This window comes from Achromobacter aegrifaciens, from assembly GCF_902859965.1.
Lineage (GTDB): Bacteria > Pseudomonadota > Gammaproteobacteria > Burkholderiales > Burkholderiaceae_B > Achromobacter > Achromobacter aegrifaciens.
In genome coordinates this window covers 111103-226445 of the sequence record NZ_CADIKO010000004.1, presented here as the reverse complement: position 1 = coordinate 226445, position 115343 = coordinate 111103, and the positions used below count along the sequence as shown (strand labels likewise).

100 protein-coding genes (2 of these 100 only partly in view) are annotated in these 115343 nt (G+C 66.7%); 72 read left to right on the top strand and 28 right to left on the bottom strand.

Annotated elements, in window-relative coordinates; all coding sequences use genetic code 11:
- From HV793_RS25600 to HV793_RS25560, 9 genes are all read left to right on the top strand, one after another.
- Positions 1–907, top strand: partial view of a TadA family conjugal transfer-associated ATPase gene (locus HV793_RS25600; protein WP_054453013.1) — the 3' portion only. It extends 455 nt beyond the left edge of the window; 907 of the gene's 1362 nt are visible here — the last part of the coding sequence; the start codon falls outside the window, past its left edge; the stop codon is at positions 905–907.
- Entirely contained in the window at positions 907–1830 is a 924-nt protein-coding gene (locus HV793_RS25595; RefSeq protein ID WP_054453011.1) for a type II secretion system F family protein, read from the top strand. Before HV793_RS25600 ends, HV793_RS25595 begins: the two co-directional genes overlap by 1 nt.
- A gap of 13 nt (positions 1831–1843) precedes the next feature.
- Complete coding sequence (locus tag HV793_RS25590) at positions 1844–2839, top strand: type II secretion system F family protein (protein ID WP_054453008.1); 996 nt, start codon at positions 1844–1846, stop codon at positions 2837–2839.
- Positions 2839–3708 (top strand): tetratricopeptide repeat protein, encoded by an 870-nt coding sequence (locus HV793_RS25585; RefSeq protein WP_054453006.1) that lies wholly within the window; start codon positions 2839–2841, stop codon positions 3706–3708. Before HV793_RS25590 ends, HV793_RS25585 begins: the two co-directional genes overlap by 1 nt.
- A gap of 22 nt (positions 3709–3730) precedes the next feature.
- Positions 3731–4168, top strand: coding sequence for a DUF3613 domain-containing protein (locus tag HV793_RS25580; RefSeq protein WP_054453004.1), 438 nt, complete (start codon positions 3731–3733; stop codon positions 4166–4168).
- 102 nt (positions 4169–4270) lie between these two features.
- Complete coding sequence (locus tag HV793_RS25575) at positions 4271–6313, top strand: pilus assembly protein TadG-related protein (protein WP_175214131.1); 2043 nt, start codon at positions 4271–4273, stop codon at positions 6311–6313.
- A 49-nt stretch (positions 6314–6362) separates the two neighbouring features.
- A complete protein-coding gene (locus tag HV793_RS25570) occupies positions 6363–7760 on the top strand; it encodes a sigma 54-interacting transcriptional regulator (protein ID WP_175214130.1) in 1398 nt (465 codons plus the stop codon).
- A 117-nt stretch (positions 7761–7877) separates the two neighbouring features.
- Entirely contained in the window at positions 7878–8582 is a 705-nt protein-coding gene (locus HV793_RS25565; protein ID WP_054453001.1) for a DUF2968 domain-containing protein, read from the top strand.
- A 140-nt stretch (positions 8583–8722) separates the two neighbouring features.
- Positions 8723–9184, top strand: coding sequence for a DUF1178 family protein (locus HV793_RS25560; protein WP_054452999.1), 462 nt, complete (start codon positions 8723–8725; stop codon positions 9182–9184).
- A 52-nt stretch (positions 9185–9236) separates the two neighbouring features.
- On the opposite strand, the gene HV793_RS25555 is transcribed toward HV793_RS25560, so the two are convergent.
- The 6 genes from HV793_RS25555 to HV793_RS25530 form a co-directional block, all read right to left on the bottom strand.
- Positions 9237–9716: a bleomycin resistance protein gene (locus HV793_RS25555; RefSeq protein ID WP_217481789.1), complete on the bottom strand. Its 480-nt coding sequence runs from the start codon at positions 9714–9716 to the stop codon at positions 9237–9239.
- A 45-nt stretch (positions 9717–9761) separates the two neighbouring features.
- On the bottom strand, positions 9762–10139 hold the full coding sequence (locus HV793_RS25550) for a helix-turn-helix domain-containing protein (RefSeq protein WP_175214129.1): 378 nt from the start codon (positions 10137–10139) through the stop codon (positions 9762–9764).
- On the bottom strand, positions 10136–10438 hold the full coding sequence (locus HV793_RS25545) for a type II toxin-antitoxin system HigB family toxin (RefSeq protein ID WP_054452994.1): 303 nt from the start codon (positions 10436–10438) through the stop codon (positions 10136–10138). The genes HV793_RS25550 and HV793_RS25545 overlap by 4 nt, the downstream gene beginning before the upstream one ends.
- Positions 10439–10587: 149 nt before the next feature.
- Entirely contained in the window at positions 10588–11148 is a 561-nt protein-coding gene (efp, locus tag HV793_RS25540; protein WP_006225610.1) for an elongation factor P, read from the bottom strand.
- 144 nt (positions 11149–11292) lie between these two features.
- Positions 11293–12405, bottom strand: a complete 1113-nt coding sequence (gene earP, locus HV793_RS25535) for an elongation factor P maturation arginine rhamnosyltransferase EarP (RefSeq protein ID WP_175214128.1) — start codon at positions 12403–12405, stop codon at positions 11293–11295.
- Between the two features lie 6 nt (positions 12406–12411).
- Positions 12412–13614: a DUF2863 family protein gene (locus HV793_RS25530; RefSeq protein WP_054452990.1), complete on the bottom strand. Its 1203-nt coding sequence runs from the start codon at positions 13612–13614 to the stop codon at positions 12412–12414.
- A gap of 209 nt (positions 13615–13823) precedes the next feature.
- Here HV793_RS25530 and HV793_RS25525 point away from each other — a divergent pair, with 209 nt between their 5' ends.
- Positions 13824–14600, top strand: a complete 777-nt coding sequence (locus HV793_RS25525; RefSeq protein WP_082400875.1) for a DODA-type extradiol aromatic ring-opening family dioxygenase — start codon at positions 13824–13826, stop codon at positions 14598–14600.
- A gap of 91 nt (positions 14601–14691) precedes the next feature.
- Here HV793_RS25525 and acnA read toward each other — a convergent pair whose 3' ends face one another.
- Both acnA and HV793_RS25515 read right to left on the bottom strand, forming a co-directional pair.
- Entirely contained in the window at positions 14692–17397 is a 2706-nt protein-coding gene (gene acnA / locus HV793_RS25520; RefSeq protein ID WP_054452985.1) for an aconitate hydratase AcnA, read from the bottom strand.
- A gap of 268 nt (positions 17398–17665) precedes the next feature.
- Positions 17666–18595 (bottom strand): LysR family transcriptional regulator, encoded by a 930-nt coding sequence (locus HV793_RS25515; RefSeq protein ID WP_119450008.1) that lies wholly within the window; start codon positions 18593–18595, stop codon positions 17666–17668.
- 148 nt (positions 18596–18743) lie between these two features.
- On the opposite strand from HV793_RS25515, the gene HV793_RS25510 reads away from it, so the two are divergent.
- From HV793_RS25510 to HV793_RS25500, 3 genes are read left to right on the top strand one after another with little or no spacing between them, the layout of a single operon-like run.
- Positions 18744–19631 (top strand): SDR family oxidoreductase, encoded by an 888-nt coding sequence (locus HV793_RS25510; protein ID WP_054453670.1) that lies wholly within the window; start codon positions 18744–18746, stop codon positions 19629–19631.
- Positions 19628–21130, top strand: a complete 1503-nt coding sequence (locus HV793_RS25505; RefSeq protein ID WP_175214127.1) for an AMP-binding protein — start codon at positions 19628–19630, stop codon at positions 21128–21130. Before HV793_RS25510 ends, HV793_RS25505 begins: the two co-directional genes overlap by 4 nt.
- Before the next feature lie 47 nt (positions 21131–21177).
- A complete protein-coding gene (locus HV793_RS25500) occupies positions 21178–22164 on the top strand; it encodes a Bug family tripartite tricarboxylate transporter substrate binding protein (RefSeq protein WP_054452981.1) in 987 nt (328 codons plus the stop codon).
- Between the two features lie 31 nt (positions 22165–22195).
- Here HV793_RS25500 and HV793_RS25495 read toward each other — a convergent pair whose 3' ends face one another.
- Positions 22196–23029, bottom strand: coding sequence for a FadR/GntR family transcriptional regulator (locus HV793_RS25495; protein WP_054452979.1), 834 nt, complete (start codon positions 23027–23029; stop codon positions 22196–22198).
- A 320-nt stretch (positions 23030–23349) separates the two neighbouring features.
- Here HV793_RS25495 and HV793_RS25490 point away from each other — a divergent pair, with 320 nt between their 5' ends.
- From HV793_RS25490 to HV793_RS25455, 8 genes are all read left to right on the top strand, one after another.
- A complete protein-coding gene (locus HV793_RS25490; protein ID WP_054452977.1) occupies positions 23350–24549 on the top strand; it encodes an ABC transporter substrate-binding protein in 1200 nt (399 codons plus the stop codon).
- A 90-nt stretch (positions 24550–24639) separates the two neighbouring features.
- A complete protein-coding gene (locus HV793_RS25485) occupies positions 24640–25497 on the top strand; it encodes a branched-chain amino acid ABC transporter permease (protein WP_054452975.1) in 858 nt (285 codons plus the stop codon).
- Positions 25497–26486 carry a branched-chain amino acid ABC transporter permease gene (locus HV793_RS25480; RefSeq protein ID WP_054452973.1) on the top strand — a complete coding sequence of 330 codons (990 nt, stop codon included), beginning with the start codon at positions 25497–25499 and terminating at the stop codon, positions 26484–26486. Before HV793_RS25485 ends, HV793_RS25480 begins: the two co-directional genes overlap by 1 nt.
- A complete protein-coding gene (locus tag HV793_RS25475) occupies positions 26483–27262 on the top strand; it encodes an ABC transporter ATP-binding protein (RefSeq protein WP_054452971.1) in 780 nt (259 codons plus the stop codon). Before HV793_RS25480 ends, HV793_RS25475 begins: the two co-directional genes overlap by 4 nt.
- The gene (locus tag HV793_RS25470; protein WP_054452969.1) at positions 27259–27957 is read left to right on the top strand and encodes an ABC transporter ATP-binding protein; all 699 of its coding nucleotides are present in this window, start codon (positions 27259–27261) and stop codon (positions 27955–27957) included. The genes HV793_RS25475 and HV793_RS25470 overlap by 4 nt, the downstream gene beginning before the upstream one ends.
- Positions 27958–27996: 39 nt before the next feature.
- Positions 27997–29280 carry a Zn-dependent hydrolase gene (locus tag HV793_RS25465; RefSeq protein WP_119450006.1) on the top strand — a complete coding sequence of 428 codons (1284 nt, stop codon included), beginning with the start codon at positions 27997–27999 and terminating at the stop codon, positions 29278–29280.
- Complete coding sequence (locus tag HV793_RS25460; protein ID WP_175214126.1) at positions 29277–30785, top strand: M81 family metallopeptidase; 1509 nt, start codon at positions 29277–29279, stop codon at positions 30783–30785. The genes HV793_RS25465 and HV793_RS25460 overlap by 4 nt, the downstream gene beginning before the upstream one ends.
- 252 nt (positions 30786–31037) lie before the next feature.
- Positions 31038–33242 carry a TonB-dependent receptor gene (locus HV793_RS25455; RefSeq protein WP_175214125.1) on the top strand — a complete coding sequence of 735 codons (2205 nt, stop codon included), beginning with the start codon at positions 31038–31040 and terminating at the stop codon, positions 33240–33242.
- A 16-nt stretch (positions 33243–33258) separates the two neighbouring features.
- On the opposite strand, the gene HV793_RS25450 is transcribed toward HV793_RS25455, so the two are convergent.
- From HV793_RS25450 to HV793_RS31180, 3 genes are all read right to left on the bottom strand, one after another.
- Complete coding sequence (locus tag HV793_RS25450) at positions 33259–33858, bottom strand: transglycosylase SLT domain-containing protein (protein ID WP_054452962.1); 600 nt, start codon at positions 33856–33858, stop codon at positions 33259–33261.
- Between the two features lie 201 nt (positions 33859–34059).
- Positions 34060–36651: a bifunctional aconitate hydratase 2/2-methylisocitrate dehydratase gene (acnB, locus tag HV793_RS25445; protein WP_175214124.1), complete on the bottom strand. Its 2592-nt coding sequence runs from the start codon at positions 36649–36651 to the stop codon at positions 34060–34062.
- Positions 36652–36792: 141 nt separating this feature from the next.
- On the bottom strand, positions 36793–38421 hold the full coding sequence (locus tag HV793_RS31180; protein WP_244958700.1) for an FxLYD domain-containing protein: 1629 nt from the start codon (positions 38419–38421) through the stop codon (positions 36793–36795).
- A 285-nt stretch (positions 38422–38706) separates the two neighbouring features.
- Here HV793_RS31180 and HV793_RS25430 point away from each other — a divergent pair, with 285 nt between their 5' ends.
- The gene (locus HV793_RS25430; protein WP_054452957.1) at positions 38707–39471 is read left to right on the top strand and encodes a sulfite exporter TauE/SafE family protein; all 765 of its coding nucleotides are present in this window, start codon (positions 38707–38709) and stop codon (positions 39469–39471) included.
- A gap of 30 nt (positions 39472–39501) precedes the next feature.
- On the opposite strand, the gene HV793_RS25425 is transcribed toward HV793_RS25430, so the two are convergent.
- Positions 39502–39942 (bottom strand): CBS domain-containing protein, encoded by a 441-nt coding sequence (locus HV793_RS25425; RefSeq protein ID WP_054452955.1) that lies wholly within the window; start codon positions 39940–39942, stop codon positions 39502–39504.
- Between the two features lie 81 nt (positions 39943–40023).
- Entirely contained in the window at positions 40024–40929 is a 906-nt protein-coding gene (locus tag HV793_RS25420; RefSeq protein WP_054452953.1) for a LysR family transcriptional regulator, read from the bottom strand.
- 155 nt (positions 40930–41084) lie between these two features.
- Between HV793_RS25420 and bktB the strand changes: the two genes are divergently transcribed.
- Positions 41085–42266 (top strand): beta-ketothiolase BktB, encoded by a 1182-nt coding sequence (bktB, locus tag HV793_RS25415; RefSeq protein ID WP_054452951.1) that lies wholly within the window; start codon positions 41085–41087, stop codon positions 42264–42266.
- A gap of 63 nt (positions 42267–42329) precedes the next feature.
- Here bktB and HV793_RS25410 read toward each other — a convergent pair whose 3' ends face one another.
- Positions 42330–43100 (bottom strand): IclR family transcriptional regulator, encoded by a 771-nt coding sequence (locus tag HV793_RS25410; protein ID WP_175214123.1) that lies wholly within the window; start codon positions 43098–43100, stop codon positions 42330–42332.
- Between the two features lie 112 nt (positions 43101–43212).
- Here HV793_RS25410 and HV793_RS25405 point away from each other — a divergent pair, with 112 nt between their 5' ends.
- The 11 genes from HV793_RS25405 to HV793_RS25355 all read left to right on the top strand — a co-directional run bounded on the left by HV793_RS25405 (position 43213) and on the right by HV793_RS25355 (position 55938).
- Entirely contained in the window at positions 43213–44091 is an 879-nt protein-coding gene (locus HV793_RS25405) for an enoyl-CoA hydratase (protein ID WP_244958698.1), read from the top strand.
- Positions 44088–46172 carry an acetate--CoA ligase family protein gene (locus HV793_RS25400; RefSeq protein ID WP_175214122.1) on the top strand — a complete coding sequence of 695 codons (2085 nt, stop codon included), beginning with the start codon at positions 44088–44090 and terminating at the stop codon, positions 46170–46172. The genes HV793_RS25405 and HV793_RS25400 overlap by 4 nt, the downstream gene beginning before the upstream one ends.
- A gap of 29 nt (positions 46173–46201) precedes the next feature.
- Complete coding sequence (locus HV793_RS25395) at positions 46202–47170, top strand: Bug family tripartite tricarboxylate transporter substrate binding protein (protein ID WP_175214121.1); 969 nt, start codon at positions 46202–46204, stop codon at positions 47168–47170.
- A 4-nt stretch (positions 47171–47174) separates the two neighbouring features.
- Positions 47175–48362 (top strand): acyl-CoA dehydrogenase family protein, encoded by a 1188-nt coding sequence (locus HV793_RS25390; RefSeq protein WP_175181784.1) that lies wholly within the window; start codon positions 47175–47177, stop codon positions 48360–48362.
- Between the two features lie 5 nt (positions 48363–48367).
- Positions 48368–49399, top strand: a complete 1032-nt coding sequence (locus HV793_RS25385) for an acyl-CoA dehydrogenase family protein (RefSeq protein ID WP_175181785.1) — start codon at positions 48368–48370, stop codon at positions 49397–49399.
- 33 nt (positions 49400–49432) lie between these two features.
- Positions 49433–50203, top strand: coding sequence for a class I SAM-dependent methyltransferase (locus HV793_RS25380; RefSeq protein WP_059372341.1), 771 nt, complete (start codon positions 49433–49435; stop codon positions 50201–50203).
- Positions 50204–50370: 167 nt separating this feature from the next.
- Positions 50371–51147 (top strand): GntR family transcriptional regulator, encoded by a 777-nt coding sequence (locus HV793_RS25375; protein ID WP_175214120.1) that lies wholly within the window; start codon positions 50371–50373, stop codon positions 51145–51147.
- The gene (locus HV793_RS25370) at positions 51074–52390 is read left to right on the top strand and encodes a malonyl-CoA decarboxylase domain-containing protein (protein WP_175214119.1); all 1317 of its coding nucleotides are present in this window, start codon (positions 51074–51076) and stop codon (positions 52388–52390) included. Before HV793_RS25375 ends, HV793_RS25370 begins: the two co-directional genes overlap by 74 nt.
- 45 nt (positions 52391–52435) lie before the next feature.
- Positions 52436–53227 carry an enoyl-CoA hydratase/isomerase family protein gene (locus tag HV793_RS25365; RefSeq protein WP_119449998.1) on the top strand — a complete coding sequence of 264 codons (792 nt, stop codon included), beginning with the start codon at positions 52436–52438 and terminating at the stop codon, positions 53225–53227.
- A 5-nt stretch (positions 53228–53232) separates the two neighbouring features.
- A complete protein-coding gene (locus HV793_RS25360) occupies positions 53233–54774 on the top strand; it encodes a malonate--CoA ligase (RefSeq protein WP_175214118.1) in 1542 nt (513 codons plus the stop codon).
- A gap of 192 nt (positions 54775–54966) precedes the next feature.
- Complete coding sequence (locus HV793_RS25355; protein ID WP_119449996.1) at positions 54967–55938, top strand: Bug family tripartite tricarboxylate transporter substrate binding protein; 972 nt, start codon at positions 54967–54969, stop codon at positions 55936–55938.
- 42 nt (positions 55939–55980) lie between these two features.
- Here HV793_RS25355 and HV793_RS25350 read toward each other — a convergent pair whose 3' ends face one another.
- A complete protein-coding gene (locus HV793_RS25350) occupies positions 55981–56937 on the bottom strand; it encodes an aldo/keto reductase (RefSeq protein ID WP_175214117.1) in 957 nt (318 codons plus the stop codon).
- Between the two features lie 272 nt (positions 56938–57209).
- On the opposite strand from HV793_RS25350, the gene HV793_RS25345 reads away from it, so the two are divergent.
- From HV793_RS25345 to HV793_RS25335, 3 genes are all read left to right on the top strand, one after another.
- Positions 57210–58181, top strand: coding sequence for an ABC transporter substrate-binding protein (locus HV793_RS25345; RefSeq protein ID WP_054452924.1), 972 nt, complete (start codon positions 57210–57212; stop codon positions 58179–58181).
- A 418-nt stretch (positions 58182–58599) separates the two neighbouring features.
- On the top strand, positions 58600–59487 hold the full coding sequence (locus tag HV793_RS25340; RefSeq protein WP_054452922.1) for an ABC transporter permease: 888 nt from the start codon (positions 58600–58602) through the stop codon (positions 59485–59487).
- A gap of 146 nt (positions 59488–59633) precedes the next feature.
- Positions 59634–60428 (top strand): ABC transporter ATP-binding protein, encoded by a 795-nt coding sequence (locus tag HV793_RS25335; RefSeq protein WP_013395026.1) that lies wholly within the window; start codon positions 59634–59636, stop codon positions 60426–60428.
- Positions 60429–60476: 48 nt separating this feature from the next.
- Here HV793_RS25335 and HV793_RS25330 read toward each other — a convergent pair whose 3' ends face one another.
- The 3 genes from HV793_RS25330 to HV793_RS25320 all read right to left on the bottom strand — a co-directional run bounded on the left by HV793_RS25330 (position 60477) and on the right by HV793_RS25320 (position 64966).
- Positions 60477–61724, bottom strand: coding sequence for an NAD(P)/FAD-dependent oxidoreductase (locus HV793_RS25330; RefSeq protein ID WP_175214116.1), 1248 nt, complete (start codon positions 61722–61724; stop codon positions 60477–60479).
- A gap of 96 nt (positions 61725–61820) precedes the next feature.
- On the bottom strand, positions 61821–63455 hold the full coding sequence (locus tag HV793_RS25325) for an NAD(P)-binding protein (RefSeq protein ID WP_175214115.1): 1635 nt from the start codon (positions 63453–63455) through the stop codon (positions 61821–61823).
- Positions 63455–64966 carry a polyamine aminopropyltransferase gene (locus tag HV793_RS25320; RefSeq protein WP_054452916.1) on the bottom strand — a complete coding sequence of 504 codons (1512 nt, stop codon included), beginning with the start codon at positions 64964–64966 and terminating at the stop codon, positions 63455–63457. The genes HV793_RS25325 and HV793_RS25320 overlap by 1 nt, the downstream gene beginning before the upstream one ends.
- A gap of 89 nt (positions 64967–65055) precedes the next feature.
- Between HV793_RS25320 and HV793_RS25315 the strand changes: the two genes are divergently transcribed.
- From HV793_RS25315 to HV793_RS25280, 8 genes are all read left to right on the top strand, one after another.
- Positions 65056–65442 carry a DUF350 domain-containing protein gene (locus tag HV793_RS25315; RefSeq protein ID WP_054452914.1) on the top strand — a complete coding sequence of 129 codons (387 nt, stop codon included), beginning with the start codon at positions 65056–65058 and terminating at the stop codon, positions 65440–65442.
- A 41-nt stretch (positions 65443–65483) separates the two neighbouring features.
- On the top strand, positions 65484–66512 hold the full coding sequence (locus HV793_RS25310) for an SPFH domain-containing protein (RefSeq protein WP_054452912.1): 1029 nt from the start codon (positions 65484–65486) through the stop codon (positions 66510–66512).
- Positions 66513–66518: 6 nt separating this feature from the next.
- Positions 66519–67988, top strand: coding sequence for a DUF4178 domain-containing protein (locus tag HV793_RS25305; RefSeq protein ID WP_119449992.1), 1470 nt, complete (start codon positions 66519–66521; stop codon positions 67986–67988).
- A 5-nt stretch (positions 67989–67993) separates the two neighbouring features.
- Positions 67994–68155 carry a hypothetical protein gene (locus HV793_RS25300; protein ID WP_175163941.1) on the top strand — a complete coding sequence of 54 codons (162 nt, stop codon included), beginning with the start codon at positions 67994–67996 and terminating at the stop codon, positions 68153–68155.
- A complete protein-coding gene (gene speD / locus HV793_RS25295; protein ID WP_054452908.1) occupies positions 68152–68502 on the top strand; it encodes an adenosylmethionine decarboxylase in 351 nt (116 codons plus the stop codon). The genes HV793_RS25300 and speD overlap by 4 nt, the downstream gene beginning before the upstream one ends.
- A 117-nt stretch (positions 68503–68619) precedes the next feature.
- The gene (modA, locus tag HV793_RS25290) at positions 68620–69378 is read left to right on the top strand and encodes a molybdate ABC transporter substrate-binding protein (protein ID WP_119449991.1); all 759 of its coding nucleotides are present in this window, start codon (positions 68620–68622) and stop codon (positions 69376–69378) included.
- A gap of 23 nt (positions 69379–69401) precedes the next feature.
- Positions 69402–70088, top strand: a complete 687-nt coding sequence (modB, locus tag HV793_RS25285) for a molybdate ABC transporter permease subunit (protein WP_175214114.1) — start codon at positions 69402–69404, stop codon at positions 70086–70088.
- Entirely contained in the window at positions 70085–70771 is a 687-nt protein-coding gene (locus HV793_RS25280; RefSeq protein WP_175214113.1) for an ATP-binding cassette domain-containing protein, read from the top strand. Before modB ends, HV793_RS25280 begins: the two co-directional genes overlap by 4 nt.
- A gap of 5 nt (positions 70772–70776) precedes the next feature.
- On the opposite strand, the gene HV793_RS25275 is transcribed toward HV793_RS25280, so the two are convergent.
- Positions 70777–71571, bottom strand: coding sequence for a TOBE domain-containing protein (locus tag HV793_RS25275; protein ID WP_175214112.1), 795 nt, complete (start codon positions 71569–71571; stop codon positions 70777–70779).
- Between the two features lie 158 nt (positions 71572–71729).
- Here HV793_RS25275 and HV793_RS25270 point away from each other — a divergent pair, with 158 nt between their 5' ends.
- The 13 genes from HV793_RS25270 (at position 71730) to HV793_RS25210 (ending at position 87839) form a co-directional block, all read left to right on the top strand.
- Positions 71730–72320: a DUF4136 domain-containing protein gene (locus HV793_RS25270; RefSeq protein WP_054452898.1), complete on the top strand. Its 591-nt coding sequence runs from the start codon at positions 71730–71732 to the stop codon at positions 72318–72320.
- Between the two features lie 33 nt (positions 72321–72353).
- Positions 72354–73547: a DUF3734 domain-containing protein gene (locus tag HV793_RS25265; RefSeq protein ID WP_054452896.1), complete on the top strand. Its 1194-nt coding sequence runs from the start codon at positions 72354–72356 to the stop codon at positions 73545–73547.
- A gap of 195 nt (positions 73548–73742) precedes the next feature.
- A complete protein-coding gene (locus tag HV793_RS25260; RefSeq protein WP_054452894.1) occupies positions 73743–74108 on the top strand; it encodes a winged helix-turn-helix domain-containing protein in 366 nt (121 codons plus the stop codon).
- Between the two features lie 196 nt (positions 74109–74304).
- Positions 74305–75567 carry an efflux RND transporter periplasmic adaptor subunit gene (locus tag HV793_RS25255; protein ID WP_054452892.1) on the top strand — a complete coding sequence of 421 codons (1263 nt, stop codon included), beginning with the start codon at positions 74305–74307 and terminating at the stop codon, positions 75565–75567.
- Between the two features lie 62 nt (positions 75568–75629).
- On the top strand, positions 75630–78863 hold the full coding sequence (locus HV793_RS25250) for a multidrug efflux RND transporter permease subunit (RefSeq protein ID WP_054452890.1): 3234 nt from the start codon (positions 75630–75632) through the stop codon (positions 78861–78863).
- Positions 78860–80347, top strand: coding sequence for an efflux transporter outer membrane subunit (locus tag HV793_RS25245; protein WP_054452888.1), 1488 nt, complete (start codon positions 78860–78862; stop codon positions 80345–80347). Before HV793_RS25250 ends, HV793_RS25245 begins: the two co-directional genes overlap by 4 nt.
- On the top strand, positions 80344–81084 hold the full coding sequence (gene pdxJ / locus HV793_RS25240; RefSeq protein ID WP_054452886.1) for a pyridoxine 5'-phosphate synthase: 741 nt from the start codon (positions 80344–80346) through the stop codon (positions 81082–81084). The genes HV793_RS25245 and pdxJ overlap by 4 nt, the downstream gene beginning before the upstream one ends.
- Before the next feature lie 48 nt (positions 81085–81132).
- Positions 81133–81564 carry a holo-ACP synthase gene (gene acpS / locus HV793_RS25235; RefSeq protein WP_054452884.1) on the top strand — a complete coding sequence of 144 codons (432 nt, stop codon included), beginning with the start codon at positions 81133–81135 and terminating at the stop codon, positions 81562–81564.
- 57 nt (positions 81565–81621) lie between these two features.
- A complete protein-coding gene (nagZ, locus tag HV793_RS25230) occupies positions 81622–82680 on the top strand; it encodes a beta-N-acetylhexosaminidase (protein WP_054452882.1) in 1059 nt (352 codons plus the stop codon).
- Positions 82643–84469 carry an excinuclease ABC subunit UvrC gene (uvrC, locus tag HV793_RS25225; protein WP_054452880.1) on the top strand — a complete coding sequence of 609 codons (1827 nt, stop codon included), beginning with the start codon at positions 82643–82645 and terminating at the stop codon, positions 84467–84469. Before nagZ ends, uvrC begins: the two co-directional genes overlap by 38 nt.
- A 178-nt stretch (positions 84470–84647) precedes the next feature.
- On the top strand, positions 84648–85220 hold the full coding sequence (gene pgsA / locus HV793_RS25220; protein ID WP_119449989.1) for a CDP-diacylglycerol--glycerol-3-phosphate 3-phosphatidyltransferase: 573 nt from the start codon (positions 84648–84650) through the stop codon (positions 85218–85220).
- Positions 85221–85421: 201 nt separating this feature from the next.
- Entirely contained in the window at positions 85422–86726 is a 1305-nt protein-coding gene (locus HV793_RS25215) for an MFS transporter (RefSeq protein WP_175181793.1), read from the top strand.
- Positions 86727–86837: 111 nt separating this feature from the next.
- Positions 86838–87839, top strand: a complete 1002-nt coding sequence (locus HV793_RS25210) for a cytochrome-c peroxidase (protein ID WP_054452876.1) — start codon at positions 86838–86840, stop codon at positions 87837–87839.
- Positions 87840–87854: 15 nt separating this feature from the next.
- On the opposite strand, the gene queF is transcribed toward HV793_RS25210, so the two are convergent.
- The gene (gene queF / locus HV793_RS25205) at positions 87855–88679 is read right to left on the bottom strand and encodes an NADPH-dependent 7-cyano-7-deazaguanine reductase QueF (RefSeq protein ID WP_119449988.1); all 825 of its coding nucleotides are present in this window, start codon (positions 88677–88679) and stop codon (positions 87855–87857) included.
- Between the two features lie 324 nt (positions 88680–89003).
- Here queF and aceA point away from each other — a divergent pair, with 324 nt between their 5' ends.
- Positions 89004–90323: an isocitrate lyase gene (aceA, locus tag HV793_RS25200; RefSeq protein ID WP_042794353.1), complete on the top strand. Its 1320-nt coding sequence runs from the start codon at positions 89004–89006 to the stop codon at positions 90321–90323.
- 73 nt (positions 90324–90396) lie between these two features.
- On the opposite strand, the gene HV793_RS25195 is transcribed toward aceA, so the two are convergent.
- The 5 genes from HV793_RS25195 to HV793_RS25175 form a co-directional block, all read right to left on the bottom strand.
- A complete protein-coding gene (locus tag HV793_RS25195) occupies positions 90397–95046 on the bottom strand; it encodes a hypothetical protein (RefSeq protein WP_175214111.1) in 4650 nt (1549 codons plus the stop codon).
- A gap of 9 nt (positions 95047–95055) precedes the next feature.
- Entirely contained in the window at positions 95056–99228 is a 4173-nt protein-coding gene (locus HV793_RS25190; RefSeq protein WP_175214110.1) for a hypothetical protein, read from the bottom strand.
- 376 nt (positions 99229–99604) lie between these two features.
- Complete coding sequence (bioD, locus tag HV793_RS25185; protein ID WP_175214109.1) at positions 99605–101041, bottom strand: dethiobiotin synthase; 1437 nt, start codon at positions 101039–101041, stop codon at positions 99605–99607.
- Positions 101038–101694: an alpha/beta fold hydrolase gene (locus HV793_RS25180; protein ID WP_244958697.1), complete on the bottom strand. Its 657-nt coding sequence runs from the start codon at positions 101692–101694 to the stop codon at positions 101038–101040. Before HV793_RS25180 ends, bioD begins: the two co-directional genes overlap by 4 nt.
- Before the next feature lie 26 nt (positions 101695–101720).
- Complete coding sequence (locus HV793_RS25175; protein WP_054452865.1) at positions 101721–102908, bottom strand: aminotransferase class I/II-fold pyridoxal phosphate-dependent enzyme; 1188 nt, start codon at positions 102906–102908, stop codon at positions 101721–101723.
- Positions 102909–103053: 145 nt separating this feature from the next.
- On the opposite strand from HV793_RS25175, the gene HV793_RS25170 reads away from it, so the two are divergent.
- From HV793_RS25170 to HV793_RS25125, 10 genes are all read left to right on the top strand, one after another.
- A complete protein-coding gene (locus HV793_RS25170; protein WP_175181798.1) occupies positions 103054–104322 on the top strand; it encodes an adenosylmethionine--8-amino-7-oxononanoate transaminase in 1269 nt (422 codons plus the stop codon).
- Between the two features lie 98 nt (positions 104323–104420).
- Positions 104421–105395, top strand: a complete 975-nt coding sequence (locus HV793_RS25165; protein WP_119449982.1) for a P-type ATPase actuator domain-containing protein — start codon at positions 104421–104423, stop codon at positions 105393–105395.
- A complete protein-coding gene (ccoS, locus tag HV793_RS25160; protein WP_042794347.1) occupies positions 105392–105553 on the top strand; it encodes a cbb3-type cytochrome oxidase assembly protein CcoS in 162 nt (53 codons plus the stop codon). The genes HV793_RS25165 and ccoS overlap by 4 nt, the downstream gene beginning before the upstream one ends.
- 149 nt (positions 105554–105702) lie before the next feature.
- On the top strand, positions 105703–107190 hold the full coding sequence (gene ccoN, locus HV793_RS25155) for a cytochrome-c oxidase, cbb3-type subunit I (protein ID WP_054452861.1): 1488 nt from the start codon (positions 105703–105705) through the stop codon (positions 107188–107190).
- Between the two features lie 10 nt (positions 107191–107200).
- A complete protein-coding gene (ccoO, locus tag HV793_RS25150) occupies positions 107201–107935 on the top strand; it encodes a cytochrome-c oxidase, cbb3-type subunit II (protein ID WP_175214107.1) in 735 nt (244 codons plus the stop codon).
- A gap of 2 nt (positions 107936–107937) precedes the next feature.
- Positions 107938–108114, top strand: coding sequence for a cbb3-type cytochrome oxidase subunit 3 (locus tag HV793_RS25145; protein ID WP_054452859.1), 177 nt, complete (start codon positions 107938–107940; stop codon positions 108112–108114).
- Positions 108111–109061, top strand: a complete 951-nt coding sequence (ccoP, locus tag HV793_RS25140; protein WP_054452857.1) for a cytochrome-c oxidase, cbb3-type subunit III — start codon at positions 108111–108113, stop codon at positions 109059–109061. The genes HV793_RS25145 and ccoP overlap by 4 nt, the downstream gene beginning before the upstream one ends.
- A gap of 76 nt (positions 109062–109137) precedes the next feature.
- A complete protein-coding gene (ccoG, locus tag HV793_RS25135; RefSeq protein ID WP_054452855.1) occupies positions 109138–110628 on the top strand; it encodes a cytochrome c oxidase accessory protein CcoG in 1491 nt (496 codons plus the stop codon).
- A gap of 20 nt (positions 110629–110648) precedes the next feature.
- Positions 110649–110858: a FixH family protein gene (locus HV793_RS25130; RefSeq protein WP_054452853.1), complete on the top strand. Its 210-nt coding sequence runs from the start codon at positions 110649–110651 to the stop codon at positions 110856–110858.
- Between the two features lie 15 nt (positions 110859–110873).
- Entirely contained in the window at positions 110874–111110 is a 237-nt protein-coding gene (locus HV793_RS25125) for a hypothetical protein (protein ID WP_054452851.1), read from the top strand.
- 46 nt (positions 111111–111156) lie between these two features.
- Here the strand turns inward: HV793_RS25125 and HV793_RS25120 are convergent, their stop codons facing one another.
- Together HV793_RS25120 and HV793_RS25115 are read right to left on the bottom strand one after the other, a co-directional pair.
- Positions 111157–111498: a zinc ribbon domain-containing protein YjdM gene (locus tag HV793_RS25120; RefSeq protein ID WP_054452849.1), complete on the bottom strand. Its 342-nt coding sequence runs from the start codon at positions 111496–111498 to the stop codon at positions 111157–111159.
- Positions 111499–111607: 109 nt separating this feature from the next.
- Complete coding sequence (locus HV793_RS25115) at positions 111608–112540, bottom strand: LysR family transcriptional regulator (protein ID WP_054452847.1); 933 nt, start codon at positions 112538–112540, stop codon at positions 111608–111610.
- Between the two features lie 125 nt (positions 112541–112665).
- Between HV793_RS25115 and HV793_RS25110 the strand changes: the two genes are divergently transcribed.
- The 3 genes in view from HV793_RS25110 to HV793_RS25100 are tightly spaced (at most 45 nt apart) and all read left to right on the top strand, a layout consistent with a single transcriptional unit that may run on beyond the window.
- Positions 112666–113640: a Bug family tripartite tricarboxylate transporter substrate binding protein gene (locus HV793_RS25110; protein WP_175214106.1), complete on the top strand. Its 975-nt coding sequence runs from the start codon at positions 112666–112668 to the stop codon at positions 113638–113640.
- A gap of 7 nt (positions 113641–113647) precedes the next feature.
- Positions 113648–114682: a 4-hydroxythreonine-4-phosphate dehydrogenase PdxA gene (locus HV793_RS25105; RefSeq protein WP_054452843.1), complete on the top strand. Its 1035-nt coding sequence runs from the start codon at positions 113648–113650 to the stop codon at positions 114680–114682.
- Between the two features lie 45 nt (positions 114683–114727).
- Positions 114728–115343: the 5' portion of an L-rhamnonate dehydratase gene (locus HV793_RS25100; RefSeq protein WP_118932506.1), read on the top strand. 557 nt of this gene lie beyond the right edge of the window; the window shows 616 of its 1173 coding nt (coding positions 1–616); it begins with the start codon at positions 114728–114730; the stop codon falls past the right edge of the window.

The window sequence follows — 115343 nt, the reverse complement described above, 5'->3', positions numbered from 1 at the left end:
ATCCAGCCCCATGGTGGACGCGCGCCTGCCCGACGGCGGCCGCCTGAACGTGGTGATCGAACCATTGGCGGTCGACGGCCCCATGGTGTCGATCCGCAAGTTCCGCCAGGACCCGCTCAAGCCGGCGGACCTGCTGACCTTGGGCAGCTTCGATGAAGAGATCTACCGGCTGCTGAACGAGGCCGTGAAGAACCGCTGCAACATCCTGGTGTCCGGCGGCACCAGTTCGGGCAAGACTTCGCTGCTGAACGCGCTGGCGTTCTTCATTCCGGAAACGGAACGCGTGGTGACGGTGGAGGACACCGCCGAACTGTCGCTCAACCATCCCCACGTGGTGCGGCTGGAGTCGCGTCAGGGCGGCTTTGACGGCAGCGGCGCCGTCAGCATCCGCGAGCTGATCCGCAACAGCCTGCGCATGCGGCCGGACCGCGTGGTGGTGGGCGAAGTGCGCGGCGCCGAGGTCATGGACATGCTGCAGGCCATGAACACCGGACACGAGGGATCCATGGCGACCATCCATGCGAACTCCCCGCGCGAATGCCTGTACCGGATCGAGATGCTGGCCGGTTTCGCCGGATTCCAGGGCAGCGAGGACAGCCTGCGCAGGCAGATCGCCAGCGCGCTGGACTTCATCGTGCAGATCGGCCGCCTGTCCAACGGCAAGCGCCGCGTGCTGTCGGTGACCGAGATCACGGGCATGGGCGACAACGTGATCTCCACCCAGGAACTCTATCGCCACGAATCCTACGCAACGCAGGATGGCGAGGAGAAAGATCGCTGGAACTGGCTGGGCATTCATCCTCACACGCCCAAGCTGGCCAAGCTGCGCAACGAGGCGCGCGCCAGCGACAACCCGCCGGACGACCGCGATGGCGGGGGTGGCGGATTCTGGAGCAGGAGGCGCTGATGCAGGAAGCCCTGGCGCTTGCGAGCCTGGCCGTGGTGCTGGCCATAGGAGCGGTGCTGCTGTGGCGCCATGCCGACCGCCGCGCCCGCCGGGCGGCCAGTTCCGCCTTTCTGGAGAGCCAGCTGCAGCGGGGCCGCGACGAGGCCGCCGCCGACGCGCCTTTCGCTGAGAACACACGTGAGTTTCGCAGCGGGTTTTCCGGTTGGGACCGCTTGCTGCGCCTGGCCGGCCTGCGGCAAAGCGCCGGCTTGTATGTGCGCATCGCGCTTCCCGTCGTGGTCGGCGCGGCGCTGGCATGGACATTCCTGGGGGCGCTTTCCGGCGCGGTGACCCTGCTGCTGCTGGCGGTGTTCGCCTACTTCCTGCTGTGGTTGAAGGCCGACAAGCGCCAGCGGCGCATGATCTCGCAGCTGCCCGCGTTCCTGGACAACATCGTGCGCCTGCTCACCATCGGCAACAGCATGGGCGCCGCGTTCCAGACGGCCGCCGCCGCTGCCGACGAACCTTTGCGCGAAGTGGTGGAGACGGCGGCCGGCCTTAGCCGCTCCAAGGAGCTCGACGCGGCCCTGGCGCACGTGTCGCGCCTGTATGGGCTGAAGGAGCTGTACATGGTGGCGGCGGTGGTGTCGTTGGCCCTGCGCTTCGGCGGCCGCAGCGACCAGGTGCTGGAACGCATGGCGGCCTTCATGCGCGACGTGGCGCAGGCGCGAAATGAACTGACCGCCAGTTCGGCCGAGGTCCGCTTGTCGGCCTGGATTCTGGCCTTGCTGCCGGTGGGCATCGCGGGCTTCATCATCGTCGCCAACAACAACTTGTTCATGGGCCTGTGGCAGGACCCGCAAGGCTTCAGGATGCTGCTGACCGCGGTCTGCCTGCAGATCGGCGGCTGTTATTGGCTCTATCGCATGGCCAAGGCCATTTGACCGGAGGGGCGCCATGCAAATCCTGCAATCCTGGAACGCTTCCACCGTGCTGGCGATGGCGCTGATGCTGGTGGCGGCTGGCCTGGTGGTGCTGGGCCTGGGCATGGCGCGGCGCCTGCGCAGCCAGGGCCGCAGTCGCCAGGTGGTGGATCAGGCGCTGGCCGCGCGCGACGGCGCGAGGGCGTCGGCGGCCGTGCGCAGCGAAGGCGGGCAGGGCAGGCTGGCGGCGGCCGCGCGGGCGGCCGACACGTTTGGCAAGCGCCTGAGCGAAGGCCGGCTGGCCGATGCGCTGCTGGCCGCCGAGGACCGCAAGCTGGTGGACATGGCCGGCTATGCCAACCCCGGCACCGCGCGTTCGCGCTTCGTCCTGATCCGGCTTGGCCTGGCGATCCTGCTGCCCGTGGCGGCGGTCATGCTGGACTGGCACAAGCATCTTCCGGATATGCCGCTGGGCGCTTTTGTCGTGGCCTTCGTGGCTTTCGCTGTCGGCTACATGCTGCCCAAATGGATCGTGCAGCGGCGCCTGGCGCGCCGTCGCAGGCAAGCGGCCGATGAGTTGCCCTTGCTGATTGACCTGTTGCGCCTGTTGCAGGGTGTGGGCCTGTCGATCGACCAGAGCCTGCAGGTGCTGGTCAAGGAGTTCGGCCAGGTGCTGCCGGTGCTGTCATTCGAATTGCGGCTGGCGTCCGAGCTCTATGTGCGTGGCCGCACGCGCGAACAATCGCTGGCCAGGATGGCCACGGGCTTCGACAACGACGACCTGTCCGCCATCTGCCGCCTGATCGCGCAGGTGGACCAGCACGGCGGCGCGGTGCAGGAGCCCTTGAACCGCTTCGGCGAACGCCTGCGCGACAAGCGGCGCCTGGAACTGAAGGAGAAGGTGGGCAAGACCACGGTCAAGATGACCGGGGTCATGATCGTGACGCTATTGCCCGCGCTGTTGATCGTGACGGGCGGGGCTGGATTCATCGCGGTGTTGCGCGGTTTGTCGCGCATGGGGGGGATGTAATGAACGGCGCAACGGAAAGCAGCTCGCGCGCATGGCGCTGCGTGCTTGTCGTCACGGTGCTGGCGGCGGGCGCGGGTTTGAGCGGATGCAAGACCAACAACGCGGAATCCGCCTGGCAACTGATCCAGCAACAGCAGCAGGAGCAGGCGCTGTTGCGGCAGAAGGAGGACGAGGCCCAGAGCAAGAGCCGGCCCAAGGAACCCGAGATGATGCTGTCCATGATCGTCGAGGCGCAACGCCAGGAACGCTATTTCGCGTCGCTCGCGTACATCGACGGCTATCAGCAGAAGTACGGCAACGACGCGCGCGTGGCCGTGCTGCGCGCCGAGGCGCTGCGCCAGACCGGGCAGGCGGCGCTGAGCGAACAGGCCTATCGCGCGCTTACCGCCACCGACCAGGCGGCCGAGGGCTGGCACGGCCTGGGTCTGATCGCCGGTTCGCGCGGGCAGTTCGACCAGGCGGCAGATTATTTTTCGCGGGCGGCCAAGCTGGCTCCCATGGACGCGCGCATCCTGGGCGACCTGGGCTATGCGCGCCTGCGCGCGGGCGACCCGGCGGGCGCGCGCGTGCCGCTGGGGCAGGCGGCCGAACTGACGCCGGAAAGCGGCAAGGTGCTGGCGAACCTGGCGGTGTTGCTGCTGGTCGAGGGCGATCCGCTCAAGGCGCAGCGCCTGATGGAGCGGGCGCAACTGAATGAAGAGGCGCGCGGACAGGTGCTGCGCCTGGCCGCCGAGATCCGCGGCCAGCTGGCCCCGGCGGCGGGCGCTTCCTATGCGCCTGCCACCCGGGTGTCTAGCGGCGAACAGGCCGTCATGCCGTTGATGAGCCCCTTGATGGACGGCTTGGGTAACGGACCCATCGTGCGCTAACCCCGTTTTGAGGAAGACTGCCATGTCCCATTCGACCCAGCACGCCTTGTTCATCGTGGCCTGCGCGCTTGCGGCGCAGGCGCCCGCGGCCGTCCTGGCGCAATCCAATGCGCCGTTGACGGGCAGCATGTCGGGCGCCGCGGGCAGCGCGCCGTCCGCTCAGGCGCCTGCCGCCGTGTCGGCGCCGGAACCTGTGTCCGCCATGCCGGAGCGGGCCGTGGTGCAGCAGGTGCAGACTCCGCTGCCGCAGGCGCCCGCCGCCGCGCCTGCGGCGCAAGAAGGCTTCGGCGACGTGACGCGCGGGCTGCTGGCGGCGCAGGCCGACGGGCGGCGCGCTGGCAATGCCTTGCCCGTGCTGGGGCCGGTGTCTACCGCCGCCTGGAACCGCTATCTGGAGAGCTTCAAGCATCCCATTCCCGTGTGGTTCGACCGGAATGTGGAAATTCCCAACGTCCAATAGGTTCCGGGCGTTGGTATTCCCCGCCGCATGCGGGTATGGAGTCGCAAGAGCATGTCAGCCGGCCGTCCACATCCTTCCTCGCCGTCGCGGCAACGCGGCAGCATGACCGTCGCCGTCGTCTTCGCGGTGCTGGTGGGGGTGGTGTTGCTCGGCGTGCTGCAGCTTGGCTACGGCTTCTACATGAAGCGCGAAATGCAGAAGGCGGCGGACCTGGCGGCGCTGTCGGCCGTCCAGGTGCTGAGCCTGGGCTCCAGCGCGGATTGCGCCCGGGCCGCCGCCGCTGGCCGCGCTTCCGCCCTGGCCAATGTGCCGAACATCCTGGATGCGTTCACGGCCGCCGATTTCACGGTGGAATGCAAGGTGTGGGATCCGACGCGGTCCGATCCCTCCGGCATGCACGTCTTCGACGCGGCGGGCGGGCAGGCCTATAACGCAGTGCGGGTAGCGGCGCGCAAGCAACTGGCCAATCTTATCCCTGGCGTGGGCGGCGTCACGGCGTCGGTGGCGGCGGTGGCGACCAACACCCAACCCGTGGCGACCTTCACAGTGGGGTCGCGGCTATTGCGCCTGGAACGCGGCGGCCTGCTGTCGCAGCTGCTGGCCACGGTGGGGGCGTCGCCCACGCAACTGGACGTGCTGGACGCCGCCGGCCTGGCCAATGTCGGCATTACGCCGGCCGGCCTGCTGGAGGCGCTGGGCCTGCCGCTGTCGGTGGTTGCGGGCGTGGGCACGCCCGAGCAATTGACGGCGCTGAGCAACCTGACCCTGGGTCAGCTCTTGCGCGCCACGCTGAGCGTCATCGACAAGCAGAGAACCGCCAACGCCGATGTCGGATTGTTGAGCGAAGCCATCAACACGGTGTTGGACTTGATGCCGCTAAACCTGCCTGTGAAGCTGTTCGGCGATGGCGGCGTGCTGAATCTGAACGTGGTGGGCGGCGACCCCACCGCTGCCTTGCAGGCCCAGGTCAACGCGCTGAACATCCTGGAAACCGGACTGGCCATCGCCAACGGCAGCAACCTGATCAATCTGGGGCTGAGCGTGCCGCTGCTGGGCCTGGACGCCCGGGTGCGTATCGTCGAGCCGCCTGCCGTGGGCGTGGGCGGTGTCGGCGCGCAAGCCATCAGCGCCGGCATACGCGTGTATCTGCGCGTCAACACCAGCAACATCCCGCTGGTCGGGCCCTTGCTGGCCAACACCCTGAATACCAAGGTGGATCTGCCCATCATCATCGACGTGGCGCAATCCACAGGTACGCTGCGCAAGCTGTGCGAAGCGCCGCTGGCCGAGAACCAGGCGATGATCGATGTGACGTCGGCTGCGGCCAGCGTCTGTCTGGGCCGCTTCCCCGGCATGGCGTCAGCCACCGACCCGAGCGCCGCGAATTTCCAGTCGCTCACGAACCGCTGCGAGCCCAGCGCATTCGGCGCCATAGGACGGCATCAGGTCTTGAACGTACTGGGCATATTGCCGCTTACCGCCCGGTTCACGCTGCCGGTGTTCAGTTCTTCGGCGCCCGTGTCGGTGACGCTCACTGCGCCGCCATCGCCCAACGCCACCGCCACCGTCAATGCCACCAACGTGGACCTGTCCAAGCTGGCCTCCAACCTGACGGACGCGCTGATCGGGGGCATCCTGGGGGATTTGTTCAACACCGGCACCCCGCTGACCGAAACGCAACGCACAGAGCTGGCGACGCAGTTGGTGGGCGGAGACAAGAACAACGCCGGCAAGACCATCTCCAAGGTCGTCAACGACATGCAGTGGTCCAAGACGGCGATGGACCAGCTCGGGGCGCGTCTGACCACGGGTGGCTTGACGGGGGTGTTGGGCGGCACGCTGCAACTGGTTGGCGGCATCCTGAACTCGCTCTTGTTGGCCCCCCTCAGCGACGTGACCTGCGCGCTGGCGCTGGTGCCGGACGCGATCCGGCAGTGCCGCGTCAACGCCGTCGGCGCGCTGGCCTTGAACGGCAGCGGGCAGGTGGGCGGCGTGCTGTCGGTCGTCATGGTGCTGCTGGATCCCTTGCTGAGTTCGTTGTCCGTGGCGTTGCAGCAACTGCTTAATGTGCTGGGCCTGAGCGTGGGCCAGACCGACGTAGCGCTGATTTCCGTGGATTGCGGCAAACCCCGCCTGGTGTATTGATGATGAAGCCTCTGACCCCTGTCCTTTCCATCCCCGCATGGTCCAAGCGATGAGCCAGAATTTCGCGCGCGAAGAATTCGACGTGTACGTCTGGGAAGGCACCTCCGACATTGCCAGCCGCGCCGAGCGTTGCCTGGCGGGCATGGACGTGTCGCTGCTGCGGGCGGACGCCGGCACCGCGTTTCCGCCGCCCCGCGACCTGGCGCGGCCTGCGGTGGCCCTGGTGTCGGTGTCGGTGATGGGCGACAAGCGCTTCAGCGGCTACGACTGGCTGGCGGCCCAAGGCCTGCCGGTCATCTGGGTCGCCGCGGAAGCGCGCGGTCGCGACCCGCGCTACTACCCGCCGGAATACTCCTACACGCTGCCGCTGACCTTCACCACCGCGGACCTGCGCAAGCTGTTGTATGAGCTGCTGGGCACGCTGAATCAACTCAATCGCGCCGCGCCCCGGCGCGAACAGCCGCTGATTGCCGTCTCCGCGACCATGCGGGACCTGCTGGCGGAAGTGGACATGTATGCAGACTGCCGCAGCAACGTGCTGATCCATGGTGAAACCGGCGTGGGCAAGGAACGCATTGCGCGCCTGCTGCATGAGCAGGCCGCCTGGTTCGACGGCCCCTTCGTGGCGGTCAACTGCGGCGCCATTCCGGAGGGCCTGTTCGAGGCGCATTTCTTCGGCCATGCCAAGGGCGCATTCACCGGCGCGATCGGCGCGCACAAGGGGTATTTCGAGCAGGCCAGCGGCGGCACGCTGTTCCTGGACGAAATCGGCGACCTGCCGCTGTACCAGCAGGTCAAGCTCTTGCGCGTTCTGGAGCAGAACACGGTGACGCGGCTGGGCTCGACCGTGGAAGTGCCGGTGGACTTCCGCCTGGTCGCCGCGACCAACAAGGATTTGCGCGTGCTGGTGGGGCAGGACGAATTCCGCGCGGACCTGTATTACCGGCTGGCGGTGATCGAACTGCGCATACCCAACCTGGAGCAGCGCGGCCCGCAGGAGAAGGCGGCGATCTTCCGCGCCTTGCTGCAACGCCTGGGCGTGGATGACGAACCGCCGCAGTGGTTGCTGGAGCGCGTCTCGCGCACGCGCTACGAGGGCAATGTGCGTGAACTGTCCAACGTGGCCGAGCGCGTCGCGATCGTGCGGCGGCAGCTCCAGGCCTGGGACCCGCCGCGCATCGAACGCATCTTCGACCAATTGGCCGAGCCGCTGCACTCTGCTCCAGCCTCGGCCGCCGCGAAGGTCGAGCCCGCCGCCTTCACCGATGCCGAGCGCGCAGAACGCGAGCGCGTGCTGGCGGCGCTGGACGCCAACGGCTGGCGCCGTCAGGATACCGCCCACACCTTGGGCATCAGCCGCAAGGTGTTGTGGGAAAAAATGCGCAAGCTGCAACTCGGGACGGGCCAGGGAGAACCCGCCGATGGTCTCGCCGAGACGACGATGTGAACACGCAATAGGTAATGCCCCGTAGTGGGCGACAGTTGCGGAGCCGGCGCATGTAAGCGGGTCTGTCCCGGCCGAAATAAATTGCTATAGTTCCGCAACGATTTTTTTGGGGAAGGCATGAACGTCCAATTTATCCGTGGCGCCGCCCGCATGGCGCTGTTGGGCACGGCCCTGTCCGGCCTGGCCGCTTGCGCCAGCGCACAATCCGAAGCGCCCCGGGCCACGGTTAAACAGGTCGAGGACACGCAGGCGGCCTCCACGCCCGTGACTCCCCCCGCGCCGCCGCCCGCCGCGCGTCCGGCATCCACGCTGTCGGAGCTGCAAGGCCTGATCCAAAGCCGCCAGGTGTCGGAGCTGCGTACTGCCTATAACGGCACCTACGGCGCCAGCCTGCTGTTCAAGCCGGACGACCTGACCTATTACGTTGCCTTGTTCCAGCAGAAGGATTTCTGGCGCGTGGTGAAGAGCAAGTCGGACAAGCAGGCCGAAGCCACCTACCGCGCCTTCGTCGCCCAATCCGCCGAGCTGGCCGAAGTGGATATCAAGCGCATCAAGATGCAGGCTGAATACGCGCACGCCGAGAAGCTGCTGGCCAGCCGCAGCGCCGAACTGAGCACCCTGCAGGCCGATCGCGCGGTGCGCCTGCAGCAGGAAGAGCAGGTCGCGGCCCGCCAGGAGCAGTCGCGCCAGGAAGCCACGGCGCTGGCTGACCAGCAGAAGGACGTGCGCCAGCAATTGCGCGATCTGCAACGCCAGATCGACGCCTTGCAGGCGCAGCAGGCGCAAGTGGGGAACCCGGCGGCCCAGAACCGCGGCAAGTAACCCGCAGGGCAGGCTGAGTAGCGGGCCTGCGGGCCCGCTTTGTCTTGGCCGGCCGTGAATAGGCATTGCGCACGCAGGGGCTAAGCGCCTGCCCTGGGGCGCTTTCTTGTATTCTGGGAGTTGCACCCCATATAGACGCCATGGCACTTAAAGTTTTCGACCTCCAGTGCGAACACAGCCACATTTTCGAGGGCTGGTTCGGTTCGCACGAAGACTATGACGCGCAGCAGGCGCGTGGCCTGGTCACGTGCCCGGTTTGCGGTTCGGCCAGCATCACCAAGCGGCTGTCCGCGCCGCGCCTGAACGTCGCCCACCTGCACGCGCCAGCCGCCCAGCCGCCGGCGTTGCCGGCCAACGCGTCCGACGCGGAAAAAATGGCCGCATTGCAGGCAGTCGTCATGCGCCAGGTGCGCGCCTTGCTGCGTAACACCGAAAACGTCGGGCCGCGCTTCGCCGAAGAGGCGCGCCGCATCCACGAAGGCGATGCCGACGACCGTCCCATCCGCGGCACGGCAACGCCGGAAGAGCGCGAATCGCTGGCCGAGGACGGCATCGACGTCATGGCGGTGCCGGATTTTCTGGATGACGAGCGCCTGCAGTGACCCGCTGCGCCGCCCCTAGCCGATTCGGACAGGGGAACGGGCGTACGGAATGTCAGGTGGTATGCCTGCGTTCACCGATCTTGGCCGAGAAGCGCAGCAGATAACCATCAGGGTCCTGAACCAGGAACTCGCGCACGCCGATTTCAACGTCATTGCCCCGATACCACTGCTCTACCGGATTCCGGAACAGGGGCCATTTGGCGTTAGCAAGCGCGGCAAGAAAGGGCTCCACAGAGGGCACATCGATTTCGAAATTGATTCCCCTGCCCAGCGGCACGCTCAACGGACCTGTGATCCAACCGTTGTCGCCGCGCCGTTCGACGAGCATGACTTGTGCTCCGTCGAGGTCCAAATATACGAAGCCGTCTTCCTCGCGGCTGTACATGATCGAGAATCCACAGAGACCAACCCAGAATTGCAGACTTGCCGCGATATCTGCGACAAGCAACTCGGGCACCAGCTTTGCACGGCGAAATTCCACAGTCGCAGTTCTCCAGCTTAGGCAGAGTGTTGCCGCGGTCAGCGCAAGCATTCCGCTTCGTCAGGAAGTCGTCGATGAATGAGCGCGTTTCAGTTATCAGGCGTGAGCCGGTGGCTGAATAAGGCTTTCTGCGGGAATGCCGAGCTCGGTGTGCAAACGCCAGATCATTGGCAATGTCAAACCGCGCTTGCGGTTCAGCACTTCGTATACACGGTTGCGCTTGCCGATCATAGGCTCCAGATCCTTAGGGGTCAGGCCGCCTTGCTCCATCCGGAATTTAATGGCCTCGACAGGGTCTGGCAGATCGACCGGATAGTGCTTCATTTCATACGCTTGCACCAAGGTGGCCAGCACGTCCAGGCGGTCACCGTCAGGTGTGCCCAGTTCAGGATCAGACTCCATCAACCGGGAGATTTCCTTGAGCGCCGACTTGTAATCGGCCTCGGTATGTACGGGGCGGATTTCCATGTTCATTCCATTTCCATGGTTTCGGCGTCAATCTTGTCGTACTCCGCGTGAGTGCCGATGAACTTCACGTAGACGATGCTCAAGTTGAATGCGATTGCCACAATCAGGCGGAAATCATTGCCTTTGATGTTGAACACCACACGCCGATTCTTCAGGATGCTGGCGTGGCGATACTGGGCCTTGATATCCGCAGGCTGCTTCCATTGCGCCTTGCTGGCCTCGTCCACCCACGCCTTGAGGGGTTGTTCTGCCGCTGGGTACCTTTCCCAGAACTGGCGGAGGGCGCTTAAGGCTATGAGTCGCATAGCGCAATGTTAGTCCCAATTTGGGACTGGGGGCAAGTCCCATGTGGTCCGGCTATATGCCTTCAAGCAAGGGCCGCAAGATTGGTCAGGCAGACGGCAATAAAAAAGCCAGACCCGAAGGTCTGGCTTTTTCTTGCCTGCTTGCCGGATCAGTTGTTGACGCGGCTGCGGTATTCGTTCGTGCGGGTGTCGATTTCGATCTTGTCGCCGATGGCGCAGAACAGCGGCACGTTCAGTTCGTAGCCGGTGTTGATCTTGGCGGGCTTGGTCACCTTGCCCGAGGTATCGCCACGCACGGCGGGTTCGGTGTAGGTGATTTCGCGCACGAGCGTCGTGGGCAGTTCAACCGAAATGGCGCGGCCGTCGTAGAAGACCACTTCCACGGGCATCGCTTCTTCCAGGTAGTTCAGGGCGTCGCCCATGCTCTCGGCTTCGATTTCGTACTGGTTGTACTCTTCGTCCATGAAGACGTACATCGGGTCGCCGAAGTAGGAGTAGGTGCACTCCTTGCGGTCGAGCTGGACGACTTCGAACTTTTCGTCGGCCTTGTAGACCGATTCGCTGGCCGAGGCGGTCAACAGGTTCTTGAACTTCAGCTTCACAACAGCGGCGTTACGGCCCGACTTGTTGTATTCGGCTTTCTGGACCACGAGGGGATCCTTGCCGACCATGACCACGTTGCCGACTCGCAATTCCTGAGCGGTTTTCATCGATAAAACTCCGGGGGTGATGGGTGCACTCGCCGTGCTTGCAAAAAGCCGCCGCAGCTATAGCTTCTAGCGGCTTCGTGCACACCCCGGGAGGCGTCATAGTTGAGGCCCGACAAATACAGGGCGCTCGGAAAACTCTCTATTCTAACGTTTCTTGGCCAAGTCTGCGCAAAAATCAGCCAGATTTTCGGCAAGATCCGGTAGCGCGGCCTGGCTTGCGTCCCAGGCCCGCGCGGCGGCGGCCCAGTCCCCCCAGGCGGCTGGCGCCAGGGCGGCAGACAGCGCCGCAGCGGTTGCGCCCGTTTCCGGCTCGTTCCAGGCCCGGATCAGCGTCTGGGCGGTTTCCGGGGCCGGATAGCGCGCCAGCCACGCTTCCAGTTTCTCCAGATGCACGTTTTCGTCCTGGGGATAGATCTGCCAGACCAGCGGGCGCGCGGCCCAGGCGGCGCGGACGAAGGAATCCTCGCCCCGCACGAAATTCAGGTCGCAGCACCACAGCAGACGGTCGAAATCCGGCTGCGCCACGAAGGGCAGCCGGGCCACCGCCGGCGCGCCCGACGCCGCGCAGGCGGCTTCCAGCCCGGGGGCCACGCCTTCGGGGGCAAGCAGCAGGGTGGGCCGCGGATCCGCCGCCAGAGCCTCGGCCAGCGCCGTTACCGGCGCCGTCGGATAGCAAAACAGGGACACGGCGCGCGCGCCGTCGCGGCGGCGCAACAGCAGGTCCTGCGGCACGCCCAGCGACTGCAGGAAGGCTTCCTGGTCTTGCGGCGATGCCTGCAGGGCGTCGCGCTCCGCCGACAGGCCCGGCTCGCGCAGCAGTCCGCCGGTGGCGCTGGTGAAGCCGGGAAAGAAAAAGTGCTTGACCAGCCCGTCCGGCCGCTGCGAGGGCAGGCCGTGGCAGCTTTCCACCCAGGACTCGGCGCTCAGGTATTCCAGGTTGACCCAGGCCGGATGCTCACGCCGCATGCTCTCCAGGAATGCCTCGGGGGGATCGCAGGCGAATGCCTCGATCACCACATCGCGCGCGGCGAGCGCCGGATCCGGGGATTCGGTCCAGTGCACGATGTCGATGCCCGCCAGTTGCTGGCGCGGGCTATCCGTGGCGATCCCGGGCTGGATGCGGGCGAAGCTGGCCAGGTCGTCGACCCACAGGCGCACATCCCAGCCGCGGCCGTGCGCCAACCGGCGCGCCAGCCGCCAGCAGACGCCGATGTCGCCATAGTTGTCGACGACCCGGCAGAAGATGTCCGCTTGCATTGCCGCCTAGTGGAACTTGGCCGGCGAGGCTTCCGCGTCCTCGGGCAGTTCGGCGTGCACCAGTTCGCCCAGCGGATTCGGGAAGTAGGGCGCGCCGCAGTCTTCACAGTACTCGGGAGGCAGCACGCCGGGGATGCGGCGCACTTCAGTGACGCCGTATTCCTTGAGCAGCGCGGCGATCTCGTCCACCACGTCGGGCTGGCCTTCGTCAGCCGGCAGGTCTTCCTCGCGCCCATACAGCGGCCAGACGCAGCCGTAGTACACGTCGTTGCTGCTGCGCGCGGTGAAGCCGATGCGGTACTCGTCGATGCGGCTTTCGCCGCAGCCGGCCACCACCGCGCGCAACTGGGAGGCTTCCAGGCTGACCGCGCCCTCGAGCCAGCTGACCGCTGCACGCAGCGACAGCGGGCGCACGCGCCGGTCGGCTTCACGGTTGCTGACATAGTAGGCGTCGGGCAGCAGGGCTTCGAAACCGCAGCCCGGCAGCAGATTGGCGAGGGTCGGCTGGGCCTGCGCCGCCCATTGTTCCTGGCAGGCATCGCGGCTGGCGTCGGCTTCGCCCAGCTGTTCCTGCCAGCGGAAGATCGGCTCGCCTTCGGGCACCGCGACGGCCGCCACGATGTAGCGCGTATCGGCCAGCATGTTGGCCGTTTCGGTCTCGGTGTTCAAGGCGGGCTTGGCGGTTTCTGCGCCCAGCGCCTGGGTGCCCAGGCGCTGCAGCCATTGCCAGGTTTCGGAGAAGGTGCGCGGCATCTGGTCCACGCTGACCAGCACCGGCATCAGCGAGCTGCGGGCCTTGCTGGACAGGACATGCCCATGCAATTGCGCCATCAGGGCCTGTTGCGCGCCGGCGGCGATCGGGCCGGTCGGAATGGCGTAGCGGGTCCAGGCGACGATGGGGGCCACGACCAGCAAAATGTCGTAGTGGACGCCATTTTTCTCGATCTTCATCGATTCGGACAGGGTTTCGGCCTGTTCGATCAGGATCTCGTATGCGCCCACGTCGCTCTGGGCGAGGTGGTCCAGGGCCGCTTCCAGGGGGGCATCCTGCCCCGCCTTCAGCAGCTTCGGAATCGCTACGCCAAGCTGGTTCTCCCAGAACACGTCTTCGAGGCGGCTGCCCGAGCGGTTGAGCGCCTGGGCAAGCGCGACCAGTTTGGCGGCGTCACGGGTGAGGCGGGGAGCGGATTGGCTGCGGGATCGGGCCATAACTTCGGGGAGCGTCCAGTAAGTGTGCAACTGTGTAGTTTAACGCTCGGCGCGGACGGCGGCGCGCACCTCCGGCGGCGGGGCGCAACAACGGCGCCAGGGTGTGATTGATGCTAAATAAGCAACAGATAATGCCGAGTCAAGGGGTTTATTGCTGAGAAGAATCGGCGGAAAATCTAGCCATCTACTCAATATCAGGAGGCACCGCCATGCGTTGGCCTACGCTTTTCGTATCCCATGGATCCCCCATGCTCGCCGTGGAACCCGGACTGACCGGCCCGGCGCTCGCCGCCTGGAGCGCCGAGCAGGGCCGCAAGCCCAAGGGCATCCTGGTGGTCTCGCCGCACTGGATGGGCGAGGGCCTGGCGCTGTCCACCCGCGACCGCCAGGTGGCCTGGCACGATTTCGGCGGCTTTCCGCCGGAACTCTATGAATTGCAGTACACGGCCCCCGGTTCGCCGGAGTTGGCGGCGCGGGTGCAGGCCCTGCTGGCCGACTCGGGTATCGCTGCAGACCTGGACCCCCGACGGCCGCTGGACCATGGCGCCTGGGTGCCACTGCGCTACCTCTATCCGGAAGCGGACGTGCCGGTGGTGCAACTGTCCCTGGACATGGGGCGCGACGCGGCTGGCCAACTGGAACTGGGCCGCGCGCTGGCCCGGCTGCGGGACGAAGACATCCTGGTCATCGGCTCCGGTTCGCTGACGCATAACCTGCGCCACGTGCGCATGCCGCAAGACGCGCCCGCGCTGCCTTACGTGCCGGCTTTCCAGCAGTGGTACGCGGACAAGCTGAGCGGCCATGACCTGGCGGCGCTCTTGGATTGGGAGGCCCAGGCGCCGGGCGCGGCGCAGGCCCATCCGCACGACGACCACCTGATGCCCTTGTACGTGGCGCTGGGTGCAGGCGGAGCCGGTTTCCGGCGCCTGACCGACGAAATCTCCTACGGCGCGCTGGCGATGGATGCCTACGAGTTCGCGGACTGATCCCAAGCGCGGCCGCGGCGCCGCGCAGGCCGCAATGAAAATGGCCCGGGAACCTCGCGGTTCCCGGGCCATTGCCTTGCCTGTCAGAAGATCAGGCAGCCAGCAGCTGGCGCAGCACGAAGGGCAGGATGCCGCCGTGCTGGTAGTAGTCCACCTCGATCGGGGTGTCGATGCGCAGCAGCACCGTGACGTCCTGCTTCGATCCGTCCTTGCGGGTGATCGTCAGCGTCACGTCCTGCATCGGCTTGATGCCGTTTTCCAGACCGGAAATGTCGTAGGTTTCCTCGCCGGTGATGCCCAGCGACTGCACGCTGTCCGCGCCCTTGAACTGCAGGGGCAGCACGCCCATGCCGACCAGGTTGCTGCGGTGGATGCGTTCGAAGCTGCGGGTGATCACGGCCTTCACGCCCAGCAGCTGGGTGCCCTTGGCCGCCCAGTCGCGCGACGAGCCGGTGCCGTACTCTTCGCCGCCGAACACCACGGTGGGGGTGCCCGCGCCGACGTACTTCATGGCTGCGTCATAGATGGACATCTGTTCGCCGGTGGGCTGGAACAGGGTGTCGCCGCCCTCGAAGCGGCTGCCGTCCGGCAGCGCCGGAATCATGAGGTTCTTGATGCGCACGTTGGCGAAGGTGCCGCGCATCATGATTTCGTGGTTGCCGCGGCGTGAGCCGTAGCTGTTGAAGTCGGCCTTCATGACGCCGTTTTCCTTCAGCCACTTGCCCGCGGGCGAGGTCTCCTTGATGGAGCCGGCCGGCGAGATGTGGTCGGTGGTGACCGAGTCGCCGAACACGCCCAGCGCACGGGCGTTCTTGACCGTCGGCATCGCGCCCGGCGTCATGCCGAAGCCGTCAAAGAAGGGCGGCTCGGCGATGTAGGTGGAATCAGGCCAGTTGTACGTGTCGCCGGTCACGCCCTTGATGTTCTCCCAGAGTTGGCCGGGATTGCTCTTGACCTGGCCGTAGTTGGCCTCGAAGGCCTTGGGATCCAGGGCGTACTTCAGCAGCGATTCGATTTCCTCGGTGGTCGGCCAGATATCGCCCAGCCACACGTCGCCGTTCTTGCCGCGGCCCACGGGCTCGGTCATCAGGTCGCGCGTGACGGTGCCGGCCAGGGCGTAGGCCACGACCAGCGGGGGCGAGGCCAGGAAGTTGGCCTTGATGTTCGGGTGGATGCGGGCCTCGAAGTTGCGGTTGCCCGAGAGCACGGCCGAGCAGATCAGATCGTTGCCGGTGATGGCTTCGTTCAGGTCCGGGGTCAGGTCGCCGGCGTTGCCGATGCAGGTCGTGCAGCCGTAGGCGGCCACGTCGAAGCCCAGCTTTTCCAGGTAGGGCAGGAGACCCGTCTTGGTCAGGTATTCGGTGACCACGCGCGATCCGGGGGCCAGCGAGGTCTTGATGTGCTTGGGCACCGTCATGCCGGCTTCCACGGCCTTCTTGGCCAGCAGGCCGGCCGCCAGCAGCACGCTGGGGTTGGAGGTGTTGGTGCAGGACGTGATGGCGGCGATCAGGACGTCGCCGTTCTTGACCTGGGTGCCAGCGCTGGTGGTGAAGGTCTGGCCCAGCTTTTCGGCGGGCTGATTGAAGCCGTTTTCAGCTACCGGCTTGGAGTACAGGTCGATGAAGGTGTTCTTCACGTTGCCGATTTCGATGCGGTCCTGCGGACGCTTCGGGCCCGCCAGCGACGGCGCGACGGTGGACAGGTCCAGCGTCAGCAGCTTGGTGAAATTGATGTCCTTTGCCTTGGGCACGCCGAACATCTTCTGGGCCTTGAAATAGGCCTCGAAGGCGGCGATTTCGTCTTCGGTGCGGCCGGTGCCGCGGAAGTAGTCGATGGTGCGCTCGTCGACCGGGAAGAAGCCCATGGTGGCGCCGTACTCCGGCGCCATGTTGCCGATGGTGGCGCGTTCGGCCACCGACAGGCTGGCGGTGCCTTCGCCGCAGAATTCGACGAACTTGCCCACCACCTTCTCGCGGCGCAGCATTTCGGTGATGGTCAGCACCAGGTCGGTGGCGGTGACGCCGCCGCGCAGCTTGCCCTTGAGTTCCACGCCGACCACGTCGGGGGTCAGGAAGTACACGGGCTGGCCCAGCATGCCGGCCTCGGCTTCGATGCCGCCCACGCCCCAGCCCACCACGCCGATGCCGTTGATCATGGTGGTGTGGCTGTCGGTGCCCACCAGGGAATCCGGGTAGTAGACGTTGTTCTTCTTGTCCAGGTGCACGCCGCGCGCCAGATATTCCAGGTTGACCTGGTGGACGATGCCGAAGCCCGGAGGCACGACGCCGAAGGTGTCGAACGCCTGCATGCCCCACTTCATGAACTGGTAGCGCTCTTGGTTGCGCTTGAATTCCAGCTTCATGTTCAGGTCCAGCGCATTCTTGGTGCCGAAGTAGTCGATCATGACCGAGTGGTCCACCACCAGGTCCACCGGCACCAGCGGCTCGATGCTCTTGGGGCTCTTGCCCATCTTGTCGGCCACGGAACGCATGGCGGCGATGTCGGCGAGCAGCGGCACGCCGGTGAAGTCCTGCAGCACCACGCGGGCCACCACAAACGGAATTTCGTCTTCGCGCTTGGCATTGGCCTGCCAGTTCGCCAACTGCTTGACGTGCTCTTCGGTGACCTTCTTGCCGTCGCAGTTGCGCAGCACGGATTCCAGCACGATGCGGATCGAAACCGGGAGCCGCTGCACGTCGATGCCGAGGGACTTGCCCAGCGCCGGCAGCGAATAGTACTGACAGGATTTATTGCCGATCTTGAAATTCTTGAGGGTGTCTAGGGTGTTGTGCGGCATGATGGACTCCGTGGTTTTGCCCGGTTGAAGCCGGCATTTTCTGGCGTTTTTGCGCATTTGTCATTCTATGTGAGACTGGCGCCTGCGCGGCCGTATGTCTTATATCTTATATAAGACTTGAGCGAACCGCCAAAGTTCCCCTACTGCGATCAGGGGCGGGCGGCCGTTGGCCCAAACCGATACTCTGGCCGAGGCGTGCGCGGGTCGCAAGCCTCTTTTATCAAGAAAGTCCTACGCGGATGTTGCGGCCCTGCGAGGGAAGGCGGGTCTACGCAAGGAATTCGCGCAGCAGCACGGTCAGCTCGCTGCGCAGGAAATCGACGACCGCGCGCTGGGCGGTCGACGGATAAGGGTTGGGCGTGGTCAGGATGAACAACTTGTCGCCTGGCCCCAGGGCTTGGTATGCAGGCAGCACCGGCGCAAGCCGGCCCGCGGCAAGATCCTCATGCACCACGTAGGCCGGCAGCAGCGCGACGCCCGCGCCGGCGCGCGCGGCTTGCGCCAGGAACGGGAAGTACTCTGATTGCAGCCGCGGCGCGAGCTTGGCCTCATGCAGCTGGTCCTTGCGGCGCAGCCGCAGCGTGACCTGGGGCCTGGGGTCGGGCGGGCCCAGGAAGTGCAGGCGGCCGAGATCGCGCGGATGAGCCGGCGGGCCGAACTGCTGCAGATAGGAGGGCGCCGCGCACAGCACCCATTTGACGTCGCCCAGCGCGCGCGCCACGTAATCCTGCGGCGGGGTCGTCATGACCCGCAATGCCACGTCGATTTCCGACGAAATCAGGTCGCTCACCCGGTTTGAGAACAGCACGCGCAAGGTCAGCGACGGATGGCGCAGGGCGAAGCTCACCAGCAGTGGACGCAATTGGTCCAGTTCCCCCAATCCGGTGGGGATGCTCAGCCGGACGTGGCCCGCGGGCTCGGAACCGAGCTTCTGCAACGCATGGCGGGCGGATTCGACTTCGTGCGCCATGCGCGCGCCGTGCTCGTACAGCACCGAGCCTTGTTGCGTCAGTTCCAGCCGCCGGGTGCTGCGGCGGATGAGCTGGGCGCCGAAGGCGCGTTCCAGCTTCTGCAGATTGCGGCTTACGTGCGAACGGGTCACGCCGTGGCGCACCGCCGCCTCGCTCAAGGTGCCGGCGTCGACGATGGTGACGAACAGCTGTATCAGGTTGAGGTCCAGCGCGGGCAGGGCGGGCATGCGCAGTCCTATTGTTGACTGTGAGGAAACATAGTTTACGCAAGCTGCGGGATTGTCGCGGCGTGGCGGCGGTTGATATTCTGGCCACCATCGCAAAGGAGACCAGACCATGCCCCAAAACCCGTCCGGCGGGATGTCCCCGCAAACCATGTTCCGCGCCGATCTATTTCGCGGCGAGCGCATCCTCGTCACCGGGGGCGGCACCGGCCTGGGCTACGCCATGGCCGAGCGCCTGGCGTCGTTGGGCGCCGCGCTGCACCTGTGGGGACGCCGCGCCGCCGTGCTGGAAGAAGCCGCCGCCGGGCTGCGCGCACGTTACGGCGCCGAGGTCCACGTTCAGGCGGTGGATATCCGGGATGCCGAGGCCGTGGACGCCGCCGTCGACGCCATCTGGACCGGGCACGGTCCGCTGACGGGCCTCATCAACAACGCCGCGGGCAATTTCATCAGTCCCACTGAAAAACTGTCGCCGCGCGGCTTCAACGCCATTGCCGACACCGTGTTCCGCGGCACCTTCTACACGACCCAGGCCGTGGGCAAGCGCTGGATCGCGCAAGGTACGGGCGGGGCGGTGCTGTCCATCGTGGTGACCTGGGTCTGGACCGGTTCGCCCTTCGTGGTGCCCTCGGCCATGTCCAAGGCCGGCATAGACGCCATGACCAAGTCGCTGGCCATCGAATGGGGCCGCCACGGCATCCGGCTGAACGCAATCGCGCCGGGCGTGATTCCGACCGAAGGGGCCAGCGCGCGGCTGCGGCCCAAGGACTCGGGCGCGGACGCGCAGACGCAGCAGAATCCGATGCGGCGCCTGGGCACCGGACATGACATCGGCGAGCTGGCGGCCTTCCTGCTGAGTCCGGGCTATGACTGGATCAACGGCCAGACCATTGCGCTGGACGGTGGCGACTATCTGGCCAACGGCGCTTACTTCAAGCAGTACGCGGAATGGAGCGACGCGGACTGGGCCGCCGCGCGCCAGGCCATCGAAGCGCGCACCGCGCAGGACAAGGCGCAGCGCAGCACGGGGGGCGCATGACAGGCAGCACCATCCACGCGGGCGGCGACCGCCTGTCGGGCGCGGCGCTGGCCGCACGCGGCGAACAGGTTGCCGCCGGGCTGGCGGCAATGGGCGTGCGGGAAGGCGACGTGATCGCCGTGCTATTGCGCAACGGCCTGCCTTATCTGGAGATCATCCAGGCCTGCAAGCGGCTGGGCTGCTACTACTGCCCGATCAATTGGCATTTCACCGCGGCGGAAGTGGCATTCCTCATCGAAGACAGCGGCGCCCGCCTGCTGGTCGCGCACGACGACCTGTGGCTTCCGCTGCGCGATGCGCTGCCCGCCGGCCTGCCGGTGCTGCTGGCCGGTCCCGGCGCGGCGCAATCAGGGCATGCCGACTACGACGCCTGGCGCGACCGCCAACAGCCTTACGACGGCCCGCGCGTGGCGCCGCGCGGTCATATGGCCTATACCTCGGGCACCACCGGTCGGCCCAAGGGCGTGGTGCGCGCGCCGTTCCCGCTGGAACACCTGGGGCGCCACCTGCAACAGGTCGAAGCGGTGGTGGAGGCGGCCTACGGCCTGCGCCCGGGATCGCGCGCGCTGCTGCCCGCGCCGATCTACCACAGTGCGCCCAGCGTATTCGCGCAGGTCGCCCTGCGGGTCTGCGAGACCTTCGTGCTGACGGACAGGTTCGATCCCGTGGAAGTCCTGCGCCTGATCGAGGCCCACCGCATCGATACGGTGTATCTGGTGCCCATCATGTACGTGCGCCTCTTGAAGCTGGACGCCGCCACCCGCGCGGCGCACGACCTGTCGTCGCTGCGCTTCGTGGCCTCGACCGGCGCGCCCTGCGCGCCGGAAATCAAGCGCGCCATGATCGAATGGCTGGGACCGGTCATCCATGAAACCTATGCGTCGAGCGAGGCGGGCATGGTCACCGTCATCGATTCGCACGAAGCGCTCGCCCGTCCCGGCAGCGCCGGCCGGCCTATCGGCGGCGCGCAGGTCAGGATCTATGGCGAAGACGGATCGCCCTGCGCGGCGGGCCAGGTCGGGCGGATCCACGTGCGCCAGCCGGCCTACGCGGACTTCACCTATCGCAACAACCCGCAGGCCCGCGCCGACGTGGAGAAGGACGGACTCATCGGTCTGGGCGACCTGGGCTATCTGGACGCGGACGGCTATCTCTATGTGTGCGACCGCGAATCGGACCTGGTGATCTCGGGCGGCGTGAACATCTATCCCGCCGAGGTCGAGCACCAGCTGATGCAGTATCCGGGCGTGGCGGATTGCGCGGTGTTCGGGGTGCCCGACGACGAATACGGCGAGCGGCTGATGGCGCTGGTGCAGCCCTCGGCGGGCGCCGCGCCCGACCCCGAGGCGCTGAGGCTATGGCTGGGTGAACGGATCGCGCGCTACAAGGTGCCGCGTGAACTGCAACTGCGCGCGGAACTGCCGCGCGACGACAACGGGAAGATCGCCAAGCGCCGGCTGCGCGCCGAATTCTGGGCGGGCAGGCAGCGCCAGGTATAGCAGGGCGGCGCATCGCCGCAACAACAAAACCCACAAGGGAGACAGGCATGGCAATCAGGCTGAACCTCAGGCTGCGTCGCATCGCGACCGCGGCGATCGTCGCGCTCGCGGCTCCGGCCGCCGCGCTGGCGGCATTTCCGGACAAACCGGTCAAACTGGTCGTGCCCTATACGCCGGGCGGCTCCGCGGACCAATTGTCGCGGGTGCTGGCCGAAGGCATGTCGCGCGACCTTGGGCAACCCGTGGTGGTGGAGAACAAACCCGGCGCCAATACCATGGTCGCGGCGACCCAGGTGGCCAGGTCGGCGCCGGACGGGTACACGGTTTTCCTCGCCAGCAACGCCAGCATGGTGCTCAATCCCATGCTTTATCAACGCATCGCCTATGACGCCGCGCGCGACTTCCGCGTGTTCGGCATCGCTGCCGAGCTGCCGCTGGTGGTCGTGGCGAACAACGAGGTCCCAGCGGGCACGCTGGCCGAGTTCGTCACTTATGCCAAGGCCCGGCCCGGCAAACTGAACTACGCCTCCGTGGGCATAGGCAATCCGCTGCAGTTGGCGACCGAACTGCTGAAATCGCGCACGGGCATGGACGTGGCGCATATCCCGTATAACGGCAGCGCGCCGGCCCTGACCTCGCTGATGGGCAATGACACGCAGCTCATGGTGGACGTGATCAGCACCTCGCTGCCGCTGGTGCGGGAACGCAAGATCAAGGCGCTGGCCGTCACGACCAGCGAGCGGCTGGCCGTGCTGCCGGAGGTGCCGACCGTGGCGGAAAGCGGCTTTCCGGGATTCCGCGCCGCCACCTGGTTCGGTCTGGCCGTGCCGCGCGCCGTGCCGCAGGCCGAAGCGCAGCGCTTGCAGGCGGCGCTGGACAAGGTGCTGAAGGATCCGGCATTCCGCGGCCGTTTTGAACCCCTGGGCCTGGTGATCCAGGCGCCCCGCAGCCAGGCAGAGATCGATGCCTACGTGCAGGAAGACCGCCAGCGCTGGGGCGCGGTGATCGAAGCCAATCACATCAAGCTGGACTGAGGCGGCAACGGCCGCCTGGCCGTCGGCGCCGTCAGGCCTTCTTGCCGCCGCGGCGCGCCTTGCGCGTGACATTGCGCCGCGACATCTCTGAATCCAGGATCAACCGGCCTTCGAGCTTGCCGTGCATGCGCTTGACCGAACGCATCGCGTCCTGCATGTGTTCGCTCATCAAGTCGCGCACCTTCTCCACGTCGCGCTCGCGCGCCGCAGCCAGGATCTTGCGGTGAAAGCCCGTATTGGCGCTGCCGAAACGCTGCTGCTCGGATAACGGCATCTCGTTGTCGAACACGGTCAGCTGCCGGATCATTTCGTTGGTCATCTCGCAGCTGAAGCGCAGGAACGGGTTGGGGCAGGCCGCCGCGAAGATGTCGTGGAAATTGATTTCTTCCTGGCGCTGCGCCAGCGGGTCATCGACGTGCTCGGCCGACGGATCGCAGCAGGCGATGTTCTCCTCCAGCGCAGCGAAATGCGCGTCCGTCAGGAACGGCACCGCGCTGGCCGCGAGCTCGGGCTCCAGCAGCTTGCGCACCTGGTAGATGTCCTCGATCCGCACTTCCTTGAAGAACAGGTAGTTCTGCATCAGCTGGAAGGTGCGGTCCAGCGGCACCTCGACCACGGTGCCGCCGCCGCCCGGTCCGGTGCTGACCTTGACCAGCCCCTGCACTTCCAGCGACTTGAGCGCTTCGCGCATGGTGCTTTTGCTGACCGAGAACATGCTTTGCAGCTCGCTTTCGCGCGGCAGCTTGTCGCCCGGCAACAGGTTCTTGGCCGTGATCAGCCGCTTGATCTCTTCGGCGACCAGGTCGCTGCGCTTGGGCGGACTCGACGCGCCCGCGGCTTGTAGGTCGTGACTGTTGAACGCCATTGCGTTCCTCCGTTGCTGCGTGGTGTGCGCGGGGCATGCCCCGGGCGGGTTCTGCGCGGACCCCGGGTTATACCTGATGCGCCCGCTATTGACAGAGCCGGCTCGCCAAACTGATCATGATAATAATCCTATTTATCATGATAAATAGGATGGTAGTCGCAGTATAGGCATGAGCGCCGGGACTTGCGAATACGCCCACGCGGCGGCAGCCCTGGCACGGGAGCTTGGAGCAGACAGAGTCGGAATGGGGACGCGCATGGTGCGCGCTCGACATCGTCAATATGCCGCGGCACCGCCAGCGGCAGCCAGGGAGAACCATCTTGAATCGCCGCAACCTGCTGAAATTGGCCGCGCTTGGCGCCGTGCCCGGATCACTCTGGACCGCCCGGTCCGCGCTGGCGCAAGCCGACGCCATCCAGTTCGGGTGTCCGGTGCCCATGTCGGGCGCCTTTGCCGCCAACGGCAAATACGCCGACCTGGGCATGAAACTGGCGCTGGAGCAGTATGGCCGCGCGCTGGACCGGCCGCTGGCCTATACCGTGCTGGATACCGAGGGCAAGCCGGCCACGGCGGTGCGCAAGGTCCAGGAAGTCTCGCAACAGAAGGGCGTCAAATTCTTCGCCGGCGGCATCCTGTCGTCCGAAGCGCTGGCCATGGGCAAGGAAGTCGAGCGCGCCGGCGGCGTCTTCATCACCACCGCGGGCGCGGACGAAATCACCGGCAAGGACTGCAACCGGGCCACCTTCCGCTGGTCCGTGCCCACCTTTGGCGCCATCGAGCAGACCGTGCGTCCCTTGCTCGAAAAGCTGCCCAACGCCAAGCGCTGGTACACCATCACGCCGCAATACGTGTTCGGCGACGGCCTGCTCAGCGCGGCCAAGGCGATCTTCAAGGAAAAGGGCATCGAGCATGTGGGCAACAGCTATCACTCGCTGACCGAGAAGGAATTCAGCGGCTACCTCACCAACGCCATGGCCGCCAAGCCGGACGTGCTGCTGATCCTGAACTTTGGCTCGCAGTCCTCCGACACGCTGCGCCAGGCCGTCAGCTTCGGCATGAAGCAGAACTGCACCATCCTGGTGGCCTGGGCTTCGGGCCTGGAACAGTTCGAAGGCCTGGGCGCGGACCTGTGCGAAGGCGTGTACTTCGGCGCGCAGTACTGGCACGGCATCGACTCGCCGCTCAACAAGGAACTGGTGCAGCTGTCCCGCGACAAGACGCGCGCCAATCCCAATTACAGCCTGGCGGGCTCCTACATCTGCACCCGCATCATGCTGGACGCCATCGCCCGGGCCGGCAGCGCCGACCCGGCCAAGGTGATCGCCGTCATGGAGGGCATGGCCTACGAGGGCCTGACGGGCAAGGAGGAAATCCGCAAGGAAGACCACCAGGTCCTGAAGAACTACTACCTGCTCAAGGGCCGCGCCAAGAAGGACATGAAGGACAAGGACGATTACGCCGAGATCGTGCATAGCGGTCGTTCCTTCCTGCCGCCCGCGGAAACCGGCTGCAAGCTGTAGCCCGCCCCTGAGGCAGGGCGGCCGTGGGCGCGTCGCGTCCGCGGCCGCCGCGCGCCCCGCGGCCTTCCGTTACCTCCATCGGGCATACCCATGAACGTCTATCTCCTCCAGATCATCAATGGGATCGGGGTAGGCATGCTGTACTTCCTTCTGGCAGTCGGCCTGTCCATCGTCTTCGGTCTGTTGCGCTTCGTGAACTTCGCCCACGGGGCGTTCTATCTGCTGGGCGCCTACTTCTGTTTCCAGGCCATCCAATGGGGCCTGAATTTCTGGCTCGCGCTGGCCATCGTGCCGCTGCTGGTGGGCGCCGGCGCCTGGGTCGTGGAGAAAGTGCTGCTGCGCCACGTCTACGCGCAGGCGCATGAATTCCACATCCTGATCACCGTCGGCCTGGCGCTGGTCCTGCAGGAACTGGTCATCGTGATCTGGGGGCCGATAGGCGACAACGTCGCCGCACCCTCGGCCCTGCAGGGCGTGGTCATGTGGGGCAGCTTCATCTATCCCAAGTACCGTCTGTTCGTGATCGGCTTCACCGCTGTCTTCTCGTTGCTGCTCTGGTATGTGCTGGAAGGCACGCGGCTGGGCAGCGCGGTGCGCGCGGGCAGCGAATCGACCGAAATGGTGTCCATGCTGGGCATCAATGTGTTCCGCATGTTCAGCCTGGTCTTCGCGCTGGGCGCGGCGACCGCCGCCCTGGCCGGGGTGTTGGCCGCGCCCATACGCGGCGTCGAACCCTTCATGGGCATCGAGGCCCTGGGCATCGCCTTCGTCATCGTGGTGGTGGGCGGCATGGGCAGCTTCTTCGGCGCGCTGGTCGGCGGCCTCCTGATCGGCGTGGTGCAGAGCGTGATGAGCACGCTCTGGCCGGAAGGCGCGCGGCTGATGATCTATGTGGCGATGGCGGCGGTGCTGCTGCTGCGTCCCCACGGCCTGATGGGGAGAGGATGATGACGCGCTTGAAATCTCATGCCCAATTGCTGCTGGCGCTGGCCGTGGTGCTGCTGTTGCCGCTGTGCATGCAGTCGGGCTCGCTGGCCACGGAAGTGCTGATCTACGCGCTGGCGGTGCTGGGCTGCAATCTGCTGCTGGGTTTCACCGGGCTGTTGTCGTTCGGCCAGGGCATCTTCTTCGGCCTGGGCAGCTATGCCGTCGGCATCCTGTTGACGCGTACCGGCCTGCCGATGCCGCTGGCGTTGCTGGCGGCGATGGCGGTGGGCGCGCTGGGCGCGACGCTGGTGGGCTGGTTTGCCATCCGCCAGCGCGGCACCTACTTCGTGATGCTGACGCTGGCCTTCGCGCAGATGTTCTACTTCCTGGCGTACAGCCTGCCTGACCTGACCGGCGGCGACAATGGCCTGCTGGACGTGCCGCGTCCGGCGCTGTCGGTGGCGGGCCTGCAGCTCATGCCGCTGGCCACGCCCTGGCAGTTCTACGCCTTCGTGGCGGTGTGCTTCCTGGCGATATTCTGGCTGCTGCTGCGCGTGACCAACTCGGTGTTCGGCCGCACGCTGCTGGCGATCCGCGACAACGAGGCGCGCGCCATGGCGGTGGGCTACAACGTGCGCCTCTTCAAGTTGGCGGCTTTCGCCATCTCGGGCGCCGTCACCGCGCTGGCGGGCGCCTTCCTGGCGATGATGACCGGCATCGCGCCGCTGTCCAGCATTGAATACCACAGCAGCGAGATGATCCTGGTCATGACGGTCATCGGCGGCACCGGCAACCTGTTCGCTTCAGTGCTGGGGGCAGCTTTCTACGTGCTGTTCGCGGACTGGCTTTCCACCTTGTGGCCGCGCTGGCTGATGCTGCTGGGCTTCCTGCTGATCGCGGTCAGCCTGTTCATGCAGAAGGGGCTGTGGGGGCTGGGAGAACGCATCTGGCTGGCGCTGCGGCGCAAGCCTGCCGGCGGCGAGCCGGCCGCCAAGGAGGGACGCGCATGAATCCGCAACATTCCGCGCCGCTGCTGCAGGCCAGGGGCATCGTCAAGCGCTTCGGCAAGTTCGTGGCCCTGCATGGGGTCGATCTGCAAGTGCAGCCGCGCACGGTGCACTCCGTCATCGGCCCGAACGGCGCGGGCAAGACCACACTGTTCCATACGCTGACGGGCACCTTGCGCACCAGCGAGGGCAGCATCGTGTTCGACGGCCATGACGTGACGCAGGAGGCCGATTATCAACGGGTGCAGCGCGGCATCGCGCGCTCTTTCCAGGTCACCAGCCTGTTCGCCAACCTGTCGGTGCAGGAGAACCTGCGGCTGGCGGCGCAGGGCGCGCATCGCGCCGGCGCTTTCGACTGCTGGCATCCGCCCACCGGCCCGCGGGCGCAGCGCGAGATCGTCGACGCGGCGCTGGAACGGCTGGGCCTGTCGCGGCTGGCCAAGGTGGCGGCGGGCGCGCTGTCGCACGGCCAGCAGCGGCGCCTGGAAGTGGGCATGGCGCTGGCCGCCCGGCCGCGCGCGATTTTCCTGGACGAGCCCACCTCGGGCATGGGGGTGGACGACCTGGATGAGATGAAGCGCTTGATCCGCAGCCTGCGCGACGATCACACGGTGGTGCTGATCGAGCACAACATGAACATCGTGATGGATATCTCCGACACGATCACCGTGATGCAGCAGGGCCGCGTGCTGGTCGAAGGCACGCCTGCTGCGATCCGCAGCGACGAGCGGGTGCGCGCCGCGTACCTGGGCAACATGATCACGGGAGGCCGGGCATGATGCTGCATGTCGACGCCGTACACAGCTATTACGGCAAGAGCCATATTCTGCAAGGCGTGTCGCTCGAGCTGCCGCAGGGCGAGGTGATCACGCTGCTCGGGCGCAACGGCGCGGGCAAGTCGACCACGCTCAAGACCATCGCCGGCGTGATCGCGCCCAAGGGCGGCGCGGTGCGCTACGGCGGACGCGACATCGCCGGGCTGCCGGCGCACAAGATCGCGTCCATGGGGATCTGCCTGGTGCCCGAGCACCGCGGCATCTTCAAGCTGCTGACGGTCGAGGAAAACCTCAAGCTGGGCATGCGCCGCGATTCGCCCTGGCAGCTGGAAGACGTCTACCGCATCTTTCCCCGCCTGAAGGAGCGGCGCAGGAACGGCGGCGGCCAGTTGTCCGGCGGCGAACAGCAGATGCTGGCCATCGGGCGCGCGCTCATGAACCATCCGCGCGTGCTGATGCTGGACGAACCGGTCGAAGGCCTGGCGCCGGTGATCGTCGAGGAGATCGTGGCGCAGATCAAGTCCATCAAGCAGGCCGGCGTCACCATCCTGCTGGTGGAGCAGAACCTGGAAGTCTGCACGCAGCTGGCCGACCGTCATTTCATCATCGAGCAGGGATCCATCGTCTACCAAGGCAGCAACGCGGCCTTCATGGCGGACGAAAACGTGAAGGACCGATACCTGGGCGTGGGCGTCTAGGGACCGCCTGCGCCGCGCAACCGAAGCAAGGGAAACACCATGGAAATGAACACATTGGAGGCCGTCAGCGGCATCCGCATCGATGGCAGCCGCCTCTGGAATTCGCTGATGGAATTGGCCCGCATCGGCGCCACCGACAAGGGCGGCGTGTGCCGGCTGGCGCTGAGCGACCTGGACCGGCAGGGCCGCGACCTGGTCTGCGCCTGGGCTCGTGAGCTGGGCTGCAGCGTGCGCGTGGACGCCATCGGCAACATCTTCATGCGTCGTCCCGGCCTGCGCGATGACTTGCCCGCCGTGATGACCGGCAGCCATATCGACACCCAGCCCACCGGCGGAAAATTCGACGGCAACTATGGGGTGCTTGCAGGCATCGAGGTCCTGCGCACGCTGCACGAACGCGGCATTGCCACCGAGGCGCCGCTGGAAGTGGTGGTGTGGACCAACGAGGAAGGCTCGCGCTTCGTACCCGTGATGATGGGTTCCGGCGTGTACGCCGGCGCTTTCACGCTGGAGCACGCGCTGGCTGCGCGCGACCGCGACGGCGTCAGCGTGGATGAAGCGCTGCGCGCCATCGGCTACGCCGGTCCGGAACCCGCGCGGCCCGGGGATGTCGGCGCCTACTTCGAGGCACACATCGAGCAAGGCCCCATCCTGGAGGACCGCGGCATCACCATCGGTTCGGTGCAGGGCGCCCTGGGGCAGCGCTGGTACGACGTCGCCATCACCGGCCAGGAGGCGCATGCGGGGCCCACGCCCATGGAACTGCGCCGCGACGCCTTGCTGGCCGCGTCCAGGCTGGTGCTTGAGGTCAACCGGATCGCGCTGGAGCATGCGCCGCATGGCCGCGGCACGGTTGGCTGCATCGACAGCTTCCCGAACTCGCGCAACGTGATTCCCGGCCGCGTGGCGCTTACCGTAGACCTGCGCGCCGCCGACGACGCCACGTTGGACAGCATGGCCGCGGCGTTTGCGCGCGTCTGCGAGGAACTGGCCGAGCCGGGCCGCTTCCAGGTCGACAGCAAGGAGGTCGTGTACTTCCCGCCGCAGCCCTTCGAGCCGCGCCTGGTGCAGGCGATCCGCGACGGCGCGGCCACGCTGGGCCTGGATTCGCTGGACGTGATCAGCGGCGCGGGCCATGACGCCGTCTACATGGCGCGGGTGGCGCCCACCGCCATGATCTTCGTGCCGTGCAAGGACGGCATCAGCCACAACGAGATCGAGGACGCGCAGCCCGAGCACCTGGAGGCGGGCTGCAATGTGCTGCTGCACGCCATGCTGCGCTGCTGCGGGCGCATCCAGTTTTCCGATGGGGGCGCGCAATGAAGGCGCTGATCGCGAGGTTGAACCACGAGACCAACACCTTCTCGCCGGTTCCCACGCCGCTGTCCGCCTTCGGCAATGGCGGCCCCGCCTACGATGCGGCGGCCTATGAAGAGAACAAGGGCAAGCGCACCGCGATGTCGGCGTTCATCGACCTGGCCGAAGCGCGCAGCGCCGAACTGGTCACCCCCGTGTCGGCCACCGCCTATCCCAGCGGCCGCGTCGATGGCCAGGCCTATGCCGAGCTATGCGACCGCATCGTGGCCGCAGCGCCGGGCTGCGACGTCATCCTGCTGGACCTGCATGGCGCCATGGCGGTGGAGACCACCGATGACGGCGAGGGCGACCTGCTTGAACGGCTGCGCGCCGCCGCGCCTGGCGTGCCGGTTGCCGTGGCGCTGGATCTGCACGGCAACGTCACGCAGAAGATGATGGACAACGCCGACGTCATCGTCAGCTTCAAGACCTATCCCCACATCGACATGTACGAAACCGGCGAACACGCCGGCAGGCTGCTGTTTGCGGGCATCGACGGCCGATGCAAGCCGGTCATGGCGTGGCGCCGGTTGCCGCTGGTGTCGCATTCCCTGCGCAGCAACACGGCCGAAGGCGCCATGCGCGCCGCCGTCGTAGCGGCGCGCCAGGCAGAGGCCGCGGGGGCGCTGGGCGTGTCGGTGCTGGCGGGCTTCGGCCTGGCCGACATCCCGCATCCCTGCGTCAGCGTGGTCGTGGTGGCCGACGGCGACCGCGCCGAGGCGGAGCGCGTGGCGGGCGAGATCGCCTCCCTGATCTGGGAGCAGCGCGACGGATTCTTCTATGACAGCGAGCCGCTGGCCGAGTCGCTGGCGCGCGCCAAGATCCTGGCCGAAGGCGCAAGCAAGCCGGTGCTGCTGCTGGACCATGGCGACAATTGCATGAGCGGCGGCACTTGCGACACCCTGGACGTGCTGATGGCCGCGCTGGATGCGGGCCTGGAAGGCATACAGGCGGGGCTGTACTGCGATCCCGAGGCGGTGGCCGAATTGACCCGCGCCGGCGTCGGCGCCACGGTCGAGCTGCCGGTAGGCAACAAGCGCGCCATCGGCGAAATCGGCCGGGAGGCGCAGCCCGTCACGCTGCGCGGCACCGTGCGCGCGCTGAGCAATGGCGAGTACCTGATCACCGGGCCGACCTATACCGGGCAACTGGCCTGCATGGGCCGTAGCGCGGTGCTGGACATAGGCGCCGCGCAGCTGGTGCTGACCGAGCAGACTCACGAACCCTGGGATCTGGGCGTGTTCCAGAGTCTTGGACTGGATCCGTCCCGCGCCCGTTACGTGCTGGTGAAGTCGCGCATGTACTGCCGCCCGGTGTTCGTGCCGATCTCCCAGGCGCTGGTCGAATGTGACAGCCCAGGCGTGACCAGCTCCGACTGGTCGCTGTTCGAATTCCGCAGACGCGCGCGGCCGCTGTACCCGCTGGAACCCATGGCGGCGGCGGACTACGATCCTCGCGCGGGCGGCCGATAGACCCGCCGGAAAGAGCAGGGCGCCACAAGCGGCAGCTGTGGCGCCCGGGCAACGAACATTCTCAAACAAAAAGTAACATAAATGAGAATGATTCCGTTTGCCGTAGAATGGGGCGCTCAGCAATTCCAGTCCCCTTTGGTGCAGCCGGCCCGGCAAGGCCCTGGCCTTCCGGCACATTCCAGACGCATCCGTAATTCTTAGTGCGCGCGTGACCCCATCGGGATTTTGATCTCTGCCTGCGAACTTCCCGACATGAAAATCCGAACTCTTGCCTGCATGGCCGCCGCGCTGCCGTGCTATCTCCCCGTTGTCCACGCCCAATCCGCGTCCGATCAGGCCGGCTCCGTCGTTTCCATGGACGCCATCAAGGTCGAAGCCAGCGCCGATGCCTCGGCCGGCGGCCTGGCCGAACCCTTTGCCGGCGGGCAGGTCGCCCGGGGCGGCCGCGTCGGTTTGCTGGGTACGCAGGACCTGATGGACACGCCATTCAGCATTACCAGCTACACCAATGAACTGATCCAGGACCGGCTGGCCCGCAGCGTGGGCGACGTGCTGCAGAACGACCCGGGCGTGCGCGTGGCGCGCGGCTTCGGCAACTTCCAGGAGTCGTACTTCATCCGCGGCTTCATCCTGGGTTCGGACGACGTGGCCTACAACGGCCTCTACAGCCTGCTGCCGCGCCAATACATCGCCACCGAACTGTTCGAACGCGTGGAGGTTCTGCGCGGCGCGTCCACCTTCCTGACGGGCGCAGCGCCCGGCGGCGGCGGCATCGGCGGGGTGATCAACCTGGTGCCCAAGCGCGCACCGAACGAACCTCTGACCCGTGTTACCACCGGCGTGTCCAGCGGCGGGCAGTTCCAGTTGTCCACCGACATTGCTCGCCGCTTTGGCCCGGGCGACAGCACCGGCATCCGGCTCAACGCCGCACAGCGCAGCGGCGATACCGGTATCGACGATGAACATTCCCGTACCAGCCTGGTATCGCTGGGCCTGGATTGGCGTTCGGCCGACACCCGTTTGTCTGCCGATATCGGCTGGCAGGAGAACAAGCTCAAGCGCGCGCGTCCCAACGTGACGCTGGGCGCCGGCGTCACCAAGGTGCCCGACGCGCCCGACGCCAGCTCCAACTATGCGCAGCCCTGGTCGTATTCGAACGAGCGGGACGTCTTCGGCACCGTGCGCGGCGAACATGATTTCAGCGACAAGCTGACCGCCTACGCGGCCTTTGGCATGCGCCGCAGCGATGAAGCGAATTCGCTGGGCAACGTCACGCTGACCAACGGCAGCACGGGGGCGGGCACCTTCTACCGCTTCGACAATACCCGCGAAGACAGCGTGAACACGGGCGAACTGGGCCTGCGCGGCAAACTGCGCACGGGGCCGGTAGGCCACGAGTTCGTCGTGTCGGCATCCTTCTTCGACCTGAAGAAGAAAAATGCCTATGTGATGGACTGGCAGAACACGTATCCCACCAATATCTACAACCCGATTTCGTATGACAAGCCGCCATTCAGCGCCACCGCGCTGCGTGGCAACGACCTGGACGATCCGGCGCTGCAAGGCCGCACCCGCCTGAGCAGCTACGCCATCGGCGACACGCTGTCGTTCCTGGACGACAAGGTGCTGCTCACGGCGGGCATCCGCCATCAGCGCTTGTCGCAACGCGACTACGCGTACAACACCGGCAAGGAAAACGGCGCCTACGACGCCAGCCATAATTCGCCCGCCGCGGGTCTGGTCGTCAAGGTCGCGCCCAGCGTTTCGCTGTACGCGAACTACATCGAGGCGCTGGTCGCGGGACCGACCGCCCCGGCCAATGCCGGCGGCAAGCCGGTGCCCAACGCCGGCCAGAGCCTGCCGCCCTTCGTCTCCAAGCAGAAGGAAATCGGCGCGAAGTATGAAGGCGACGGACTGGGCGCGGGACTCGCGCTGTTCTCGACCGACAAGCCGCGCGCCATGTACAACGCCAGCAACGAACTGACCACGTCCGGCAAGGACCGCCATCAGGGCGTGGAGCTCACCATGTACGGCGAGCCCGTCAAGAGCGTGCGCCTGTTGGGCGGCCTGACTTGGCTGGACGCCACGCAGCGTTCCACCGGCAACCCGTCCATCGACGGCAACCGCGTGATCGGCGTGCCGCGCTTCCAGGCGAACATGGGCGTGGAATGGGACATCCCCGGCGTGCCGGGCCTGGCGGTGGATGGCCGCGTGGTCTATACCGGTTCGTCCTACGCGGACGACGCCAACACGCTCAAGGTGCCGGGCTGGACCCGCTTCGATGCGGGCCTGCGCTACATGATGGACGTGGACGGCCACGTCGTGACCCTGCGCGCCCGCGTGGACAACATCGCCAACCGCAACTACTGGTCGTCGGTGGGCGGTTATCCGGGCAACGGCTATCTGGTGCTGGGCGGACCGCGCACCTTCTCGCTCAGCGCGAGCATGGACTTCTGAGTTCAGGCGGCGGCGTTCACCAGAACCAGCCGCCGCGCGTGAGGTCGCTCTCGCAGCTCTTGTACTGCGCGGCGAACTTCTGGGCCCGTGCCTGCACTTTCTGCGACACGGTCTTGAGCCAGGCCTTGCGGTCGTAGCTGCGGTTGCGGTAGCCGGTCCAGCCTTCGTGGTAGTTCAGGTATTGGCCATAGGCGTCGGACTTGGACACGCCGTTGATGCGCTGGGTCTTGTTCATGTACCAGCCCATGAAATCCAGCGCGTCGGCGAAGTCGTCGCGGCTGGAGCCCCAGCCGCCGGCATCTTTCTTGTAGTCGTCCCAGGTCTCGTCCTTGACCTGGGCGTAACCGTAGGCGGAACTGACGCGTCCCCAGGGGATGAAGCCCAGGAAGTAATAGCGCGGCGGCACGGCGTCATGCTTGAAGGAGGACTCCTGGTACATCATGGCCATGGGCACCGGCACGGGCGCACCCCATTTCTTCTGCACCTTCAGGGCGGCATCGTGCCAGTCCGGCTTTTCGCGAAAGATGGCGCAGATGTTCTCGGGATTCGAGGGCGGCGCGGTGGCGCAGCCGGCAAGCGCCAGCAATAGCAGAGGCGGCAGCAAAAGCCGGGTCATTGGCGGTCTTCCTCCGGAGATCGGGGCAGGGTTGGGGGCGGATGTCACAAGTTACCGCGATTGTATGAAAACGTATCGCGGAAAAAGTTCCGTCCCTGAAATTCTCCGACCTGTGCCGCATGCGCCAGGCAAAGAAAAACGGCCCCGGATTGCTCCGGGGCCGTCTTGCAGGCGATGCAGCCAGGTTGCGCTGCCCGATGCTTAGACTTCGATGACGTCAGCCACGTCCTTGTAGTCCGCGATCTTGTCGAAGTTCAGGTACTGGTAGATCTGGTCGCCGCTCTTGTTGATGACGCCCATGTCGGCCATGTACTCGTCCTTGGTCGGGATGCGGCCCAGCTTCGAGCAGATGGCGGCCAGTTCGGCCGAACCCAGGTACACGTTGGTGTTCTTGCCCAGGCGGTTCGGGAAGTTGCGGGTGCTGGTCGACATGACGGTCGCGCCTTCGCGCACCTGTGCCTGGTTGCCCATGCACAGCGAGCAGCCCGGCATTTCCGTGCGGGCGCCGGCGGTGCCGAACACGCCGTAGTGGCCTTCCTCGGTCAGCTGGGTGGCGTCCATCTTGGTCGGGGGGGCGACCCACAGCTTGACCGGGATGTCGCGCTTGCCTTCCAGCAGCTTGGAGGCTGCGCGGAAGTGGCCGATGTTGGTCATGCAGCTGCCGATGAACACTTCGTCGATCTTGGCGCCAGCGACTTCCGACAGCGTCTTCACGTCGTCAGGGTCGTTCGGGCAGGCCACGATGGGCTCGTGCACGTCGGCCAGGTCGATCTCGATCACAGCGGCGTATTCGGCGTCGGCGTCCGGCTCCAGCAGCTTGGGGTCGGCCAGCCAGGCTTCCATGGCCTTGATGCGGCGGCCCAGCGTGCGCTCGTCTTCGTAACCGTTGGCGATCATCCACTTCAGCATCACGATGTTGCTGTTGATGTACTCGATGATCGGTTCCTTGTTCAGGCGCACCGAGCAGCCGGCGGCCGAACGTTCGGCGGAAGCGTCCGACAGTTCAAAGGCTTGTTCGACCTTCAGGTCGGGCAGGCCTTCGATTTCCAGGATGCGGCCGGAGAAGATGTTCTTCTTGCCTTGCTTGGCAACCGTCAGCAGGCCTTGCTTGATGGCGTACAGCGGAATCGCGTTGACCAGGTCGCGCAGGGTCACGCCGGGCTGCAGCTTGCCCTTGAAGCGGACCAGCACCGATTCCGGCATGTCCAGCGGCATCACGCCGGTGGCGGCGGCAAAGGCGACCAGGCCCGAGCCGGCCGGGAACGAGATGCCGATGGGGAAGCGGGTGTGCGAGTCGCCGCCGGTGCCGACGGTGTCGGGCAACAGCATGCGGTTGAGCCAGGAGTGGATCACGCCGTCGCCCGGGCGCAGCGAGACGCCGCCGCGGGTGCTGATGAATTCCGGCAGCGTGTGGTGCGTCTTGACGTCCACGGGCTTCGGATAGGCGGCGGTGTGGCAGAACGACTGCATCACCAGGTCGGCCGAGAAGCCCAGGCAGGCCAGATCCTTCAGTTCGTCGCGGGTCATGGGGCCGGTGGTGTCCTGGCTGCCGACCGAGGTCATCTTCGGTTCGCAGTAGGTGCCCGGGCGGATGCCCTTGCCTTCGGCCAGGCCGCAGGCGCGGCCGACCATCTTCTGGGCCAGCGTGTAACCGCGGCCGGTGTCGGCGGGGTCCTTGGGCAGGCGGAACAGCGTCGAGGCCGGCAGGCCCAGCGCTTCGCGCGCCTTGGCGGTCAGGCCGCGGCCGATGATCAGCGGAATGCGGCCGCCGGCGCGCACTTCGTCGAACAGCACGTCGGACTTCACTTCGAATTCGGCGATGACTTCGCCGTTCTTCAGGGCGCGGCCTTCATAGGGGCGCAGTTCGACCACGTCGCCCATTTCCATCTTGGAAACGTCGAGTTCGATCGGCAGGGCGCCGGCGTCTTCCATGGTGTTGTAGAAGATCGGGGCGATCTTGTTGCCCAGGCACACGCCGCCGAAACGCTTGTTCGGCACGAAGGGGATGTCTTCGCCGGTGAACCACAGCACCGAGTTGGTGGCCGACTTGCGCGACGACCCCGTACCCACCACGTCGCCGACGTAGGCGACCAGGTTGCCCTTTTCCTTCAGGGATTCGATGAACTTGACCGGACCGCGCTTGCCGTCTTCTTCCGGTTCGAACGCGGCGCCGTCGCGCTTGTTCTTCAGCATCGCCAGGGCGTGCATCGGGATGTCGGGGCGGGTGGTGGCGTCGGGAGCCGGCGACAGGTCGTCGGTGTTGGTTTCGCCAGGCACCTTGAAGACGGTGATGGTCAGGCTCTGCGGCAGTTCCGGACGGCTGGTGAACCATTCGGCGTCGGCCCAGCTCTGCATCACGGACTTGGCGTTGGCGTTGCCCTTGTCCGCCTTTTCCTTCACGTCGTGGAAGGCGTCGAACATCAACAGGGTCTTCTTCAGCGCATCGGCGGCGATGGTGCCGATTTCAGCGTCGTCCAGCAGGTCGACCAGCGGGCCAATGTTGTAGCCGCCCAGCATGGTGCCGAGCAGTTCAGTCGCCTTGGCGCGGCTGATCAGCGCACAAGCTTCCTTGCCCAGCGCCACGGCAGCCAAGTACGAAGCCTTGACCTTGGCGGCGTCGTCCACGCCGGCGGGCACGCGGTGGGTCAGCAGGTCGACCAGGTTCTGCTCCTCGCCAGCGGGCGGGTTCTTGAGCAGTTCGATCAGTTCAGCGGTTTGTTTGGCCGTAAGGGGCAGCGGGGGGATCCCCAGAGCCGCGCGTTCGGCAACGTGTTGGCGGTAATTATCCAGCATGTGAGGCCTGCTCAAAGTCGGGTTGGAAGAAGGGTTGTTCGCCGAATTGTAGAGGGAACAGGGGGACGCAAGCAAATGTCTTATATCTTATATAAGACTTGAGCCCATAGCTGTTGCTTAAGGGCGACGCAGGACGGCACCCTAGCGCGGCCCGGCGTCGTACACCACGCCCACCCGGGCGAAGTTGCCGCCGTATTGCTTGACGTCGACCTGGAACGGCGCGCTTTCCTCCGGCTTGAGCTTGGGCAGCCGCAATTCCTGGAAAACCGCGCCGGTCAGCTTGTCCTGGGCGTCGTAAAGGCTGATCCAGACCTTGACGTTCTCGACCTCGGCCTGGCTGTCATTGCGCACGCGGCCGTGCACGGTCACGTACTTGTAGCGGAAGCGGTGGGTGAAGTTCAGGGTGCCGGTGCCGACCTGGGCCTCGGTGTTCTCGACCGTGACCGCTAGCTTGGGGCGCGGGCCGGGCAGGGCGGCGCGCTTGGCGGGCAGCCAGTCGGTCTTGACCTCGGTATAGCGGTCGACGCGGCCGGTCAACGCCACCGGCACCCGCTCGCCGGGGTACAGGCGCGCCGGCAGGCTCCAGCTCTGGCGCAGGTCCAGCCGGTTGGAACCGTCGAACACCGTAATGTTGGCTTTCGGCGACAGGACGACGTACTGGTCGCTGGTGTTGACCAGTTCGGCGTACAGGACCGGGCGCTCGATCTCGTCGAGCAGGCGGCGCGGCGCGGACAGCTTGAGCGCGCTGGCGTCGAACAGCGCGAAGTCCGGATCCAGCAGTTCCGCGGTCGTCAGGCGCACGTGCTCGATGATTCGCGGGTCGGCCGGGCTGACGCGCACGATGCGGCTGGCGGGCGTTTCCGCCTTGGACGCGGCAGACGCTGCGGTGTGGGTCTCGCTTTGCACCATGTAGTCGTAGGAGGCGACCCGGCCCTCGGTCAGCATCTCGCAGCGCACGTCAAAGGAGGTCAGCGCGTTCGGCGCCAGCGGGCTGGCGGCGCCGTAGCCGTTGCCGGTGCCGATCAGCTTGCCGTCCTCGCCGTACAGCATCACCGTGATCTGGCTGCTGTTGGCTTCGTTGGCGCCGTTGTTCTTCAAGAGGCCGACCAGGCGGTAGGCACCGTCGTTGCGCACTAGCTGCACCTTGCTGGCGGCCACGTCGTTGTTCCTGTCCCGCGCCAGCGTCGGCTGCGAGACCTGCAGCGTATAGCGGCTGTAGGCCTGGCTGGGCGTGGAGATGATGACAGGTGTGTACTCGCCCGGCTGCAGCGAACGCGCCGGCGCCGAGCCGGAGTTCGACGGCAGCGACAGGTCGCCCTGGAAGAACGAAGCCGTGACGCGCGGCACGTCGATCTTCTTGCCCGTCTCGTTGCGCATGATCATGACCAGCTGCGTGCGGTCGCGGACCCGGATCTCCTGCACGTCCGTCAGCTTGACCAGCGAGGCGTCGATGGGAGGCGGCGCAGGCGGCTGCCGTGTGACGGTCGGTTTGGACCCGATCATGGAGGCGACCAAAGGCACGGCGATTACGGCGGCGACGGCGACTGCCACCGCCGCGATGGCGCGCGGACCGAGCTGCGGCTTGGGAGCCGGCTGCTGCATCCTGCGCAGGATCTTCTCCAGCCGTTGGGCGACGTTGTCTTCGACCAGCGTGACCGCGTGGCAATGGCTGCAGCGGTATTCGTTGGTGTCCAGCTTGGTGAATTGGGCGCTGCCGCAGGTCGAGCAGGTCAGCGTCACCGTGTTGATCGTGGTCTGTTTGGGCGTCATTCTCGCAGCCGTGCGCGCCGTATCCAGACGGCGCGGCGGATGGCGCGGCGGGAGCAAGGCGCAAGGGATTTACAGGGCGGCAAGGATAGCGGCAGGGCGCGCCGGTCATGGTGCACGAGCGCATCCAGTTGTGACAAAGTGTGAGTCGGCGCGTCCCGGTGCTATGATCGCCGGCGGAAAAAACCCGATCCCAAACCCCTAACGCTGTTCCCCGTCGATCCGCTCCCGCGCCGCGCAACGCGCCGCTCCGGGCAGAGCCGAGGCAGGTCAGGCTCTCCCATTAGCATGAGCATTTCCCAATATTTGCTGTTCCTCGCCTGCGTGGCGCTCGCCACCTATGCGCAGACCATGACGGGCTTCGCCTTCGGGCTGGTGCTGTTGGGCCTGTCGGGCGTGTTCCAGCTGGCTTCCGTGTCCGAAGTGGCCAACGTGGTCAGCGTGCTGTCGCTGGTGAACGCGGCCGTGACGCTGGCACGCGCCAAGCCGCAGGTGAACTGGTCGCTGATGCGGCCCGCGATGGCCAGCAGCCTGGTCGGCGTGGGGGCGGGCGTGGCGGCGCTGGCCTGGATCAGCGGCTCCATGGGCGTGCTGCTGCAACTGCTTTTGGGCTGCACCATCCTGGGCTGCGCGGTGCTGTTGATCGCGCGTGCGCAGCCGCTGGCGCATGTGTCCTCGCGCGGTTCGTTCGTGTTCTTCGGCGCGATTTCCGGCGTGCTGGGCGGATTGTTTTCCAGCGCGGGTCCGCCCATGGTCTATCACCTGTACCGCCAGCCCCTGCCGCTGGCCGCCATCCGCAACAGCCTGCTGATTCTGTTTTCGCTTAACGCGGTCGTGCGCCTGGCGCTCGTGACCGGGCAGGGGGCCTTCATGGCCTCGTCGTTCTGGTTGAGTCTGCTGGCGTTGCCGGTTGTGATCGGCGTCACCTGGGTGGCTCGCCGCTACAGCACGGCGGGCTCGATGAAGACCGTCAAGCGCATGGTGTTCGTGCTGTTGCTGGCGGCCGGCATGGGTTTGATCGTGCCGGCATTCAAGGCGCTCGCGGCGGGCTAGCCGCGAGTCCGTCGCATGGACCGCGCGGCGTCAGCCGCGTTCGCCGGTGATGTAGCGTTCGAGTTCGTGGATGATGAACTTCTGTTCGCTCATGACGTCCTTGACCAGGTCGCCGATGGAAAGCAGGCCGACCAGCTTGCCGTCCTCGATGACAGGCAGATGACGGAAGTGGCGTTCCGTCATCATCGCCATACAGTGTTCGCGCGTGTCCGCGCGGCTGACGTAGTAGACGGAATCGGTCATGATGTCGCGCACCTTCGTGGTACGCGAGGAGCGGTCCTGCAGCACGATCTTGCGGGCGTAGTCGCGCTCGGTCAGCATGCCCAGCACCGCGTCGCCCTGGACCACCACCACGGCGCCGATGCTGCGTTCCGCCATGATTCTGACGGCTTCGAAAACCGACGCGTCGGGCGAAACCGTCACGACGGAATGATTGGCTTTTTCCCTGAGTATCTCAGCAACTGTCTTCACGATGCGCTCCCGGATCGCTGGTGAGGATAAAACCCATGCTCCATCCTAAGCCTGGCGGCCGTGTTGCCGCAAGCGGCGCGCTTATTTCGCGTTCTTGTCCCGGAACGCCTGACTGGCCATTTCGCGCAGGTTGCGCGTGGCGCTGCGTTCGGTCGCGGGGTTCCATGCCAGCGAAATGCCGATCGTTGCATCCGCGGGAAAATCGGCCAGCGTCTTGTAGACGACGTTGGTGCCGGGCAGGCGCCGGCCGCCGGCCGGTACCAGGGCCACGCCCAGGCCGCTTTCCACCAGGCTGAGCAGCGTCTGCACCTGCACCGCCTCCTGCGTGATGCGGGGCGTGAAGCCGCGTAGCTGGCAGGCGTTGATGGCGGCCATGCGCAGGCCGGCAGCCTCGGTGGCGGTGTACATGATGAAGGCCTCGTCGGCCAGGTCCGCCAGGCGGATGCGGCCGCGCCGCGCCAGCGGATGCGTCTTGGGCACGGCCAGCGCGAAGTTCTCGGTCGTCAGCGGCGCGAGCCGCACGTTCGATCCCATCGCCACCGGCACGCGCACGATGCCGATCTCCAGCGTGTCTTCCTCGAGTTCCTGCATGATGCGTATGGAGGTGGCTTCGCGCAGCACCACGGTGACGCCGGGATAGCGTTGCCGGAACTGCGGCAGGATGCGCGGCAGCACGCCGTGCGTGGCCGAGCCCACGAAACCGATGCGCACGGTGCCGCCTTCGCCCGCGGCGCCGGCGCGCGCCGCCTGCCGGAACTGTTCGGCATGAAACAGGGCGCGGCGCGCCTCGTCCAGCGCGGCCAGGCCGGCTTCGGTGAGTTTCACCCCCTGGCGTCCGCGCAGGAACAGCGGCACTCCCACCATCTCTTCGAGCTTGCGTATCGAGACGGACAGGGGCGGCTGCGACATGTGCAGTTTTTCGGCAGCGCGGTGGAAATTCAGCGTTTCGGCCAGGACCAGGAACTGCTGCAGATGACGGAAATCCATGCGGGCGCTCCAGATGGCATTGGGCATGGATGATATGAAGTTCGTATCGATAGGGGTATTGGTGCTATCCCTTCGGTATCGGGCATTCACGCCGCGCCAGCCCCGGGCACAAGACGGCGGCGGTATGATGGAACGCATTACAAGGAGGAAACACCATGAATGAAGTCATCGTCGCGTCCGCCGTCCGCACCGCTATCGGCGATTTCGGGGGCGCGCTGAAAGACGTGCCGCCGTGCGACCTGGGCGCAACCGTCATCAAGGCCGCGCTGGAACGCGCCGCCGTCAAGGGCGATGAGGTCGGGCACGTCGCCGTGGGCCACGTCATCAACACCGAACCCCGCGACATGTACCTGTCGCGCGTGGCGGCCATGAACGCCGGCATCGCCAAGGAAACCCCCGCCTTCAACGTCAACCGCCTTTGCGGTTCGGGCTTGCAGGCCATCGTGTCGGCTGCGCAGACCATCATGCTGGGCGATGCCGAAATCGCCATCGGCGCGGGCGCCGAAAGCATGAGCCGCGCGCCGTACATCGCGCCGGCGCAGCGCTGGGGCGCGCGCATGGGCGATAGCGTGATGCTGGACATGATGACCGGCGCGCTGTCGGATCCGTTCGGCCGCATGCACATGGGCGTGACCGCCGAGAACGTGGCGGCCAAGTTCGGCATCAGCCGCCAGGACCAGGACGCCGTGGCCGCGGAATCGCATCGCCGCGCCGCGGCCGCCATCGACGCGGGCTACTTCCGCGACCAGATCGTGCCGGTGGTCATGAAGTCGCGCAAGGGCGAAGTGGTGTTCGACACCGATGAGCATGTGCGCCGCGACGTCACGGCCGAAAACCTTGCGGGCCTGAAGCCGGTGTTCCAGAAGGAAAACGGCACGGTGACGGCGGGCAACGCCTCGGGCCTGAACGACGGCGCGGGCGCCGTGGTGCTGATGAACGCCTCGGTCGCGGCCAAGCGCGGCGTCAAGCCGCTGGCGCGCCTGGTGGCCTATGCCCACGCGGGCGTGGACCCCAACATCATGGGCATCGGTCCTGTGCCGGCCACGCAGGCCGCGCTCAAGCGCGCCGGCCTGACGGTGGATCAGCTGGACGTGATCGAAGCCAACGAAGCGTTCGCGGCGCAAGCCTGCGCGGTGTCGCGCGAACTGAAGCTGGATCCGGCCAAGGTGAACCCCAACGGCAGCGGCATCGGCCTGGGCCACCCCATCGGCGCCACCGGCGCGATCATCACCGTCAAGGCGCTGCACGAACTGCAGCGCGTGGGCGGGCGCTACGCGCTGGTGACCATGTGCATCGGCGGCGGCCAGGGCATTGCCGCCATCTTCGAGCGGATCTGAAGCGCCTAGGGGCGCCTCTGGGCGCCCGGCTGCAAGACTGCCCCCTCGCTGCGCGAGGGGGCTTTATTTTTCCAGGTAGTCCTGGGCCCACGCCTGGCATTCGGCGCGCAGCAGCGCGCCCATCTGCGCCCGCCGCGGCGCGTCCAGCCGGCTGCTGATCGCGCCGAAGCTGAATGCCACCCAGGTCAGTTCCGACACCCGGAACGCCACGCCCACGCCCGACACGCCGGGCGTGATGGTGTCCACGATTTCCGAATAGCCCGCTGCGCGCGCCTGCCTGACCGATTTCATCAGGGCAGCGCTGGATGCGCCGATCTGCGCGTAAGTGGCGGAGTGCCGCGCGTACAGCGCGGCGATTTCCTCGTCGTGCAGGGTGGCCATCAGCGCCAGGCCGCCCGCGCCCACGCCCAGAAGACGCCGCTCCCCCTGGTCGATGGTGAATACCTTGACGGGGAACGAGCCAGCCTCGCGCAGCAGGCACAGGGCGTAGTCGCCCTGGCGTATCACCAGGAACACCGTGTCGCCCGACAGGCGCGCGAGCTTCTGCGCAAACGGACGCAGCGCGTCCAGGAGCGGCGTGCGCCGCAGCGCCGCGAATCCCAGTTGCATGGAATCCACGCCCAGGCGGTAGCGCCGGGTTGTGGCGTCGCGCTCGGCGAATTGCTCTTCCAGCAGGCAACTGAGCAGCCGGTGCGCGGTGGAGCGTTCCAGTCCGGCCTCGGCCATGACGCCTTGCAGGTCTATGCCGTCTTCCTGGTGCTGCGCCAGTACGCGCAGCAGGCCGAGGGCGCGCCGCATGCTCTGGGTACCGCCTGTGGATCCACTGTTGTTCATAATGTGGGAAATATTGATTGAATATTTTGTATTTTAGGATTCCAGGTGCGTTAATTCAATCCAGTCGACCGCGCCGCCTCTCAAGGCGCGGCAGAACAAGGACGAGGAGACCATGGAATACGCCACCCTGGCCGTCGAGCGGCACGACTCGGTATGCCGCATCAGCCTGGCGCGCGAATCCGCGCGCAATGCCCAAAGCCAGCAGATGCTGGACGAACTGGATGACGCGTTGACGCGCGCAGAACAGGACGACTCGGTGCGGGTCGTGGTGTTGGCCGGGCGCGGCGCGCACTTTTCCGCGGGCCATGACCTGAAGGAAGCCCAGGCCAAACGCGCCGACTTCACGGTGGAGGAGCGCTGGGATTACGAGTCGCGCCGCTACTACGGCTATTGCATGCGCATCTGGGACTTTCCCAAACCGACGGTGGCGCAGGTGCAGGGCGCCTGCGTGGCGGGCGGTTTCATGATCGCCAATATGTGCGATCTGGTGGTGTGCTCCGACACCGCCTATTTTTCGGATCCCGTCGGCCACACGCTGGCGGCCGCCGCCACCGAGGTGCTGATCCATCCCTGGGTCATGGGGCTGCGCAAGGCCAAGGAAATGCTCTACACCGGCGAAAAGGTGGACGCGCAGGAAGCGCTGCGCATCGGCATGGTGAACCGCGTGGTGCCCGAGGCCGAGCTGGACGCCGCGACCCTGGCGCTGGCGCAGCGCATCGCGCAGGCGCCGCCTTTCGGCCTGCGCCTCATCAAGCGTTCGCTGAACCGCACCGCGGACGCACAGGGCTTCCGCACCGCTCTGTCGGCGCATTTCGATACGCACCAGCTGTCGCATCTGAGCGAGGAGTTCCAGGCCGTCCGTGCACGCGGCCTGGCGCAAGCCATCCAGCGCAATAAGCAAATGCCCCCACGCGACGCAAGCGCGCTGCCCCCCGAGGGGGCGCCTTTTGCCTTGGGGCGGCCCGGCGGCAAAACGGGTGAGGCAGCATGACTCTGGACCCCTTGCTCAACCCGCGCTCCATCGCGATGATCGGCGCCAGCGCCGACGCAGGGCGCATCGGCGGCATGCCGCTGGATCTGCTGACGCGCTTCGGCTATGCGGGCGGCATCTATCCCGTGAATCCGAAGTACCAGGAAGTCTTCGGCCGCCGCTGCTGGCCGGACATCGAGTCCGTGCCCGAGGCGGTGGACCTGGCGGTGCTGGCCATCGCGGCCGCGGACGTCACGCCCATGCTGCGCCGCTGCCACGCAAAGGGCGTGCGCGCCGCCATCGTCTACGCCGCGGGCTTTGCCGAAGCGGGCGGCGAGGGCGCGCGCCTGCAGGACGAGCTGGAGGCCTTTGTGGCCGAAAGCGGCATGGCCGTGGCGGGCCCGAATTGCATGGGCTTCGCCAACCTGAACACGCAGGCCTACACGGCGTTCGCCTCGGTCTTCAAGACCGCGCCGGCGCAGACGGGGCCGGGCAAGGTCAGCCTGCTGACGCAAAGCGGCAACGTGTGCGCGGCGGTGTACGCGATCGCGCGCCGGCTGGACCTGCCGTTCTCGCATTTCATCAACACCGGCAACGAAGCCTGCCTGGATTTCTCGCAATACCTGGAGTACCTGGCGGCCGACCCGCAGACGGAAATCGTCCTGGGCTACATAGAACAGTTGCGCGATGGCGAGCGCTTCAAGCGCGCCTGCCGCGAACTGGAGCGCCAGGGCAAGTTGCTGATCGCGCTGAAGGCCGGCACCACGGACAAGGGCGCGCAGGCGGTACAGTCGCATACCTCGGCGCTGGCCGGGGACCGGCGCGTGTACGGGGCTGCCTTCCGCCAATTGAATGTGATCGAGGCCACCGATTTCGCGCAGATGGCGCATCTGGCCAGCCTGGCCACGCTGCGTCACCGCTCGGCGGGCAAGCGCGTCGCGGTGCTGACCATGTCGGGCGCGCTGGGCGCCATCCTGGCGGACAAGTTCATCGGCGCAGGACTGGAGTTGCCCGATCTGCCGCCGGACCTGCAGGCGGTACTGCGCGGCGGGATTCCCGACTACGGCATGGTCGGCAATCCGGTGGACGTGACCGGCAACGTGGTCAACGATCCCGCCTTTGTGCATACCGTGCTGGAAGGGCTGGCCACCACCGATGCGATCGACGCCGTCGTCGTGTATGCGCCCGGCTACATGCTGGACCGCATGGCCGACGCGCTGACGGACGTGTCGCGCCGGCACAAGCGCCTGTTCGTCGCCATCGATACCGGCCTGGCCCAGAGCCGCGCGGCCTTGCGCGACGCCGAGGTGGCCGTGTTCGAGGACTTGGGTCTCGCGGTCGCGGCCCTGGCGCCTTACCTGCTGTGGTGCGAGGCGCGCGGCGCCAAGCGCATCGCGGCGGCGCCGCAACGGGACGCGCCAGCGGTGCCGGCTGTGCCCTGCAATGAAGCGGATGCGCGCGGGTACGTGGCTGCTTTCGGCCTGCCGCAAGCACGGACCAAGGTGGCCGCGAACGCGGATGAAGCCGTCGCGCAGGCGCGGGAGGCCGGATATCCGGTTGCCCTGAAGATACTGAGCGCCGACATCGCCCACAAGACCGAGGCGGGCGGCGTGGCGCTGAACCTGGCCGACGACGACGCCGTGCGCCGCGCGTACGGCGAGGTGACGCGGGCGGCGGCCGCGGCGCAGCCAGGGGCGCGGATCGACGGCGTGATGGTGCAGAAGATGGAGCGCGGCGTGGCCGAGATCATTGTCGGCGCCACGCGCGATGCCGTCTTCGGTCCGGTGCTGACCGTGGGGCTGGGCGGGGTATTGACCGAGCTGTACCAGGACACCAGCCATCGCCTGCTGCCGGTGGACGAGGACATTGCGCTGCAAATGCTGCAGGAGCTCAAGGCCTACGCGCTGCTTGACGGTTATCGCGGCAAGCCCCAGGCCGACGTGGCGGCCGCGTGCCGCAGCATCGTGGCCGTGGGCAATGCCTTGCTTGCCGCGCCCGCGCATGTGGCGGAAATCGAAGTCAATCCATTGCTGATCAAAGAGGCTGGACAGGGCGTTGCGGTATTGGACGCGCTGATCCTGCCCGCAACCCGTAGCGCCTAGCGCGCAATCCATCCCAGGAGGAGACAAGCATGATGAAGAAACTATTGGCCGGCGTCGCGCTGGCTTGCATCGGCGTCACGGGTCCGGCCATGGCCCAGGACAGCTATCCCAACCGTCCGATACGCATCGTGGTGCCGTTCTCGCCAGGAGGCGCGACCGACATCATGAGCCGCCTGCTGGCGGAAAAGCTCAGCGGCAAGCTGGGCCAGCCGGTAATCGTGGAAAACAAGCCGGGCGGCGGCACCATGATCGCGTCCGACTACGTGTCGCGCGCCGAACCCGACGGCTATACCTTGCTGATGGCGGCTTCGTCGCTGGGCATCGCGCCCAGCATCTACGCCAAGGTGAACTACGACCCGATCAAGGACTTCGCGCCCATCAGCCAGGTGGCCTCGGTGGTGCACGTGCTGGAAGTGCATCCCTCGGTGCCGGCCAAGAACGTGGGCGAGCTGATCGCCTACCTGAAGGCGAATCCGGGCAAGGTCAGCTACGGTTCGGTCGGCACCGGCAGCTCGACCCATCTGGAAGCCGAACTCTTCAACAGCATGGCGGGCGTGCAGATGACGCACATTCCGTACAAGGGCAGCGCGCCAGCGCTCAACGATCTGGTGGCGGGCCGCCTGCAGGTCATGTTCGACGCCTGGGCCTCGTCCGGCCCCTTCGTGAAGGACGGCAAGCTGCGCGTGCTGGCGGTGACTACCGCCCAGCCCTCGGCCTCGGTGCCGGATCTGCCGACCGTCGCGGCCTCGGGCCTGCCGGGCTATTCCGCCATGCCCTGGCTGGGCCTGGTGGCGCCGGCGCGTACGCCGCAGCCGGTGGTGGACAAGATCTACAGCAATCTCGCGCAGATCCTGCAGCAGCCCGACGTCAAGGCGCAATTCACGGGCCTGGGCCTGGACATCATCGGCAGCGATCCCAAGACCTTCGCCGCTTTCATCCGCCAGGACGTGGCCACGTGGGCCAAGGTCGCGCGCGATTCGAACATCCGCCTGGAGTAATGGCATGACGCAGTTGGAAAGCGCCGCGCGGGAAGACGAGGCGTTCCGCCTGGACTTGCGCGGCTGGCTGGCATCGGCCTACGCCGGTTTCGTCAAGGATTGGCCGGGCGGGGCCGAGCCGCGCAACCTTGATTTCCGGCGGGCATGGGAAGACACCCTGTGCGCCAACGGCTGGTCCGGTTTGGGCTGGCCCAAGGAGCACGGGGGCCGCGCCCTGCCGCTGTCGCGGCAGGCAGTGTTCCACGAAGAGCACGCGCGCTGCGGCGCGCCGCTGGGCGTGAACCTGATCGGGCACGGCATCCTGGCGCCGACGCTGCTGCATTTCGGCACCGAGGCGCAGAAGCGCCGCTTTTTGCCCGGCATCCTGTCGAACCGCGAGGTCTGGTGCCAGGGCTATTCGGAACCGGGCGCCGGCTCCGACCTGGCGTCGGTGCGCACGCGGGCGGAGGCGGCGCCGGGCGGCTATCGCTTGAACGGCCACAAGATCTGGACCTCGTTCGCCGACCGCGCGCAATGGTGCTTCGTGCTGGCGCGCACCGATGCGCAGGCGCCCAGGCACAAGGGGCTGAGCTTCCTGCTGGTGGACATGCGCAGCCCGGGCGTGCGGGTCGAACCGATCCGGCAGATCACGGGCGAGGCCGAATTCTGCGAGGTGTTCTTCGAGGATGTGTTCGTGCCTGAAGACTGCCTGCTAGGTGCGCCGAACCAGGGCTGGAAAATCGCCATGGCCGCGGCCAGCTTCGAGCGCGGCACCTACTTCATCCCGCGGCTGGTGCGCTTCGCGCAGGAACTGCGCCAGGTGCGCGAACTGGCGTTGCGCGCCGACGCCTACGGCCACGTTCCGGCGTCCTCGGCGGCGGTGCGCCATCAGTGGGCGCGGCTCGCGGCCGACAGCCATGTGCTGGCGTTGAAGTCGCAGCGCGCGCTGGCCGGCGCGATGCGCGGCGATCCGCCGGGGCCCGAGGGGTCTTCCACCAAGATCCATTGGAGCGAAGCGCATCAGCGGCTGCTGGAACTGTCGCTGCAACTGCTGGGCGAGGATGCCTGCCTGGCGGACGACGCGAGCGACGCGCATGCCGCCGAACTGACGCATGCCTATCTGTGGTCGCGCGCCGAAACCATATTGGCCGGCACCTCCGAAATCCAGCGCAATATCATCGCCGAGCAGATGCTCGGCCTGCCCAAGGCTTGAACCTCATGGATCTGCATCCGACCGAAGACCAGCGCATGCTGGACGACGCGGCCCGGCGCTTTCTGGCCGACCGCCATCCGCCCGCCACGGCACGCGCCGCGGCCGGCAAACCCTATGAAGCGCGCCTGGCGCAATGGCGCGAGATCGCCGCCCAGGGCTGGCCGGCGTTGCTGGCGCCGGCCGCGCAGGACGGACTGGGGCTGGGCATGCGCGAAGCCTGGATCGTGGCCGAAGCCGCCGGGCGGCACCTGTTGAGCCTGCCGCTGGCGGCCAACATGGCGATACTGCCGACCCTGTGCGCGGCGGGGCCGGCCGCGGGATGGGCTGCCGCCGTGATGGCGGGCGACACCTACTTTGCTGACGCTGCCGTGCGTCCCGACGGATCGGTCTTCATCGAAGGCGCGGGCGAGGGCGTGCGTGCACTGGCCGTGCGGCGCTTGAGCGCCACCGCCCTGCGCCTGGAGGCGCTGGCGCCCGTATCCGGCGAGGCGCGGCTCGATCCCACCATGCCGGTGGCGCGTGTGACCCGCCCGCAATTGCTGGACAGCGTCGATCTGGAGGTCGAGGCGGGAACCTGGGAGCGCCTGCGGACGCGCCTGCGCCTGTTGCGTTCGGCGGAGCTGCTGGGCGCTGCCTCGGCCGCGCTGGACATGGCGGCGGCCCATGCACGCGAACGCCGGCAGTTCGACCGCGCCATCGGCGCCAACCAGGCGATCAAGCACCGGCTGGCGGAAGACTGGATGGCCCTGGACGACGCCAGGCTGGCGGGCGTGGCAGCGGTTGCGGCGCATGACGCGGGCGCGGCTTCGGCGGAACGCGACAGCCTGTTCGCGCCATTGCTTGCGGTGGAGGCGGGCCGGCGCGCGGCGCAGAACGCCATCCAGGTCCACGGCGCGTTGGGCGTCACCTGGGAGTGCGATGCGCACCTTTACCTGAAGCGGGTGCTGCGGCTGGCGGCCGGCCTGCAAGCCGAAACGTCCCGCGCGGAACTGCTGGAACGCATCTGGGAGAGCGGGGACGGCCGGCTGGCCGCCTGACGCAGAGGCGGCGTCCGACCTACAATCGCCGCCATGCATAAATCGAACTTTCCTTCCGAGCTGGACCAGCCGACCCTGTCCGAGGTGGACGGCGTCCGCTATCTGCACTTCAACACCGTCTGGGTCCAGGGCGCCATGCGCATCAAGAACCCGTCGGAGCTGGTGCTCGAGTACACCGCCCAGATGATGGCCTGGCTGCTGTTCCTGGAGCCGCCCAAGGACGAAGCCATCGGCATGCTGGGCCTGGGCGCCGGCTCGCTGGCGCGCTACTGCGTGAAGCACACGCGCAGCCCCTTGCTGGCGGTGGAATGGAATCCGCGGGTGACGGCGGCTTGCCATATGTTCTTCCGCCTGCCCGGCGCGAACCGCCTCGAAGTCGAACACGCCGACGCCGGCGCCTGGGTGGCCGATCCGCTCAACGCGGGGCGTTGCCCGGTGCTGATGGTGGACTTGTACGACGCCATGGCCGAGGGACCGGTGCGCGACAGCGTCAAGTTCTACCGCGACTGCCGCCGCGTGCTGGGCGAGGTCGGCGTGCTGGCGGTGAACCTGTTCGGCCGCCACGAGAGCTTCGGCAAGAACATCGACAACCTGTCCAAGGCCTTCGACGATCGCATCGTGCTGCTGCCCGAGGTCGAGGCGGGCAACCAGATCGTGCTGGCGTTCTCCGGCCCGCGCCTGGAAGTCACCCCCGCCGAGCTGTTGGCCAGGGCCGAGGTGGTGGAGGCCAAATACGGCCTGCCGGCGCGCCGCTGGGCCCGCTCCCTGACCCGCCACGCGGTCGATGGGGTGCTGCACTTCTGATTTTGTCCCCTTTTTTCGGGATGAATCGAAGGGCCTCCGGATGCCGGAGGCCCTTTTTATTCCTAGGGTAGCTACCGAGGAGCAAGGGGTTTTCTTTTTCCCGCATCCAGCACTATCATGGTCTTATTCATAATTATGAATTACGGTGCAGTCCAGGCCGCTGACCCATGACCCTTCCCATCGTCCGGCAAGCCCTCTACCTGGAAGTCGCGGATCGCCTGCGCGGCATGATCCACGCGCGTTCCCTGCGCAACGGCGAATGGATAGACGAATTGCGCCTGGCGGGCGAGCTGGGCATCTCCCGCACCCCTTTGCGCGAGGCGCTCAAGGTGCTGGCCACCGAGGGGCTGGTGCGGCTGGAGCCGCGCCGCGGCTGCTTCGTCAATGAACTCTCGGCGCAAGACCTGGAAGACATCTTCCCGCTGATGGCCATGCTGGAAGGGCGCTGCGCCTTCGAGGCCGCGCGCAAGGCCAGCGATGCCCAATTGGCCGAGCTTGAACCCCTGCACGCGGCGCTGGCGGGCCATGCCCAGGCTGGCCGCATCGATGCCTACTACAAGACCAACTACCTGATCCACGAAGCGGTGCAGGCCCTGGCCGGCAACCAATGGCTGTCGGACATGGTGGGCAATCTGCGCAAGGTGCTGAGCCTGTCGCGCCACCGCAGCCTGTCCCAGCCCGGCCGCATCCAGCAGTCCTGCGCCGAGCACCTGGCCATATTCGAAGCGCTCAAGGCGCACGACAGCGAGGCCGCGCAGGCGCTCGCGCACAACCACCTGATGCGCCAGCTGGAAGCGCTGCGCGCATTGAGCCATGCGGACGCCGCCGATGCGGCGCCGTCCGATCCCATCGTCATCGAGGAGCCCGCCCATGTCCGCACCCGCCAATCTCGCGCCCGCGCGCGGCGCACGCACGCCTGGGCCCGAGGCCGAGGCCATCGATGAAGCGGCCGCCGCCGAAAGCGCGGGCCTGATGTCCCGCCTGGGCAAGCTGTGGGAACGCGGCCGGCTGCCCAGTGAATCCGAAGTCCGGCGCTTGTTCGAAGCGCGCCTGACCGACGTGGCCGCCAACAAGCTGGCCCGCCGCTGGTGCGAGCAGTACAGCGCCGCGGACGGCAAGGACCGCCGGCTGATGCTGACCGCGCTGGCGCAGGCGCGCGGCAGCTACGCTGGCGAAGGCGGCGAGGGCGCGCGCCTCTTCAAGCGCTTCAATGCGCAGCCCCAGGGCCTGCGCTTCCTGGTGGAGCTGCGCGCGGACATGCTGCGCTGGCGCAAGCAGGTGGCGGGCATTCAGATGCTGGACAAGGACCTCGAGGGTCTGCTGTCCGCCTGGTTCGACGTGGGCCTGCTGGAACTGCGGCCGCTGACCTGGGATTCGCCTGCATCGCTACTGGAAAAGTTGATCCTTTACGAAGCCGTGCACGAGATCACCTCCTGGGACGACCTGCGCCGCCGCGTTTCGCCGGACCGTCGCTGCTACGCCTATTTCCATCCGCAGATGCCGGGCGTGCCGCTCATCTTCGTGGAAGTCGCCTTCGCCAGCCAGATGGCCGACAACGTGCAGGTGCTTTTGGACAGCACCCTGCCGCCGCAGGACCTGGACAAGGCGCGCTGGGCCATCTTCTATTCCATCTCCAACACGCAACCCGGCCTGAAGGGCATCAGCTTCGGCAACTTCCTGCTCAAGCGCGTGGTGGAGCAGCTGCTGCATGAACTGCCCAAGCTGAAGTCCTTCGCCACGCTGTCGCCCATCCCGGGCTTCGCCGACTGGCTGGGCAAGCTGGACGCCGAGGCGGTGGAGGCCATCGTGCGCGAGGACAAGGTGCGCGCCAAGGCGCGCAAGCGCGAGGGCGTGCCCGACGGGCGGCGCTGGGTTGCGCGCCTGGCCAAGGCGGCCCAGGGCAAGGCCGCCGACGTGGTCAAGCGCGCGGGTTTCCGCCTGACAGCCAATTATCTGCAGTCCATGAAGAACGGCATGCCGGTGGACGCGGTGGCGCGTTTCCACCTGGGCAATGGCGCGCGCATCGAACGGCTCAATTGGGCCGCGGATACCTCGCCCAAGGGACTCAAGCAGTCCTGCGGCTTGATGGTGAACTACCTCTACGACCTCGACGAGCTGGATGACAACCTGGCCCGGCTGGGCGAGGGCAAGCCCCAGGTCAGCCGCGGCGTGGGGCGGGTGGCATAGGCGTCGCGCCCGCGGCGCAACTACATAAGAAAGAGGGCAGGAGACATGACGGACAACGTGGCCGGCCGCGTGCTGCTGGAACGCGAGGGCGATCTGGCGCGGGTGACGCTATCGCACCCGGGGCGCCTGAACGCGATTACCGTGGGCATGTGGCATGAACTGCGGGACGTATTCACGCGCATTGCGCAGGACGATACCGTGCGCTGCGTGATCGTGCGCGGCGAGGGCGGCAACTTCGCCGCCGGCGCCGACATTCGCGAGTTCCCCGCGCAGCGCGGCGACATGGCCGGCGTGCAGCGCTACCACCGCCAGGTGCTGGCGCCTGCCTTGCAGGCGGTCGCCCTGTGTCCGCATCCGGTCGTCGCGCAGATCGAAGGCGTATGCGTGGGCGGGGGGCTTGAGATCGCCAGCCAGTGCGATCTGCGGATCGCGGGCGAATCCGCGCGTTTCGGCGTGCCGATCAACCGCCTGGGATTTCCCATGGCGCCGGACGAAATGAGCGGCCTGCTGGCCTTGGTCGGACGCGCCGCCACCCTGGCCATCCTGCTCGAAGGCCGCGTGTTCGGCGCGGCCGAGGCCCGCGAGCTGGGCCTGCTGACGCGCGTCGTTCCCGACGACCAGGTGGTCGACGCGGCCAAACGCAGCGCCGAGCGCATCGCGGCTGGCGCGCCGCTGGCCGCCCGCATCAACAAGCGCCTGTCGCGCAGGCTCGCCGCCGGCGGCGCCTTGACCGAAGACGAATACCAGGATTATTTCTCGTACGCCGACAGCCGGGACCACAAGGAGGGCGTGCGCGCCTTCCTGGCCGGCGTGGACCCTTCCTTTTCCGGAGACTAGACAAGGTGACCAACGCTAATCTATATGCTGTCCTGCAAGGCGGCTTTCCCAAAGACCGCAGCAAAGTCGCGCTGGAAACGCCCGACTTGCAATACACCTGGGACGACATCGATCGCGCCACCGCGTGCCTGGCCAATCTGCTGACCTCGCTGGATCTGCCGGCCGGTTCGCGCGTGGCGGTGCAGGTCGAAAAGTCGCCTGAAGCGCTGCTGCTGTACCTGGCCACCTTGCGTGCCGGCCTGGTCTACCTTCCGCTGAATACCGCCTACCGCGAATCGGAAATCGAGTACTTCCTGGGTAATGCCGAGCCGGCCGTGGTGGTCTGCGCCAGCAAGAACCTGGACTGGGTGCAGCGCGCGGCAGACAAGGCGGGCACCGCGCACGTGTACACGCTGGATGAAGACCGCAGCGGCACGCTGCTGGATGCCGCGGGCGGCCTGCCGCAGACTTTCAAGACCGTCGCGCGCAAGCCCGACGATCTGGCTGCCATCCTGTACACCTCCGGCACCACCGGGCGCAGCAAGGGCGCGATGCTGTCGCACGGCAACCTCGCCGCCAACGCCCGCGTGCTGCACGACTATTGGGGTTGGCGCCCGGACGACGTGCTGCTGCACATGCTGCCGATCTTCCATGTGCACGGCCTGTTCGTGGCCTCGCATGGCGCCTTGTTGGCAGGGGCCAGGATGATCTGGCTGCCCAAGCTCGACGTCGACCAGGCCTTGCACTACCTGCCGCAGAGCACCGTGATGATGGGCGTGCCAACGTACTACGTGCGTCTGCTGGCCGACCCGCGCTTTGACCGCAGCGTCTGCGCCAACATGCGCCTCTTCATCTCGGGCTCGGCGCCCTTGCTGGCAGAGACCTTCTCGGACTTCCAGAAACGCAGCGGCCACGCCATCCTGGAACGCTATGGCATGAGCGAGACGGTCATGCTTACCTCCAATCCCTATGACGCCAAGCTGGGCGAACGCCTGGCGGGTACCGTGGGCCGCGCTCTGCCGCAAGTGCAGGTGCGCGTGGTCGACGATGCCGGCATCGCGCTGGCGCCGGGCGAGATCGGCAACGTGCAGGTGCGCGGGCCGAACGTGTTCTCGGGCTACTGGCGCATGCCGGAAAAGACCGCCGAGGAATTCACCGCCGACGGCTGGTTCAAGACGGGCGACGTGGGCCGCTGGGGCGGCGAGTCCGCGGGACGCGACGTGCCCGCCGACTACCTGTCCATCGTGGGCCGCAGCAAGGACCTGATCATTTCCGGCGGCTTCAACGTGTACCCCAAGGAAATCGAAACGCTGATCGACGACATGCCCGGGGTGGCCGAATCGGCGGTCATCGGCGTGCCGCACGCCGACTTCGGCGAGGCCGTGGTGGCCGTGGTGGTGCCCAAGGAAGGCGCGGCGCTGGACGCGGATGCGATGCAGGCCGAGCTGAAATCGCGCATCGCCAATTTCAAGGTACCCAAGCGCGTGCACATCATCGGCGAACTGCCGCGCAACACCATGGGCAAGGTGCAGAAGAACGTGCTGCGCGAAACCTACAAGGCGCTCTGACGTACGCGCCGACCGCTCCCCGATCTGGGGGGCGGGTTTTCTTCAGGCCCGGCGTGTGATGCGCAGGCCATCTTTCAGGAGCGCTCGCCCCCAAAAAAAACGCAAGTCCCAGCAGCCCATTCCATACAAAAACTTCAAGAGACGAGACGCACATAACCGCGCCGTCCCCATGCTGCAGCAAGAGGAGACAATATGAAATATCGCACCACCGCCGCGGCCGTATTCGCCGTGGCCGCCCTGGGCTTTGGCGGCGTCGCCGCCGCACAATGGCCTGAACGCCCGATCACGCTGATCGTCCCGTTCCCCGCAGGCGGCGGCACGGACACCTTTGCCCGTCCGCTGGCGCAGCAACTGACCACGCAGCTGGGCCAGCCCGTGGTCATCGACAACAAGGGCGGGGCGGGCGGAACCGTGGGCGCGGGCGTCGCGGCCAAGGCCAGGCCTGACGGCTACACCTTCTTCATGGGCGGCGCGCATCATGCGCTGGCCCCCTCGTTGTACAAGAACCTGAACTACGACATCCAGAAGGACTTCGTGCCGGTCGCGCTGGTCGCCCAGCCGCCGCAGGTCATCGTCATCAATCCGTCCAAGCTGCCGGTGAAGACGGTGCAGGAATTGATCGACTACGCCAAGAAGCGTCCCGGAGAAATCAACTTCGGCACTGCCGGCAAGGGCAGCACGCATCACCTGGCCGGCGAGCTGTTCGCCATGCAGACCGGCATCAAACTGGTGGACGTGCCCTACCAGGGCGCCGGGCCCATGCTGTCGGCGCTGATCGGCGGACAGGTGGACCTGGCGTTCGACGGCCTGGGTTCGTCCGCCGGCCATATACGCTCCGGCACGATCAAGCCCCTGGCCGTGGCTGCCACCGAACGCTCGCAATCGCTGCCCGACGTGCCCACCGCCGCCGAGGCCGGCGTACCGAACTACGTGGTGTCGACCTGGTACGCGATCTGGGCGCCCGCTGGCACGCCCAAGGAAGCGGTGGACCGGATGAGCGCCGAGATCACCAAGGCCCTGAATGCGCCGAAGATCAAGGAAACCTGGGCCGGCAACGGCTCGGCCGTGCCCACCCTGACCGGCGCCGAGTTCGGCAAGTTCGTCGATAGCGAGGTTGGGCGTTGGGCCAAGGTGGTGAAGGACTCGGGGGTGAAGCTGGATTGATGGCCGCGAGTCAGGCGTGCGCCACGTGGCGCGCGCCCTCCCTCACCGCCATTCACTCGCCTGGCTCAGCTTGGCCAACTGATCATGCGTCAGCGCCAGGCTGGCCGCCTTGACCAGTTCGTCCAGTTGCTCGAGCGAGGTCGCGCTGACGATGGGCGAGGTGATGCCGGGTTGCGCGATCTGCCAGGCCAGCGCGGCCTGGGCGGGCGTGCAGCCGGCGTCCTCGGACACTTCGTCCAGCGCTTTCAGGATCCGGTAGCCGCGGTCGTTGAGATAGGTGTCGACGATCTTGCGCCCGCGCGGGCTCTTGCCCGCGTCCGCGGGGCTGCGGTACTTGCCGCTGAGGAATCCGCTGGCCAGGGCGTAATAGTTGATCGTGCCTATCTGCTGCGTCTTCACCAGGCTTTGCAACCCGGACTCGAAGGGTTCGCGGCGGTACAGGTTGTATTCCGGTTGGATGCTCTCGTAGCGCGGCAGGCTGTGCCGTTCGCTCGCGATCAGCGCTTCGGACAGCCGCACCGCGGTGTAGTTGGAGGCGCCGATGGCGCGCACCTTGCCGGACTCGATGTGCTTGGCGTATTCGGCCAGGGTGTCGGTCAGCGGCGTGTCGGGGTCGTCCTGGTGCGACTGGTAGAGGTCGATGTGGTCCGTCTGCAGCCGGGCCAGCGAGGCTTCCAGCGAACGGCGGATGTAGGCGGGCGTCAGGCCCTTGGCGTCGGGTCCCATTTCCATGCCGACCTTGGTGGCGATCAGCACGCGGTCGCGCTTGCCGGAGCGCTTCAGCCATTTGCCGATCAGGGTCTCGGATTCGCCGCCCTGATTGCCCGGAACCCAGCGCGAATACACGTCCGCCGTGTCGATGAAGTTCAGGCCGGCGTCAACCAGCGCGTCCAGCAGCGAGTACGTGCCGGCTTCGTCCACGGTCCAGCCGAAGACGTTGCCGCCGAAGGTGAGGGGAGGAATCTGCAGGCCGGAACGGCCCAATGCGCGTTTGATCATGGTGAGGCCTCTGGATGCTGCGGTTGGCGGCGCGAAAGAAGTCCGGTTTCTGCGGATCCGGCCGCTGCGATTCCGGGCTTTTCAGTATATTGACGCCGCTGCGCCCCGCTGCGGGGCATGCTGTTGCGGCATGCACCATTTCAGGGATTCCCCCGAAACGCTTTGGGTGGGCGGCAAGTTAGACTATACGGCTTTATGGCTAGTCCGGCCGGCGGGGAGCCGCCAGCGGCGCCGTAATAATGAGCAAAAACAAGGGTTCAAGGAGCTTATCTATGCTGATCGGAAAAAAACATTTTCTGACGGTTGGCGCCATGGCGCTGGCGATGGCTATCGCCGCGCCTGTGTCCGCGCAGCAGAAATCCGTGGCGGTCACCGCCATCGTCGAGCATCCGGCGCTGGACGCCGTGCGTGACGGGGTGCAGGATGCCCTCAAGCAGGCCGGCTACGAGCCGGGCAAGAACCTGAAGTGGCAATACCAGAGCGCCCAGGGCAACAACGGCACCGCCGCCCAGATCGCGCGCAAGTTCGTCGGCGACAAGCCCGACGCCATCGTCGCGATCGCCACGCCGTCGGCACAGGCCGTCGTCGCCGCTACCAAGGACGTGCCGGTGGTGTATTCCGCCGTGACCGATCCGGTCGCTGCCCAACTGGTCGCCAGCATGGACGCCTCGGGCACGAACGTGACCGGCGTGTCGGATCTGCTGGCCCTGGACAAGCAGGTCGAACTGATCAAGAAAATCGTCCCCAACGCCAAGCGCGTGGGCATCGTCTACAACCCGGGCGAGGCCAACTCGGTCGTGGTCGTGAAGAAGCTGCAGGAAATCCTGCCGAAGTCGGGCATGAGCCTGGTCGAAGCGGCAGCGCCGCGCTCGGTAGACGTGGCTTCCGCAGCCCGCAGCCTGATCGGCAAGGTCGACGTCATCTACACCAACACCGACAACAACGTCGTGTCGGCCTATGAGTCGCTGGTCAAGGTCGGCAACGACGCCAAGATCCCCCTGATCGCTTCCGACACCGACAGCGTCAAGCGCGGCGGCATCGCCGCCCTGGGCATCAACTACCGCGACCTGGGCGTGCAGACGGGCAAGGTGGTGGTGCGCATCCTGAAGGGCGAGAAGCCCGGCGCCATTCCCTCGGAAACCATCTCCAAGCTCGAGCTCTACGTGAACCCGGGCGCTGCCGCCAAGCAGGGCGTGACCCTGTCCGATGCGATCATCAAGTCGGCCGCGGTGGTTGTGAAGTAATAATCAGCCGTACCCGCCCCGCCATGCCTACCCGGCGTGAGCGGGGCTTGTTTTATGTTCTGGTGTCTTGCCTTACCCCATGGTCTTCAGGGCGGCAGCATTCACAAGATGCTCGCGGCCCGGCGCAATGTGCTGGTCTTGAATGGCCGGCGGCCCGCCTTACGGCGTTGTGCCCGCCCGGCGTTTTTGCTCCCTGAATGGTCCTGCAGACTCATGCTGGCGGCCCGGCCGTCCGGCACGGGAAGGCTTTGGCAGGAAACCGGAGAAAATCCCTCGCAGGGAAACGTTTCTTGCGAAAGCTGGGGTAAAACTGACCCCGAAACGCAAGATATCCGACGCGGCAACTCTTTAATATGCTCGTTTCTTGCCTTCGTGCAAGTTTTTAATATGCCCGCTTCTTACTGATTGGATTTGACCCATGTCATTGTTCTCGTTGTTAGGTGCGTTGGAGATCGGCCTGATCTTCAGCCTGGTGGCTCTGGGCGTGTATATCTCGTTCCGCCTGTTGCGCTTCCCGGACCTGACCGTTGACGGCAGCTTCCCGTTGGGCGGCGCGGTCTGTGCCACGCTGATCGCCTCGGGCACCGACCCGTTCATGGCTACCGTCATCGCCACCATCGCTGGCGCCGCAGCCGGGCTGGTCACCGGCTGGTTGAACGTCAAGCTCAAGATCATGGATCTGCTGGCCAGCATCCTGATGATGATCGCGTTGTACTCGGTCAACCTGCGCATCATGGGCAAGCCCAATGTCCCGCTGATCACCGAACCCACCGTATTCACCATCCTGCAGCCTGAGTGGTTGTCGGACTACGTCGCCCGCCCGTTGATCCTGATCGTGATCGTGATCCTGGCCAAACTGGCGCTGGACTGGTTCTTCGCCACGCAGACCGGCCTGGCGGTGCGCGCCACCGGTTCCAACGGCCGCATGGCCCGCGCCCAGGGCGTCAACACCGGCCGCATGATTCTGGGCGGAATGGCGCTGTCCAACGCGCTGGTCGCGCTGGCGGGCGCGCTGTTCGCGCAGACCCAGGGCGGTTCGGACATTTCGATGGGCATCGGCACCATCGTGATCGGCCTGGCCGCGGTGATCGTGGGCGAAAGCATCCTGCCGTCGCGCAAGCTGGTGCTGGCCACGCTGGCCGTCATCATCGGCGCCATTGTCTACCGCTTCTTCATCGCCCTGGCGCTGAACAGCGATTTCATCGGCCTGAAGGCGCAAGACCTGAACCTCGTCACTGCGGTGCTGGTCACGTTTGCCCTGGTCATTCCCATGCTCAAGCGCCGCCTGGTCGGCAAGAAAGGATGAGGCCCACCCCCGAAGCGCCTGCGGCGCTTCCCCCTCAAGGGGGCGCCGCGCGCGGACCGGCAAAGCCGGCTCCGCGGCGGCCCCGATCGGGCTGTATGGAATTGATGTGGCCTGTGTGCTGCGATTGCACAATGGAGTACTGAAATATGTTGTCCGCAAAAGACCTCAAAATCACGTTCAACGCGGGTACGCCCATCGAAACCCGCGCCTTGCGCGGCCTGTCGCTGGAGATCCCCTCGGGCCAGTTCGTGACCGTCATCGGCTCCAATGGCGCCGGCAAGTCCACCTTCCTGAATGCAGTGTCGGGCGACCTGCCGGTCGACTCCGGCCGCATCGACATCAATGGCGTCGACGTCACGCGCCAGCCGGTGTGGGCGCGGGCGGGCCGTGTGGCCCGCGTGTTCCAGGACCCCATGGCCGGCACCTGCGAAGACCTGACCATCGAAGAGAACATGGCGCTGGCGCAGATGCGCGGCGCGCGCCGCGGCTACAGCCGCGCGGTCAAGGCCTCCATGAAGGAGGGCTTTCGCGAGCGCCTGGCCACGCTGGGCCTGGGCCTGGAAAACCGCCTGACCGACCGCATCGGCCTGCTGTCTGGCGGTCAGCGCCAGGCGGTCAGCCTGTTGATGGCGGCCTTGCAGCCCTCGCGCATCCTGCTGCTGGACGAGCACACCGCGGCGCTGGACCCGCGCACGGCGGACTTCGTGCTGCAGCTGACCGCGCGCATCGTGGCCGAAAGCCAGCTCACCACGATGATGGTGACCCACAGCATGCGCCAGGCGCTGGACGTGGGCGACCGCACCGTCATGCTGCATCAAGGGCAGGTGGTGCTGGATGTGTCGGGCGACGAGCGCCGCGGCATGGACGTGCCGGATCTGCTGGCCATGTTCGAGCGCGTGCGCGGCGAGAAGATCTCGGACGACGCCCTGTTGCTGGGGTAAGCGCCAGGCGCCGGTTGTGTGAACCACAGCCGGCGGCTTCCTGCCGCCCTAGATGAACCGACCCGGCCGGAAGGCCTCGTGGCGCGAGGCAGCGCCGCCATCACACATCAGTTCTCCCAGTATCCTGGCCGTGCCGGGCGCGGTGCTGAAGCCGATGTGCTGGTGGCCCAGCGCCAGCCACAGGCCGGGATGGCGCGGCGCTTCGCCTATCATCGGCCGGCTGTCGGGCAGCGTCGGACGCCGCCCCAGCCACGCCTCGGCGTCCAGCCGCCGGTCCAGCGGAAACGCCTCGCGGGCCCGCGCCTCCGCCAGGTCCAGCTGCAGCGGCCGGGCGGGCGCTTCGCAGGCGTCCAGTTCCACTCCCGTGGTCAGGCGCAGCCCGCGTGCCATGGGCGACAGCACGTAGCCGCCGCCGGTGTCGTAGACCGGGCGTGTCAGGCTGGCGCCGTCTGCGCCGCTGTAATGCATGTGGTAGCCGCGCTCGAACGCCATGGGCAGGTCTATGCCCGCCGTTTTCAAAAGGCCCTTCGACCAGGGACCCAGCGCCACCACCAATCGATCCGCCGCTACTGACCCGGACCCCTGCGCGCCTTGCACGATCCAGCCCTGGCCCTCGCGGCGGATGGCGCTGGCGGTCAGGCGTTGGAACGCGCCGCCCGAGCGCCGGAACAGGGCGGCATAGGCCGCGACCACTTCGTGCGGGTCATCGACAGAGTAGGAGCCCTGGATCCACAGGGCGCGGTGGAAGATGGGCGCAAGCGCGGGTTCGATCTCCGCGAGTTCCGCGGGCTGCAAGACCTGGGTCGGCACCTGGTACTGGGCAAAGGTCTTGCGCGACAGTTCGCCGCTGTTCCAGCCCAGTTCCGAGCGGTACAGGAAAACCCAACCCGTATCGCGCAGCCGGTGCGCCGCGCCCGATTCGTTCAGCAGCCGCAGGTGCTCGGGCGCCGAAAGCCGGATCAGGCCATCCAGCGCCTCCACGGTCTGCCTGAACACCGCCGGCCGGGCGTTGAGCAGGAAGCGGGCGGCCCAGCCCAGGTTCCGCGCCAGATAGCTCAGCTTGTAGCGGAACTGCACGGTGTCGTTCTTCAGCAGCCGCGGCAACTGCGGCCACAAGCCGGGGTGGTTGAACGGCATCAGCGAACTGCGCGCGATCACGCCGGCGTTGCCCAGCGAGGTTTCCAGGCCCGGCTCCTGCCGGTCCACCAGCGTGACGGACAGGCCGCGGCGCTGCAGTTCCAGGGCGCAGCAGACGCCCACGATACCCGCGCCTAGGACAACGACGTGCTTTCCCATGTCTTTTTATCTGAGTCCGGTCAGAAGGTGCCGTGATGCCCGGCAAGCTCGCGGAATTGTATTGCAGGCGGCCGGAGAAAATGCGGCGCGCGAACTTCAGGCCTGCGGCGGCTTCTGGCCCATGATCCGTCCTGCCGCGGCCACGCCCCACCACGAGGCCTCCTCGAATACGGAATAGCCTGAAAGGTCTGAGTGCGCGAACAGCACCGGACCGTCCACGTCGCGCAGCGCGGCCAATCCCCGATTGGACAGGTAGCCGCATAGCGGCGAGGCCATGGCGTGGCCGCGCACCGTGATTTCCAGCTGGCGCGCATGGCGCCAGAACTCCTTGCCGTAGGCCGCGACCAGGTCGGACGCGGCCTCGGCCCGCAGTTCTTCCGGACTGGCGCGGGCCAGCCACTCGCGCGCGGCCTGGGGCGTCTGTCCGCTGAGCGCGTGATACGCCGTGAAGACGCAGCGCGGCGTGCGGGCCACGCGCAGCAGCTGGTGCGTGGAGACGACATAGCCCAGCGCCTTGCCCTGGTAGACGACGTTGTCCCAGGACAGCGGTTCGCCCGGGGCTTCGGCCGGGTAGCCTTCCATGACGAAGTTCGACACCATCCAGGGCGCGTGCGGCGGCGCGTGCACCGCTGGATCGTAGCCATAGGAGCGGATGTCGGGCAGGATGCGCTGGGCCACGAACAAGGGCATCGCGCACACGGCGCGGCGCGCCTGCACCGTGTAGGCGCTGGAAGACGAGGCGAGGCAGGTGACCAGCGCGCCAGCAGGCGTCTCCTGTACCCGGACCGCCGTGCCGGCGGCCAGCCAGTCGGCATGGCCGAGCTTGTTCGTGATGGCGTCGCGCATGCGCTGCATCAACGTCGACAGGCCTCCAGGCCAGGTCAGCACCGCGCCTTCGCCGGCATTTTCGGCATGGCCGTCGCGGCTGGCGAAGTAGTGCAGGCCCGCCCAGGCCGAAATCGCGTCGTACTGTGCGCCGTAGTCGTCGCGGCAGCAATAGTTCAGGTACCAGTGCAGCGCGGGCGAGGTATAGCCCTCGCGGTCCAGCCATTGCTTGAACGTAATCGCGTCCAGCGCGCGCCAGGCCGGGTCCTGCGACGACAGCGTGAGCGGAATGCTGAAGACCTTGCGGCCGTCGTTGCCGGTCTGCGTGTGCAGACGATCGATCAGCGCAAGAAATTTGCGGTGCTGCGCCAGGTCCGCTTCCGGCAGCCCGCTCATGGGCAGCAGGTTCTCTTCCCAATGGCCGCCGCGCAGCAGGCGCTCCTGGGGCGAGTGCACCAGCGCGGTCTCGTCGTAGTAGGGGCGGGGGGTACTTGCGCCGCGCTCGATGATGCCGAAATCGGCCAGCATTTCGCGTATGTGCGTGGAGGCCATCGAGGGCAGCGGCAGGTAGTGCGCGCCCAAGGGGTAGTCCAGGCCGTCGCGCTGGCCGGCGGCCGCGTTGCCTTCGAGTTCGGGGCCCTGCACCACCAGGAAATCCGTGTGCCCTTCGCGCGCCAGCTTCCAGGCGCAGGACAGGCCTGCCACGCCCGAGCCCAGGATCACGACGTCGCGCTGGCGGCTGGCGGAGGGCTGCGGCCAGGCCGCTGCGTCGCGCAAGGCATGGCCTGCCTGCATGCCCGGGTAATGGATTTCCGGCGTGGTCTCGACGATGCGCGAACGGTAGTACCCGGCGGTGCCGGCGACGGCGGCCGTGGCCGCGCCCAAGAGGAAGCTGCGCCGCCGCATCAGCGGATGACCTTGCGCCAGTCCTCGTCGAAATAGCGCACGAGCGATTGCTCGTTCAGACGGTTCGGAGGCATCGCCAGCGCGGGCATGTCGGCGGGGAAGTGGAACAGTTCGCGCGTCGTGACCGGGTCCAGGTAGCGCGTGGGCACGGTAATCGTGGTGGGCGGCTCGTAGTCGCGGCGCTTGCTGGCCAGAATGAAGCCCCAGTCGCCAAAGGACGGCACGTAGGTATGGTACGGCCAGGTGTTCAGGCCGGCTTCCTTCAAGGTGGCGTCCACGCTCCAGAATGAGCGCGGCGCGAAGTAGGGCGAGGTGGACTGCACCACCATATAGCCGTTCTCGGCCAGGTGGCGCGCCATCAGGTGATAGACCGGCACCGAGTAGAGGCGGCCCAGGCCGAAGTTGGACGGGTCCGGAAAATCCACCACGATGTAGTCATAGACCTCGGCGTGGGTTTCCAGCCAGCGGCCGGCGTCGTCATTGATCACCGTGACCCGGGGATCCTTCAGCGACCCCTGGTTCAGCTTGACCAGCGGTTCGGAGCGGGAGAACAGGCCGGTCATGGCCGGATCCAGATCCACCAACGTCACATGTTCGATATTCTTGTACTTGAGGATTTCGCGCACCGCCAGGCCGTCGCCGCCGCCCAGCACCAGCACATTGCGCGCCCAGGGCAGGGCTTGCAGGCCGGGGTGCACCAGCGCTTCGTGATAGCGGTGCTCGTCGCGCGACGAGAACTGCAGGTTGCCGTTGATGTACAGGCGCAGGTCGTCGTGCCAGCGCGTGACCACCAGGCGCTGGTACTGCGTGGTTTCCGCGTGCACCACGTCGTCGCCGTACAGGCCTTTCTCGGCCCAGGCCGTCATGCTGCCGGAATAGATGAAGCCCATCCCCAGGAACCCGATCACCACCCCAGCGCGGATGGCTTTTTCGCCGGGCCTGCGCAGTTCCGCGCGGAACAGCCAGGTGGTCCACAGCGCCACGCTGGCGTTCATGATGCCGAACAGGAAACTGGTGCGCAGCAATCCGAGCTTGGGCGCGAGCAGCAGGGGAAACACCAGCGACACGGCCAGCGCGCCCAGGTAGTCGAAGGTCAGCACGCGGCTGACGATCTCGCGGAACTCGGCCTTGCGCTGATTGAACACTCGCATCACCAGCGGAATCTCCATCCCGACCATCAGGCCGATGACGAAGACGCCGACATACAGGGCGGCGCGGAAGGGCGCGGAAAGCCAGGCGAAGACCAGGAACAGCACCGCGGCGGAGACGCCGCCCAACAGGGCGACCAGCAGCTCCACGTCGATGAAGCGATTCAAAACGTCTTCGTCTCTTACATATTTTGACAACCACGAACCTATGCCCATGGCGAAGAGATAGCAGCCGATGACGGAAGAGAACTGCAGTATCGAATCCCCCAGCAAATAGCTGGCCAGCGCGCTGCTGATGAGCTCATAGCCCAAACCGCAGGAGGCGACGATCAATACCGAAAGGATGAGAACGCGGTCGCGCATGAGGTGTCCGACACGAAAAATGCGTTCGCAGTATATCGAACGCGCCGTATATACTGCGCGCAATTAGGAGGGCGGCAATGGGAGAAGCAATGCATCCGGTGGTGACCTATCTTATCTACATGGCATCTGCGCTTGCCATGCTGGGTGTCTTCACCTTGGTCTACACGGCCGTCACGCGCTACAAGGAATTCGAGCTGATCCGCGAAGGCAATATCGCCGCCGCGCTGTCGTATGGCGGCGCGCTGGTCGGCTTCAGCTTCACCTTGTGCTCCAGCATCGCGATCCATGCCAGCTATGCCATGTTCCTGCTGTGGGGCCTGGTGGCCATGCTGGTGCAGCTGGTCGTGTACGTGGGCGTATCCCAGACCGTGCGCGGCATGAACGAGGCCATCGAAGAAAACAACATCGCCATGGGCGGGCTGATCGGCTCGATTTCCATCGCCGCGGGCATCGTCAACGCCGCCAGCCTGACCTGACGCGGCCGCGCGCCGCACTCGATCTGACAGGAGAACGACTCATGAGTCTCGGTTCATTCATCCGCAAGCAGTTCATCGACATCCTGCAATGGAACGAGGACCGCGACGGCGTGCTCGCCTGGCGTCATCCCATGCAGGATTTCGAAATCCAGTACGGCGCCAGCCTGACCGTGCGCGAATCGCAGATGGCGGTGTTCGTCAACGAAGGCAAGGTGGCCGACGTGTTCGGCCCCGGCATGTACAAGCTGACCACGCAGACGCTGCCGATCCTGACCTACCTGAAGAACTGGGACAAGCTGTTCGAGTCTCCCTTCAAGTCGGATGTGATCTTCTTCAGCACGCGCCTGCAACTGGGCCGGCGCTGGGGCACGGCGCAGCCGGTGACGCTGCGCGACAGCGAATTCGGCATGGTGCGGCTGCGCGCTTTCGGCGTGTATTCCTATCAGATCTCCGATCCCGCCAAGTTCTACCGCGAGATCAGCGGCACGCGCGACGAATACACCGTCGACGACCTGGAAGCGCAGCTGCGCAACATGGTGGTTGCGGCGATGACGACGGCGCTGGGCGGCTCCAAGGTGCCGTTCCTGGACATGGCCGGCAACCAGGGGCTGATGTCGCAAAGCATCGCTGAACAGCTGGCGCCGGTGTTCGACCGATACGGCGTCAAGCTGGACAACTTCACGGTCGAGAACGTGTCGCTGCCGGAAGAGCTGCAGAAGGCGCTGGACACGCGGATCTCCATGGGCATGGCCGGCGACCTGGGCAAGTTCACCCAGTACCAGACCGCCACGGCCATACCGATGGCCGCGCAGAACGAAGGCGGCATCGCCGGCATCGGCGCGGGCCTGGCGGCCGGCGCGGCGCTGGGCCAGACCATGGCCGCAGGGCTGGCAGGCGCCCAGGGGCAGCCGCAGGCCGCGCCGCAGCCCGCCCAGCAGGCGCCCGCCGCCGCGGGCGCGGATCCGGCGCAACGGCTGCAGCAGCTCAAGGATCTGCTGGACAAGGGCCTGATCACGGCCGCGGACTACGATTCGGCCAAGGCCGAAGTGCTGAAGAAACTCACCAGCTAAGGCTCCATGCAGCAGGTTCTGTGTCCGCAGTGCGGCGCCCCAGTCAAGTTCACGTCCGCGGCATCGGTCATGGCGGTCTGCGGCGCCTGCCGCAGCACCTTGCTGAAGGACGCCGAGTCGGTCAAGCGCATCGGCGAGGCGGCCGAGGTCCTGGAGGACTACTCGCCCTTGTGCCTGGGCGCGGCCGGCACTTATGAGGGCAAGCGCTTCGACCTGATCGGCCGCGTCCAGCTGCGCTACGACGACGGCTTCTGGAACGAGTGGTACCTGTGGTTCGAGGACGGTTCCGACGGCTGGCTGTCGGACGCGTCGGGCCAGTACGCCGTGACCCGGCGGCGCAAGGTCAAGTCTACGCAGGGCATGCCGGCGTTCGACGACATCGCGCCCGGCGATGAACTGAAGCTGGACGGCCAGCGCTTCACGGCCGCCGACGTGCGCGCCTGCCAGGCGGGCGGCACGCAAGGCGAGTTGCCCTTCGTGCCGGGCGAAGGTTGGCTGGCCAAGGTGGCCGACTACCGCTGCCTGGACGCGTTCCTGACGCTGGACTTTTCCGACGGGCCCGAGCCCGAGCTGTACATCGGCAAGGCATTCGACCTGTCCGCGATGCAGGCGGCATCGCTGCGGACCAACGAGCAGGTCGAGGAGACCGCCGGCCGTTTCCGCGGCCAGATCAAGGCGCTGGACTGCCCCAACTGCGGCGGCCCGATAAGCTTCGTGGCCGCCATGGCCACGCAAGTGGTCTGCCCCTCGTGCGCCGCCGCGGTCGACTGCTCGGGGCCCACGGCCGAGGTCATCGAAAAGGCCCGCAAGGTCAAAGCCATCAAGACCACCTTGTCGCTGGGCGCGGTGGCCAAGATCGATGGCGCGTCCTATACGCTCATCGGCCTGATGAAGTGCGCCGATCCGGATCCCGAGGAACCGTCCGACTGGATCGAATACCTGCTGTTCAATCCCGCAAAGGGTTTCATCTGGCTGGTGGAAACCGACGAGGGCTGGGAGCGGGTGCAGGTATGCGACACCTGGCCCAGCCACAACAACGCCAGCAGCGTGCGCTGGCGCTCCAAGCTTTATCAGAAGCTGTACGACTACACCTCGCGCGTGGAACTGGCCCTGGGCGCCTTCAACTGGCGCGTCAAGGTCGGCGACAGCACCAAGATCACGGATTACAAGGCCGGCAACCTCAAGCTGACCCGCGAACTGAGCGAGTCCGAATTGGGCTGGTCCGCCTCGGGGCCGGTGGCGCCGGCGCAGTTGGCTGAATGGTTCGGCGATCCCGAACTTGCCAAGCAGAAGGCCATGCCGCTCAGCGGCAAGCCCGGGGGCTATCGCAAGTTCGCCTGGACGGCCATGATCGTGCTGGCCTTCCTGAATATCGACACCATTTTCAGTGGCGGCATCGTTCCGATCCTGATCGGCGCGGCGTTCCTGTGGATTCCGGCGGCGGTGGCGGACAAATTATCTGGCAAGGACGAATAAACAGGATGGGCAAGCTCTTTTACACCGTCTACGCCATCGTGGTGGTGATTTTCGCCACCGGCTTCAACACCCCCGGTGCGCGCATGTCCAGCGGCGGCTCCAGCAGCAGCTGGGGCAGCAGTTCTTCGGGCGGATCGGGCTGGTCCTCGGGCGGGTCCCACAAGTGACCCCGCACGCCACACCCGGCCGCCACGTGCTGGCGGATTTCCGCGGCGTGCCGGCGGATCGCCTGACAGACGCGCAAGCGCTGGAACGCGACCTGATCGCCGCGGCGCAGGCGGCGGGCGCGCACGTGCTGAGCGCGCACTTCCATCATTTCGGCGAGGGCGCGGGCGTGACCGGCGTGGTCCTGCTGAGCGAATCCCACATCAGCATCCACACCTGGCCCGAGCATGCGTTCGCGGCGCTGGACATCTTCATGTGCGGCGCGGCGCGGCCCGAGCTGGCGCTGGAGCACCTGCAGGCGCGGCTGGCGCCCGAGGCGGTGCACGCGACCACGGTGGCGCGCGGCTGAAGCCCGCGCCCGCCACTCCTTGATATTGCTCAATGCTCCCTGGGCAGCCAAATTGACGAGCGTTATATACCTATATATATTTCGTTACCGACTTAGCGATTTCCCCGGGAGAAGAACATGTTCCGCAAACGTCCGATCGTGGCGCTGTCCTTGGCGCTGGCCGCCGCATGGAGCGCCAACGCCGCTGCCGGCGACCTGGTGGTGTCGGCCGCCGCCAGCCTGACCAACGCCTTCAAGGAAGTCGCGCAAGGCTACGAAAAAGAGCATGCCGGCACCAAGGTCATCCTGAACTTCGGCGCGTCCGACGTGCTGCTGCAGCAGATCGTCAAGGGCGCGCCGGCCGATGTGTTCGCCTCGGCGGACCAGAAGGCCATGGACAAGGCGGTCGAGGAAAAGGCCGTCAAGCCGGCCTCCCGCGTGGACTTTGCCGCCAATCAGGTGGTGCTGATCGTCCCGACGGACAGCAAGGCCAACATCACCGCGCTCAAGGACCTGACCCGCGACGACATCAAGCGCATCGCCTATGGCAACCCGGCATCGGTGCCGGTGGGCCGCTACACGCAGGGCGCGCTGGAGACGGCCGGCCTCTGGAGCGCGGTGCAGGCCAAGAGCGTGCTGGCCCAGAACGTGCGCCAGAGCCTGGACTACGTGGCGCGCGGCGAGGTCGATGCGGGCTTCGTGTTCGCGACCGACGCGGCCATCATGGCGGACAAGGTCAAGGTCGCGGTTCGCGTGCCTTCGCAGACGCCGGTCACTTATCCCATCGCCGTCACCACCCGTGAAGCCGCTGCCAAGGAAGCCGAAAGCTTCGTTGCCTATGTGCTGTCTCCCGCAGGTCAGGCGATACTGTCGCGCTACGGCTTCCAGAAGCCCTGATATCCGTTGAATCGTAGGCATTGATGAGTGATCCGGTTTGGGTGCCCCTGCTGCTTTCCCTGAAAGTGGCGGGCTGGGCAACGCTGTTGGCGACCGTGGCGGGCACCGCCGCGGCCTATGGCCTGTCGCGCTGGCGCTGGCCGGGGCGCGACCTGCTGGACGCGCTGTTGACCTTGCCGCTGGTGTTGCCGCCCACGGTGCTCGGCTACTACCTGCTGGTGCTGCTGGGGCGCCGCGGCATCATCGGCGAGACGTTGGCGGGCTGGGGCATCGAACTGGTCTTCACCTGGCAGGGCGCGGTGATCGCGGCTTCGGTGGTGGCTTTTCCGCTGGTGTTCAAATCCGCCCGGGCCGCCTTCGAGAACGTTGATAGCCAACTGGAAAGCGCGGCGCGCGTGTTGGGCGTGTGCGAAGCGGGGGTCTTCTTCCGCGTCACCTTGCCGCTGGCCGCGCGCGGCATCGCCGCCGGGGTGCTGCTGGCCTTCGCGCGGGCGCTGGGCGAATTCGGCGCCACGCTGATGATCGCCGGCAACCTGCCGGGACGGACACAGACTCTGTCGGTCGCCATCTACGAGGCGGTGCAGGCGGGCGACGACGCCACGGCCAACATGCTGGTGCTGGTCACCTCGGTGACCTGCTTGGTGGTCCTGCTGCTGGCCGGCAAGCTGGTGCCCGTCAGCAGCGGCCGGCGCAACGGGAGCGCGCTATGAGCGTCAGCATCCAGGTGCGCAAGCAGATGGTGTCCGGCGACCGGCGCTTCGCGCTGGACGTCGCATTCGATTCGTCAGCCAAGCGTATAGCGCTGTTCGGCCCCTCGGGCGCGGGCAAGAGCCTGACCCTGCGCGCGGTGGCGGGCCTGCTGCGCCCTGACGCGGGCCGCATCGAGATCAACGGCCGCGTGCTGTTCGACACGGACGCCGGCGTCAACCTGCCGGCGCAATCGCGCCGGGTGGCCTACCTGTTCCAGGACTACGCCCTGTTTCCCCACCTGACAGTGGCGCAGAACATCGCTTTCGGGCTGCGCCGCGGCTGGCGCAACCCGCCCCGGCGCGACGTTGGGCCCGAGGCGCAGCGCTGGGTGGACGCGTTCGAGCTGGGTTCCATCGTGGGCAGCTATCCCAGCGAGATATCCGGCGGCCAGAAGCAGCGGGTGGCGTTGGCGCGAGCCCTCATGCTGCGGCCCGACATCCTGCTGCTGGACGAGCCCTTTTCAGCGCTGGATTCGCAGTTGCGCGGCAAGATGCGGCTGGAACTGAATGCCTTGCAGCGCCAGCTGGACGTGCCGATGCTGCTGATCACGCACGACCCGGCGGATGTGGATGCGCTGGCCGACGAGGTGTTCGAAGTGCGCGAGGGCAGGGTGCGACGCCACGACGAAGACGTGGGCGTCTGATCGGCTCAGTCCAGCACGCCCAGAATCACGCTGGAAGCCTTGAAGATCGCCACCGCGTCGGCGCCTACGTCCAGGTCCAGGTCCTGCGCGCTTTCGTTGGTGACGATGGCCGCCAGCGTCATGCCGCCGTCCAGTCCGATCAGGATCTCGCTATTGACGGCGCCCGGGCGCAATGCCGTGATCTTGCCCGGCAACTGATTGCGCGCCGACAGGCGCAGGCCGGGGCCGGGCGCGCCCACGATGACGGACGACGCCTTGATCAGCGCGATGGCTTCCTTGCCGGTCGCCAGCCCCAATTCCTGCGTGCTTTCACGGGTGATGGTGGCCGTGATGGTCAGGCCCCCCGCGATGCGCAGCACGATTTCGTCATTGACGGCGCCGGCGCGGATCTGGATGACGGTGCCTAGCAGTTTGTTGCGTGCGCTGGTCTTGAGCATGAAACGCCTCATGAGATCGATGTCGCCACTGGCGTTCACGCCAGCGCGGGTCAGGTTTTCCATGAACTTGCGGTGTTCGGCTTCCAGGGCGCGGAAGGTGCCGATCAGGCCGCGCGCGCGGTCCGTCAGGCGCGTGCCGCCGCCGCCTTTGCCGCCGGCGGCCCTGATCACCAAAGGCTCGCCCGCCAGATTGTTCATGGCGTCGATGGCGTCCCATGCGCCCTTGTAGCTCATGCCCACGGCGCGCGCGGCGGCCGTGATGGATCCCGTGGCGTCGATCTGCGCCAGCAGGTCTATGCGGTTTTTTCCGCCCCAGGTCTGGGCGCCGGAGCGAAACCAAATCGAGCCGTCGAGTTCCAACATCTTTGTCGTGCCGTGGTCAGGGTATGGGATAGCTGAAAGTGTAATGGACGGGGGCTGTGCCCGTGGTTCACGGCGGACGCGATGCGAATGAGATTCTGTTGAAATTTTGCAGGCTTCGCGGCACTATGTTCAGGCATCGGGCTCACGGAGAAAACGACATGAAAGCGTTCAAATTGCTGGCTGCGGGTTCCATGACGGCATTGTTGGCGGCCTGCGCTACTGGCCCTGACGTCAAGAGCGACTACGATCATCAGGCAAATTTCGCGCAGTACCGAACCTTCGGGTACATGACGCCGTTGGGCACTGACAAGGCCGGCTACAGCACCTTGCTGACCGAGCGCCTGAAGAACGCCACGCGCGGCCAGATGGAAATGCGCGGCTATACCTATAGCGCAGCAAATCCCGACCTGCTGGTCAACTTCAGCGCCAAGCTGCAGCAGAAGGTGCAGGTCACTCCGGCCGCGCCGCCCATGGGTCCGTACTACGGCTATCGCGCCGGCTTCTATGGCGGCTGGCCCGGCTACGGCTGGGGCGATGACGTCTACCAATATACTGAGGGCACCTTGAACATCGACCTCGTCGACGCGCGCCGCAGGCAGCTGGTGTGGGAAGGCGTGGCGGTGGGCGAGGTCCAGCCCGATGCCAGCGCCTCGCCCGAGAACACGGACAAGGTGGTAGCGCAGATCTTCTCCAAGTATCCGTTCCGCGCGGGCGTGGCTGCGCCGCAGTTGCCGGACAAAAGCAAGTAGGGCGGTCCGCCGGCCCTGCCTAGAGGAAGCCGCATGAGTACTCGCCGCAAGGCTCCGAAGCAAGACACCGGCGATACGCCGCCCTATGAAGTCGTCGCCCTGGTGCTGCAAGGCGGCGGGGCGCTGGGGGCCTACCAGGCCGGGGTGTACCAGGGGCTGCACGAAGCGGGTATCCGGCCCAACTGGATTTCCGGCATTTCCATCGGGTCGATCAACGCGGCCATCATCGCGGGGTCGCCCGAGGACGAGCGCGTGGAGCGCCTGCGCGGCTTCTGGGAAGCCATCTGCCGGCCGGCGGGTTTCGCTTCGGTACCCTGGGGCGAGACGCTCGGCCCCATGTTCGAAGGCTTGCCGTTCGGCTTTGGTTCGCCGGTCATGAACGGGCATGTGTCAGCCTTCCAGGCCTTGTTCTCGGGCCAGCCAGGCTTCTTCAAACCGCGTTTTCCGCCGCCCTACCTGGTGCATGGCAGGGGCGCGGCGTCCACCAGCTTCTACGACACCACGCCGCTGGCTGCGACCTTGCGGGAGTTCGTGGACTTCGATCTGCTCAATAGCGGGGCCGTGCGCGCCAGCTTTGGCGTGGTCAACGTGCGGACCGGCAACTTCGCCTACTTCGACAGCCTGAAGGACACGCTGCGGCCCGAGCACATCATGGCCTCGGGTGCCTTGCCGCCAGGCTTCCCTTCCGTCGAGATCGACGGTGAACACTATTGGGACGGCGGCGTCGTGTCCAACACGCCGCTGGCACAAGTGCTGACCACCGACAGCATGCGGGACACGCTGGCGTTCCAGGTCGATCTGTGGCCCGCGCGCGGCGGTCTGCCGAGCAACCTGGAGGAAGTGGCCGAGCGCCAGAAGGATATCCAGTACTCCAGCCGCACCCGCCTGGTCACGGACCAGCTGCGGCGCGTGCTCAAGCTGCGCCACGGCCTGCAACGCCTGCTGGCGAAGCTGCCGGCGGCCGAGCGCAACGCGGCGGAGTTCGCCGAGATCCGCAAGCTGTCCCATACGCCGGCCACCAACATCATCAACCTCATCTACGAGTCCAAGCACCGCGAGCGCTTTTCCAAGGACTACGAATTCGGCACCGAGGCCATGCGCGAGCACTGGGAGTCGGGCCTGGCCGACATCCGCGCGACGCTCGCCAAGCCGGGGATCCTGGCCCGTCCGACCCAGGACAGTTGTTTCGTCACTCACGATATCCATCGCAACGGCAAGCGCACCTGAGCTGGCGGGCAGGGGGGCGAGTGCGGCACATCTGGACAAAGTCCGGACGGATTTCCTGCCGGATTGGTCTTATAGATGCCTTGCAATTTCAACGCCCACGGGTTCCAGCGGTAGGCTTTCGGGGCCAATTGCAACCTTGTTCCGGGAACCGGCCGCCACCCCGCGCGGCGCGGGCCTTCCTGGTGGAGATCCGTCGTGAATGCCCCCGCTCGCCTTGCACAGGTCGCGCCCGCCCGCGCGGCCGACACTTCTTACGCCATGGACGGCTGGTGGTCCCTGGTCTACCAGGGCTGGACACTGCTTACGCCCCATGGAGCCCGCATCGGCCTGACAGCCCTGGAGCGTACCTGCCTGCTTTGCCTGGCGGGCAATCCCGCCAGGGAATTGCGGCGCGATGAATTCATGGCGGTGCGCAAACGCACCACCATGCGCACACTGAATGTGGCGATCTGCCGCCTGCGCGGCAAGGTCCTGCTGGCCGGCGCCAGGCTGCCGCTGCATACCGTGCACGGCATGGGCTATGTGTTCCTGGGCAAGTTGCGGGAGCTTTCCGAGAGCTGATCTGTTGTATGAAATCCCCGCGCGCGTGGCATTTGAAGCACTAAAAATCAGTGATTTCCCCAATAACTGAGTTACATTACTGGGCTGATTACGTGCCTTGATGACGCATGCTTCTTGTTTAACGTGGCCAATGCCGCGCTTAAATACTGCGATTACATGACGCGATTACGGTTAATTACGCTACGCGGGGGTTTCAATGCGGTTTTCGCCTAAACGTGTTTCAGGGCTGGCTTTTTCCGGCGGGGTCCTCGCACTGATATTGGCTGGTTGCGGCGAAAAGCCGCACATGAATCCAGGCATGCCCCAGGTCAGCGTCATTACGATCCAGCCGCAGCGCGCGCCCATCGTGTCCGAATTGCCCGGCCGCGTCGACGCCGTCCGGGATGCGCAGATCCGTTCGCGGGTCACCGGCATCGTCCAGAAGATCGCCTTCGAGCAAGGCGGCGACGTCAAGGAAAACCAACTGCTCTTCAAGATCGATCCGGCGCCCTACAAGGCTGCCTACGATCAGGCGACGGCGCAGCTCAAGCAGGCGCAGGCCAACCTGTTCAGCGCCAAGCTGCTGGCCGACCGTTACGCCCCGCTGGTCAAGGCCAACGCCGTCAGCAAGCAGGAATACGACAACGCCGTGGCTTCGTACCGCCAGGCCGACGCCTCCGTCGCCGCCGCCAAGGCGGCGCAGGACAATGCCGCCATCAACCTCGGCTACACCGACGTCACCTCGCCCATTACCGGCCGCATCGGCAAGCCGCTGGTCACCGAAGGCGCGCTGGTCGAGGCCACTTCGGCCACGCAGATGGCCACGGTGCAGCAGCTGGATCCGATCTACGTCGACTTCACCCAGTCCACCGCGGAACTCGCATCCTTGCGCCGCGCCTTCGCCAGCGGCCAACTGCAACAGGTCGGCAAGGATACGGCGCGCGCCACCATCGTGCTGGAAGACGGCTCCGAATACGGCCAGCCGGGCAAGCTGCTGTTCACCGGCATCACCGTGGATCCGACCACGGGCCAGGTGAACCTGCGCGCCGAAGTCCCCAACCCCGATGGCATCCTGCTGCCCGGCATGTACGTGCGCGTGCGCCTCGAGCAGGGCGTGGACGACAAGGCCCTGATGGTGCCGCAGCAAGCGCTGCAGCGTACCGCGGACGGCCTGCAAAGCCTGATGCTGGTCAAGGACAACAAGATCGAGCAGATTCCGGTCACCACCGGCGGCGCCCTCAAGAGCAACTGGATCGTCACCAGCGGCCTGAAGGCCGGCGACGTGGTCGTGGTGGAAGGATTCCAGAAGGTTCGCCCGGGCGCTCCGGTTCAGGCCAGCGAATGGAAGAACGGCACGCCCGCCCCGGGCGGCCAGGCGCCCGCGCAACCGGGTGCCAAGCCAGCGGAATCCGCCCCGCAGCCTGGCGCCAAGCCGGCCGAACCTGCGCAGCAGGACAAGGCCGCAGGCCAGAAATCTTAAGCGGCACGCGGCGCAAGCGCCGCGTTCCTCTTTGGTGAGCATCGCTTTCAGAGTCAGCCCACATGCCGCAATTTTTTATTGATAGACCGATTTTCGCCTGGGTAGTCGCCCTGTTCATCCTGCTGGCCGGGGTGCTGGCGATCCCGAACATGCCGATTTCGCAGTACCCGGACGTAGCGCCGCCCGCGATCACGATCACGGCCACGTACCCCGGCGCGTCGGCCAACGAAGTGGCCGAGCAGGTCACCAGTATCATCGAAGACCAGCTCAACGGCGCCAAGGGCCTGATCTACTACGAGTCGGTCAGCGATTCCTACGGCACCTCGACCATCACCGCGACCTTCGCTCCTGGCACCAATCCAGACTTGGCGCAGGTGGACGTGCAGAACCGCGTGTCCAACGTGGTCGCGCAGTTGCCCACCGCCGTGCAGCAGCAGGGCCTGCAATATGAGCAGACCAGTACCGGCTTCCTGATGGTGGCGGCGGTGTCGTCCACGGACGGTTCGCTGGACCAGACGGCGCTGGCCGACTACATCACCCGCAACATCAAGAACCCGGTTTCCCGCGTGCCCGGCGTGGGCCAGTTCCAGCTGTTCGCGGCGCCGCGCGCCATGCGCGTGTGGGTCGATCCCGCCAAGCTGGTCGGGTTCAACCTGAGCATGTCGCAGGTCAACCAGGCCATCGCCCAGCAGAACGTGGTGATTTCCGGCGGCAGCATCGGCGCGCCGCCCAACCCGGATTCGCAGCGCATCACCGCCACGGTCACGGCCAACGGCCAGCTGAGCACGGTGGAGGGCTTCGGCAAGATCGTCCTGCGCGCCAACACCGACGGCTCCAAGGTGCTGCTGCGCGACGTCGCCCGCATCGAAGTCGGCGCGGACAACTACCAGTTCGGCGCCCGCCTGAACGGCAAGCCGACGGCCGCATTCGCCATCGTGCTGTCGCCCAACGCCAACGCGCTGGCCACCGCCCAGGGCGTGCGCCAGCAGATGGAAGAGCTGTCCAAGTACTTCCCGGGCAACATCACGTACTCCATTCCGTACGACACGGCGCCCTACGTCAAGGTGTCCATCGAGCAGGTGGTCCACACCCTGGCGGAAGCCATGGTGCTGGTGTTCCTGGTGATGTACCTGTTCCTGCAGAACGTCCGCTACACCCTGATCCCGGCCCTGGTGGTGCCGGTGGCCATGCTGGGGGCGTTCGCGGTGATGCTGGCGCTCGGGTTCTCCATCAACGTGCTGACCATGTTCGCCATGGTGCTGGCCATCGGGATTCTGGTGGACGACGCCATCGTGGTGGTGGAAAACGTCGAGCGGATCATGTCCACAGAGGGCTTGCCACCCAAGGAAGCCACCAAGAAAGCGATGCCGCAGATCAGCGGCGCCATCATCGGCATTACGCTGGTGCTGGTGACGGTGTTCCTGCCGCTGGCCTTCATGAGCGGTTCGGTGGGTGTGATCTACCGCCAGTTCTCGATCGCGATGGCCGTGTCGATCTTCTTCTCGGCACTGCTGGCCCTGACCTTCACCCCGGCGCTGTGCGCCACCATCCTCAAGCCGGTGCCCAAGGGCCACCACGAGGACAAGAAGGGCTTCTTCGGCTGGTTCAACCGCAAGTTCGACGCCACCACCCACAACTACCAGAACTGGGTGTCGCGCATCCTGCACAAGGGCGGCCGCATGATGCTGGCGTTCCTGCTGCTGGTCGTGCTGCTGGGCTGGCTGTACCTGCGCCTGCCTTCGTCCTTCCTGCCCGAGGAAGACCAGGGCTACGTGGTCAGCAACATCGAGCTGCCCACCGGCGCTACCGCCAACCGCACGGTCGAGGTCATCGAGCAGGTCGAGAAGTACTTCTCGGACGTGCCCGCGGTCGAGAACATCATCGCCGTGCAGGGCTACAGCTTCAACGGCAACGGCCTGAACGCCGCTATCGCCTTCGTCACGCTGAAGGACTTCAGCGAGCGCAAGTCGCGCCAGGACTCGGCGGGCGCCATTGCCTTCCATGCCTTCGAAAAGCAGCTGATGGGCATCCATGACGCGCAGGTGTTCACCTTGGTGCCACCCGCCATTTCGTCCCTGGGCAACGCGACCGGCTTCGACTTCCGCCTGCAGGATCGCGGCGCGGCGGGTTCCGCCGCCCTGGCCGCGGCCACCGGCGAACTCATGGGCCTGGTCATGAAGAGCCCCGTGCTGTCGCAGGTGCGCATCACCGGCCTGGGGCCGGGCGCGCAGCTCAGCCTGACCATCGACCGCGAGAAAGCGGCTGCGCTGGGCGTGGACTTCAACGAGGCTGCCTCGCTGATTTCCACCGCGGTCGGCTCCGCCTACCTGAGCAAGTTCCCCAACCTGGGCCGGATGCAGAACATCTGGGTGCAGGCCGACGCGCCGTATCGCATGCAGCTCAATGACGTGCTGCAGCTGAACGCCCGCAACAGCCAGGGCGGCATGGTGCCGCTGTCCACCTTCGTCAAGGCCGAGTGGAAGCAGGGTCCGGTGCAGGTGGTGCGCTACAACAGCTACGAGTCCATGCGTATCGGCGGCGACGCCGCCCCTGGTTACACTACGGGCGAGGCGATGGCCGAGATGGAGCGTCTGGTGGGCCAGTTGCCGCAGGGCTTCGGCTACGAGTGGAACGGCCTTTCCTACCAGGAACGCCAGGCCGGCAACCAGGCTCCGATCCTGATGGGCCTGTCGCTGCTGGTGGTGTTCCTGGTGCTGGCCGCCCTGTATGAAAGCTGGGCCATCCCGATTTCGGTGATGCTGGTGGTGCCGCTGGGTATGCTGGGCGCGGTGGCGTTGATCAGCGCGCTGGGCATGTCCAACGACGTGTACTTCCAGGTGGGCATGGTGACCGTGATCGGCTTGGCGGCCAAGAACGCCATTCTTATCGTGGAATTCGCCAAGGATCAGTACGCTCGCGGCATGGGGCTGTATGAATCCGCGGTGGAAGCCGCGAGGCTGCGGTTCCGTCCCATCTTGATGACGTCGCTGGCCTTCATCCTGGGCGTGGTGCCCCTGGCCATGGCGACCGGCGCAGGCGCCGCCAGCCAGCGCGCCGTGGGTCTGGGCGTGCTGGGCGGCATGTTGGCCGCCACGCCGTTCGCGGTGATTTTCGTGCCGACCTTCTTCGTGGTGGTGCTGGGCCTGTTCAAGACCCGTCCGCGCCTGTTGGGCGCTGAACTGCGCGCCTTCGAAGAAGAGCAGGCGGCCAAGAAGGCCGCAGCCGGACAGGCTGCGCCGGACGCGCCCGCGCAACACCCCGCACAACCCAACGGTGGCCAGGAGGGCAAGGAATGAAAGCCCTGAAGTTCAAACAGACCGCCTTGTCCGCTTTCGTGGCGGTGGCGTTGGCCGGCTGCTCGCTGGCGCCCGATTACAAGCGCCCCGATGCGCCGGTTTCCGGTACGTGGCCCGATCAGCCCAAGGTGCAGTATGGCGGCTACGCCAAGCCCACCTCGCTGGGCACCCAGCCGTCCACCGCGGTCATGCCGCAGGACGGCACGCCGGCGGCCAATCTGGGCTGGCGCGAGTTCTTCCGCGATCCGCGCCTGCAAAGCCTGATCGAGCTGGCGCTGGTCAACAACCGCGACCTGCGCGTGGCGGTGGAACGCGTGGAAGAGGCTCGCGCCCAATACGGCATCCAGCGCGGCGCGCAATGGCCCAGCATCGGCGCCGGCATCCAGGGCCAGCGTCAGCATCTGCCCCAGAACATGCGGCAGCCCGGCGCGGGTTCGATCAGCAGCTCGTACCAGGCAGGCATCGGCCTGACCACCTTCGAGATCGACCTGTTCGGCCGCCTGCGCAACCTCTCCGAGGCGGCGTATCAGCAGTACCTGTCGACCGAGCAGGCGCAGAAGAGTGCGCAGATCACGCTGGTCGGCGCGGTCGCGCAGTCGTACTTCAACCTGCGCGCCGCCGAGGTCCAGCTGGACCTGACGCAGCGCACCCTGGCGTCGCGCCAGGAATCCTATGACCTGGTCAAGCGGCGTTTCGACGGCGGCGTGGCTTCGGAGCTGGACCTGAACCAGGCCAAGTCGCTGCTGGATACGGCCTCGTCCGATCTGGCTCAACTGGCCCGCGCCCAGGCCCAGGCCATGAACGCGCTGGTGCTGCTGGTCGGCACGCCCTTGCCGCCGGACCTGCCGGCGCCGGCCGTGTTCGGCCGCGACCAGCTTCTGGCGACGGTGCCAGCCGGCCTGCCGTCCGATCTGCTCGAGCGCCGTCCGGACATCATGGCCGCGGAAAACCAGCTGCTGTCCGCCAACGCCAATATCGGCGCGGCGCGCGCGGCGTTCTTCCCGACCATCTCGCTGACCGGCCTGCTAGGGGTGGCCAGCCCCTCGTTGGGCGACCTGTTCAAGGGCGGCCAGGGCTATTGGAGCTTCTCGCCGTCGATCACCACGCCGCTGTTTGCCGGCGGCAGCATCCGCGAAGGGCTGAACCTGGCCAAGGCGCGCGACAATATCGCCGTGGCGCAGTACGAACAGTCCATCCAGCAGGCGTTCCGCGAAGTGTCGGACGCGCTGGCCGGCGAAGCCACCTACGGGGCGCAACTGGATGCCCAGCGCGCCCTGCAGGACGCGTCCGGCCGCACGCTGGAACTGTCGAATCTGCGTTATACCAATGGTATCGACAGCTACCTGCAGGTGCAGACCGCGCAGGTGGACTTTTTCAATGCCCAGCTCGCCCTGGTCCAGACTGGCCTGGCCGCGCTGATCAACCGCGTGGAGCTGTACAAGGCCCTGGGCGGCGGCTGGGAAGAAACAACGAAAGTGCAATGATAGAACTTGGTGTAAACATCGATCACGTTGCCACGCTGCGGCAACAGCGCCACACGACCTATCCGGACCCGGTGCTCGCCGCGCTGCGCGCGGAGGACGCCGGCGCCGATCTGATCACGCTGCATCTGCGTGAAGACCGGCGCCATATCCAGGACAAGGACGTCTACGCCATGCGTCCGCAATTGCGTACGCGCATGAACCTGGAATGCGCGGTGACGGCGGAAATGCTGGAGATCGCCTGCGCGGTCAAGCCCAGCGACGTTTGCCTGGTGCCCGAAAAGCGCACCGAACTGACGACCGAAGGCGGCCTGGAAGTCGCGGGCGCCATGGGGCCGGTGTCGGATGCGGTGGGCCTGCTGGCCGAGGCCGGCATCCGCGTGTCGCTCTTCATCGATCCGGATCCCGTGCAGATCGCGGCCGCGGCCAAGGCCGGCGCGCCGGTGATCGAATTGCACACCGGCGCCTACGCCGAAGCTGAAGGCGAGGCCGCCGAGGCCGAACTGCAGCGCTTGCGCCTGGCCGTGACCGAAGGGCTGCGCCACGGCTTGCGCGTGAACGCAGGCCACGGCCTGCATTACGGCAACGTCAAGCCGGTGGCCGCGCTGGAAGGCATTTCCGAACTCAACATCGGCCACGCCATCGTGGCGCAGGCGGTGTTCGACGGCTGGGAAAAAGCGGTGCGCGACATGAAGGCGCTGATGGTGCAGGCCCGCCTGCAAGCGCTGCGCGGGCTGTGACCGCGAGCCCGGTATCCCGTTTTTTCCTGCGGCCGCGCGCTGATTCCCATGTCTGACGCCTCCCGCCCCGCTGCGCCCGCAGGCGCCATTGCCGGCATCGGCATGGACCTGCTGCGCATCGACCGCATCGAGCGCGCGCTGGCGCGCCACGGCGACCGTTTTGCCGAAAAGATCCTGGGCGTCGAAGAACTGCAGAAGTTCCACGCGCGCCGCGCCCGCGACCCGGTGCGCGGCCTGCGTTTCCTGGCTACGCGCTTCGCGGCCAAGGAGGCGTTTTCCAAGGCCATAGGCCTGGGCATGCGCATGCCCATGACGTGGCGGCGCGTGCAGACGCTGAACGCGCCCGGCGGGCGTCCCGTGCTGGTGATCGCGCCCGAACTGCTGCAATGGTACGAGCAGCGCTTTGGTGCGGCCCACGTTTCCATTACCGACGAATCCGACATGGCCGCCGCTTACGTGGTGGTCGAACGCAAGCCCTGATCGGCGGACTCGTGTCTGCCGCCGGCTTGCCAGACTTAGACAGAAGGACAGCCTGACATGGCCAAGAAGAAATCCAGGGCGGTCCTGCCGCCCGGCCCCGTGATGGTCGATGTGGCGGGACACTCGCTGACGAAGGCGGAGAAGAAGCGCCTGCGCCATCCGCTGGTGGGCGGCGTGATCCTGTTTGCGCGCAACTTTGAAAGCCGCAAGCAACTGACCGAGCTGACGCGCCAGATCCACAAGGCTCGCAAGGAGCCGCTCTTGATCCTGGTGGACCACGAAGGCGGCCGTGTGCAGCGCTTCCGCGACGACGGCTTCACGGCGCTTCCCGCCATGCGCGACCTGGGCGCGTTGTGGGACCGCGATCCGCTGCAGGCCATGCGCCTTGCGACCGAAGCCGGCTACGTGCTGGCCGCCGAGCTGCGCGCCTGCGGCGTGGACATGAGCTTCACGCCGGTGCTGGACCTGGACTACGGCGTCAGCAAGGTGATCGGCACCCGCGCCTTCCACCAGGACCCGCGCGTGGTCACGATGCTGTCGCGCGCGCTGATCCAGGGCTTGCAGCTGGCGGGCATGTCGGCCTGCGGCAAGCATTTCCCCGGCCATGGTTTCGTGGAGGCGGATTCGCACCACGAGATCCCGGTGGACCCGCGTCCGCTGGACAAGATCCTGCAGGACGATGCCGCGCCGTACGCCTGGCTGGGCGACGCAGTGCTGCCGTCGGTGATGCCTGCGCACGTGATCTATCCCAAGGTCGACAAGCACCCGGCCGGCTTCTCCAAGCGCTGGGTGCAGGACATCCTGCGCACCCGCCTGGGCTACGATGGAGTGGTGTTCTCGGACGACCTGACCATGGAAGGCGCCTCGGTCGCGGGCGACATCCTGGACCGTGCCAACGCGGCGCTGGGCGCCGGCTGCGACATGGTGCTCGTATGCAACCGGCCGGACCTGGCGGACGAATTGCTCGAACGCCTGAAGTTCGAGCACGCGCCCGAGTCCGTGGCGCGCATCCGCCGCCTGATGCCGCGCTTTGACGCGCCGGACTGGGATACCTTGCAGGCTGAAAGCCGTTATCAGAATGCCCGACGACTTCAATCTCAAATCGTTCCTGGCTGACCTGCCGCATCTGCCGGGCGTGTACCGGCATCTGGATGCGGCCGGAGAGGTCATGTATGTCGGCAAGGCGCGCGACCTGAAGAAGCGCGTCTCGTCGTATTTCCAGAAGAACCTGGCCAGCCCCCGCATCGCCCAGATGGTGGCGAAGGTGGCGCGGCTGGAGGTGACGGTGACGCGCTCCGAAGCGGAAGCGCTGATCCTCGAAAACAACCTCATCAAGACCCTGAAGCCGCGCTACAACATCCTGTTCCGCGACGACAAGTCTTATCCCTACCTGCTGATCACCGGCCACGAATGGCCGCGCATTGCCTATTACCGCGGCGCCACCAACAAGCGCGGGCAGTACTTCGGGCCGTTCCCCAATGCCTGGGCCGTGCGCGAGACCATCCAGATCCTGCAGAAGGTATTCCGCCTGCGGACCTGTGAGGACTCGGTCTTCGCCAACCGTTCGCGACCCTGTCTGCTGCATCAGATCGGGCGCTGCTCGGCGCCCTGCGTCGGCGCGATCGAAGCCGCCGACTACGAGCGCGACGTGCAGCGCGCCGTGCGCTTCCTCAACGGGGAAGCCAAGGAGGTGATGGGCGAAATCGAAAGCCGGATGCAGCAGGCGGCCAGCGAACTGCGCTTCGAGGAAGCGGCGGCGCTGCGCGACCAGATGGGGTCGCTGGCGCGCGTATTGCACCAGCAGACCATGGAAAACGTCAGCGGCGAGGACACCGACATCATTGCGGTGGCGATCGCGGGCGGCAAGGTCTGCGTCAATCTGGCCATGGTGCGGGGCGGCCGCCATCTGGGCGACAAGCCATTCTTTCCCACGCATGCCGAGGGCGAGGCCGCGCCGCAGGTGCTGGAAGCCTTCGTGGCCCAGCACTACACCGACAATGCCATGCCGCCGGTGCTGGTCTGTTCGCACGCCTTGCCGGATCCTGACCTGATCGGCCTGTTGGTGGAACAGGCGGGCGGACGCCCGTCGCGGGTGCTGACGCGTCCGCAAGGCGCGCGCCGCGCCTGGCTGGAGCAGGCGGCCAAGAACGCCGAAATGGCCTTGGCCCGCGCCTTGACCGAGTCCGGTGCCCGCGCCGCCCGGACACTGGCGCTGGCCGAGGCGCTGGACCTGGACACGGACGAAGCCGCGCTCGACGCGTTGCGCATCGAATGCTTCGACATCAGCCACACGGCGGGCGAAGCAACCCAGGCGTCCTGCGTGGTGTTCGAACACCACGACATGCAGCCGTCGCTGTACCGCCGCTACAACATCGCCGGCATCACGCCGGGCGACGATTACGCCGCGATGCGCCAGGTACTGAGCCGCCGCTTCGCCAAGGTGGCGGACGGCGAGGCGCCCATGCCCGGCCTGGTGCTGATCGACGGCGGCAAGGGCCAGGTGGAAGTCGCCCGCCAGGTGTTCGTGGAACTGGGCCTGGATATCCAGACGTTGGTAGGCGTGGCCAAGGGGGAAGGGCGCAAGGTCGGCCTGGAGACCCTGGTGTTCGCCGACGCCCGCCCGCCGGTGGCGCTGGGCGGCGAATCCGCCGCGCTGATGCTGATCGCCCAAGTGCGCGACGAGGCGCACCGCTTCGCCATCACCGGCATGCGCGCCCGCCGCGCCAAGGCCCGCAACGTTTCTCGCCTGGAAGAAATCGAAGGCATCGGCGCCCGCCGCCGCCAGCGCCTGCTGGCCCGTTTCGGCGGCTTCTCCGGCGTGGCTTCGGCCAGCATCGAAGACCTGGCCTCGGTCGACGGCATCTCCCAAGACCTGGCGATCCGCATCTATGAAGCCCTGCGGTAGCCGCCATGCATAAATGCCGGCGGTTACTCACCCTCTGCTCGGTTACAGACGCAGCAACCGGCGGAGCGCCCGCCGGGCCGCGCGGATCCGGCTCCGCCGGTCCGCAGCGGCGCCCCCCTGGGGGGGAAGCGCCTCCGGCGCTTCGGGGGGGGCGTCTTACTGTTAGCATACGGACACTATGCCAATTAATGTACCCATTATCCTGACATGGCTGCGCATCGCCATGATTCCGCTGGTGGTCGGGCTGTTCTACCTGCCCGAAAGCTGGATGTCGGTCCCTGTGCGCGACACTTTCGCCGCCTGGGCTTTCATTATTGCGGCGCTGACCGACTGGTTCGATGGCTGGCTGGCCCGCCGCTGGAACCAGACCTCGGCGTTCGGGGCCTTCCTGGATCCGGTCGCCGACAAGCTGATGGTCTGCGCGGCCCTGATCGTCCTGCTGGACCTCAGCCGCGTCGACGCCTTTATTTCCCTGATCATCATCGGCCGTGAAATCACGATTTCCGCGCTGCGCGAATGGATGGCCAAGATCGGCGCCAGCGCCAGCGTGGCGGTGCACCGGCTGGGCAAGTTCAAGACGGCCGCGCAAATGGTGGCGATTCCGTGCCTACTGTACAACCAGCCGATCTACGGCGTCAGCTCGCGCCTGCTGGGCGATGTGCTGATCATCGTGGCGGCGGTGCTGACGGTGTGGTCGATGCTGTATTACCTGCAGCGCGCGTGGCCCGCCATCCGCGAAAAGGCCATGTAGTCCAGAGTCCGTATTTTTGTTTGACAGAGCGGCGGCACGGCTCGCGCAAGGCGGCCGCCGTTACATACCAAGAGCGATCCGCCGGCGTGTCCGGGACGGCGCCTAGAGTCCAACGCCCGAAACATCCGGACGTTGCCGGAGACAACCCGCGCACCGCCGCATCGGCGCCGCGCCACCTGCCGCTGACCGCGGCCACCTGCAATGAACACCGCTGCGAATACCCTGGCCCTGGACGCCGCCGCCCGCCGGCGCGACTGGAAGATCATTCTGCTGATCGGGGTGGCCCACGCTTCCTCCCACTTCTTCCAACTGGTCCTGCCCTCGCTCTATGTCTCGCTGGGCAACGAGTTCGGCCTGGACTTCGCCCGCCTTGGGCTGCTGGTGTCCACGTTCTATGTGGTTTCCGGCATCGGCCAGGCGTCCTCGGGCTTCGTGGTGGACCGCATCGGCGCGCGGCCGGTGCTGTGGTTCGGGCTGGCGTGCTTCGTGTTGTCCGGCGTGCTGATCGGATCGGCCAACGGCTACGCCATGCTGGTGGCGGCGGCTGTGGTGGGCGGCATCGGCAATTCGGTTTTCCACCCGGCCGACTATTCCATCATCAACCATCGCATTTCCGCGCCGCGCCTGGGGCATGCCTTCTCCACGCACGGGCTGACGGGCAATCTGGGCTGGGCGCTTACCCCGGTTTTCATGACCAGCATCACCTTGCTCGCAGACTGGCGCGTAGCGGCCTATAGCGCCGCCGGGCTGGTGGCCTTGGTGCTGTTGTTGACGATTCTGGGTCGCGATCTGATCGGCGGCCCGTCGCCGCTGGAAGGCCACGCGGACGTGGAAGCCGGCAAGGCCGCTCCCAAGCCCGCGGCAAAGCCGCAGGAAAGCGTGCTGACGACGCTGACCACGCTCTTGTCCAAGCCGGCGCTGTGGGGCGCGTTCCTGTTCTTCGCCTGCACCTCCATTGCGCTGTCCTCGGTGCAGAACTACACCATCCCCTTGCTGGGCCAGCTGTACGACCTGTCCAAGGTCGCGGCCAGTTCGGCGCTGTCCGGCTACATGGTGGCTTCGGCCGTCGGCATGGCCGCGGGCGGCTTTCTGGTGTCGGCCAATCCGCGCACCGAACGCACCGTGATGGTGGCCCTGATCCTGGCGGGCCTGACGCTGGTGGTGCTGGCGCTGGGTTTGGTGCCGGCTGTGATGGCCGCACCGGTGGTGGCCCTGGCGGGCTTCTGCTCCGGCGTCGCGGCGCCGTCGCGCGACATGCTGATCCGCCGCGTCACGCCCAAGGGTTCCACCGGCTCGGTCTACGGACTGGTGTACTCCGGCATGGACGTGGGCTCGGCCCTGGGGCCGCTGGCCTTCGGCCTGCTGCTGGACGCCGGGCTGCGGCAGGGCCCCTGGGTGGGCGCGGGCGTGGCATTCGCTGCCGCCGCCTTCCTGGCGCAATGGATCGCAGTGCAGGCGCGGCGTGCGGAACCCGCCGCTGCGGCTTCGGCGGCTGTGCGTTCCTGATCATGGCGGGCCCTGCACGGGCCCGACCGTTTGACCCGGCGCAAGGTTCGACCCGTTTCCCTCTGATGTAATGACCTTTATAGGACAAAGGTTATTCACAGGAGAAGCGAAATGAGAAGGGCAAGCGCGTTGCTGGCGGCCGGGGTCGCCTTGGGCAGTTGGATGGGTCTGGCCCAGGCGGCTTCGCAGGAACCGATACAGCCGGTGGAGCCGGCGGTCATCAAGGAGCCGGCCAAGGTCGAACTGGGCAAAAAGCTCTTCTTCGATCCGCGCCTGTCCCGTTCCGGCGCGATTTCCTGTAATTCCTGCCACAACCTGGGCATGGGCGGTTCGGACAATCTCAAGGCCTCGATCGGGCACAAGTGGCAGCAGGGCTCGATCAATTCGCCGACGGTGCTCAACTCCAGCCTGAACATCGCCCAGTTCTGGGACGGCCGGGCCAAGGACTTGCGCGAGCAGGCGGGCGGCCCCATCGCCAATCCCATGGAGATGGCGTCCACTCACGAACTAGCGGTGCAGGTGCTGAATTCCATTCCCGGCTACCGGGCGGAATTCAAGCAGGTCTTCGGCAAAGACGACATCACCATCGACGAGGTCACCGGCGCCCTGGCCGCGTTCGAGGAAACGCTGGTGACGCCCAATTCGCGCTTCGACCAGTGGCTGCGCGGCGACCAGAAGGCGCTGACGGTGCGCGAGCTGGCCGGCTACGAACTATTCAAGAACAGCGGCTGCGTGGCCTGCCACAACGGCGTGGCGGTGGGCGGCAATTCGTTCCAGAAGATGGGCCTGGTCACGCCCTACGTCACCGAGAACAAGGCCGAGGGCCGCGCGGCGGTGACGGGCAAGGACGCCGACCGCTTCAACTTCAAGGTGCCGACGCTGCGCAACGTGGCGCTGACCTATCCGTACTTCCATGATGGCGAGGCAGCTACCTTGACGCAGGCCGTGGACGTGATGGGCCGGTTGCAGCTGGGCCGGACCTTCACGCCCGATGAGAACGCGCAGATCGTGGCGTTCCTGAAGACCCTGACGGGCGATCAGCCGGCGATCCAGTACCCGGTGTTGCCGCCGTCGGCGGACGATACGCCGCGGCCTGAGCCTTTTGTGAAGTAACGCGGTTTCCGGCGCCTACTGGCGGACGGTACGCACGTCCGCCGGCGGCCCGGCTTCGAAATTGCTGCGCCAGGGGTTGATGTCCAGCCCGCCGCGGCGCGTATAGCGCGCGTAGACCGTCAGTTGCTCCGGCCGGCAGGCCTGCATGATGTCGCTGAAAATGCGTTCCACGCAATGCTCGTGGAATTCCGCGTGCTGGCGGAACGAGATCACGTAGCGCAGCAGCGACTCGCGGTCTATGGGCGCGCCACGGTAGCGGACCTGCACGCTGGCCCAGTCGGGCTGGCCCGTGACGGGGCAGTTCGATTTCAACAGGCGCGACGCCAGCGTTTCCTCGACCACGTCGCCCGCGCGGGTGCGCAGCACTTCGGGGGCGGGCTCGTAGGTATCGATTTCGATATCCAGCTTGTCTATATAGACGCCATCCATTTCGCCCATCTGCAATTCGGAGAAGCGCTGCGGCAGGAAGAAATCCAGCCCCACCGGCGCGCCGGCGGCGGCGCTCAGGTCGCGCTCCAGGCGACCGCGCAGGGCGGCCGAATTGACCAGGCGGGTCTGGTTGAACGAGTTCAGATAGAGCTTGAAGGACTTGGACTCGATGATGTTGGGGCTGTCGGCCGGCACCGAGAAGGTGGCCATGGCCACGCGCGGCTTGCCCTTGGCGTCCAGCCAGGACAGCTCATAGGCATTCCACAGGTCCACGCCGGTAAAGGGCAGCTTGCCGGCTTCCAGGTTCAGCGCCGCGCGATTGTGCGAACGCGCGATGGGGAAGAGCAGGGAGGGGTCGTATTGCGAGGCGTAGGCCACGCTCTGGCCCAGCGGGCCGTGGGACAGCGTCATAGCGGAGTCATCGGAAACTTGAAGAATGAACGCATTGTAGGCGGTCGAAAAAAAGGCCGATTTTCCACATTGTGAAATGTAACCTTCGTCATGTGAAAGCCACTGCTGCGCAGCAGCGGGAGCCCATTTCACAGATGATAATTGCGTTCCGCAATACGAAATCAAGTTTGTAATTTATTGATTTATAAGAATAATATTTTTCGTCTTCTATAAGACATCAGTCCACATTGCTCCGCAGCAGAGGCATAGACTTTGTCCAACGATTCACGCAACGCAGGACGCGAATCTTTTGAAGTCTTCCCATCACTGACCAGGAGCATCAACATGAGCAACCGCGAAACCGAAATCCGCAATCTGCAGAAGGACTGGGCTGAAAACGCCCGTTGGCAAGGCATCAAGCGCGACTACAGCGCCGAGGACGTCATCCGCCTGCGCGGCTCCATCGGCGTGGAACACACGCTGGCGCGCCGTGGCGCCACCCGCCTGTGGGAATTGCTGCATAGCGAGCCTTTCGTGAATTCGCTGGGCGCCCTGACCGGCAACCAGGCCATGCAGCAGGTCAAGGCCGGCTTGAAGGCGATCTACCTGTCCGGCTGGCAAGTTGCCGGCGACGCCAACCTGGCCGGCGAGATGTATCCCGACCAGTCGCTGTACCCCGCCAATTCGGTGCCGCAAGTGGTCCGCCGCATCAACAATTCGCTGACCCGCTGCGACCAGATCCAGTGGATGGAAGGCAAGAATCCGGGCGACGAAGGCTACATCGATTTCTTCGCCCCGATCGTGGCGGACGCCGAAGCCGGCTTCGGCGGCGTGCTGAATGCGTTCGAACTGATGAAGGCGATGATCGAGGCCGGTGCTTCGGGCGTGCACTTCGAAGACCAGCTGGCTTCGGTCAAGAAGTGCGGCCACATGGGCGGCAAGGTGCTGGTCCCGACCCGCGAGGCCGTCGCCAAGCTGGTGTCGGCGCGCCTGGCGGCCGACACGATGGGCACGCCCACCGTGCTGCTGGCCCGCACCGACGCTGACGCGGCCGACCTGGTGACCAGCGACGTCGACGAGAACGACCGTCCCTTCATCACCGGCGAGCGCACCGTCGAAGGCTTCTTCCGCACCAAGGCCGGCATCGACCAGGCCATCTCGCGCGGCCTGGCCTATGCGCCGTACGCCGACCTGATCTGGTGCGAAACGTCCACGCCCAACCTGGAATACGCCCGCAAGTTCGCCGAGGCCATCCATCGCCAGTTCCCGGGCAAGCTGCTGGCCTACAACTGCTCGCCCTCGTTCAACTGGAAGAAGAACCTGGACGACGGCACCATCGCCAAGTTCCAGCGCGAGCTGGGCGCCATGGGCTACAAGTTCCAGTTCATCACGCTGGCCGGCTTCCACGCGCTGAACTACGGCATGTTCGAACTGGCCCACGGCTACGCCCGCCGCCAGATGAGCGCCTTCGTCGAACTGCAGCAGAAGGAGTTCGCCGCCGCTGAAATGGGCTTCACCGCCGTGAAGCACCAGCGCGAGGTCGGCACCGGCTACTTCGACGCCGTGACGCAGACCATCGAAGGCGGCCAGTCCTCGACCACCGCGCTGACCGGTTCGACGGAGGAAGCGCAGTTCGAACACGGCAAGGAACAGAAGGCCGCGTAAGCACCGCAGGAGAGTTATGCAGTTGTAGTTGCTGTTGTAGGGTGGATTCGGGTGCCTTCGGGCACCCTTTTTTTTAGAGCCCGAAGAACGCCGAATACACCAGCCTTTCCTCCACCACGCGACGCTGCTGGATGGCGCCGGCGCGCCGTTCGGGCACGGCGTTGTCGGTGTAATAGCGTTCATACTCGCGCACCGCGATGCGCGCGGGCTTGCCGCCGCGGTCGGGCAGCGTGACGCTGGCGGACCAGATGACCGGGTCCAACAGTTCGCCCAGCAGAGGCCCCTCCAGTACCGGCGGAAAACGCACCACCGGGCCGACCGCCACGTTGCCCAGGCGCGATAGATCGGCCAGCGTCGCGGGCGTGGCGGTTTCCAGGATGGGCAGTTCGCGCATGCGGTCTATGAGTATGGGGCCAGGTATCGGGCCGGGCGGCTGGGGCGCCGGCCCGGACGGGTCCAGCAGGCCCGACGCCAGCACGGCGGCGTCGCTCCAGGCCAGGTCGCTGTCCAGCGCCGGGTCGCGCGTCTGCAGCACCAGCTCTACGCGGTTGCGGCCGCTTTCGGCGGTCTGGCCTATGCCAGGGATGAAGGAGATGTTCAGGTACTCGGAGTCCAGCGGGAACTTCATGGGTCCATGCTTGGGCACCACGCCGCGCAGGCTGAACGCCAGCCGGCCGCGTTTGACCTCGAACACCGCGCGGCGGCGCGGCAGCACCTGGGAGAACTCGGCCTGCACCACCCGCGACAGCTTGGCCGAACCGATGGCGTTGGGCTGATAGCGCGCCAGCGCCAGGCGCACGAAGGGCATGTAGGTCCGGCCGGGATCGAGCTCGATGTCGCAATACCAGCGCGCGCGTTCCTCGCTCCAGCGCACGCGGTGTCCGACCACGTGGACCAGCTGGGCCGGGATTTCCTGCAGATAGACCTGCTCGTCGGTGACGCGCGCCGAGAAGTCCGACACGCGCGCCTTGTGCTTGGGCGGGGGCGTCTCCCAGAGCGGATCCATGCCCCATTGCGTCACCAACGGCGTCAGCGGGTTGGTGATGTCGGTGAAGTTCTGGCCGTCGCCCGCGATCACCACGCCCAGCAGCTCGCCGTCGCCGGAGGAGAACCAGGGCCGCTCCAGCCAGACCCGCAGGCCGTTGCCGAGTCGCGTCACGTCCAGCTTGCCGTTGCTCGCCGTTTCCTCCCAGCGGAAGGTCGGCACGACGTAGGTCAGGACGGGGGCGTCCGGCGGCGCGCTGGCGCGCACGATGGTGTTCTGCGCCGTGCCGTCGCGCCTGAGCACCGGAGCGCCCGGGTCATCGTCCGCGCCTGTTTCCACCAGCGGGCCGTCGGCAACGGGCCCCAGCCGCGTGACCTTGTCCGTCTGCGCGTACAGCGAGGGCGGCAGGTATTCGCGGAACCGCGTGGCCGCGCGCAGGCGGTAGCGGATGAGGCGAAAGCGGGTGTCGCCGAATTCATGGCGGTCGCCGCGCGCGCGCAGCTTGCCGTCCGCGTTCAGTTGTTCCTTCACCACATTGCTCAGGGTGAAGAGGTTTGCGTAGTTTTCGGACAAGGGGACCTCCGCCAGCACGCCATGGCCGGCCTGGCGTTCCGGACGCGGCTTCTGCAGGTCATCCACCCATTCGTGCCAGTCGGCCTCGATCTCGACCTTGCCGGTGGTGGGGCCGTGCAACCGCACGCGGACATACAGGTTTGCATGGGCATCGCCAGGTCCGCGCTGCGGTTCCTCGGCCATCAGCAGCAGGGGCTCGCAGATCGGCTGCTGGGTCGCATGGACCAGCACCAGCGAGCGGTACGGCGTGACCATCCAGCAGCCGCCCAGCACGGACGACAGGCGCAGCGTCGCGCGCTCGCCTTCGTTGCTCGCCCAGGCGGGGATGCCGAAGGTGTTGGCCAGGCCGGGATTCACAAAACTGGAATAGCGCAAGCGGGCAATGCGCCCTTTGGGCAGGTAGAAGGTCAGGACCCGCTTGGCTTCGTCCCAGCTTGGGAGTCCGTCGTCGAGGAAATCCTCCGAGCAGGGCGGATCGGCCAGGGTGGCGCGGCGCTCTTCCAGTACGATGCGCAAGCCCAGCGTGTCCGGCCACTTGGACGCATGCGCCACCAGCAGCACAAGTTCTTGCGCGGGCGTCAGCGCGATCACCGCGCTGGGTCCCAGCACCTTCGGTCCCGTGACGCCGGGCAGGGCATGGCCGGGCTGGGCGCGCAGCGCGATGCCGCCCGCAGCGGGGTCCGGCAAATAGGGCGTGAGCACCTGGGCTTCGCGGTGGATGACATATTGCCCGGCGGCCAGGCGCTCGCCGGTGGGGTGCTCGGGCGAGGGCTCTTTCGGCGGCACCTGTGCGGTGGTGGCGACCTGGTCCAACGCCTGCGGCGTCACGAGTTCTATGTCCGTGCCTGGCCCCTGGTCGTAGAGCGTGCCCGCGTCGCGGGCCGAGATTTCATAGGCCTGCTTGATGTTGGCGGGGTTGCCCATCATGCCGTCGAACAGGCCGTGTGTTTCGCATTGCAGCTGCGAGGCCTTGGGCGGCACCACGTGGCGTTCATTGATGGCGGTATACGCGTAGTCCTTGGATGCGTCCTCCTGGCGTGCAGCCTTGAAATCGGGGCTGTCGAGGTAGGCCGCCGGGTCCATGCCGGTATTGCTGCGGATCACCATGCGTTCCAGCGATTCGCCTTCGCTGAGGCGGGCGCGCTGCACCAGTGCGGGCGGATCCACCGGTTCGAAGCGCCAGTAGACGACCGGCTGGGTGGCGTTGTCGTCGCGCTCAAGCGATGGATCGTCATGCGCCAGGCTGTTGCCGGCCAGGTCCACCAGGCGCGCGCGGAAGCGGTAGGGCATGCCGAAGCGCAGGCGCGGCAGGCTGCCCTTGGCCGCCGCGAAGCTGACCGCCAGGCCGTTGCCTTTTTCCGTGGCCGTGTCCTGCACGTCTTCCGGCGTTTCGCCCTGCACGCCGCTGTCCGGATCCACGCGGTCGCGCAGGGTGCGTCCCGGACGCGGCGCCACCAGGCTCCAGCCAGTCCAGCGGAACAGGGATTCATGCAGGTATTGGTCGTCCGGATTCTCACCGCCGCTGGTGGAGGCGCCTTTCACATAGCCCTCGTCATCAGGAAATTGCAGCGGCGCGCCGCCGTCCGTGCAGCGGTAGGTGCCGGCGCGCTGGCACAACGAGCGCCATTTCGGGGAATCGCCTGGAGCCTGCGCTTGCGCATCCACGCGATAGCCGCGCAGCAGATCCTCGGCATAGAGCACGATGCTGCCCGGCGCGCCCGACAGGGCGGCATTCTTCAGGGCCGCGGCCGCCGCGTTCTGCGCCACTTCCCAGGCGCGGCCGCGCCGCGCCACGCCCAGGCCGCCCGAGCGCAGCGCGGCCACGCCCTGTTTGTCGCCGGTGGTGTAGGTCACCGCGCCGTCGGCGCCCAGCGCCAGGCTCCTGGCGATCAGATTTTGTGCGCTGAGCACGAAGTCCACAGTCTTGAGCGCCGCGCCGTCGGCGTCGACCTGGTAGACGTCGAACGGCGTGCGGGGTTCGTACAGGTTCCAGCTGTCGTCGGCGCGGCGCAGCTTCAGCATGCCGCGCTCATGGTCGGCGGGGTTTCGCGGACGCGTGGTGAAGCGTTCCGCGTCGCCCGTCCAAGCGGTGGCAGGGCAGGCGTCATCGCCGGCGTCGTGCCCGTCCTCCCACCGCAGGGTCAGGAAGAAATAGCCCTGCGCGGCGGGCGCCGCCGCCAACTGCTGCTCCAAGGCCGAGCCCGCCGGGACCAGGCAATCAATGACCAGTCCGAGCTGGCGCAGCAGCGCCGGGTAATCGCCGTAGGACGCCACGATGGCGTGGAAATCCATTTCCGGCTGGACGGGCGGCGCGGGTACGTTCTCGCCGTCCGGCCGCCGGATGCTGCGCTGTTGCGCCGTGGGCGGATCGCGGCGATAGAAGCGGTTGGCCTGGAACAGGGTGTACTCGGCCTGTGAGTTCCATAGCTTCATCAGGTTCTGGTCGGGGCCGGCGAGCCCGCCGTCGTTCCAGCGGGTGGGTAGGGCGCGCAGCGGAAAGCTCACCCCGGGCTGGGGATTGCCTTCGGCGTTCACGCCCGGCGCGGCGGCGTGGCCTTCGTAGACGCTGTGCGGGCCGTAGACCTGCGAGCGCAGCACGCGCTCGGCGCCGTCGCCGCCGTCGTCGAAGAAGCGGTCGAAGCCAGGCAGCGGCATTTCGACGCGCCGGTCGCCCAGCGAGATGAAGGTCGTGCGCGTGCCGCAGTCGCCCAGCATGTCCTTCAGGCCCGGATGCGCGTCGCGCCAGGGCAGCAGGGTGGGCGGCGTGCCGGTGGCCTGCACCGCCAGCCTGCCGTAGTGCTTGCGCGCCAGGCCCAGCACACCCGCCACCGAATACGAGAACAGGTTGACCTTGCTCATGTCGCGGAACACGAAGCCGGCGACCGGCGTGGTCTTGGGCAGCAGCCGTTCCCAGAGCGCCGCGTCGGCCTGCGCCTGCGGCTCCAGTTCGATCTCCGCCGCGCCGGTGTTCAGCGCAAAGCGCACGCGCTCCAGCGTGCGCGGCCAGTTGACCCAGTCGGCGAACGCGTGCAACTGCTGCTCGTTGACGGCCTGCGGCGTCAGGCGCGGCGAGGCCACGATGGAGATGCGCAGCCGGCCGGCGTCGGGGCCGGCGGGCACGCGGCCGTTGGGGATCGCGGTCCAGACTATCGTTTGCTTGGCCATGGACGTTCCTCAGGCAAAGGCTTCGGCGTATTCGCGCCAGGCGTACTCGCTGCTGTCGTCGATCTGCGCCAGTTCCTGCGCCAGCGGCAGGTCGGGATGCGGCCCCATCAGGTCGCGGAAGCCGGGGTCGCCATTGGACCCGGCGAACTTGCGTTCGCATGACAGCGACACGCTCATCGAGAACATGAAGACTTCGATCTCGACGGTGATGGTGGCGCGCCCCGCGCATTTGCCGCTTTCGAACTCGTAGCGCAGTTCCAGGTAGATCTCGATGGAAATGCTGACGATGCCGAGCACGCTGACGCAGCCACCCATGCGGAAGTAGCCGGCCAGCGAGCAGGCGTTCTTTTCCATGCGGAAGTAGATGCCGGCCATGACGTGCACGCCGCCGGAGGCCACGCCCAGATTCACCGACACGCTGGCGCCGAACTCGAAGGCCGCTTCCATCAGCTGGATGCCGCTGGGATCCAGGGTGATGCCGAAAAACCCGCCGCCGCCGAACATGCATACCGACAGGTTGAAAGGCTGTTCGCGCGTGCAGAAATTGAAGCGCACGGACAGGGGCTGGCCGATGAAGGGCACGGTGAAGCCCGCGCCCAGACTGAGGTTGGACAGATTGAAGACGCCGATGGCGACGGCCGGCAGCGCCAGGTCGAAGCCGGCGTCCACGCCCTTGGCCGAGATATCCAGATAAGGCGGATCGGAGAATCCGTCCAGCGGGATCAGGTCGCGCAGCGTTTCGACGAAGGACAGCGGGCCCACGAACTTGATGTCTGTCAGCAGCACGTCCACGTCCATCTTCGCGGCCGTGTCGATGCGGAACTCGATCTTCTCGAAGTTCAGCTCCATGAAGCTGGCAGGCGCGATCAGGACCAGGTCGAAGTCCTTCAGCGAGCAGACCACCGACATCTTGGGCGCGCTCTGCCCGTTCTTGCGCACACGCGCTTCCACCGCCACGCGAAAGCCATGCGTATCGTTGACGCGGAACAGCGGCGGGTCGCCAGGCTTGATCGACCAGCTCTTGATCACCGGATTCCAGTCGAAGCGAAGGGTGAGCTCATCGCCGGTCAGCAGTTCCAGCAGCTCCGCGCTGGCCAGCACCGCATCGACCGCCAGCTTGACCGCCTGCAGCGCTGTCTGCGCGATCTGGCGCGGCGCGCCTTCCAGCAGGCGTGCGCCGCCTATGGTGCCGGACAGCGGATCGACCGCGGCCGTGATGGCCTGCAGACGCGGCCTGAGCGTCGCGGCGTCGGCGAACAGGTCGTCCAGCTGGTCGGGGTGGCCCACAACCGCGTCGAGCGCGTCGTACAGCGCCTTGCCCTGCACCAGCAGCGCCGGCACGACGCCGACGCTGTCCAGGAGCGTCTGGGCGGTGTTGGCGGCCTGGCGCAGCGATTGCCGCAGGCCATCAGGCAAGTGCGCGCCGTTCACCTGCGCGTCCGCCGCGGTGCTCAACGCCCGCGCGGCATCGCGCGCGGCGGTGAGCACGGCGGGCAATCCCGGCAGCGCGGGCGCGGCGTCGAAGGACAGTCCGGCCAGCAGCGCGACCTGCGCGCACACGGCGTCCAGCGCGGCGATCAGATCGTTGACGCGGGCCTTTGCGTCCTGCACCAGGTTCTGCGCGTAGGCCTGCGCCTGGCCGAGCAGATCCTGCAAGGTGTCTTTCAACACCTGCAACGCGGCCTCGGCGATACGGCCTGGTTGCTGCGCCAGGTCCGCCACCAGGGCGTAGAGCCGGCCCATTTCGTTGACCAGGCTTTCCAGCTGGGAGCAGGCTTCCGATACGAAGCGCGGCACCCGCTCCGGCGTGCCGGCGGCGTTGGACACCGCTTCAATCACGTCGCCCAGCGGTATGCAGCCGAACAGCAGCGGAAAGGGCAGGTCCGAGGACATGACCTTGGGGAAGATATCCGGGCCGCTCATCTTGCCGGCGACGAAGTCCGAGACCTTGCCGCTGACCGGACCCGCCATGCGCGACAGCGCCGTGGGGCGCAGATTCGGCTGGACGAAGCCGCCCGCTCGGTCGCCCTGCGCGGAGAAGTTCAGCACCGCGTCGCCGCGATAGCCGGGCTCGGCGTCTATGTTGCCGAAGACCTGGCCGACGTTGCCGGAATCGAATCCGAACCGGAGGTAATGGTCGTTCCAGCTCAGCACGCTGTTGCTGTCGCTGCCGGTCAGTTCAGCCAGCGCGGCGATGCGGATCTCGGCGCGCTTGATGCCGGGATAGAACAGCGGGCCGTTCAAGGAGTCGCTGTAGGCGCGCAGCTGGGTATTGCCCGGATCGACCAAACCGTCGAACTCGATCGTCTCCGCTTGCGCGGCGGTATCGCCGGGCTTGAGCGGGGAGGCGAACGTGACGCGCTGCTGCTTGAACTGCGCGGTGCGGCGGCCGGATTCGGCATCGCGCCAGGCCTTGCGCGTCTGCTTCGCGAAAATCTCCGCGTTCACGTAGTCCGGCGTCAGCCATTGGCCGCTGAGCTTGCGCGGGCAGGCATGGCCGCCGTCCATGAAGATCATGGGCAGATCGAACTGCACGATGCGGCCATCGATGTCGGTGGCCGAACAGGCGAAGCGGAAGGGGGTTCCGCCTATGCACGGCCAGAACAGCAATTGTCCCAGGCCATCGATGTTGCTGGCCTGAGAGGTCGGGGCATCCAAACTTGGCGTGACGGTGGTCAGGATGCGCACGCTGGAGAATGGCATCTGCCGATGCAGGAAGATCATGTTCCCCGAGTCGTCCCGCGCCTGCAGCTGCGGATCGGCATACACGCGTTCGCGCTGGCGCACGATGATGAACAGGCGTTGGCGCAGGTAGGCCGGGTTACCCGCCCTGGCCGTATGGAACTTGCGTTCGCTGACCTTCACCAGCGAAGCGCGGTGGCCGAAGGGGAACAGCAGGCCCTTGTAGACCACGCGGACGTAGTGGTCGCGGCCCATGGCGCCGCGATGCGTCCATTCTTCCAGCGACAGCCCGGGCGCGTCCCAGTTGCCGCGCGAGTCCAGCCAGGCGCCCAGCGCGGACAGCATCAGCAGCTTGGCGTCCACCGGCTGCGGCGTGTAGTTGGCGACGGAAAAATTCGACGACAGGTGCGCGATCTGGAACCGGTCGAAATCGTCCATCGGCATGCGGAAGGGCGAGGTGTTCGGTTGCGGCAGATAGGTCGTCGCCGGCACGGGAAACGCTGCCTGCATGGGCTTGGTCGTGCCTTCGCCGCCCAGCGCCCAGATGGCGCGCAGGGTCGGCTTGGGATCGTCCGCCTGCGGCGCCGTTGCGCTGTTCTCCGGCTGCGCGGCCAGCAGCTGGGTATGCCAGAGCTCGGTGTGCTGCGTGGCGGCGGAAGTCGCTGGCGCCTTGGCGTGGCGCCAGCGTTCGTCCGCATGCGGGCTGAGGATCAGCCGCCACGGCAGTTCTATCGCCGTCTGCTGCGCGGCGGGCAGCGCGGGTTTGGGGCCGCGCCTGAGGATTTCGATCAGGGCGCTGGTGCGCTGAACCTCACGGACCGGCGCGCCGCCGCCCAGGCGCAATGCGCGCAGGCCTGGCGCGCCGCCGGCCTGCCGCAGCAACAGCGCACCGGGCGCGTTCTGCTGCGTGGCGATGCGTGCGCTGCGCAGCGCGAAGCTCGATAGCGCGGCGCGTTGCACCGGCGAGAGCTTGTCGATGCGGGTGTCGAACAGATCGCGCAGGTTCAGGCGCGGCGCGCTGGGCCCGGGCGGGCGCGCATTGGCGGCCACGGTCAACGGCAGCGACTCCATCGCGGCCAGCACGCCTTCCAGCGTGTAGGGCACGTCGAAGCCGTCGGGAACGTCAAAGGCCAGCCGCGATTCGCCGGCGATGCGCGCGCGCACCGGCGGACCGGTGGGATCTTCCACGCCGCCTGGTTCCGGCTTGCCCGGCGTAGGACGGGGCGGCGGCTGGTTGGCGGTGCCGGGAGGCGGACGTTCGAAGAACGTCTCTTCGCTGATCGACTGCGGCGGGAAGTGGACGATGAGCGTGGCGGCCCCGTCGCCAGCCTTTTTCAGGCGAGGAGGTTGGCCCGGCGCGACCGTCAGGTTGCGCAGCTCCAGCCGCAAGGCCAGCAGATCGGCCGGGCGCAGCACGGCATGGCCGGGGCGGGTGCCGTCGAAGAAATTACGGTTGGGATTGGGGGCCAAAACAGGAATGTTCAGCCTTCTGGTGACCATGCCAGTTCTCCTGCAAATAAGGAAACCCAGGAACGAAATCCTGCACGTCCAGCTACCTGCGAATCGAACTGCCAATGTGGCGAAAATTATCGTTGTGTTGCGTTAGTAGTCAACAACGCACGAGCATGCGGCCGCCGTCGCCGCGGCCGCGCCGGCTTGAGAATCCGGATGTGGCTGAAAGATGTAGGAGAGGCATGCTTACGCGGGGGAAGTTCATGCTTTGCATGAGACTTTTGCCGCCATCCTCAGCCACGCGAAGTGCTGCGGGGGTACCTGTCCGCGTGGGGGACGGGTGGCCGTCAGCGGAATTTATTTTGTACGAATGCGTAACGGCTACGGCCCCGGAAATCACGCCATCCGCGGCCGCGCCAGGATCTCAACTGGCGACCGCGGGCGCACCGCCCAGCGCCTGCAGGCATTCCGCCAGCGGAGGAATGGAGCTGGCCAGGGCCTGGACGGTTTGCGCGTCGACCCGGGCCAAGGGCGGAATCTCGGCCAGCACGCGGACGTCGCCAAAGCGCTCGATGGCTTCCTTGTTGCCCGCCGAAAGCGGTCCGCTCATGATCACGCCCAGAACCGGAATGCCGCGGCGCTTGAGGGCCTCCAGGCTGAGCAGGGTGTGGTTGATGGTGCCCAGTCCGCTGCGGGCGGCCAGCACCACCGGCATATCCAGCCTGGCGATCAGGTCGATCATCATGTGGGTGTCGTCGATCGGCACGTAGAGGCCGCCCGCGCCTTCCACGATCAGCGGCGCCTGCGTGGCCGGCGGGACGATGCTGGTGGCGTCGACGATGGTGTCTTCCAGCGTGGCCGCGGCCCAGGGCGACAGCGGCGCCTGCAGCACGTAGGCGGGCAGGTGCAGGCGTTCGGGCGGCAGCCCGGCCAGTTGCGCCACGGTCTCGGTGTCGCCGGGTTCTTCCGCCACGCCCGTCTGCACGGGCTTCCAGTAGTCGGCGTTCCAGGCGCGCGCCAGGATCGCGGACACCAGGGTCTTGCCGATGCCGGTATCAGTGCCGGTCACGAAAACGCCGGCGGGGGACTGGTTCGATTTTTTCCACATACCGTAGGCCAGGTGATAGGTCACCCCGGCTCCTTGTTCGTCAAACGCCGCCAGCACCCGCCGCAGTTGCGCCGCGCCCAGCGGCGCGCGTCCTGGAGCGGGCGTGGTGGCGCCTATGCCTTTCAGGGCGCGCAGGAAATGCAGCCCGTCAGGATGACTTTGTATCAGCCGTTCGCTGCGCACGCCACCCGCCAGATTGCCCCTGTCCGGATGGATGGAGGCGGCGGCCGGGTAACGCGGCGTGGCGGCGGCAAGCCCTGCCACAGCATGGGCGGCCTGCCATTCCTGGAATGTGCCGTCCGCCAGCGTCGCCACGGCCAGGCAGCCGCCCGGGGCGAGCAGCGCGGCCAGCCGGCCCAGCCCGGCATTCAGGTCGGAAAACCATTGCACCGCCAGGCTGGAGCAGATCAGGTCGTAGCCGCCTTCGAGCCCAGCGGGGTGCTCGCCGTCCAGCAATTGATAGCGGGCCTGGCCTGGCAATGCGGGGCCGCGCTGCGCGGCCGCGAGCATGCCGGCAGCGATGTCGGTGACGGTCCAGTCGGCGGGACCGATGCGGCGCGCCAGCGCCTGGGTCAGCAGGCCGGTGCCGCAGCCGATCTCCAGGATGCGCGGGCGGGATGGCAGGGGCAGCAGCGCGATATCGCCGGCCAGCCGCTCGGCTGCCAGCCGCTGGACGGACGCGTGGTTTTCATAGGCGGGGGCGGCGGCGCCAAAGCGCGCGCCGATGCCAGCGTTGCGGGGGGCTTGCGTCATGCGGCGTGCGCCAGTCCGGCAACGAAGGCGCGGATCCGCTCCGCGCACCAGGGCGCATCCGACACCGGCAGCAGGTGGCCGCCGCCAGCCCGCTCATGGATCTCCGTGTCGGCCTTGCCGGCAAAAACTGCCTGCGTCATGGCCGGGGGCACGATGAGGTCGTCGGCGCCAGCCAGGACCAACAGCGGCACGGGCAGCGCCGCCAGGGCCTCGCGCCGGTCCTCGTCGCGCAGGGCTTGCAGGTCGCGCGACAGCGGCGCCAGCTGCGGCTCGCTGAAATCGGTCGCGTCGCCGCAGCGCTGGCGGAAGTCGCCCAGCACCGCCGCGGGGTCGGAGGACAGGCGCCTGGACATGCGATCCAGCACGCGCGGCGCCACGCCGGCCTCGAATCCGGGGCCGGCGGAAAAGCGGGCGAAGCCGTTGATCGACACCAGGCCGAGGCAGTCTTGCGGCAGTTCGCGCAACAGGCGCAACACGCCCAGCGAATGGCCGATGGCGATAACCGGGCCGGCCATGGCAGGCTCCTGCGCCGGCCCGAAGTAGCCCGCGTCGAAGGCGGCTTGCGGCCAGTCTGCGAGTTCGGCGCGCAGCGGCGTCCAGACCGAGGCGTCGAAGGCCCAGCCGTGTACGAACAGCAGGGTGGGGCGGTGCATGCCGGCTTGCATGGGAACGGCGGCCATCACGCCAGCGCGGCGGCGAAACCGTCGATCAGCCGCGCCACGTCCACGTCGCGGTGCGCGGCGCTCAGCGTGACGCGCAGGCGGCTGGTGCCGGCGGGGACGGTGGGCGGGCGGATCGCCACGGCCAGCAAGCCGCGCTGTTCCAGTCCCGAGGCCAGCGCCAGGGCGCGGGCTTCGTCACCCACGATGGCCGGCACGATCTGGGTGGAGGATGCCCCCGTGTCCAGCCCCATGCCGCGCAGCGCGGCGCGCAGGTTGTCGCCCGCGGCCGCCAGGCGGGCGCGTTCGGCGTCCAGCGTGGGCACCAGGTCCAGTGCCGCGTCCATGGCGCCCAGCACCGCGGGCGGCAGCGCCGTCGTGTAGATGAAGCCCGAGCAGGCGTTGACCAGGTAGTCGCACAGCGCGCGCGAACCGGCGACGTAGGCGCCGAATCCGCCCAGCGCCTTGCTGAACGTGCCCATGGCCAGGTCGATGCGGCCGGGCGCCAGCCCTGCCAGCCCCATGCCGCGGGGGCCCAGGACGCCGGTGGCGTGCGCTTCGTCCAGGTAGACGAAGGCGCGGTAGCGGTCGGCCAGGGTTGCCAGCCGTTCCACGTCGGTCCGGTCGCCGTCCATGCTGAACACGCTTTCGGTGACGATGAATCGCGATACGGGCTGGCCGGCCGCGCTGTCCGCCCTGGCGGCCAGCAGGCTTTCCAGATGGTCCAGGTCGTTGTGCCGGAAGCGGATCTGCTTCACGCCCGCCGCCTGGCAGCCATGGTGCAGGCTGGCGTGGTTGAGCTTGTCGGCATACAGCTCGACCTCGCCCTGGCTGGCGGCCGCGCGCAGCAGGGCGGGCAGCACGGCGGCGTTGGCCTGCCAGCCCGAGGCCAGCAGCAGCGCGGCTTCGGTGCCTTTCAGCCGGGCCAGCTTGGCTTCCACCTGTTCGTGCAGGTCCAGGTTGCCGGTCACCAGGCGCGACGCCTGGGCGCCCGCGCCGTGGCGGGCTGCCCATTCGCGCGACCGCTCGACCAGCAGCGGATGCCGCGACAGGCCGAGGTAATCGTTGCTGGAGAAGTTCAGGACCGGCTCGCCCTCGAGGACGAGGCGTCCCGGGGCGGCGGCGGAGGCCGTGCGCAGGCGGCGGCGCACGCGGCGCGCTTCCGCGCGCGCCAGCTCGGAGGAGAAAAGCGGATCCAGCTTGGACATCTATATTTCCGGCAGCGGCCGGGCAGGGGGAGGCCGCGCCAGGCCGTAGAATGCGGGCCATTGTAGTGGAGGCGGACGCTGCCCCCGTTCCGGCCGGATGCGCCGGGCGGACCCGGCTCGCGCCGCCGGTATCGAGAGGTGAATCATGCACACGCCCGACTGGTTGGCCCAGGGCCAGCCCCATATCTGGCTACCCTATGCCCAAATGAAGACGGCCACGCCGCCGCTGCCCGTGGTGCGCAGCCATGGCAGCCGGCTTGAGCTGGCCGACGGCCGCAGCCTGATCGACGGCGTCGCGTCCTGGTGGACGGCCTGCCACGGCTACAACCACCCGCACATCGCCCAGGCGGTGCGCGCGCAGCTGGACGCCATGCCGCACGTCATGTTCGGCGGACTGACCCATGAACCCGCACTGACCCTGGCCCGCCGCCTGGCCGGCATGCTGGGGCCGGGACTGGACCGCGTCTTCTATACCGATTCCGGCTCGGTGGCGGTGGAAGTCGCCATGAAGATGGCGTTGCAGTTCTGGCTCAACCAGGGCGAACGCGGCCGCAGCCGTTTCCTGGCGTTCCGCGGCGGCTATCACGGCGACACCTTCGGCACCATGGCGGTGTGCGATCCTGACGAGGGCATGCACAGCCTGTACCGCGGCATGCTGGCCGAACACGACATCGTCGACCTGCCGCGCGGCGAAGCGGAGCTGGTTGCGCTGGAGGCCCACCTGGAATCCCATGGCTCGCGGCTGGCCGGCATCCTGGTCGAGCCGCTGGTTCAGGGCGCGGGCGGCATGCTGCTGCACGACCCGGAAGTACTGCGCCGTCTGCGCCGTTTGGCCGACCGGCACGGCCTGCTGCTGATCTTCGACGAGATCTTCACCGGCTTCGGCCGCACTGGCTCCATGTTCGCCTTCGAGCAGGCCGGCATCCGGCCGGACATCGTGACCTTGTCCAAGGCGCTGACCGGAGGCACCCTGCCGCTGGCCGCCACGGTGGCCAGCAGCCGGGTATTCGAGGCGTTCTGGTCCGACGATCCTTCGCACGCGCTGATGCACGGCCCCACCTTCATGGGCAATGCGCTGGCCTGCGCCGCAGCCAACGCCTCGCTGGATCTCTTTGAGACCGAACCGCGGCTGGCCCAGGCGCAAGCGATCTCCGCGAGCCTGACGGCCGGCCTGGAACCGTGCCGCGAGCTGCCCTGGGTGCGCGACGTGCGCGTGCTGGGCGCGATCGGCGTGGTGGAACTGGACGGCATCGCCGACCGCGAGGGCCTGAAGCGGCGCCTGGTCGAAGCCGGCGTGTGGGTGCGGCCGTTCGGCAATGTGGTCTACCTGACGCCGGCGTTGACGATCGCCGACGGCGAACTCGCCAGCCTGATGCGGGCGGTAGTGGACGTGCTGCGCCGCCAGCGTCCCTGAGCCGGATCGCGCCCGGTCGGCGTTGCCGGGGCAAACCCGCCAGATCCGCCTTGATCCAGATCAAGGCGGCTTTGTAACGCGCTGAGTAACATCGGCGCATGCGAGCAAAATCGATCTTCGCCGTCCCGGCCGGCCTGTCCGACGCCGACCGCCAGCAGCGCCGCCATGCGCTCGTGCGCCTGTCGCTGGCGTGGCTGGCGATGATGCAGGTGATGATGTTCGCCTGGCCCGGCTACCTGCGGCATGAAAGCATGCCCGCCGATGCGCTGGAAACGCTGGACTGGGCCATCGTGCTGATGAACTGGGCCAGCTTTGCGCTGACCGTGCCGGTCGTAGTGTATTCGGCCTGGCCGATCTGGCGCCACGCCGGCGACAACCTGCGCCATGGCCGCGCCGGCATGGACGTGCCGGTGGCCCTGGGCATCGTCGCCGCCTTCATTCCCAGCGTCCACGCCACCTACACGGGGCGCGGCGAGGTCTACTTCGATTCGGTCACGATGTTCGTGGCCTTCCTGTTGACCGCGCGCTACCTGGAACTGTGCGCCCGCCAGTCCTTCGGCGGCGCGGCAGGCGGCTTGCGCCACGAGCGCGTGGAGGCGCAGCGCCTGGAACTGGGCGCGCGCGCCGACCGGCTGGCCTCGCGCTTCGTCATGGTCCAGGTCGCGCTGGCGCTGGCCGCCGCGGCCGCCTGGGCCTACATCGATCCGGCGCACAGTATCCCGGTGATGGTGGCGCTCCTGGTGATGAGCTGTCCCTGCGCCATGTCGATGGCGGTGCCCACCGCCATGGCCTCCGCCCATTCGGCGCTGGCGGCCCATCCCAACATGTCCGATGCGGCGCTGGACGAACTGCTGGGCGAGGCGCGCCGCCGCGCTCGCCAGAACCTGAACGGATCGGTGGTCTGGCACCTGCTGATGACCCCGCTGGCGTTGGTCGGCTGGGTCACGCCATGGCTGGCCGCGATCACCATGCTGGTGTCCTCGCTGGCGGTCGCCTACAACTCGTGGCGCCTGTGCCGCCGCGACTGGGCTGGCGCGCCCGCGCCCGCCGCCGCGCTGGAAGCGGCGCAATGACCATCCTCTATCTGCTCCTGCCCCTGTCCCTGCTGTTCGTGCTGGCCATCGGGGTGTCGTTGTGGTGGGCCGTGTTCAACGGCCAGTATGACGACACCGATGACGCCGGCCGCGCCATCCTGCTCGATGACGACAGCGGCCCCGCCAGCCGCGGCTGAGCGGCGCGCTTGATTTCGCGCCTGGACCCGTTGCGCCGGCGCCGCGTTCCCCGCCGTGTAACCAGATGCTTGATCCAGATCAACGCTGCCTTGTTTGACTAGTCCCATCATTGCAGCCTGGAGCTATCTGTAACTTTAGGGGAAGGGCGATGAACGATTGCGCCGCAATCGCAAGCAAGGCCGATACCTTCAACTACAAGATCGTGAGGCAATTCGCGCTCATGACGGTAGTGTGGGGCATCGTCGGCATGGCTGTGGGCGTTTTTCTCGCTGCGCAGCTTATCTGGCCGCAGCTGAACTTTGACACCGCATGGCTGAGCTACGGCCGCCTGCGCCCGCTGCACACCAACGCGGTGATCTTCGCCTTCGGCGGCAGCGCGTTGTTTACGACGTCGTACTACGTGGTCCAGCGCACCTGTCAGGCGCGCCTGTTCTGCGGCCCGTTGGCCGCCTTCACGTTCTGGGGCTGGCAGATCGTCATCGTCGCCGCCGCCATCACCTTGCCCATGGGCTTCACCAGCAGCAAGGAATACGCCGAACTCGAATGGCCCATCGACATCCTGATCACCCTGGTCTGGGTGGCCTACGCCATCGTGTTCTTCGGCACCATCATCAAGCGCCGTTCCAAGCACATCTACGTGGCCAACTGGTTCTTCGGCTCGTACATCCTGACCATCGCCATCCTGCACATCTTCAACAACATTGAAATGCCGGTGTCGATGTGGAAGTCCTATTCCGCCTACTCGGGCGTGCAGGACGCCATGGTGCAGTGGTGGTACGGCCATAACGCCGTGGGCTTCTTCCTGACCACCAGCTTCCTGGGCATGATGTATTACTTCGTGCCCAAGCAGGCCGGCCGTCCCATCTATTCCTACCGCCTGTCCATCGTCCACTTCTGGGCGCTGGCCTTCACCTACATGTGGGCGGGCCCGCACCACCTGCTGTACACCTCGCTGCCCGACTGGACCCAGTCGCTGGGCATGACCTTCTCGCTGATCCTGCTGGCGCCGTCCTGGGGCGGCATGATCAACGGCATCATGACCCTGCAGGGCGCCTGGTACAAGCTGCGCACCGATCCGATCCTGAAGTTCATGGTGACGGCGCTGTCGTTCTACGGCATGTCGACCTTCGAAGGCTCGATGATGTCGATCCGCACGGTCAACGCGCTGTCGCACTACACGGACTGGACCATCGGCCACGTGCACTCCGGCGCGCTGGGCTGGGTCGCCATGATCTCCTTCGGTTCGCTCTACTACCTGATCCCGCGCCTGTACGGCCGCGAGAAGATGTACAGCGTCAAGGCCATCGAACTGCATTTCTGGATCGCGACCATCGGCGTGGTGCTGTACATCGCCGCCATGTGGATCGCCGGCGTGCAGCAGGGCCTGATGTGGCGCGACACCGCCAGCGACGGCACGCTGGTCTACAGCTTCGTGGAAGAGCTGAAGACGCGCGTCCCGTACTACCTGATCCGTTTGCTGGGCGGCACCTTGTTCCTGTCGGGTGTGTTCGTCATGGCCTGGAACGTGTGGATGACGGTGCGCGGGGCGCAGCCGGTCAACCCCGCCATTCCGCAAGACGATCCCCATGCCGCACGCCAGCCGGTTCCCGCGACCGCTGTGCCGGCCACTGTTTGACGAGGACATCATGGCCAACAATAAATCTGGTTTCTTTTCGCACCAGACGCTCGAGAAGAACATCGGCTGGATGATCATCGCCAGCATCCTGGTGGTGTCCTTCGCGGGCCTGGTCCAGATCGTGCCGCTGTTCTTCCAGCACAGCACGACCCAGCCCATCGCGGGCGTGGAACCCTACAGCCCGCTGCGCCTGATGGGCCGCGACGTCTACATCCGCGAAGGCTGCGTCGGCTGCCATTCGCAGCAGGTGCGGGTGCTGGCGGCCGAAGTGCAGCGCTACGGTTCGTACTCGCTGGCCTCGGAATCGGTCTTTGACCGTCCCTTCCTGTGGGGCTCCAAGCGTACCGGTCCCGACCTGGCGCGCGTGGGCGAACGTTATTCCGACGATTGGCACCGCATCCACCTGCGCGACCCGCGCAAGGTGGTGCCGGAGTCCAACATGCCCGCCTATCCCTGGCTGGAAAAGACCGTCATCACTGGCGAGAACGTGAGCGACCGCATGCGCGCCCTGCGCAAGCTGGGCGTGCCCTACACGGACGAGGAGATCGCCGAGGCGCCCAAGGCCATCGAAGGCAAGACCGAGGAAGACGCGCTGGTCGCCTACCTGCAAGGGCTGGGCGTGGGCGTGCGCAAGGCGAAGCAGGCCGAGCAGGCCAAGAAGGCGGAAGAGGCCAAGAAGGCCGCCGCACAACCTGCGGCGCAACCCGCCACCCAAGCCGCCGCGCCCGCGGCCGCGGGAGGCTGACCATGCTGGGCTATCTGAGCGCCGTCGTCACCGCCATTTCGATGGCAACTTTCTTCGGCATCGTCTGGTGGGCCTGCTCGCGCGGCCGCCAGAGCGCCAACCGCGAATCGGCCATGCTGCCGTTCGCACTGCCCGATGAGTTCGGGCAGGGACAACAAGATGGAGCGAATCGGTCATGAGCGATTTCGTTAGCGGCTTCTGGGGGTATTTCATCTCGATCGTCGCCGTGGGCGGCGTGGTCTGGTGCGTGTGGCTGCTGTACACGCAGCGCCGCTGGCTCAGCACCAAGCCGGCCAACGGCAAGGTCGAGGACACGGGCCACGTCTGGGACGGCGACCTGACCGAGCTGAACAACCCGGTGCCGGGCTGGTGGACCTGGATGTACCTGCTGGCCTGCGCCTTCGCGCTGGGCTATCTGTTCTTCATGCCGGGCCTGGGTGAGTACAAGGGCCAGCTGGGCTACAGCAGCACCGAGGAAGTGGCCAGGCAGCAGGCCAAGATGGCCGAAGCCGTGCGTCCGATCTACGCGCGCTTCGAGACCATGGACATTCCGCAGATCGCCCAGGATCCAGGCGCTCGCGAAATCGGCCAGCGCCTGTTCCTGAACACCTGCGCGCAATGCCATGGCTCGGACGCCAAGGGCGGCCCCAGTTTTCCCAACCTGGCCGACGGCGACTGGCTGCACGGCGGCTCGCCTGAAGCCATCATGCAGACCATCACGCAGGGCCGCGTGGGCGTGATGCCGCCCTGGAAGGCCGCGATCGACGCCAAGACGGCTGCCGATATCGCCCAGTACGTGCGCTCGCTGTCGGGCCTGACGGCGGATCCGGTCCGCGTGTTCCGCGGCAAGCGCGAGTTCGCCAATTACTGCGTGGCCTGTCACGGCGTCGACGGCAAGGGCAACCAGGCGCTGGGCGCGCCCAACCTGACGGACGACGTCTGGCTCTACGGCAGCTCTGAAGCGACCATCGTCAAGACCATCCTGGATGGCCGCGACAATCGCATGCCGGCGCATGGCGACATCCTGACGCCGGAGCAGATCAAGATCCTGACGGCCTGGGTCTGGGGCTTGTCGAACAAGCCCGAAGCGACGGCCAGCGCCGCGCCGGGCACGGCAACGAAGTAAAGGCTTTACAGCGCGTTTTTGGGGGCCGCGCCTGGCGTGGCCCCCATATCACTGGACATACAGCAGGGAGCAGGAAATGGAAGATGGGTCAGCCGCAAGGGTCGGCACTACGCCTGACGGTGACCCGCCGCCCTGGCGGCCGCATGTGAGGCCGCCGCGTCCGGGGACGGAAACCCTGGAGCAGACGCTGGCGGGCGTGCGCAGCAAGATCTACCCGCGGTCCGTCAGCGGCATCTTCGCGCGCTGGCGCATCGCGTTCGTCTTTCTGACCCAGCTGATTTTCTACGGCCTGCCATGGCTGCAATGGAACGGCCGCCAGGCCGTGCTGTTCGACCTGGGCGCGCGCAAGTTCTATCTCTTCGGCCTGGTGCTGTGGCCGCAGGACGTGGTCTACCTGGCGGTGCTGCTGGTGATTTCGGCGCTGGCGCTGTTCCTGTTCACGGCGGTGGCGGGGCGGCTGTTCTGCGGCTACGCCTGTCCGCAGACCGTGTACACCGAGATCTTCATGTGGATCGAGCGCAAGGTCGAAGGCGACCGCGTCGCGCGCATCCGCCTGGACGAATCGCCCTGGACCTGGCGCAAGGTGCGCCTGAAACTCACCAAGCATTTCCTGTGGATCGCGCTGGCCTGGTGGACGGGCTCCACCTTCATCGGCTATTTCGCACCCATCCGCGAACTGGGCCATGAGCTGTTCGCGCTGCAACTCGGCCCCTGGCAGTGGTTCTGGATGCTGTTCTACGGCTTCGCCACCTGGGGCAACGCCGGCTTCATGCGCGAATCCGTGTGCAAGTACATGTGCCCGTACGCGCGCTTCCAGAGCGTGATGGTGGACCCCGACACCTTCGTGGTCACCTACGACAAGCGCCGCGGCGATCCGCGCGGCGGTCGCTCGCGCAAGGTGGACCACAAGGCCGCCGGGCTGGGCGACTGCGTCGATTGCAGCCTGTGCGTGCAGGTCTGTCCGACCGGCATCGACATACGCGACGGCCTGCAATACATGTGCATAGGCTGCGGCGCCTGTATCGACGCCTGCGAACAGGTCATGGACAAGATGCAGTACGAGCCCGGCCTGATCCGCTATACCTCGGAACGCGCCATGTTGGACGGGCTGTCCGCCAAGAGCGCCCGCTCCCATCTGCTGCGTCCGCGCGTGCTGATCTACGGCACGCTGATCCTGGCGCTGGCCATCGCTTTCGTGGCGTCGCTGGCCATGCGCAACCCCTTGCGGGTGGACGTGATCCGTGACCGCGGCGCGCTGGGGCGCGAAGTGGCCGGCGGCATGATCGAAAACGTGTACCGCCTGCAGATCATCAATACTTCCGACCAGCCGATGCGCCTGCAGCTCTCGGTCGAGGGCATGCCCGGCCTGAAGGTGATGATGGGACAGCAGGGCTCGGACACGGTCGACGTCGAGGCGGCGGCCAACAAGCTGGTGCCCATGGTGATCCGCGCGCCGGCTGGCGCCGAGCCGGGCGCCCATGCCATCACGCTGCGCGCGCGCGGCCAGGACGGCGAGAGCCGTCCGGTCGAGACCGACGAGCCCGCCAGCTTCTACGTACCCGATTGAATACTGAAAAGGACAAGCCCATGACCGCCGCCCAACCCGCCAAGACCGCCAAGCCCTGGTACCGCGAGCCCTGGCCCTGGATCCTGATGGCCGGCCCGTTCGTGGCCATGATAGGCTGCTTCGTCACGATCTATTTCGCTTTCACCAACTTCAGCAATCAGCCGATCCAGGAGGGCGTGGTCAAGCGCGGCCTGGTCATCGAGCAGGCCGCGTCCAGCGCCAATCCGTAATCGGGGAGAACACAGATGGGCTTGCGATCATTGATGTGGATCCTGTGGCCGTCCTTCATGGCGGCCGCGGCGGGGAGCGCGCTGATCTTCGCCCTGATCGACCCCCTGGATGTGGCGATCTTCGGGCATGTGCCTACCGGACGCACCGGCTTCTACACCGTGTCTTTCTTCGTGCTGTGGGTGATGGCGGGGTTGTCCAGCACGCTGACCGCTTACCTGATGCCCAAGGCCGAGGAACCCGAGGACCTGTAGCCGGGGCGCGGCGTGGCCGCGGCCCGGGGCCGTCGCAAGCGGCGGCCTATACCTTCTTCACGAACTCCGACTTCAGGCTCATCGCCCCGAAGCCGTCGATCTTGCAATCGATGTCGTGGTCGCTATCGACCAGGCGGATGCCCTTGACCTTGGTGCCCATCTTGATCACGCCGCCGGAACCCTTGAGTTTCAGGTCCTTGATGACGGTGACGGTGTCGCCGTCCTGCAGCACATTGCCGGCCGAGTCGCGGTAGACGCGCGCGGCTTCATCGGCAGATTCCGCGGCCTGCGCCGGCCATTCATGCGCGCATTCCGGGCAGACGTAGAGGGCGCCGTCTTCATAGGTGTATTCGGACTGGCATTTGGGACAGGCGGGCAGTGCGCTCACGTGTGGACCTCAGTGTAAAAAACGCGCGATGCGCAACACGCGATTGTACTGCGCGGCATGCTGTTTTCCCCTGCGCCGCGAGAGTTTTCCCCCTTTGTATTGCGCGCTCTCAAGCTGTTGCGTCGCCATGCAGCAAGCCCACGAAATGCCGCGCGGCGGCGCTCAGCGGACGGTCGCGCGGCACGATGCTGCCGAAGGCCGTCAGGCTTTGCCGGATCTGGTAGGGCAGTATCGCCAGCAGGCCATGCGCCGCGTAACGGCTGGCCACCGATTCCGGAATCACGCCCAGCATCGTCGATTTCATCGCCAGGTTCGTCGTGGTCAGGATGGACGCTGATTCGATCAGGCCCCTGGGCGTGGAGGCGTTGTGCGAACGGAACTCCTGTTCGATGACGTCGCGCATCGGACTGCCATGCGGCTGCAGCACCCAGGGATAGTCCAGCATGGCGTCAAAGCTCACGCGCTTGCGGCCGGCCAGCGGATGGTCCACCGACGCGATCACCGACAGCGCCTCGTCGCCGATCGGGCGAAAGACGTACTGGCTGTCCGACAGGGTCAGCATGCGGCCGATCACCACGTCCAGCTTGCCTTCGTTCATGCGGCCGATCAGCAGGTCGCTGGTGCCGGTGGAGATTTCTACCGCCAGCAGCGGATAGGTCTGTTTCAGGCGCAGCAGGGCGTCGGTCAGATGGCCGGGCGATGCGGCCATGATGCTGCCGATGAACAGCTTGCCCGCGCTGCCCAGGCGCAGCTCCTCCAGTTCGCGCGCCAGCGACGAGACCGTGCCGCGCATGCCCCGGAAGTACCCCATCACGCATTCGCCCGCCGCGGTCAGCGCCAGCCCGCGGCCGACCCGTCCGTATAGAGGCTGGCCGATGGCCAGTTCCAGCTCGTGCAGCATCTTGCTGGCCGCGGACTGGGTCATGTTGAGCTGGCTGGCGGCGGCGCGCAGCGTGCCGCGTTCCTCGATCGCCAGCAACAGGACGATCTGCCGCATGCGCAGCCGGGCCAACAGGGAAGGGACGTGGATCGCGCGTTCCATGATTGATCGCCTCAGGTGAACGATTAGTGCAAAAGTTTCATTTTACGGAAACAGCGCTTCTTTCTAAGATGGACTCACAAAAGATTGCCTCTTCAACGGGCAAAAAACCAACCAAGGAGACAACCATGAAGACTAGGCTATTGGCCGCGATGGCGGCCGGCGCCCTGTGCCTGTCGGCCCTGGCGCCCGTCCAGGCGCAGACCGCCGACTGGCCCAACAAGCCCCTGCGCCTGCTGGTGGGATCCGCGCCGGGCGGCGGCACCGACGCCATGGCGCGCGCCGTGGCCGACAAGCTGGGGCCCTTGCTCAAGCAGACCGTGGTGGTCGAGAACAAGCCGGGCGCGTCCAATACGCTGGCGGCCGACCTGGCGGCCAAGTCCACGGACGGCCACACCATGGTGATGGGGGTCTCTACCGCCCATGCCATCGCGCCGCACCTGCTGAAGCTGGGCTATGACAACGACCGCGACCTGACGCCGGTGGTGTTCGTGGGCGCCGTTCCCAACATCCTGGTGGTCAACAACGACGTGCCGGCCAAGTCGGTGCAGGAACTGATCGCTCTGCTCAAGAGCAAGCCTGGCACCTACAACTTTGCCAGCAGCGGCTCGGGCAGCACCCAGCACATCGCCGCCGAGCTGTTCAAGGACGCTACCGGAGTGCAGATGATCCACATCCCGTACCGCGGCAGCGGCCCGGCGCTGGTGGACCTGATGGGCGGGCAAGTGCAGATCGCGTTCGAGACCGCGTCTTCCGTGATCCCCCACATCAAGAGCGGCAAGGTGCGCGCGCTGGCCGTGCTGAGCGCCAAGCGCAACGCCCAGTTGCCCGACGTGCCGACGATGGCCGAGGCCGGCGTCCCAGGCGTGGAAATGAGCGCCTGGTACGGCATCTACACGCCCAGCGCCACGCCCGCTGCCAACCAGAAGCGCATCCATGACGCCGTCAACGGCATCCTGGCCCTGCCCGACACGCAGGCCCGCCTGCAGGCGATCGGCGCCGACATCAACCCGATGAGCCAGGAGCAGTTCGCGCAGTTCCATAAGAGCGAAAACCAGCGCTACGCCGGCGTCATCAAGAAGAACAACATTTCCGTGGAATGACCCAGACATGAGCAAGCAGCAGAAACCCGTCATCGCCCTGACCCTGGGCGACCCCGCAGGCATCGGCGCCGAACTGATCGCCCGCCTGCTGGCCAGACCCGAAGCCATGCAACAGGCGAACATCGTGCTGGTGGGCGACGAGTGGCTGTGGCGCGAAGGCCAGCGGGTGGCGGGCGTGCAGGTCGCCACCCAGCCCGTGGACAGCATCGAGGCGGTGCGCGGCCGGCCGGACACCGGCGCGCCCGCCTGGCTGGGGATGGATACCATCGACCCCGGCCAGGTGCATGTCGGCCAGGCCGAGGCCGCGGGCGGCGCGTCGGTGCTGCGGGTGCTCAACGCCTGCATGGACGCCGCGCGCGACGGCCACGTCGACGCCATCTGCTTCGCGCCCCTGAACAAGTACGCCATGAAGCTGGGCGGCCTGGGGCACGACGACGAACTGCACCACTTTGCGCAGTATCTGGGCGTGACCGGCTACTTCTGCGAGTTCAATACCCTGGGCGACCTGTGGACTTCGCGCGTGTCCTCGCATATTCCGTTGAAGGACGCGGCGGCCGCGCTCAGCATCGACGGCATCAAGGACGCTACCCGGCTGATCTACCGTTCGTTGCAGGCCAACGGCATTGCCGAGCCGCGCGTGGCGGTGGCGGCCTTCAATCCGCATGGCGGCGACGGCGGCACCTGCGGCCGCGAAGAGGTGGACATCATCGCGCCCGCCGTGCGGCAACTGAACGATGAGGGGCTGCCGGTGCAGGGCCCGTTCCCCGCCGACACCATCTTCCTGAAGGCCCAGGCCGGCGAGTTCCAGGCCATCGTCACCATGTACCACGACCAGGGCCAGATCGCGATCAAGCTGCTGGGCTTTTCGCGTGGAGTGACGGTGCAGGGCGGCCTGCCCATTCCCATCACCACGCCGGCCCACGGTACCGCCTACGACATCGCCGGCCAGGGCCGCGCCAATCTGGACGCCACCTGGCAGGCCTTTCTCATCGCCTGCCGCATGGGCCTGTCGCACCGCGCATCGCGCACGCGGGCGGGCTGATCCGCCGCTTTCATTCCATACCCTTATTCCAAGCAGGAAATCCTCATGAAGATCAAATCCGTCCGCGCCCGCGTCTACGAGTGGACCGGCAAGACCGTGCCGCCGCAGGGCAATTTCTGCTCCAACGCCATGGACCTGCTGTATTCCAAGCAGGAAACCATGAGCACCTTCCGCTTCCACGGCTGGACCGTGGTCGAGGTGGAGACGGACGACGGCATCGTGGGCCTGGGCAACGTGGCGCTGGCGCCGCGCGTGGCCAAGGCCATCATCGACCAGTACCTGGCCCCGCTGGTGATCGGGCAGGATCCCTGGGATTACGAATACCTGTGGCAGCGCATGTACCGCTCCACCCACGCCTGGGGCCGCAAGGGCGTGACCATGGCCGCGATTTCGGCGGTGGACCTGGCCATCTGGGACATCCTGGGCAAGTCGGTGAACAAGCCCGTCTTCAAGCTGCTGGGCGGCCGAACCAAGGAAAAGATCCCGGTCTACTACTCCAAGCTCTACCGCACCGACCTGAAGGCCATGCAGGAAGAGGCCCAGACCTATCTGGACCAGGGCTTCACGGCCTTCAAGATGCGCTTCGGCTACGGTCCGGCGCACCTGCAGAAGGGCGTGTCGGAGAACCTGAAGTCGGTGGAGGCGGTGCGCGAGGTGATCG

Excerpts from the sequence above, each read along its gene's own strand:
- HV793_RS25595 (WP_054453011.1), top strand. The coding sequence starts at position 907 with ATGCAGGAAGCCCTGGCGCTTGCGAGCCTGGCCGTGGTGCTGGCCATA.
- HV793_RS25590 (WP_054453008.1), top strand. The coding sequence starts at position 1,844 with ATGCAAATCCTGCAATCCTGGAACGCTTCCACCGTGCTGGCGATGGCG.
- HV793_RS25585 (WP_054453006.1), top strand. The coding sequence starts at position 2,839 with ATGAACGGCGCAACGGAAAGCAGCTCGCGCGCATGGCGCTGCGTGCTT.
- HV793_RS25580 (WP_054453004.1), top strand. The coding sequence starts at position 3,731 with ATGTCCCATTCGACCCAGCACGCCTTGTTCATCGTGGCCTGCGCGCTT.
- HV793_RS25575 (WP_175214131.1), top strand. The coding sequence starts at position 4,271 with ATGACCGTCGCCGTCGTCTTCGCGGTGCTGGTGGGGGTGGTGTTGCTC.
- HV793_RS25570 (WP_175214130.1), top strand. The coding sequence starts at position 6,363 with ATGAGCCAGAATTTCGCGCGCGAAGAATTCGACGTGTACGTCTGGGAA.
- HV793_RS25565 (WP_054453001.1), top strand. The coding sequence starts at position 7,878 with ATGAACGTCCAATTTATCCGTGGCGCCGCCCGCATGGCGCTGTTGGGC.
- HV793_RS25560 (WP_054452999.1), top strand. The coding sequence starts at position 8,723 with ATGGCACTTAAAGTTTTCGACCTCCAGTGCGAACACAGCCACATTTTC.
- HV793_RS25555 (WP_217481789.1), bottom strand. The coding sequence starts at position 9,716 with ATGCTTGCGCTGACCGCGGCAACACTCTGCCTAAGCTGGAGAACTGCG.
- HV793_RS25550 (WP_175214129.1), bottom strand. The coding sequence starts at position 10,139 with ATGAACATGGAAATCCGCCCCGTACATACCGAGGCCGATTACAAGTCG.
- HV793_RS25545 (WP_054452994.1), bottom strand. The coding sequence starts at position 10,438 with ATGCGACTCATAGCCTTAAGCGCCCTCCGCCAGTTCTGGGAAAGGTAC.
- efp (WP_006225610.1), bottom strand. The coding sequence starts at position 11,148 with ATGAAAACCGCTCAGGAATTGCGAGTCGGCAACGTGGTCATGGTCGGC.
- earP (WP_175214128.1), bottom strand. The coding sequence starts at position 12,405 with ATGCAAGCGGACATCTTCTGCCGGGTCGTCGACAACTATGGCGACATC.
- HV793_RS25530 (WP_054452990.1), bottom strand. The coding sequence starts at position 13,614 with ATGGCCCGATCCCGCAGCCAATCCGCTCCCCGCCTCACCCGTGACGCC.
- HV793_RS25525 (WP_082400875.1), top strand. The coding sequence starts at position 13,824 with ATGCGTTGGCCTACGCTTTTCGTATCCCATGGATCCCCCATGCTCGCC.
- acnA (WP_054452985.1), bottom strand. The coding sequence starts at position 17,397 with ATGCCGCACAACACCCTAGACACCCTCAAGAATTTCAAGATCGGCAAT.
- HV793_RS25515 (WP_119450008.1), bottom strand. The coding sequence starts at position 18,595 with ATGCCCGCCCTGCCCGCGCTGGACCTCAACCTGATACAGCTGTTCGTC.
- HV793_RS25510 (WP_054453670.1), top strand. The coding sequence starts at position 18,744 with ATGTTCCGCGCCGATCTATTTCGCGGCGAGCGCATCCTCGTCACCGGG.
- HV793_RS25505 (WP_175214127.1), top strand. The coding sequence starts at position 19,628 with ATGACAGGCAGCACCATCCACGCGGGCGGCGACCGCCTGTCGGGCGCG.
- HV793_RS25500 (WP_054452981.1), top strand. The coding sequence starts at position 21,178 with ATGGCAATCAGGCTGAACCTCAGGCTGCGTCGCATCGCGACCGCGGCG.
- HV793_RS25495 (WP_054452979.1), bottom strand. The coding sequence starts at position 23,029 with ATGGCGTTCAACAGTCACGACCTACAAGCCGCGGGCGCGTCGAGTCCG.
- HV793_RS25485 (WP_054452975.1), top strand. The coding sequence starts at position 24,640 with ATGAACGTCTATCTCCTCCAGATCATCAATGGGATCGGGGTAGGCATG.
- HV793_RS25480 (WP_054452973.1), top strand. The coding sequence starts at position 25,497 with ATGACGCGCTTGAAATCTCATGCCCAATTGCTGCTGGCGCTGGCCGTG.
- HV793_RS25475 (WP_054452971.1), top strand. The coding sequence starts at position 26,483 with ATGAATCCGCAACATTCCGCGCCGCTGCTGCAGGCCAGGGGCATCGTC.
- HV793_RS25470 (WP_054452969.1), top strand. The coding sequence starts at position 27,259 with ATGATGCTGCATGTCGACGCCGTACACAGCTATTACGGCAAGAGCCAT.
- HV793_RS25465 (WP_119450006.1), top strand. The coding sequence starts at position 27,997 with ATGGAAATGAACACATTGGAGGCCGTCAGCGGCATCCGCATCGATGGC.
- HV793_RS25460 (WP_175214126.1), top strand. The coding sequence starts at position 29,277 with ATGAAGGCGCTGATCGCGAGGTTGAACCACGAGACCAACACCTTCTCG.
- HV793_RS25455 (WP_175214125.1), top strand. The coding sequence starts at position 31,038 with ATGAAAATCCGAACTCTTGCCTGCATGGCCGCCGCGCTGCCGTGCTAT.
- HV793_RS25450 (WP_054452962.1), bottom strand. The coding sequence starts at position 33,858 with ATGACCCGGCTTTTGCTGCCGCCTCTGCTATTGCTGGCGCTTGCCGGC.
- acnB (WP_175214124.1), bottom strand. The coding sequence starts at position 36,651 with ATGCTGGATAATTACCGCCAACACGTTGCCGAACGCGCGGCTCTGGGG.
- HV793_RS31180 (WP_244958700.1), bottom strand. The coding sequence starts at position 38,421 with ATGACGCCCAAACAGACCACGATCAACACGGTGACGCTGACCTGCTCG.
- HV793_RS25430 (WP_054452957.1), top strand. The coding sequence starts at position 38,707 with ATGAGCATTTCCCAATATTTGCTGTTCCTCGCCTGCGTGGCGCTCGCC.
- HV793_RS25420 (WP_054452953.1), bottom strand. The coding sequence starts at position 40,929 with ATGGATTTCCGTCATCTGCAGCAGTTCCTGGTCCTGGCCGAAACGCTG.
- bktB (WP_054452951.1), top strand. The coding sequence starts at position 41,085 with ATGAATGAAGTCATCGTCGCGTCCGCCGTCCGCACCGCTATCGGCGAT.
- HV793_RS25410 (WP_175214123.1), bottom strand. The coding sequence starts at position 43,100 with ATGAACAACAGTGGATCCACAGGCGGTACCCAGAGCATGCGGCGCGCC.
- HV793_RS25405 (WP_244958698.1), top strand. The coding sequence starts at position 43,213 with ATGGAATACGCCACCCTGGCCGTCGAGCGGCACGACTCGGTATGCCGC.
- HV793_RS25400 (WP_175214122.1), top strand. The coding sequence starts at position 44,088 with ATGACTCTGGACCCCTTGCTCAACCCGCGCTCCATCGCGATGATCGGC.
- HV793_RS25395 (WP_175214121.1), top strand. The coding sequence starts at position 46,202 with ATGATGAAGAAACTATTGGCCGGCGTCGCGCTGGCTTGCATCGGCGTC.
- HV793_RS25390 (WP_175181784.1), top strand. The coding sequence starts at position 47,175 with ATGACGCAGTTGGAAAGCGCCGCGCGGGAAGACGAGGCGTTCCGCCTG.
- HV793_RS25385 (WP_175181785.1), top strand. The coding sequence starts at position 48,368 with ATGGATCTGCATCCGACCGAAGACCAGCGCATGCTGGACGACGCGGCC.
- HV793_RS25380 (WP_059372341.1), top strand. The coding sequence starts at position 49,433 with ATGCATAAATCGAACTTTCCTTCCGAGCTGGACCAGCCGACCCTGTCC.
- HV793_RS25375 (WP_175214120.1), top strand. The coding sequence starts at position 50,371 with ATGACCCTTCCCATCGTCCGGCAAGCCCTCTACCTGGAAGTCGCGGAT.
- HV793_RS25370 (WP_175214119.1), top strand. The coding sequence starts at position 51,074 with ATGTCCGCACCCGCCAATCTCGCGCCCGCGCGCGGCGCACGCACGCCT.
- HV793_RS25365 (WP_119449998.1), top strand. The coding sequence starts at position 52,436 with ATGACGGACAACGTGGCCGGCCGCGTGCTGCTGGAACGCGAGGGCGAT.
- HV793_RS25355 (WP_119449996.1), top strand. The coding sequence starts at position 54,967 with ATGAAATATCGCACCACCGCCGCGGCCGTATTCGCCGTGGCCGCCCTG.
- HV793_RS25350 (WP_175214117.1), bottom strand. The coding sequence starts at position 56,937 with ATGATCAAACGCGCATTGGGCCGTTCCGGCCTGCAGATTCCTCCCCTC.
- HV793_RS25345 (WP_054452924.1), top strand. The coding sequence starts at position 57,210 with ATGCTGATCGGAAAAAAACATTTTCTGACGGTTGGCGCCATGGCGCTG.
- HV793_RS25340 (WP_054452922.1), top strand. The coding sequence starts at position 58,600 with ATGTCATTGTTCTCGTTGTTAGGTGCGTTGGAGATCGGCCTGATCTTC.
- HV793_RS25335 (WP_013395026.1), top strand. The coding sequence starts at position 59,634 with ATGTTGTCCGCAAAAGACCTCAAAATCACGTTCAACGCGGGTACGCCC.
- HV793_RS25330 (WP_175214116.1), bottom strand. The coding sequence starts at position 61,724 with ATGGGAAAGCACGTCGTTGTCCTAGGCGCGGGTATCGTGGGCGTCTGC.
- HV793_RS25325 (WP_175214115.1), bottom strand. The coding sequence starts at position 63,455 with ATGCGGCGGCGCAGCTTCCTCTTGGGCGCGGCCACGGCCGCCGTCGCC.
- HV793_RS25320 (WP_054452916.1), bottom strand. The coding sequence starts at position 64,966 with ATGCGCGACCGCGTTCTCATCCTTTCGGTATTGATCGTCGCCTCCTGC.
- HV793_RS25315 (WP_054452914.1), top strand. The coding sequence starts at position 65,056 with ATGCATCCGGTGGTGACCTATCTTATCTACATGGCATCTGCGCTTGCC.
- HV793_RS25310 (WP_054452912.1), top strand. The coding sequence starts at position 65,484 with ATGAGTCTCGGTTCATTCATCCGCAAGCAGTTCATCGACATCCTGCAA.
- HV793_RS25305 (WP_119449992.1), top strand. The coding sequence starts at position 66,519 with ATGCAGCAGGTTCTGTGTCCGCAGTGCGGCGCCCCAGTCAAGTTCACG.
- HV793_RS25300 (WP_175163941.1), top strand. The coding sequence starts at position 67,994 with ATGGGCAAGCTCTTTTACACCGTCTACGCCATCGTGGTGGTGATTTTC.
- modA (WP_119449991.1), top strand. The coding sequence starts at position 68,620 with ATGTTCCGCAAACGTCCGATCGTGGCGCTGTCCTTGGCGCTGGCCGCC.
- modB (WP_175214114.1), top strand. The coding sequence starts at position 69,402 with ATGAGTGATCCGGTTTGGGTGCCCCTGCTGCTTTCCCTGAAAGTGGCG.
- HV793_RS25280 (WP_175214113.1), top strand. The coding sequence starts at position 70,085 with ATGAGCGTCAGCATCCAGGTGCGCAAGCAGATGGTGTCCGGCGACCGG.
- HV793_RS25275 (WP_175214112.1), bottom strand. The coding sequence starts at position 71,571 with ATGTTGGAACTCGACGGCTCGATTTGGTTTCGCTCCGGCGCCCAGACC.
- HV793_RS25270 (WP_054452898.1), top strand. The coding sequence starts at position 71,730 with ATGAAAGCGTTCAAATTGCTGGCTGCGGGTTCCATGACGGCATTGTTG.
- HV793_RS25265 (WP_054452896.1), top strand. The coding sequence starts at position 72,354 with ATGAGTACTCGCCGCAAGGCTCCGAAGCAAGACACCGGCGATACGCCG.
- HV793_RS25255 (WP_054452892.1), top strand. The coding sequence starts at position 74,305 with ATGCGGTTTTCGCCTAAACGTGTTTCAGGGCTGGCTTTTTCCGGCGGG.
- HV793_RS25250 (WP_054452890.1), top strand. The coding sequence starts at position 75,630 with ATGCCGCAATTTTTTATTGATAGACCGATTTTCGCCTGGGTAGTCGCC.
- HV793_RS25245 (WP_054452888.1), top strand. The coding sequence starts at position 78,860 with ATGAAAGCCCTGAAGTTCAAACAGACCGCCTTGTCCGCTTTCGTGGCG.
- pdxJ (WP_054452886.1), top strand. The coding sequence starts at position 80,344 with ATGATAGAACTTGGTGTAAACATCGATCACGTTGCCACGCTGCGGCAA.
- acpS (WP_054452884.1), top strand. The coding sequence starts at position 81,133 with ATGTCTGACGCCTCCCGCCCCGCTGCGCCCGCAGGCGCCATTGCCGGC.
- nagZ (WP_054452882.1), top strand. The coding sequence starts at position 81,622 with ATGGCCAAGAAGAAATCCAGGGCGGTCCTGCCGCCCGGCCCCGTGATG.
- uvrC (WP_054452880.1), top strand. The coding sequence starts at position 82,643 with ATGCCCGACGACTTCAATCTCAAATCGTTCCTGGCTGACCTGCCGCAT.
- pgsA (WP_119449989.1), top strand. The coding sequence starts at position 84,648 with ATGCCAATTAATGTACCCATTATCCTGACATGGCTGCGCATCGCCATG.
- HV793_RS25215 (WP_175181793.1), top strand. The coding sequence starts at position 85,422 with ATGAACACCGCTGCGAATACCCTGGCCCTGGACGCCGCCGCCCGCCGG.
- HV793_RS25210 (WP_054452876.1), top strand. The coding sequence starts at position 86,838 with ATGAGAAGGGCAAGCGCGTTGCTGGCGGCCGGGGTCGCCTTGGGCAGT.
- queF (WP_119449988.1), bottom strand. The coding sequence starts at position 88,679 with ATGACGCTGTCCCACGGCCCGCTGGGCCAGAGCGTGGCCTACGCCTCG.
- aceA (WP_042794353.1), top strand. The coding sequence starts at position 89,004 with ATGAGCAACCGCGAAACCGAAATCCGCAATCTGCAGAAGGACTGGGCT.
- HV793_RS25195 (WP_175214111.1), bottom strand. The coding sequence starts at position 95,046 with ATGGCCAAGCAAACGATAGTCTGGACCGCGATCCCCAACGGCCGCGTG.
- HV793_RS25190 (WP_175214110.1), bottom strand. The coding sequence starts at position 99,228 with ATGGTCACCAGAAGGCTGAACATTCCTGTTTTGGCCCCCAATCCCAAC.
- bioD (WP_175214109.1), bottom strand. The coding sequence starts at position 101,041 with ATGACGCAAGCCCCCCGCAACGCTGGCATCGGCGCGCGCTTTGGCGCC.
- HV793_RS25180 (WP_244958697.1), bottom strand. The coding sequence starts at position 101,694 with ATGCACCGCCCCACCCTGCTGTTCGTACACGGCTGGGCCTTCGACGCC.
- HV793_RS25175 (WP_054452865.1), bottom strand. The coding sequence starts at position 102,908 with ATGTCCAAGCTGGATCCGCTTTTCTCCTCCGAGCTGGCGCGCGCGGAA.
- HV793_RS25170 (WP_175181798.1), top strand. The coding sequence starts at position 103,054 with ATGCACACGCCCGACTGGTTGGCCCAGGGCCAGCCCCATATCTGGCTA.
- HV793_RS25165 (WP_119449982.1), top strand. The coding sequence starts at position 104,421 with ATGCGAGCAAAATCGATCTTCGCCGTCCCGGCCGGCCTGTCCGACGCC.
- ccoS (WP_042794347.1), top strand. The coding sequence starts at position 105,392 with ATGACCATCCTCTATCTGCTCCTGCCCCTGTCCCTGCTGTTCGTGCTG.
- ccoN (WP_054452861.1), top strand. The coding sequence starts at position 105,703 with ATGAACGATTGCGCCGCAATCGCAAGCAAGGCCGATACCTTCAACTAC.
- ccoO (WP_175214107.1), top strand. The coding sequence starts at position 107,201 with ATGGCCAACAATAAATCTGGTTTCTTTTCGCACCAGACGCTCGAGAAG.
- HV793_RS25145 (WP_054452859.1), top strand. The coding sequence starts at position 107,938 with ATGCTGGGCTATCTGAGCGCCGTCGTCACCGCCATTTCGATGGCAACT.
- ccoP (WP_054452857.1), top strand. The coding sequence starts at position 108,111 with ATGAGCGATTTCGTTAGCGGCTTCTGGGGGTATTTCATCTCGATCGTC.
- ccoG (WP_054452855.1), top strand. The coding sequence starts at position 109,138 with ATGGAAGATGGGTCAGCCGCAAGGGTCGGCACTACGCCTGACGGTGAC.
- HV793_RS25130 (WP_054452853.1), top strand. The coding sequence starts at position 110,649 with ATGACCGCCGCCCAACCCGCCAAGACCGCCAAGCCCTGGTACCGCGAG.
- HV793_RS25125 (WP_054452851.1), top strand. The coding sequence starts at position 110,874 with ATGGGCTTGCGATCATTGATGTGGATCCTGTGGCCGTCCTTCATGGCG.
- HV793_RS25115 (WP_054452847.1), bottom strand. The coding sequence starts at position 112,540 with ATGGAACGCGCGATCCACGTCCCTTCCCTGTTGGCCCGGCTGCGCATG.
- HV793_RS25110 (WP_175214106.1), top strand. The coding sequence starts at position 112,666 with ATGAAGACTAGGCTATTGGCCGCGATGGCGGCCGGCGCCCTGTGCCTG.
- HV793_RS25105 (WP_054452843.1), top strand. The coding sequence starts at position 113,648 with ATGAGCAAGCAGCAGAAACCCGTCATCGCCCTGACCCTGGGCGACCCC.